The following is a 113,762-nucleotide window of genomic DNA, read 5'->3' on the forward strand; positions in this document are numbered from 1 at the left end:
AACAGAAAGATCAACTGGTAGTAATCCGTACTGAACATATTATACATTATTTTCAGTATAGTTGAGCTTATTATTGACTAGAGTCATGCTCTCTCGGTCTTGTTCGGCCAGCTCCTGGATGGCCTGTTGGTACACCTGGGCAGGTGTGGATCCCTGGTTGACTTGCTTCAGCCAGCGTTGGGCCTCATTGCCCTGGTGGAGCAGAGTTTGCAAGGGAGCTAGAAAACAGCCCAAGCCTTGAGGTTGGCCAATACGCCAAGCTTCGGTCAGCAGCTCTTCGATCCACTCTTGGGCCGCCCGTTCCCGGCCTGTCCGCCAATCGACCAAATGAGATTGCAGCGATTCTCGAGCAGCAGCCTGCTCGTTGGCTTCGCAAAGGCTCTCCAGCTCTGTTGGGGTAAAGGGCCCCCGCAAGGGATCCAGCGCTTCCGGCTGGGCCAGCAACTGCCAGAGACGGGCTTCCACCAAGGCGGTAATCGCCAGAACCATCACCGGATCCCCCACCAGATCGCAAATGCGCAGCTCCACGCGGTTGAGGTGGTAGGGCCGCTCCGGGCCGTTGGGTCGCACCGAGGCCCACAGGTGGCGCACATTCTGCATGGTGCCCAAGGCTAGCTGCTCCTGGATCCAGGCAATGTAGTGGGCGTGATCCCGGAAGAAGGGCACCTGAGCCGGCGTTTTGGGGAACACCTGCCAACGGCTGGAGTGGGATCCCGTCACCCGTCCGTCCAGAAAAGGAGAGGAAGCGCTCAGAGCTAGGTAGAGAGATGCTTCCGCTCGCAGCAGGCGACAGGCCCGGAAGATGGCCTCGGTACCTGGCAGGCCAACATTGATGTGAATGCTAGCAGTTACCACCCGCGTGCCATAGGTGCGCTCGATGTAGTCGTGGTAGGGGTTGCCGGGATCCGACCGCTCGAAGTGATCGCTGCCGCCCAAAGCCAGCGTACTCCCCGGCAGAAGGGTGTAAGGGCCAAGACGGCGCAAAAATTGCCGCAACTGTAGGCGAGGCCGCAACAAGGCACAGAGCAGGTCTTCGTAGCGGCGAAGGGGAGGGGTGATATACTCCACGTTGCGCCGATCCGGCTCCCGCACAAACCCTGGCAAAGCCTGGCAAATGCGATCCGACAAGCCCACCACTTCCCCGGCGGCGGTGCCGGTGTACATTTCCACCTCAAAGCCCTTGGTTAACAGCACAGGCCAGCCTCCAGCCGCAGCCTCACCAGTCTAACCTCTGTGCCCATTTTCCCAGGGCTTTGTAGGGAATTGTCCGGTGGCAGGGGACTTTCCCGACCTGCTTTAGAATGTCTCCACGGGGTAGTTGCGAGAGGGAATAGAGTGCGCGATCCCATCTACATCCTGGGAGCGGGGCCGGCAGGCATGGCGGCTGCCTATCGCTTGAACCAACTGGGTTTTTCCGTAGTGGTGGTAGAACGAGAGGAGAAGGTCGGGGGTTTGGCCAAAAGTATTCAGTATCAGGGGTTTATCTTGGACTATGGCCCGCACCGTTTTTTCACTAAAATCCTGCCGGTGCGAGAGTTGTGGAATCAGGTTTTGGAATCCGAGCAAGTAACCGTCCGACGGCTCACCCGCATCTATTACCGCAAGCAGTATTTTCAGTACCCCATTCAGGCCTGGGAAGTCCTGCGCAAAGTGGGTTGGTGGGAAAGCCTGCACATTGTCCTTTCCTATCTCTGGGCACAATTAATTCCGCGACCAGCTCCCCAGAACTTTGCCGACTGGGTCAAAGGCAAGTTCGGCACCCGACTCTTTCAAATGTTCTTTGAAGGATATACGGAAAAGCTTTGGGGGATCCCTTGTACCGAGATCAGTGCTGATTGGGCCGCCCAGCGCATCAAAGGTCTCAGCCTTGGGCAAGCCATCCAAAAGGCCTTGGGGTGGAATCGAGGTTCGGTGAAATCCCTGATCGATCAGTTTCAGTTTCCTCGCCTGGGATCCGGGCAGCTCTATGAAAAAATGCAGGAGTATTTGCTTGCCGAAGGACAGAAAGTCTTGCTCAATACAGAGGTAGTCGCCCTTAGGCACGAGGGATCCCAAGTTGTCGAGCTGCAACTGCGCAATCTTCAGGATGGAAGTGAAACTTGGGTCTCCCCCTCCCACGTCATTTCCTCGATCCCTCTGACGGTGTTGGTGCAGAGCCTGCGGAAATTGCCTCCCCCCCAAGTGCTGCAGGCAGCCCGCAATCTCAGATTTCGCAATACTGTCTTGGTTTACTTGATTGTGCAGGGATCCCAGCTCTTCCCCGATAACTGGCTGTATATCAACGATCCAACGGTGGGGGTGGGACGGGTGACCAACTTCGCCAATTGGTCTCCGGCCATGTTGCCCAACCAAGAGCAAACCCCCTTGTGCTGTGAGTATTGGTGCAACTTTGGGGATCCCTTGTGGCAAGCTCCTGAGGAGGAATTGCTGGCTTTGGCCGAGAAGGAGCTGCGTCAAATTGGCCTGCTTCACGATCAAAAGATCTACAGTGGCTTTGTGGTGCGCCTGCCCCGCACTTATCCCATCTATACCGGTAGCTATAAAGAAGATTTAGCCATTTTGCAGGAGTATCTCAGCCAGTTTGAAAATCTACAAGTGGTGGGCCGCTACGGCTCATTTAAATACAACAACCAAGATCACAGTTTACTGATGGGCTTGCTGGCGGCTGAGAACATTCTCCGACCCGGTAGTCACAATCTCTGGCAGGTGAACTCCGACGACGATTACCAAGAAGAAATCAAAGTGACATCTTCACCCTTAACAGTTCAGCGATGAGCTTGCCTCTCAGTCATCTGTTGCAGCGAGGTCGGCAGCATCTTGGCCCTTTTTTAGGGCGAGTCTTGTTGCCCAGCTTGGCCTTGACAGTGCTGCAGATCTTCATGATCTCCCTCTGGAGTGAGGAGAGCAATTATGTTTCCATCTTCAAGGGCCTAATTCAGTGGGATAGCCATTGGTATCTCGGCATCGTGCGGCAGGGGTATCAGTTTGTGGGCTTTGACAAGATTGCCTATGAGCAGAGCAACGTGGCTTTTTTCCCCGGCTACCCCCTGGCGGTGGCTGGAATCAGTCGCCTTTTGAGCGTTGACCCTGAACTAGGGCTTTACCTCACCGCCCAGCTCTTTTGCTGGCTGATGTGGGTTTACCTTTTCCTGTTCTACTGCAAGTGGCAAATTCCCCCGCTCTGGCAGGCTTTGGCAAGTTTGCTCATCCTGGTTTATCCCACCAGCTTTTATCTGTGTGTGGGCTACAGCGAGTCTTTGTTTACAGCTAGCTTGTTGGGTTTTCTCTACTGGTCAATTCATTGGGATCGTCCCCTGCTGATGCTCCTGGCCGGGATCCACGGCTTGGCAATGAGCGCCACCCGCATTGTGGGTTTGCCGGTAGCCTTGATTCCACTTCTCAATCTCTGGTCAGGATCCCGACGTTGGCTTTGGACAGTGGCGACAGTGAGCCTGGCTTTGCTGGGGGGGCTGGGCTTTTTTCTCTACTGTCAGCTTCGCTTTGGACGCTGGGATCTCTACATGGAAATGCAGTCCTACTTTGGCCCCAGCTCTGTCAATTACCTGGCCATTGTTCAAGCGCACACCTATACTCCTCTCTTTTCTATTGGTCATTGGCGATCCCTGTTTTCCTTTTCTGAAGCTTTGGAAGCTGGGATATGGGCAATTTCCCTCAGTCAAGTGTTTGTTCCTCTCACCTTGGGATCCCTACTGGTGACCGGTTTGATAGATGGGATCAGCTCCACAGCCGGCAAAAGTCGGCGCTGGCAGGAGCGGCTGGGGTTTCATTTGGCTGCTTGGGTGATGTTTTACATTGCCTTAGCAGGAATGAGTGTGGTGGGCCAGCGAAGTATGGTTCGCTATTGCCTGCCGGTTTACATCGTGCAGGTGCTGGCCTGGCTGCATTGGGCCAAACACACCGATTTCAGCTTCATCCCCCAACGGGCTTGGCGATATCTTGGCAGTGCCCTGAAGCTGGGGTATTGTCTTTTGGCTTTCATCTTTTTTGCCCTCAACCAAATCCTCACCTGGCGCTACGTCCAACATCTTTGGGTGGCTTGACGGAGCCGTCTTGACGAGAGAAAGAGCAATGTGCCGATGAGTCTTCGCCTCAGCCATCTGTTGCAGCAGATCCGCAAACTTTTAGGTTGCTTCTCTGTTCGGATTGCTTTGCTAGGCTTAGCGCTTACTATCCTGCAAGTGCTAACGATATACCTCTGGACAAAACGCGGTGACTATGCTTCTGCCTTCACAGCCCTGAGTCAGCGGGATAGCTATTGGTATCTCAGCATTGTGAGGCGGGGGTACCAGTTTGTGGGTTTCGACAAGATTGCCTACGAGCAGAGCAACGTAGCTTTTTTCCCCGGCTATCCCCTGGCAGTGGCCGCAATCAGTCACCTTGTGGGAGTTGACCCTGAACTGGGGCTTTACCTAACTGCTCAGCTCTTTTGCTGGCTGATGTGGGTTTACCTTTTCCTGCTTTACCGCAGGTGGCAAATTCCCCCCCTCTGGCAAATTTTGGCCAGTTTGCTCATCTTCTTTTATCCCACCAGCTTTTACCTGGTCGTGGGCTACAGCGAATCTTTGTTTATGGCCAGCCTACTGGGTTTTCTCTACTGGTCAATTCACGGGGGCCGTCCCCTGCTGATGCTCCTGGCTGGGATCCACGGCTTGGTGATGAGTGCTACTCGGATTGTCGGCTTGCCGGTGGCGCTGCTCCCTTTTTTGAATCTCCTGAAAGCGGGGGAGAGAACCCAAGCCCGCCGCTGGTTTTGGACGAGTATGGCAGCGAGCTTGGCTCTGTTGGGTGGCCTGGGCTTTTTTCTCTACTGTCAGCTCCGCTTCGGACGCTGGGATCTCTACCTGGAAATGCAGCGTTACTTTACCGGCGTGAAAGCCAATTATCAAGCTATTTTCCAAGCTCGCACATATGTCCTTTCCGCCGAACGCTGGCAAAGCTTACTCTCTCTTTCTGCACCGATGAAAGACCCTGGGCTGTGGGCTGACGCTCTTAGCCAACTGTTTGTGTCTGCCACCCTGGGATCCCTGCTTGTTACAGGTTTAATGGATGCGGCAGGAGTTATGGCAGGTAGAAGCCAGTGTTGGCGGGAGCGGCTGGGATTTCACCTGGCTGCTTGGGCCATGTTTTACATTGCCCTGACGGGTACGAGCCCCTTGGGCGAGCGAAGCATGAGCCGCTATTGCCTGCCGGTTCACATCGTGCAGGTGCTGGCGTTGGTGCATTGGGCCAAACACACCGATTTCAGCTTCATCCCCCAGCGGATGCGGCCCTATCTTGGTGTCGCCTTGAAGCTGGGATATGGGCTGCTGGCTTTCATTTTTTTTGCCCTCAACCAAATCCTCACCTGGCGCTACGTCCACCATCTCTGGGTGGCTTGACTCCGCTTTCCTGAAGATAGGATGTGAGGGATCCCAACTTCTCACCGGCTGAGAGCTGTGGCGTTCTCTTCTCCCCGCAAGTCTCCCCGTCAAAAATCAGCCCCGCGTGTCGCTCAGACCCTTGAGCCCGCCAAAATTTACCCCTGCCCGTGCTGCCACCAAGGTCAGTTGCGCCTGATCACCCTAACCGAAGCCTTTGGGTGTAGCCGTTGCCAGCATATTTTTGCCATTACCCCCGACCGCCTGTACATCGAGCAACTGGCCGTTTCTTATCCCTACCGCAAAATGTGGTTCTGGAACGGCTACCAATGGGTGTTGCGGCGGGAAAACACCCTACAGGGATCCGCGCTCTTGGGCCTCACCCTCAGCTTGGGCATTGTCTTGGCGGTTGGGTTCATCGGCGCAGTGCTCTTCCCAAACCAAACCCAGTTGCTCAGTTGGTTCATGATTCTCGGCTTGTTGTTGACGCTGTTGATGGTAACGGCGATCCTGATGCTGCGGCGGCCCTGAGGTGAGTGAGATTTTCTCCAGCGACTGGTCTCCAGAATTGGCAGCCCCAGCACTTGTGGATCCAACCATTTCTTGTTAGCAGTGGTCTGGAGAACGCAGCGGGTCTGTCTCTAATGGGCTAGGCGGGAGAAGTTCAAGTGACAGATTTCGGTTCAGACTTTGACTTAGGTACCACTCTGCGACAGGTACGCCGCTTACTACCGCAGATGCAGCGGTTGAGCAGCCAAACCAAGCGCCAGGCCCTGCTGGCTCTCTCGCGGTGTTTGTTGGAGCGCTCCGATCTGCTCCTGGAAGCCAATACCCTCGACCTGGAAAGTTGCCGCGAGCAAACCGTACCGGAGTGGATCCTCAACGGCCTGAAGCTCACCCCCGAGCGTCTACAGCGATCCGCCCAGTTGCTGACTCTCCTGGCCCAGCAGCCGGATCCCATTGGCAAGCTGGAGAAAGGGCACCGCCAGGAGAATGGCCTGTTTATTGGCCGCTACCGCGTCCCGTTGGGGTTGATCGCTCTGGTCTATGAAATCTACCCCGAGTTTGCCTTAAATGGCATTGGCATGTGCCTAAAAACAGGAAATGGCATGATTTTGGCCAGCAGCGGTCCCATCCAGAAAACTCACCAGGCCATGGTCAACCTCTTGGCAGAGACGGCTTATGAGCACGGGATCCCGGAAGGGGCCATTCAAACCTTGCCCGCCCAAGACAAAACGGCGGATCCCCAAGCAGATTCCCCACTGTTGCCGTTGCTACAGCAAACCCGCTACCTAGACCTGGTGATTCCCTGCGGTCGCCCCGGCTGGGTGGAGTTCCTGTTGCAGGCCAGCAAAGTGCCGACTCTGGCTACCCATTTGGGCTACGGCCACATCTATCTGGATCGCACCGCCCCTTGGCCTTTGGTCAAGTCGGTTTTGTTGGATCCCCTCGCCCAGTATGGCTCAGAAGGGATCCCCATCTATCAGCCTCTCACCCTCTGGCTGCTGATCCACACCGATTGGGCCACCAACCATCTGACCGCCTTGATTGAGGACTTGCTGGGTCACGGGATCGATATCCAGGCAGCCGCCCCCATTCTGGAACAGTTCCCGCAGCTCCAGCCGCTTGGGCAAGGCTTTGACTCGACGGAACGACCTCATCTGCGCCTGCAGCCCATTGCCGACCTGACGGAGGCGATCGCCTGGATTAACAAAAATGGTTGCCGTCAATCGGAGACGATCCTCACCGATAGCCAATCGGCGGCCCAGCGCTTTCTCCAGGAAGTAGATGCCGCCCTGATCCACATCAACACTTCCCCCCTCTCGGCAGGCCGGGGAGCTGGGATCCCCACGTTGGGAGCGTTTCGCGACCTGTCTTTGGGCATTTCTACCCAGCGGCTGCACGTGCGCGGGCCCATCGACGTGGAAGCCCTGACAACGGTGAAGGTGGTGGCTCAGGGTGACCTGTAGAGCTGGAAGGTTGGTCGGCCCGCCCAAGGACCCAAGAGCTGCGATGAGGCTGGAGAAGAATAAGAATAGTAAAGAATAGATCGACATCAGCTCACCATCCAACCGAGCCCAAAGGGAGGACTTTTTTGGGGATCGACCTTCGCAGTTACGTGTTTTTGGATCGGCTGCAACCCCAGTATGCTGCTTATCTGGGCACAGTAGCCTACGGCTTTTTGCCCCTGCCTGGGGACACTTCTTTGTGGGTTGAGATTTCCCCCGGCATCGAGATCAACCGCGTTATGGATATTGCCCTGAAGGCCACCTCGGTGAGGCCGGGGCTGCAGGTGGTGGAACGCCTCTACGGCCTTCTGGAAGTACACTCCAGCAACCAAGGGGATACCCGCACCGCCGGACGGGCGATTCTGGCTGCCTTGGGGGTGAGTGAACAGGAGCGCCTCAAGCCCCGCATCATCTCCAGCCAGATCATCCGCAACATTGATCCCCACCAAACCCAGTTGATTAACCGTTCCCGCCGTGGCCAAATGCTCCTGGCCGGCCAAACCCTCTATATCCTGGAGGTGCAACCGGCAGGCTATGCCCCCCTGGCTGCCAACGAGGCAGAAAAATCTGCCCAGATCAACATCCTGGAGGTGATGCCTTTCGGTAGCTTTGGCCGCGTGTACTTGGGAGGGGAAGAGCGAGATATTCTGGCCGCCTGCCGTGCTGCTGAAGCCGTCTTGGCGGGGGTTTCCGGTCGGGAGCCCCTCTTGTTGCCTGAGGAGGTGTAGCCAATGGCAGACTCCGATCCCAAGCCAAGATCGCCCCTGTCGCAGCGGCGGGATCCCTCTTCAGCGGAGCAAGTGAGGCTCTTGACGGAGCTGGCCGCTCCCTATCGCAGCTTGCGGCGCTTCATCTACCTGGCAGCGGGCTTCTCGGCCACCATTGGGGCGTTTGTGTTTTTCTTTCAGGCCCTGGCGGGGCGAGACTTAAGCACCACCTTGCCCAGCTTGGCCTTGCAGTTGGGGATCCTGGCCGGCGCCATCGGCCTAAACAGGCTGGAAAACCGCTCTCACCAGAAGGTGATCAGACAGGTCAAACAACGCTTGGGCATGCAGCAAGACTCCCAGGAGCCCCAACGGTCGGCGGACAGTTAGCCCGCCCATTCCCCGCAGCCCCTTTCTCAATCCAGATCAAAGTCATCATCATCCGCGTCAGCACTGCGCAGATAGCGGCGCTGAGTTTGGCGAGCGGGATCCCCTTGTGACCACTTTTGGACAATTTGGACACCCAGAAAGGTCAGAAAGGCCCCCAAAGCCACAAACGTGAGAAGTGGGATCGCCAGGATCACCACTGCGCCCAGGACATAGATAGCCACCTTGGGCAGAGACGGATCCACCCCCCAGCGGCGGCTGCGCACCCAATCGGTGAGCTGCTGATCCCATTGGCGCAGGCGAGGCCTGTTCTCCTCGAAGATCTCCAGCAAAATCGGCCCCAGACGACGCAGATTGCCCTGAGTTTGCCTTCGCCAATCCTGCACCGAACGCCCCATGTTCAGGATCCCTTGTCCTGTGATCTTCAGGCCGATCCTAGCCCAACCCTAGCAACCTTCCCATCAGCTCAGAGGACGACCCCACCGGATGTAAATTTGTTTGAACATTTGGATCGGAGATTTTGGAGGCTTCCCAGGACTACAGTACACTGAGGGCACTGGCGCAGCGATGTTGCTGCCATGCCGATTCGGTAAACCTTTTTTTAACTTTTCAACCTGCTCGACTGGAGAACGCTAATGGCTCACTCGGTCAAGATCTACGACACCTGCATCGGCTGCACTCAGTGTGTGCGGGCTTGTCCCACCGACGTGTTGGAGATGGTGCCCTGGAAGGGAAAAAACAAAGCTGGGATGATCGCGGCTGCCCCCCGCACCGAAGACTGTGTTGGCTGCAAACGCTGTGAAACCGCTTGCCCTACCGACTTCCTGAGCATCCGGGTCTACCTTGGCCCCGAAACCACCCGCAGCATGGGCTTGGCCTACTGAGTTGCTGGGGGCTGGTTGCATCCTGATTTGCAATTGCCTATAAATTACTGGCAAAAGCTTCACCGAGAGTTTGGCGTGCAAGCCCCGGCATTGATGCCTGGGAAAGAGTCGTCATCAAGCTTAACCAAAAAACTGGGTTTAAAGCCCCGTCCTTCCAGGGCAGCTTTGCACTATGCTGCCTGTAGCGGCGGGGTAGTCAACCGCTCTTGCCTAACGCCTGCTGTCCGCAAGTCCCCCCTTCGGGGGGATTCATAGAAAGCAAATTCGAAAGCATTTGAAAAGCCAAGTAGCTTTTGGAACGTTCCGCTCGTAGGGCTTCCTGCACCAACTGTTCTCTGGTGGTGTGGTTGAGTAGCTCTTTCAGACTATCGGGGGTCATCAGAGATTGGATCCCAGTTAACCGCCGGCCATTAAGCGGTTTCTGACCCTTTCTACCTCCCAACCGACCTGGAAACCTAGAAGTGGAGATCCCAAACGGGGAAAAACCCCACCAGCAGCTCCACGATCACCAAAGCCGGTAGCAAGTTGGCCACCCGCAGGCGGGCCAGGCCGAGCAGGTTGAGGCCAATGCCCAAGATCAGGATCCCACCGGTGGCCTCCAAGGCGGCGATCAGGTCTGGGCGCAACAGAGGCTGCAACTGCCGCGCCAACAAAGCCACTCCCCCCTGAACCAGGAGCACCGGCACCGCAGAAAATAGGGTGCCCCAGCCAAGGCTGGCGGTGAAGGCGAGGGTGGCGATCCCGTCCAAAGCGGCTTTCACCAACAACAGCGAGGGATCCCCCAATCCATCCTGGATGGATCCCAGCAGGGTCATGGGGCCGACCACAAACAGGATGCTGGTGGTGACGAAGGCACGGGTAATCGGGTTGGGGCCCAGCCAACGGCTTACCTGCTTTTCCAGGGCCTGGCCAATCCGCTCAAAAGCAGCCTCGATGTCAATCCACTCCCCCAGCACAGCTCCTGACATCAGAGCAACCAAAACCGTTACCGCTTGGGCGGCACTGCCGAGGGTGAGGGCCATTTGGATCCCTAAGACCAGCACCAGGGATCCCATGGCTTGCAAAAGGGTTTGGCTCATTCGCTGGGGCAGGCGGCTACCTACTCCCCAACCAAGGCCGCTCCCCGCCAAGATGGCGAGGGTATTGACGAGAGTGCCGGTGCCGGGAGGAGCCATAGACTTTTTAGCGCCCAGACTTTCCACTCTCAGTTTCCGATAAAGACCTGTCCCAAGCCTGCGCGGAAGCACCTATGCAGATTCAGCTATTCCCGCTGCCAATCCTGGCTATACTGAGGACACGCCTACCTGATCAGATGGGGGCTTTCACTCCACGAAGACATCCGATGAGCTTTTGGAAGGGCCTGTTCGGGGCAGCAGGGGCCGCTTCGACGAAAGAGTTGGCGCAAAAAACGACGGCCAAAGCTGGTCATGTTGCCGCGCAGCGCAGTCGCGACCGTCAGGAAGTGGTGGCGGTACAGGGCGAGTCCATCCTGTTCAGCTTGGATCCCAACTTGGATCTGTACGAGCTGGAGGAGCTCTGCGATGCGGTGGGATGGTCGCGTCGTCCCATTCCCAAGGTGAGAAAAGCCCTGCAGCACAGCTTTTTGGTGGTGTCGATGTGGCAGCAGCGGGGCAGCTATCGTCGCCTCATCGGCTTTGCCCGGGCAACGTCCGACCACGCCTTCAATGCCACCATTTGGGACGTGGTGGTTCATCCCGATTTCCAGGGCAAGGGTCTGGGCAAGCGGCTGATGGAAAAGGTGATCCAAGAGCTGCGCGCCCAAGACATCAGCAACATCACCCTTTTTGCCGATCAAGGGGTGGTCAGCTTTTACGAGCGGCTGGGCTTCACCCCCGACCCCGAGGGGATCAAAGGCATGTTCTGGTATCCCCGCTAGCGTATGGCTCCTCTGGTGATTTTGCCCGGTTATCTGGCGGGCGCGTCGGAGTATGAGCCCTTGCGTCAAGAGCTGGAAGCCCGCGGCTATGCGGCACGGGTGGTGCCGTTACGGGTGCGCAGTTGGTTTCCCACGCTGGGGGGAAGGCCCGTCACTCCCATCCTGTGGGCGCTGCGAGAGGCCATCCAAAAGACCTGCGCTGAGTTTGGGGTTGACCGGGTTAACCTGGTGGCCCACTCCGCCGGCGGCTGGATTGCCCGCATCTACCTGGGATCCGTGCCTTACGGGGGACAGGTGTGGCAGGGGCGGGAGCACGTCGCTACGCTGATCAGCCTGGGATCCCCTCACATCAGCCGGGAGCGCTGGACGAAGCGCAATTTGGACTTTGTCAACACCCACTATCCGGGGGCCTTTTGGCCCGAGGTGAACTATGTGTGCGTGGCGGGCAGAGCCATTCAGGGGCGGCGCTTGGGCCTGGGATCCCTGTGGCGACAGGAGGATTATCTGGCTTGGCTGGCCTACAACAGCTATTGGCTCACGGCTGGACAGGGGGAATTGTGGGGCGATGGCATTATCCCCATCGAGGCTGCCCACTTGCAGGGGGCTGTCAATCTCACCCTGCCCGACTGTTACCATTCCGGTCGGGGTGGACGGCGCTGGTATGGATCCCCCGAGGTGGTGGAAACCTGGGCTCGGTATTTGGCTTAGGGCCTGCCTTTAGCTGCTGGGCTCGCTCGGGTCGGCAAGGGAAGTCTCGGGCAAAGAGGCGGCGGATTGGCGGCGTTCCTGCTGGCGTCGGGCGGCTTTCACCATCTCCTCGACCACAGCCCGCGCCTGCTTCATGCGATCCAAACTACTCCGATAGAGCTCCAGATCCTTTTTCACCCGCTCTGCCGAAAAGGGCAGCTTGCCCACCACATCCTCCAAAAAGCGGCGGGTGCGCTCTTCCGCTTCTTTGTAAAGGGACTTGGCCACGGCTTCATAGGCTGTATAAAGGCCAACAGCCAAGACCCGGCTGTAGGCATAGGGCGGCTGAGTCATGCGCTCCAAAATGGCTTTCAACCCGCCCACATCTTCCGCCTCTGGCTTGAGGCAAAGGAGATCCAGTCTCTGACGGGGATCCCCGCTGCTCATCAACTCCAGCAGATCGCGGGCATTCTTGCGCAACACCTCCGGCTTGAGGTGCAAAGCCTTACAGAGGGCGTTGAAAATGGCTTCTCGCTGTTCGGGGGGTTGGTAGGCTTCCATCAGCCCGTCGTAGAGGGTGACCATCCCCAAGGCAAAAAACGGATCGTAGATGAAGGTGCTGTTGACGGTGGTCAGGTGCAGCTCGACCAACAACTCCTCCACCACCCGGCGATAGACGGCGTTGATCGGGCGAGGGTAGGCGCTGAAAAAGGCCGCTTTGGTGGCGGAGAGGGTGCGAACAGGATTCACAGGCAGACAAAAAAAGGTGAGCTTGAGGACGGCTTTCTCTGTTCTATTCTCGCCTGTGGTGACCCTGAGGGCAAGCGACGACCAATACAGCCGCATCTTGGCTCCGCTATGGTGAATAGATGGGTGGGAAGATGGGTTGAGGGAGGCGATGGCAACAACAGACGTGACGGTGGTGGTGAAGATCGGCACCTCTAGCCTGACAGATACTCAGACCGGCTCGTTGCGTCTTTCCGTATTGGGGCCGCTGGTGGAGGTGCTGACTCACCTGCGCCGGCAGGGATACGCGGTGATCTTGGTCTCCTCCGGGGCGGTGGGGGTGGGCTGTGCTCGCCTTGGCTGGCGGCAACGACCGACGGCCATTGCCGAAAAGCAGGCGGTGGCTGCGGTGGGACAGGGGCGGCTGATCCGCCTTTACGATGACCTCTTCTCGGCTCTGAACCAGCCGATTGCCCAAGTGCTGCTCACCCGTGGCGATCTGGTGGAGCGCAACCGCTACGTGAACGCCAATCGCACGTTTGCCCAATTGCTGCAGATGGGGGTTATTCCCATCGTCAACGAAAACGACACGGTGGCGGTGGAAGAGTTGAAGTTTGGTGACAACGACTCGCTTTCGGCGTTGGTGGCCAGCATGGTGCAGGCCAAGTGGCTCATCCTGCTCACCGATGTGGACAAGCTCTATTCGGCTGACCCCAACCGAGATCCTTCCGCTGAGCCCATCGAGCGGGTGTTGCCCGGGATCCCCCTACAGGTGAAGGCCGAAGCCCAGGGGAAAAGCGGCTGGGGCACCGGCGGCATGGCCACCAAACTGACCGCTGCTCAAATTGCTACAGCTGCAGGGGTAACGGTGGTGATCACCAATGGCAAACGGCCTGAGCAGATCCCGGCAATTCTGGCCGGCGAGGCCATCGGCACCCGCTTTGATCCGGCTCCTCAGCCCGCCAGCGCCCGCAAGCGATGGATTGCCTACGGCCTCATCCCCGAGGGATCTTTGACTTTGGATGAGGGGGCGGTACGAGCGGTGTGCGAGCAAGGGCGCTCGCTGTTGCCGGCAGGGATCACAGCCATTTCTGGGGAGTTTGAGGCGGGGGCTGCCGTGCGCCTGTGCGATCCCAGCGGCCAGGAGGTGGCGCGGGGCCTGGTGAACTACAGCGCCGAGGAGCTGCGGCAGATTAAGGGCAAAAAAACCGCCGAGATTCCCCGCATCCTGGGCTACGAAGGGGTTGATACTGCCGTCCACCGGGATAACTTGGCCTTGCTCAATTGAGGCCATGGGTGAGGCCATGGGGGCGAGTCCAGGCGCGGTGCTCTGCACCACTAGCACGAATGGCTACAACGGCGGGATCCCAACGCCTATTCTTCCAACTGCCAGGGATCCTGAGCCAGCACCTCATCGAAAACCCGCGGGGGGCGCACGGCCATCAGCACCTGGCCCAACAGGGGAGAGGAGGGCGAGTCTTCTATCCACTCCACCGCCAGGGATCCGGCCCGATCCACCAGGAAAAATCCCGCCATCTGAGCTCCCTCCCAAACCCGAGCGGCGCGATCGACCACCAGCAAAACCGGATCCTGTTCTTCACCGGCAGGCACCGGCAAACCCAACAGGGATCCCAAAAGCCGGTTTTCCACCTGAAGGATCACCGGATCCCCGGCCTTTTGAATCACCGGCCAAGCAGGCAAGGCCATCCAAGTCTGCTCCGCCGGGCTGTTGACCCAGCCAAAGGGCCCTTGCGGCTCGCTGGGGGGGATCCCTTCCCAGGCGGCAGTTGCAAGAGGCAGGGATCCGGCCACCGGCAGCAGTCGCGGCAGATCTTCTTCCAAGCGAAACACGGACAGCTTGGGCAAAACGCTGCGTTGGGGGCGGGAGCTGGTGGCAATCGTGGACAAGAGCTGCTCCACCTGTCGGCGGGCTGTATCACTGTGGACATACTGAAACGCTCGACCGATAGCGCGAGTTCGCTCCTGCAGATCGCGGGTTTGCTGGGCCGTCCGCCAGGCTTGATAGGCTACCGCATCGCCGGGGTGATCCGTAAACCCTTCCGGGAGCTGCTGGAGCTGGGCATAATTTTTCACCGCGCGGGCGATCTCGTGAGCATCAGCGGCATTCAAATGGCGACTGAAGATAAATTCCGCCACCCGAACCCGATCCTGTGGGGAGAGAATGCGCAACTCGTAGAGGATATCGCTGCCTTTATGGGCAAAATGCCCCAGAACTTCTGGGCTGGCTCCTGCTTTGGCCATCCCTTCGTAAACCTGGGCCGCAACAAGGATCTGGTTTTGGTGAATGGGCTCAAACCCGGTTGCCTCGAAGATGGCCTGGGGAGTCATTTTCTGTCGTTGCAAAGCTTGACAGGCCTTGGCCCAATCCAGCCACCGGCCCTCTTTGCGGCGCAGCCGCTCTACCAACAAGCTGGGATCCTCCTCCACAGCAGCAGGTTCCGGCAGATACTGACTCATGCTTGTTCTCCAACAGGCTGGACAGATCACCACTCCCCTGGTCCACAGCCCAGCAGAGCTGGCCGGGCATCTGGCCAAACTTGATCTTCAAACTTGATCTTAGGGCTGATAGCGGTTCTGGCCGAGTCCGGTCGCGACAGCGGGACGGAGTCCTTGGCGAAACTCTAGATCGCTGGGTCGCACAGCATCACCTGGGAAGGCTGTCCACTCACCGGCAAGCAGTTCAGATCCAATTGCCAAAGCTGAGACAGGTGAGATTTCTCTGCTTTGGGCACTTGCAGCCAAACCTTGCCTCTTTGGCCCACTTGCAACACCTGTGAGCCGTCAGGCACGGCCATCTGGGCCAGGGGATCCCCTTTTTCACCATACAGCCAGAGGGAAGTGGATTGTTCCCCATCTCGACACAACAGCAGCACTCCCCAAGGAGCCTTGGCCATCTGGACAGGCCAACCTTTCAAAAACCAGCGGCGCACCCGCAGCGGATTCACCTGCACCGAGTGGAGATAGGGGCAGCAACCTTGCTGGCCTTCCCTTCCCTCATCTGTTGCCGCAAAGAGCAACCGTTCTCCCAAGCTGATCACCCCCCCTTGGGGATCCAAGGGCAGGCGATAGCGAATGGGCTGGGATCCCGTCTGCAGAGACCAACCGGTCGCGACAGCGGGATGGCGTCCCTTGGGATAGGGCAAGAGGCTCATCTCCACCCACTGCTGCCCCACACCTGTCAACAAAACCAGATGCTCCGAGAGGGCCAGCAAGCGGGACAGGGATCCCTGCCAAGGCCAACGAAAATAGCACCGGGAATCGGGGAAAGGCTGTGTTCCTGTCGACGTGGCCGGCTGCCATTGTACGGCCCCCAACTCTTGGGCGGTGGCCCAGACCAGCTCCTGTCGCTCTGCCAGCCAGGTGGCCTGCCAATCCTCCTCAAAGCTGAGCAAGGTGCGGATGTGGCTGGGGCTGAGGTGCAAAAGGCTGCTTCGGGAGAAGGCCAGGGCTTCCGGGAAGGTGTTCAAGGGCAGCACCGCCCGAATTGGCTCGTCCAGGGAAAAATGGGCCAAAGCAGGGGATCCCAGGGCAAGGTTCTGGAGCTCCAGCCATTCCAGCCTCTGGGGGGTCACCCGCAACAGCAGCGGGGATCTGGAGCCGCTGGGATCCTCGCAGATGCAGAACTTTTGCTCGGCCAGGAACTCCATCCCGCCAGTGTCAACAGAGCCCAGATCCGGCAGATCCCAAACCTGTACCCCAGGGGGCGGCCATCTGGGCAGGCGAGGGCCAACCCAACAACTGGCCGGCTCTTGCCACTCTTGGGCAACCACCGCCAAAGCCGACCGCATTTGGGCAGCAGTGCGGAACCGCCGCAAGGGCAACTTGCGTAGGGCTATCTCCAGCACCTCCCGCAGCGGGGCAGGGATCCCTTCGGGACAGACAAACGGCTGGTTGAGGTGGGCGTGCATCAACTGGCTGGGGGATCCGGAAAAAGGCCGCCGGCCCGTCAGCAGCTCCAGCAGGATGATCCCCACCGCGTAGAGATCCGAGGCAGGGCTAAACTGACCGTAGAAGCGCTCGGGAGCCATGTAGGCAGGGGATCCGGTGGCGGTGATCTCGCCGGCAGCAGGCTGCAGGCGACGGGCGATGCCAAAATCCGTCAGCTTCAGTTGCCAGCCCTGGGGCGTGGGCTTGAGCAGGATGTTCTCGGGCTTGACATCGCAGTGGATCACCCCCTGCCGGTGGGCATGATCTAACCCGGCCAAAATCTGATCCACAAAGCCCAAAACCTGTTTGACCGGCAGCCACAGCCCTTGCTCCACCTGGTCGATCAGCTCCCGCAGCGTGCCTCCCTCGCAGTACTCCAACACCAGGTAGCGACCTTCGCGGGCATGTTCGAGGGCGTAGCAGCGGGTAATGTTGGGGTGGTTGAGGGTGAGCAGATGGCGCAGCTCCCGCAGCAGATTTTGGGTGGGAAAGCGCTCCGCCGGCAGCTCCTTCAGGGCCACCAGGTCTCCTCCTTGACGGGGACGGGCACAGAATACACGCCCGTACTGCCCTTGGCCGGCCAAACCCAACATTTGGTAGCTGTCGTGAATCGACTTGAGGGTACGGCTGCGTCGGGACACGGCCCTAGCCCACGAGGAATCAATACCGGCACTTTACATCTTTTTTTGCTCTTTTCGTTCCCGTCTTGGCTCAGGTTCCAGAACAACGAGCCCAGCAGCAGGTCTGCCGAACTCCCACCGGAAAGCCTAAGAGCCGGTCAACTGCTTGAGCAGCTCCGCTGCGTGGGTTTCCACCTTGACCTTGGTGATAACGGCCTCGATCTTCCCCTCCGGATCAATAACAAAAGTGGTGCGGTGAATGCCGTTGTACTCTTTGCCCATGAACTTTTTCGGCCCATAGACCCCGTAAGCCCTGGCCACCTTGGCCCCCTCATCCACCAACAGGGGGAAGGGCAGTTGCAGCTTCTGGGCAAATTTTTGGTGGGAACGGGCATCGTCGGCGCTCACCCCCAAGATGGCGATGCCGTGGGCTTGATAGTCAGCGTAGGCATCCCGAAAGCCGCAGGCTTCTTGGGTGCAGCCGGGGGTGTTGTCCCGCGGGTAAAAATAGAGCACCACCCGCTGGCCCCGCAACTGGCTCAAGCTGATGAGATTGCCCTCGGCATCGGGCAGGGTGAACTCCGGAGCCGGATCCCCAACCGCAAGGGGCATAGGTGGGATCCCTCCTCAGACCGATTTTTTGGGAGAGAGAATCATCGTGATGTTTCGCCCTTCCTTTTGGGGAGGCTGCTGCATTTCCGCCACGCCCTCCAGGTCTTTGAACAAGCGCTGCAGCAATTCTTCCCCCAGCTCGGCGTGCTGGGCCTCGCGACCGCGGAACATCACGGTGGCTTTCACCTTGTCTCCATCCCCCAAGAACTGCTGGGCGCTGCGCAGGCGGACATGGTAATCGTGCTCGCCGATGTTGTAGCGAAACTTCACTTCCTTGATCTCGGCGGTGTGTTGCTTCTTACGGGCCTCCCGTTCTTTTTTCTCCTTCTCAAACTTGAACTTGCCGTAGTCCATGATGCGGCAGACGGGCGGATCGGCCTTTTCGCTCACCAAGACCAAATCCAGATCTTTTTCTTCTGCCAGGCGCAGGGCCTCGCGCGGGCTCATGATCCCCAACTGGGTGCCGTCGGTATCGATGAGGCGGATTTTGGGGAAGCGGATGCGCTCGTTGATGGCCGGCAGCTCTGCACGCTGCTTGCGGGGGAAGCGGTCAAGTGGACGCTCTACGGTCAAGTTTTCCTCTCTCAACGAAATGAACAGCACAAAACCCATGCTAAGTAGAAGCAAGCCCCCTAGGAGCAGTGCCGACCCGTGGATTTGAACTTATCCAATCAAAGTCGGCTATCGGCCCGCAGGCTAAGGCATGCTGCACCTATACTAACCGGCATTTTCTACCTCCTTCTAGAGCTATCAAGAGTTGTCAAGGCCCGCTCACTTGGGGATCCTGCCAGATTGGGGCAACAACCGCGGTAGGATACCAAAGTGGCGATCCTGATGGGATCAAAGGTTGTTTGTCGGCCAGCAGGGAGGGCAGAAGCGGTGCAGCTCGGTTTAACGGAACGGGAACTGACAGAGTTGGCCCAAAAGTCGGTTCAGCTCATCCTCAGCCCGCGGGAAGGAGATAGCGAGGCGCTGATCCAGTACAAGTCTTCGGCGGAATTTCGAGCAGGGGTGCACCTGGCCTGTGCGGCCATGGTGTTGGTCTTGGCCGAGAACAACGAGCGCCTCGGCCAACAGTTGCTGGCCACTTTACAGAACTTACAGAAAGGATCCCCGGCCCTCGAGACACCCTCGGAGGGGACTACCGGAAGCTAGCCCAAGGATCCGCGAACGGGAGAGGAGAACGCCTTGGCCGAGGTACGCAGCGAGCGGGACTCGATGGGGGAGCGGCAACTGCCGCAGTCGGTTTATTACGGCATTCAAACCGTCCGCGCCCTAGAGAACTTTCCCATCAGCGGCCTCAAGCCCCTGCCGGAGTATGTAGAAGCCTGCGTGCTGATCAAAAAAGCGGCGGCAGAGGTCAATGGGGAGTTGGGGTGCATTCCGGCAGAGGTGGCCAAGGCGATTGTCCAAGCGGCGGATGAGATCCTCCAGGGATCCCTGCGGGATCAGTTTGTGGTGGATGTGTACCAGGCGGGGGCGGGCACCTCCCACCACATGAACGTCAACGAAGTGCTGGCCAACCGCGCTCTGGAGATCCTGGGGGAGCCCAAGGGCCGCTACGAGCGGGTCAGCCCCAACGACCATGTCAACTACGGCCAGTCCACCAACGATGTCATCCCCACCGCCATTCGTCTGGCTGCCCTGCTGCGGGTGCGACGGGATCTGCTGGGCACTCTAGACAATTTGGTGGCAGCCCTCGAGCAGAAGGCAAAAGACTTTCACGGGATCCTCAAGGCCGGTCGCACCCATTTGCAGGATGCGGTGCCAGTGCGGCTGGGGGATAGCTTCGGCGCCTACGCGGCCATCTTTGCCCAACACCGTCGGTGGATTGAGGAGGCCAGCCAGGCCCTGTGCAGCTTGGGGCTGGGGGGAAGCGCCGTCGGCACCGGCCTCAACACCCATCCCCAGTATCGGCAGCGGGTGGTGCAACGGCTGGCGGAATATACTCAGCTACCCCTGACCCCTGCCCCCCACCTGATGGCGGCGATGCAGAGCATGGCCCCCTTTGTGCATCTGTCGGGATCCCTGCGCAACTTGGCCCAAGATGGCATCAAGTTGGCCAACGACCTGCGGCTGATGGATTCCGGCCCCAAGACCGGCCTCAAGGAGATCCAACTCCCCCCGGTTCAGCCCGGCTCTTCCATCATGCCCGGAAAGTATAACCCGGTAATGGCCGAGATGCTGAACATGGTCTGCTTTCAGGTGATCGGGCTGGATACCGCCATCACCCTCTGTGCTCAGGCGGGGCAATTTGAGCTGAACGTGATGATGCCCCTCATTGCTTATGACCTCCTGCACAGCCTACAGATCCTAAACAACAGCCTGCGGGTCTTCACCGAGCGCTGCATTCAAGGCATCACCCCCCAACCGCAGCGATGCCGCGGCTACGCGGAAGGGACGCTGGCTTTGGTGACTGCTCTCAACCCCTACATCGGCTACTTACAAGCGGCAGAGGTGGCCAAGGCTTCTCTGGAAACCGGCCAGCCCATTCGACAGATTGTTTTGGAGCGCAACCTCATGACCCCAGAGCAGGTGGCGGAAGTGCTGGATCTGGAGGCGATGAGCCAAATGCAGTCCTAACCCATTCGCTACAGTGGAGGCATACTGCTCCTGCCCGGCCATGACCATTACCCCCTATCGCTGGCCCACCCAGCACGACTTGCCCGATACAGACGACACCCCCTTGGACAACGAGGATCAAGGCCGCCAATACCCCCTCCTCCGGGAGCCGCTGCTGCTGCACTGGTCGGATCGGCAAGACTTTTTTGTGGCTTGCAATATGGGCCTTTACTACGCCCTACCCCGGCAGGTCATTGTTCCAGATTTGTTTCTGGTGCTGGGGGTTCCCCGTTGGCGGGATGGCACTGCCCGCAAAAGTTATGTGGTTTGGGATGAAGGGAATATCTTGCCTATTCTCATCTTGGAGATCATCTGCAACGACCAGGGGGAAGAAAAACCCGGACAAGCCAAATTCCAGCTCTACGAAAGGCGGCTGCGGATCCCCTACTACGTCACCTTCGAGCTAGAGACCGATGAGCTGAATGTTTATCAACTCCAGGGCGGACACTATGAGCTGCTCCCCGGCTCAGGCGCTGGAGAACATCCCCCCATTCTGTTGCCCGATTTGGACTTGAGTATCGGTCGGTGGTGGGGATCCTACGAGGGGCGAGAACGCTTTTGGGTGCGCTGGTATGATAGGGCAGGGCAATTGTTGCCTACGGGAGCTGAACTAGAACGGCAGCGGGCTGAATTGGAACGGCAACGGGCAGACCTAGAACGCTCCCGAGCCGAACGACTGGCCCAGCGGCTACGGGAACTGGGAGAAGACCCTGAATTTTGATCAGCTTTTCCAGGGATCCCCAAAAAAGAAATCTCCACCTACCCCCTACACTGGAATCCTGGCATTCCAGGGGGACATGATGACCAGACAGCGACTCAGTTTGTGGACGAAGCTGGCCTATGGGGTGGGGGATCTGGGCACAGGCATGACGGCCAACATCCTCATCTTTTTCCTGCTGCCCTTTCTCACCAATACCGTTGGCATGTCGGCAGGCCTAGCCGGCAGCATCTACGCCATCACTCGCTTTTGGGATGCCATCAACGATCCCATCATCGGCATTCTCAGCGACCGCACCCGCACCCGTTGGGGCCGTCGCCGCCCCTGGCTGCTGTTTGCAGCCCTCCCCTTTGGCCTCACGTTCCTGGCCCAGTGGTGGATCCCTTTTCCCGGTCGGATTGGCCCCCTGTTTGCCTACTACCTGGCGGTGTCGCTCTTGTTCAATACCTTCTACTCTGCGGCCAATATTCCCTACGCCTCCCTGACAGCGGAGCTGACCCAGGATTACGACGAGCGCACCCAGCTCAACCAATTCCGCTTTGCCTTCTCTGTAGGGGGCAGCATGGTTGCGGTGGTTACCTTTCCGCTCTTGGTCAACTTGCTGCCGGATCGGGCTGCCGGCCACCTGCTGGCGGGAGCCTGTTTTGGAGTGATCTCGGCTGTGCCCTTGCTGATCTGCTTTTGGGGGGTGCGAGAACGGTATCCATCCCAACGGGATCCCATGCCCCTGGTTCAACAACTGCGGGTGGCCTTCAGCAACCGCCCCTACCTGTTTGTCAGCGGCATCTACCTGTGTTCTTGGCTAGCGTTTCAGTTCACAGCCACAATCATCCCTTATTTCATCGTCTTCTGGATGGGCCTGCCGGAGGTGTGGATTTCCTTGGTGGTACTGGCGGTACAGGGGATCGCAGTGCTGACGCTGTTCGGTTGGACCCAACTGAGCACCCATCTGGACAAGCGCACCATGTACCTTATCGGGGCGGGGTTTTGGCTGATCTCGCAGGCGGGCCTGTTTTTCCTCCAGCCCGGCCAGCAAGGGATCATGATTGGGCTGGCTCTGTTGGCCGGCATTGGGGTTTCTGCTACGGCCTATCTCGGCCCTTGGTCCATGTTGCCGGATGTGATCGATCTGGATGAACTACAAACCGGGGAGCGGCGGGAGGGGATCTTCTACGCTTTTATGGTCTTCTTACAAAAGGTGGGCCTGGCGCTGGGACTGTTTTTCGTGGGGCAAGCTCTGGATTGGGCCGGCTTTGTGCCTTCGGTGGCCGGAGAGGCCCTGCCCATCCAGCCGGAATCGGCTTTGTTGGCCATTCGCGTTGCCATTGGCCCCTTACCGGGAGTGGCTTTGATCGGCGGGATCTTGCTGGTGTGGTTCTACCCAATCACCCGGCAGCGTCATCAGCAGATCCTGATGGAATTGGAAGAAAGACGGCAACAATACCACCCCAGCGCCGAAAGATCTCCTTAGACCGCAAAATAGGCTACGGTTTCTAGCGGCAGAGCAACTGGCGCAATTGCGGGGGTTTTGATCTTCGGCCCAGGCTACTCCTCTCTCAGGGGCCTGCAGGATTACCTCATCAATGGCCTGAAAAAATGGCCTGAAAATCGATCACTCCTTCATCTCGCGCTGGGGGCCGAATGAAGAAAATGCCGAGACCATTGCCTGATCATCACCTTGGCCCGCAGCCTGGGAATGGATGTCACTGCCGAGGGGATCGAAACCCTACAGCAACTGCACTTAATGAGGTTGTTGAACTGCGAGTATGGCCAGGGCTATTTCTTCGCCAAACCTCTCTAGGATGCAGAGCAAATGCTGCGGTTGCAACTGGACAAGAGGTGAAGGGATCCCTGCCCTCAATCCAGGATGATGCGCAGGCCGCTACCCGAGGGAGTCACCGGTTCAGAGCTGGGCAAAATCCGCAGCCCACTGCCGGAGGGCCGGATCACTGTGTTGTCAGCATTTACGAAGAAGGTGTTGGATTGGCCGTCCCGCTCATACACCACCACGTCGTTGCGGTTGAACTGGGAGCGACAGATGATGGGGGAGTTGTCGGCAGCAGTAGCCGCACTGCAGCGGTAGCCAGGGGCGGAGACGATCCTGCCTTCTTCATCGATGGAAAAAGGAACTGCAGAGGGCAAGATTGGAGAAAAGACCGGCTGGTCGGGATTGAGGATCACCGAGCCACCTGTGCTGGGTTCTACCACGATCCCCCGCCCGTCGATGACGATCCGCTGTGCTTGGGCGGGAGAGATGGCCAGCGGCCCCAAGAGCAAAGCCAGGCTTAGGCCGAGTTGGAGGGGAAACAACAGCTTCATTGGATATCTCCTTTGGCCCAGGGCCATAACAGCTTCCAGGGATCCGCCAACGATCCTTGCAGGGGATGGATCCCTGGCTCAACTTAACTTGATCTTGACTTGATCTTGGCCCAGATGTCGGGCCGAACCCAGGGCGGAAGCCGTCACCTCTGTTGCCAAGATGGGCACTTTGCCGTCGGCTCGACTACCACAGCCCCGAGCGGCCCAACGCCAGCCCGACCACCAACATGCCCAACACCAAAAAGGGCTGCGCGCTGGCTTGGTATTTCACATCGTTGTTCAAAGGATCCCGCAGGAGGTACATATCTTGGAAGGTTATTTGGGGAATGATCAGCAGCACCAAAAGGGCCGCGTAAAGTTTTAGGCCCGCCCCCAGCAAAAACGAGGCCATGCCGAACTGGAACAGGTCGATCATCAGCACCGAGATCCAAGCGGCCCCCATCGCCCCGAACATCACCGGCAAAGAGGCCAAGCCAAACTGCCTGTCCCCTTCGATGCTTTTGAAATCGTTGACCACAGCAATCCCCAGCCCGGCCAAGCTGTAGATCAGCGTCAGGATGCAGACCGTCCAGTTTAGCTCGCCGAACAAGGCGTGGCCTGTCCACCAGGGCAGGGCGATGTAGCTGGCACCAAGGGCATAGTTGCCCAGCCAGCCGTTGCGCTTGAGCTTCAGGGGGGGCGCCGAGTAAATGTAGGCAATCAGGGCTCCCGCCAAGGCAATGCAGGTGATCACCGGGAAGTCATGGCCCGTGTACCAGTCCAGAGCGTAGGCCAAGCCCAACCCCAAGATCAGCAGCACCCAGATCTGGATAACCACCCGCTGCAGAGAAATAGCGCCGGAGGGAATGGGGCGGTAGGGCTCGTTGATGGCGTCGATCTCGCGGTCGTAGTATTCGTTCACCGTTTGGGTATAGCCCGTCATCAGGGGGCCCGCCAGGATCATGCCCACCAAAATGAGAGCCACATTCTCCCAAGTCCAGGTGAAGTGACCGGAAGATGCCGCCCCCGGAATCAGACCCCACACCAAAGGGATCCAGGTGACAGGCTTCATCAGTTGCAAGTGCAACTGCCAAATGGAGCGAGACTCCACCTCTGCTCCTTTCATGCCCAGCAGTTGACGGACACGCTGCGCATTCGACCCGCCGGTGCCAGGGGATCCCTTGCCGGGATCCGAGTCTGGGGTGGTTTCTTCCGCAGTAGCTCCTACCTCCTCTAAACTGGGCTCTGCAGCAAAGGCCATCTCAGCCGCCATTTCCGGCGAGGAGGGATCTTGAGGGATCTTTTCGCTCATGGTGGGATGCGCAATCAAACTGCAATAACGGGGATAACCACCCCCATTCTGAGACATCCTAGCCGGATTGCTCAAACAAGAGGAAAGAGTCAGAAAGTTTAAAGTCAGGGTCGTTATCCAGTCGCTCCGAAACGGTCTGTTGCAATTCCACACTCTCCCCTCCCAGAAGGACAAAGGCGGATGGCGCGGAGCGCTTGGGAAGTCTTGGCCGGTCAGCTCGCAGTTCCGGGCCGTCTACACAATCTGTGCCGTCACGAATAGGCGCTGATGCTCGGCTGGGATCCGCTCTTTCTCTTGGGCCGGGATCACCAGGGGAGGTTGCTGAGTGTAATTGATGGGATCCCGAAACCAAGCGCGGCTGTAGGTGTTGTAGAGAAGAGGACGGGGAGCGGGCGAGCGATTGGCCCGACCCAGGTGAATCAGGCGGTAGTCAAACAGGAGGCAGGATCCCTTGGCCAGGGGCGGATCGACAAAGGGCATCTGCTGGGCCAGCTCGGTATAGTGGGCATCGAAGACCGCATGGCTGCCGGGCCAGAGACGGGTCATGCCGTTCTCTTCGTTGACCTCCACCAGAGGAATAAGCAAATTCAGGGCATAGCAAGGAATGATTGCATCCAAGGTCTCGTCGCCAAACAGATGAGACAGATCCCGGTGAACTTGTTGATCGGCGGATCCCGGCAGAGAGACCACCGCCCCCAGCCCGCTCAAGATCAACTCCGGCCCCAAAATCCGCTTCAGGATGGGCAAGATCAGAGGATGGGCATAGATGAGGGGATCGTTGAAGGGGCCCTCCAGGCGAACCGTTACCATCACCCGTCTATTGCCCACTAACAGGGCATCGGCGTGGTTTTCGTGGGTGCAGTAGTGGCTGTAGGTGGCCAGAAAGCTGCTGTGCAACTTGTCGATGAGCTCGGGGGGAAAGATCTCCGGCAACACCAGATAGCCCTCTGTGGAAAACAGTTCAAAAGCCTGCTCTACGGTCTCTGGATCCGGCTGCTGGAGCTCCTGTAAGGACTCCGTCCCGCTGACGCGAACCGCAGGGCTGAAGCGCAACTGGGCCAACATGGGCTAGGTCTCCTGCAAACTGGCCACAGCCATTAACATGCCCCGCGCTTTGTTCAGACATTCTTGGTATTCCCGCTCCGGATCCGAGTCGGCCACAATACCTGCCCCGGCCTGCAAGCTCACCTGGCCCTGATGAACCAGCAGGGTGCGGATGGTGATGGCGGTGTTCAGTTGGCCGGAAAAGTCGTAGTAGCCATAGGCGCCGGCATAGGGCCCGCGGCGGCATCCTTCCAGCTCATGAATAATCTGCATGGCGCGGATTTTGGGGGCACCCGTAACGGTTCCGGCGGGGAAGGTGGCCCGCAGCAGATCCCAGGCGCTGTACTGGGGATCCAGCCGCCCCACCACGTTGCTGACAATGTGCATCACATGGCTGTAGCGCTCGATCTGCATCAGGTCATCCACCTGCACAGATCCCAGTTGGCAGACCCGTCCCAGGTCGTTGCGGGCCAGATCCACCAACATCACATGTTCGGCCCGTTCTTTCGGATCTGCCAACAGCTCTTGCTCTAACTGCCGGTCTTCCTGAGGGGTGGTGCCACGGGGGCGGGTGCCGGCAATGGGGCGCACGGTGGCGATGCGGTCTTCTCCCACCCGGCTGAGTTTGACCATCACCTCTGGGCTGGAGCCGATGAGGCAGAGATTCCCAAACTGCAAAAACGCCATATAAGGGGAAGGGTTAATCAGCCGCAACGAGCGGTAGAGGCAAAAGGGATCCCCCGCAAAGGAGATGGTAAACCGCTGCGAGAGCACTACCTGGAAGATATCTCCGGCGCGGATGTAGTCCTTAGCCCGTTCCACCGCTTGGCAGTAGGCCGGGCGGCTCAGGGTGCTGGGAGGGATTTGTTCGCGCCAGCGGGACGGAGTCCTTTCTGGCAGGTGAGGCTTCCAGTTGAGGTGCAGATGGGCCAGAGAAAGAGGAGCGCTGAGCTGCTGCATCAGCTTTTCCACCCGCCGGCAGGCTTGGGCATAGGCTTCCTCAGGAGCGTGGTGACGGGTATCGGCGAAGGCCACCACCCAGATCTTGCGCTTCACCTGGTCGAAGAGCAAAATGCTGTCCACCTGCATAAAAACGGCGTCAGGGGGATCCCCCGGCTGCAGGGGGTGGATGGGCACCTTGGGTTCGACCCAGCGAATCAGCTCGTAGCCCCAGTAGCCAAACAGGCCGCCGATGCTGCTGGGCAATTCCGGCAAATGCACCGGCTCATAGGGCTGCAAGCAGCGGGCCAAGATGGCAAAGGGATCCCCTTGGTGGTGCTCCTGTCGGCCATCGCGGTAGCGCTGTAGGGCTTGATCTCCCCGTATTTCCAATACCCACAGGGGGTCGCAGCCCAAGAAGCTGTAGCGGGCCACCTGTTCCCCCCCCTCCACCGACTCCAGGAGAAAGTTGTAGGGCTGGCCAGCACAAACCCGATACCAGGCAGAAACCGGCGTTTCCAAATCCGCCACCCATTCCTGGTACACCGGGATGAAGTTGCCCTGTTGGGTAAGGGCAAGAAACTCCTTCAAGGGAGGGTAAATCATGGCCTGCAACTTTTGTGCTTTTCCTGACTCTACCCCAGACACGGGATCCCAAGGGCGTGTGAATCCCTCTGGATTGCCCGGTTGCAACAGCGCCGAAAACCATTAAGCTGAGAGCGGCTCTACTCTCGGGATCCCTTGCCATGCAAAACCCATCTCAGGTGATTCGCGAGCGCCTGCGCTATCAAGGCCATAAATACACCTTCGTCAGCCAGCGTTTGCGTTTTCCCAACGGCAAAGAGGGGGAGCGGGAGTACCTCATCCATCCCGGGGGGGTGGTGGCCGTGCCTGTAACTGCAGCAGGCAAGTTCGTCTGCATTCGTCAATATCGCTTTGCGGTTGCCTCCTACCTTTATGAATTTCCGGCAGGCACAGTCGAGCCAGGGGAGCATCCCGATGACACCATTCGCCGCGAGCTGGAAGAAGAAACGGGCCTGCGTGCCCATCGCTGGGATCCCCTTGGCCAATTTTATTTGTGCCCCGGCTATTCCAGCGAGATTATGTATGCCTATTTGGCGCGGGAGCTGGAAGTGCTGGATTCCCCTCCCGATAAGGATGAGGATGAAGATATTACCGTAGTGGAGTTTTCTGCTTCTGAGCTTACAGAAATGGCCCGTTTGGGAATGGATTTGGACAGCAAGTCCATTGCCTGCTTTTGGCGGGCCCAATTGTTTTTGGCTGCTGAAAAATAAAGCTCTCCGTCGGGGGGGCTGCCCCTTGCTCCTGGGGGATCCCTTTCCAATTGGCGGGGCGTCTCTCCAAGCCGACTTTGTTGGCTACAGAGGAAGCTCCAGGCTTTTCACCCTAACTTGGTAGCCCATTGCCAGGCGAGATCAAGGTGAGATCGAGGTTGCGTTCGACATAAAAGGGATCCCTGTATCCCGGCTGTTTGGTTGACTGGGAGAACCTTGGAGTCCTTTAGAATTTTAGGGGCGAGGAGTGAGGAAATATGCGGAAACTGCTGTATTCCTGTGGTCGAATAGCCTGGGGAGCGGCCTTGGCTGCCACTCTACCGGTTGCTGCTGTTCCTGCCTATCCCCAGCCCGTGCTTCCGCTGCTGCCGGTTCCTTCTGAGGGTGGCACTGCTCGAGGTGGGGTCGTGGCTTTATTCAATCAATCCATCTGGTGGGATTTTATTCGCGGCAATCGCGGTGAAAACCTGCGCCTGTTCCCGGCCAGCCTAACCTCTCCATCTCGCCAGGATGTGGTGGCCGTGTTTCAGATTCAGCGGCAGCCCACCGTGGAGCCGGTGGTGCGCGTTCTCAGCTTCGAGCACCAGGGGGGGTATAGCTTTCGTCTACTCCACACAGCTGAGCCGATCCCAGGGCGGTTGGTGGAGGCTCACCTGCGCACGGACATTACCTCCAGCCCACAGCCCAAGTTGGTGCTCCTCACCGAGCGAGGGGGCATCAGCCTGCTGCGCTCTGTCTTGGTCTTGGAACACCGGCCTGAGGGACTTGTGCCGCTGCTGAGCGTGACGGATCTGAGCAATGCCAGCCTGCGGGTCAGCCCGCAAGGGATCCTGGTCATCTCAAGCCCGCCCGGTGCCAGCCGTGATTTGAGGGCTACCCTCTACCAATGGGAGGGGGATGGCTTTGTCCGTCGAGATCTATAAGTCCATCATCTGTTGTGACTGTTGTGAATCTGCCTGTCAATATCCATCTTTGTCAGCGAGGTCTCGCGTGGAGCGGATGTCCGTCTCGGCTATCGCTGCCCTTGCCAGCAAGCTGATACATTCACGCTGAACTCTCCTGAACATAGTTCAGGAAAGAAGCGATCGCATCCTGCCTATCTCTGTTCGCGTCAGCGGGACGGAGTCCAAACAGGAAGGCGGTATCCCGCAAAGCCCTGAGGAATACCCCCCGAGCGCTTTCCCCCTTCACTTCCCGGCAACCGTTGCGGTGGACTCAAGGATCAGGGGGAAACTTGGTCTACTATATCCCTCTCAATGACTTTTGCCAAACCGCCTAAAGCTCAGTAAATTCAGCAAAGTTCAGGGTTTTGGGGGTTAGAGGCATGCTCCCAAACTGGGGGCTTGTCCCACCTGCCAAAGGAACAGGCTTTCGGCCCCAAGGGGATGAATGCTCCAGGGATCCAGGCCAGACCCAAACCACCCGTAGGGATCGACGGCAGCTGGTTGGCCGGAGTTGGTGTTGTCGAAGCGACGTACCTCGAAATGAAGATGGGGCCCGCTGGCACAGCCGCTGTCTCCCGATAGGCCGATGATTTCTCCTGGGGCCACCACTTGCCCCTCCTGCACCCCAACTTGGCTGAGGTGGGCGTAGAGGGTTTCCCAGCGGGGAAGGGTTCTTCTGTCTGCTCTCTCCCCATCGGAGAATTCTGGCTCGTGCAGAAGGCGCACCCGCAACCCCCTGACCAGCCGGCCCAAGCTGGGGCAAAAAAACTCCGGCTCCTCGCGGGCCAAGGTGACCCGACCGGCGGCAGCGGCCAGGATCGGGGTGCCCACCGGCATCTCCCAGTCATAACCGGCATGGCCATCGCTTTTGCCACACGGGTGCAGCGGGCCAGGGATCCAAACTTGGCCTTGCCCACTCACAAACCGTCTGTTGCCATCCCTCTCCCCCAAAGGCAAGTCATGGTCGAAGAGGTTGGTGACAGGAAATTCCCCAACAAAGGGCTTGTGCAAAAACGGCCACTGGGGCGGCGGCGGATCCCCATAAGCAGAACGATATTTTTCCAGCTCCAGCCGATAGTCTTCCAGATCCTGACGCTGGGCGGGATCTTCCGTGTGCTGCTGCAACAGATCCACCAGCTGCAGGGCCTGAAGCCAGTCCTGGCGCTCCACAGCACGAGCCAACTGGGCGTACACCCCCACCCGGGATCCCTGCGGCGAAGACGGGGAGGAGACCTGAGGAAAAACGGGCGAGATGTTTACGAATTGATACAATAGACAGCAAAATATCAGCAGTGTCACCGTTAGCGGTGGTGACATCCCTGCCCAGAGGGCCATCCCAAGTAGGCCGGCCTGCAAACAAGCGGGTTCATTCTTGGCTTCGGGCTCTCTCTTCAGGCCATCCGCTTTTCCCCTCAGCCGCCGTATGGGTTGCAAGGAGACAGAGCGGCTTCGCTTAACCACTCTTCGGGAGTTTCTCATGCGTTGGTTCTCGTCCTCTGGTGTTCTCGTCAGCCTGCCTTTCCAGTCTTCTGTTGGGCGAAGTGTTCTGCCCCTGTCTGGCTCGATTTGGCAGCGGCTGGAGGCCTTAGCTCTGGGTTTGCACATTCTGTCTTTGCTTTTTGGGTTGGCAGGGTTGCTCTGGGTTGTACCCCATCCTGAGTGGGTGGCCAGTTTGCCCCCCATTGGCATTCAAGCTTTCTCCTTGAGCATGGGCAATGGCGGCGTGGCCTACATGGTGTTCGGTGCGCTGGCGGCAGCTCTGATGGGATCCCGGCTGTTGGGGGTGCGGCGCCTATTGATGTTTTTGATCCCGGCGGTGGGCATTTCCTTGGGCAGTGAGCTGTTGGGTACCAGCACTGGGATCCCCTTTGGCAACTATGGCTACCTGAGTGGGCTGGGCTACAAGATTGCCGGTTTGGTGCCTTTTACCATCCCTCTGTCTTGGTTTTATGTGGGGTTGTCGTCCTATTTGTTGGCGCGTGTGGCTCTGCAAACCCAGCGCCACTGGTTGATCCACTTCGAGGCCATCATGTTGGGGGCCCTGCTGCTCACCGCCTGGGACTTCGTGCTGGATCCGGCCATGACCCGCGGCTTGATCCCGTTTTGGACGTGGTTTCAGCCGGGGCCCTTCTTCGGCATGCCGTTGCAAAACTTCGGGGGTTGGATGCTGACCGGGGCTGCCTTTATGACGGTGGCCAATCTGCTGTGGGGCGAGGATCAACCCATCCTTGACCGCCGCCAGTTGGTGGGGCCGCTGGTGCTCTATGTAGCTAATTTTGCTTTTGCCCTGTTGATGAGCCTGGGCTCCGGCATTGTTGCGCCGGCGGGGCTGGGCCTGTTGTTGGGGTTGGGGCCCGCTTTGGGGTTGTGGTGGAGTGCAGAGACTCCATCCCCCTATCGCGACCAGCCTGTGCCGCCTTCCCATCCTGAACAGGACTCCATCCCGCCATTGCAAGCGGTCGAGGGAGAGGCAGGTCGGGACTGGGATACTTTGGAGGATCCCGGTTGGGTTGGCGCGAAATAAACTGGCCCTAACCTTTCCTCGGCGAGATCCCCCAGTTGTCCAGGCCATGAACTTTTGCAGCGACAATGTCACAGGCGCCTGTCCTGAGGTGATGGAAGCCCTGTTGGCCCTCAAGGGATCCGCCATGCCCTATGGAGGGGACGAATGCACAGCGCAGGTGCAGAGGCTCTTCGCCGAGATCTTTGAGCATGAAGTGGCGGTGTTTCCGGTGGCAACGGGATCTGCTGCCAACGCCTTGGCCCTTTCGGTGCTCACCCCGCCCTACGGGGCCATTTATTGCCATCCCGAAGCTCATATCAATCTGGACGAATGTGGAGCGCCGGAGCTGTTTACAGGTGGGGCCAAGTTGGTGGGGATCCCAGGGGAACAAGGCCGTATCGACTGGGGCAACTTAAAAACGGCCCTGGAGCGGGCAGGGTTTGGGGTGGTTCATCACGTACAACCTGCCTGCCTCAGCCTGACCCAAGCCACCGAGGCTGGCACCCTCTACTCCTTGGAGCAGCTCAGATCCTTGGCGGATTTGGCCCATCACTTTGGCCTCAAGGTGCATATGGATGGGGCTCGCTTTGCCAATGCCCTGGTTGGTTTGGGTTGCACCCCTGCCGAGATGACCTGGAAAGCGGGGGTGGATGTGCTGTCCTTTGGGGCCACCAAAAATGGAGCCTGGGCTGCGGAAGCGGTGGTGTTTTTTCATCCAAATCAGGTGGGCGATTTTGAGTTTCGTCGCAAGCGCAGTGGCCATCTGGTTTCGAAGATGCGCTTTTTGTCTGCCCAATTGCAGGCTTATCTCCAGGATGGGGTGTGGCTGCGCAATGCCCGCCATGCCAACGCGATGGCCCAACGGTTGGCGCAGGGACTGGGATCCCTGCCGGGAGCCAGGTTGGTATATCCCACCGAGGCCAATGAGGTTTTTATCGAGCTGCCGGAGCCGGTTCTCCAGGCCCTAGAGGGAGCGGGGTTTCGGTTTTACCGCTGGCTGGGGGAAGGTCACCACTTAATCCGCCTGGTGACGGCTTTTAACACTTTGCCCGCAGATGTCGAGCGCTTCTGCCAGGTGGCTCAGCAAGCCAGCCGTTTGCAATAGGCGGACGGAGTCCTTGCAGCTGACCGGGGATCCCCCTGGCCAAAGGCCTGAGCATCCCAAGGGATCCCTGAAGGCTGTTCATCGGCTCGTCAATCCTTAAAGTGGGTGCTGTCGCGACCGGGCTTTTTCTCCAGGCAGGGCGAGGCGGAAGTCGATCCCGTTTTCTTCGAGTTGTCCTGTAGCAGACCAATCAGCAGACAGGCCACCCCAAGGTTGATGGCCACATCGGCCACGTTGAACACCGGAAAGCGGATCCAGACCCAATTGAAAAAATCCACCACATAGCCGTTGACGAAGCGGTCGATGCCGTTCCCCACCGCTCCTGCCCACACCAAGCCATAGCCGGCCTGTTCCCAACGGCTCAGGATCCCGCCGCGGATGGCCAGCAGCCCCAATGCCAGCGCTACCCCCAACGAGATCCACTTCAAGAGCTCTGCCGAATCTTCAAACAGGCTCCAAGCAGCGCCGGTATTCTCCACGTAGGTGAGGTGAAACACCCCTGGCCACAGCTCAATCTCTGGCCCCGGCAGCAGCCGTTCCACTGCCCAGTGCTTGGTCGCCTGATCCAAGATTACCCCCAGGATCCCGGCCAGCCAAAAGCCTTTGTTTTTCATGTCGTCTTGGCCTCAATCACGTCCACCGGCAAGAGCGCCCCGATGAGCACTTTTCCCATCCTGACATGCTGCTCTTCTGCCGGCTCATTGCCCAGAAGCTCAAGGGCGGAGCTCTGGACTCGAAGTTGGGCCTGTAACGGGATCCAACACCGGTGAGTGGCCTCAGAAGCGATTGGCCGCCTCTGGCTTGAGAGGAGCAGCAAGAAAACCGTCCAGCTTAGGCAACTGGACGGGGATCCCCTGGGGGTGGACAGGATTGGCTACCGACCCTGCTGCTCCAGGGAGCGGCGCAATTCACTGGCCATCTGCATAAACTCTTGCGGATTGCCCGCCTTGCCGTAGGAAGAGCGATCCTGAACCTTTTTGCCGCTGCCTTGGCGGGTGCGGGTGCTGAGCAAAGAGCTGGCCATTTCCATGAACTTGGCAGGATTTCCCTCGCTGCTGCCCCGCACTAGAGGGGCGCGTCCGGCACGAGTGACAGCCATAGATACCTCAATTTTCACAAATGAAATGCTTGTTACATTTTCTCACAAGGGATCCGCGATCAACCAGGGCCAGCGTTTCTTTGCTGTTACAGCGACTCCGGCCAATGCTTGGGGATCCTTCTAAGCCGCAAACCTTGCCTGAGGTTGGAAAGAGCCATCAGCGAGTCGTGGTTTTCTCTTGGGTCAAGTGATGGATCAGCCAAATGGGGAGCACCGTCAGGCCAATCACCCCCAGAGCCACCACGCTGATCACCGGGCGCTGCCGAGGCTTGGTGAGCTGGCTAAACACCCAAATCGGCAAGGTTTGCTGCTGGCCGGCGGTGAAGGTGGTGACGATAATCTCATCGAAAGACAGGGCAAACGCCAGCAGGGATCCCGCCAATAGGGCCGAGGCCAGTTCGGGCAGAAGGATGTACCGAAAGGTTTGCAGAGGATTGGCCCCCAAGTCGGCAGAAGCCTCCAGTTGAGAGCGTCCCATGCGGCGAAACCGGGCCAGCACGTTGTTGTACACCACCACCAGACAAAAGGTGGCATGGCCGATAACAATTGTCCAAAAGCTGAAGGGGATACCCAGCAAATGGATCGCTGAGCGCAAGGCGATCCCGGAGACAATGCCCGGCAAGGCGATGGGCAGCAACACCAAAAACGAGATCGTCTCGCGGCCAAAAAATCGGCTGCGATAGACTGCTGCTGCCGCCAGGGATCCCAGCACCACTGCCACTCCGGTAGCCAGCAAAGCCACCCGCAAAGACAAAAACAAGGCCCGCCAAATATCGGCCCGCCCCCAAGCCACGGCAAACCAGCGCCAGGTCAGCCCCGGCAAAGGGAAGCGCAAGGTCGCCTCATCGGGGCTGAAGGCATAAAGGACGATCACCAGCAGAGGAAGATGGAGAAAGAGCAGCACCCCCAGCGAGAACAGGATCCAAAGCCATTGGCCGATGGGAAAAGGGCGAATCGGCATGGATGAGGGAGAATACAGAGCTGGATGGGGAACAGTCTACAGGTAGAGAAATGGTCTGTGAAATCTACAGGTAGAGAAATGGTCTGTGAAATAGCCTTGTAGGGAAGCAGCCTTTGGCAAGGACTTTAGATTGCTTGGCCGACTTTGGAGCTCCAGTCGAGCAGAGCATCCCAAACCCAGATTAAACTCGCAGCATGATCGCGTTTTTAAGCGGCCACCTTGTTGCCATCGAATGGGGAGAGCGCAGCAGCCTCACCGTTGAGGTGCAGGGGATCGGCTATCGCGTCAAGGCCCCAGGACGTTTTCTCAAGCAACTGCCTGCAGTGGGGGAGCCCGTCCGGGTGTTCACCCATTTGGTGGTGCGAGAGACTGAGCTGGTGTTGTACGGGTTTGGCTCGCCAGCCGAGCGGGACTTGTTTGTGGAACTCATCAAAGTCTCGGGGGTGGGGCCGGCTTTGGGCTTGGCCCTGCTGAATACCTTCAGCCTGCCGGAGCTGGTGCAGGCGGTGGTGACCGAAAACGTGCGCCTGCTCTCCCTCACGCCGGGGGTAGGCCATAAAACGGCCCAACGGCTGGCCCTGGAGCTGAAAACCAAGCTGGCCCACTGGCGACAGGGGATGGGGGTTGCGGATCAACCCTTGGCCGGGGGGCCGCCCATGCCTATCCGGGAAGAGGTGGAAATGGCCTTACTGGCCCTGGGCTACAGCACTCAGGAAATTCAGGCTGCCTTGCAAGCTCTGCCCACTCACCCCCGCCCAACGGAAGACTGGCTGCGGGATGCCATCACCTACCTGAGCCAGCAGCCATGAAGCACCGCCGCATTGCCATTCTGGGCGGAACCTTCAACCCTGTGCACCATGGCCACTTGATCATGGCAGAACAAGCTCTTTGGCAGTTTGACCTGGATCAGGTGCTGTGGATGCCCGCCGGGGATCCCCCCCACAAGCCTCTGGCCCCTGGCGCCAGCAAAGCCGACCGCTTGGCGATGGTCAAGCTGGCCATTGCCGACCACGAGCGCTTCGCCTGCTCAGAGCTGGAGATCCGCCGTTCGGGGCGCTCCTACACCATCGAGACACTGCGCACCCTCATCCAGGAGCAACCCAATACCCAGTGGTACTGGATCATCGGCGTGGATGCTCTGCGGGATCTGCCCCAGTGGTATCAAGCGGAAGAACTGGCCCGCCTCTGCCATTGGATCGTTGCCCCACGGGTGGATGCCGGCGATGCTGCCCAGGTGTTGCAGGCGGTAGCCGAAAAGTTGCCTATCCAAGCCCAAATCCTGGAAGCTCCCACCCTGACGCTCTCTTCCACTTACCTAAGGCAGCAAATCCAAAAGGGAAGGTCTATCCGCTACCTGGTGCCCCCTGCCGTGGAGCACTACATCCGGCAGCACCGCCTCTATCTGCAGCCCTAGTTTCCAATTTCTTCCAATTTCTAGGGATCCCCCCGAAGGGGGAACAAGATTTAAGAGTGACTGGCTCTACCTGTTTAGAGGTGTTTCCAATTTCTAGGGATCCCCCCGAAGGGGGAACACCTGTATCGGTCGATAAAGAACGCGCTGCGGGATCATGTTTCCAATTTCTAGGGATCCCCCCGAAGGGGGAACTTGTCCACACGGTGACAACTAATGCTCAGGGAGGCCAGTTTCCAATTTCTAGGGATCCCCCCGAAGGGGGAACGCACTGCAAGAAGAAGAAAAAACTATTCCTATTACTGTTTCCAATTTCTAGGGATCCCCCCGAAGGGGGAACATGGAAGTCCGCCTGCTAACCTAACTGTGGAGCAAACGCTGTTTCCAATTTCTAGGGATCCCCCCGAAGGGGGAACTACGTCTGACCAATCTGTAGATTGGAATTACGTAATGTTTCCAATTTCTAGGGATCCCCCCGAAGGGGGAACAAATAAACGCTCTAAGCAAGACAATGATGGATTAGCAGTTTCCAATTTCTAGGGATCCCCCCGAAGGGGGAACAGTAGCAAGTTCAACGGCCTGGTCCCGGTAGCGTCCAGTTTCCAATTTCTAGGGATCCCCCCGAAGGGGGAACCATAAAACCATTCAGCTATAGGATTATTAGTTATCTCAAGTTTCCAATTTCTAGGGATCCCCCCGAAGGGGGAACTTTCACCTGGGTGTTGTTTCTATCCCTACAAGGGAGGAGTGTCGTTTCCAATTTCTAGGGATCCCCCCGAAGGGGGAACCTGATCGTATTCTCTGCCCTGATCTAGATACCAGCGGTTTCCAATTTCTAGGGATCCCCCCGAAGGGGGAACGGTACACACAGGGTGTGGACGTATCCCTCGTATAAACTCTCGGATTGTTTCCAATTTCTAGGGATCCCCCCGAAGGGGGAACGGTTAGATCAGTTCACCCATCACCGCCCAATGAGGGAGATGTTTCCAATTTCTAGGGATCCCCCCGAAGGGGGAACCCAAAAAGTTCATAAGGCAGTGCGCCGTCAGTCCAAAGAAGTTTCCAATTTCTAGGGATCCCCCCGAAGGGGGAACTGTGCAACACGGCAAGCACAGGACGCTTGTTCCTGTACCGTGTTTCCAATTTCTAGGGATCCCCCCGAAGGGGGAACCCGCTCATCCAGGTTACCGCGGCGGCCGCCCTTTTCCTACGTTTCCAATTTCTAGGGATCCCCCCGAAGGGGGAACCACCACCAGTCGGTGGCCACAGGTGAGCCCAAGCAAGTTCCGTTTCCAATTTCTAGGGATCCCCCCGAAGGGGGAACCACCACCAGTCGGTGGCCACAGGTGAGCCCAAGCAAGTTCCGTTTCCAATTTCTAGGGATCCCCCCGAAGGGGGAACCTGACCTGTGGGGAGCATACTACAAACGTGATCACGTTTCCAATTTCTAGGGATCCCCCCGAAGGGGGAACTCCAGGCGCAGCTAGACTGTGCGTTTACAGACCTTGCAGGGGCGCAGGATTGGCTTGTTTCCAATTTCTAGGGATCCCCCCGAAGGGGGAACCCCAGCAGCTTCTAAGGTAGAAGAGTTGTCCATTGGAGATGTTTCCAATTTCTAGGGATCCCCCCGAAGGGGGAACCCCGGCTGACTCGTCGGTGCCCGTACCTCTAATATATGTTTCCAATTTCTAGGGATCCCCCCGAAGGGGGAACTAAAACAGAGAGCGAGTGTTTCTCAGGCTGGACAACTGCAAGTTTCCAATTTCTAGGGATCCCCCCGAAGGGGGAACATTTAACTCCTGAATCTGATCAGGAGTTAACTTTGTGCAGTTTCCAATTTCTAGGGATCCCCCCGAAGGGGGAACTGCCTTAGTGGCAGCCTTTGGTGCGGGGTTTAACTACTGTTTCCAATTTCTAGGGATCCCCCCGAAGGGGGAACACGGTAACAAACATCTCTACCTATACGGGAGTAAAAATCTCTGTTTCCAATTTCTAGGGATCCCCCCGAAGGGGGAACTTCACAGGCTACCGCCCACGATGGGGCGGGCCAGTTGTCCTGTTTCCAATTTCTAGGGATCCCCCCGAAGGGGGAACAACTTAGTTCCAACCTTCTCTAATGCGCCTATTCCAGCTTTACCAATTTCTAGGGATCCCCCCGAAGGGGGAACAACACTAGGTGGTAATCCTGCAGGCTACGGCCCACGGAGGACCAATTTCTAGGGATCCCCCCGAAGGGGGAACAACACCAATCAAGTGTGTCAGCATCTGCTGTGAAGTAGCTACCAATTTCTAGGGATCCCCCCGAAGGGGGAACAACCACCCTTAAACAGGGAGGAAAAACACCCAGGTATAGTCACGACCAATTTCTAGGGATCCCCCCGAAGGGGGAACAACCCCAGAATTATTCAGTTGTAATACTCCCTATTCCTACGCGACCAATTTCTAGGGATCCCCCCGAAGGGGGAACAACTCCACCCCTATTAAACCCAAGCAGGGCAAGGAATGCAAGACCCATTTGCGAGGGATCCGGAAAAAAGTCGGCAAAAAGAGCTGCGGCGAGGGGGTTTTGGGGCTGGAAAGCCTTGTGGCGCAAGGCATCGAGGGATCCGACGAAAGAATCGGCCTTTGCGGCTTTTGGCGGATCGCTCGCGGAGGCGTTGATACCGTTTGGGTGTTGTCTTGGAAACAAGGGTGAGTACCCGAGCCTCAACCGGAGTTTGCGGGGCTTGGCGATTGCCCAAGGCGTGCCCCCTAGCCGCGGGTGTAGCCGGCTGGGGGATGAAAGCAGATACGATGTTTTCAACTTTTCACAGTCGGAGAAATCTCATGAAAAAGTGGATTGCCTCGGCTACAACCCTACTCTGCTGTGTGCTTGTCCTGGTTTTGTTTTGGCCCCATGTTACCTCTGCCCAGAGGCAGACCCTCAATCTCTACATCTGGTCAGAATACATCGATCCCGACATCCTCACCGCCTTTGAAAAAGCCACCAATAGCCGCGTGCTGGTCAGCGTGTACGAATCCAACGAAGACATGGTGGCCAAACTGCGGGGGGGAGGCACCAGCCAGTACGACATTGTTGTTCCCACCGACTACATTGTGCCCAACATGTTGGAGCTGGGACTGCTGCAGCCTCTCAACAAAGAATTGATCCCCAACCTAAGCAACCTGGGCGAAAAATTTGTCGGCCTGCCCTTTGATCCAGAAAACACCTACACCGCCGCCTATCAGTGGGGCACCACCGGCATTGGCTACCGCAAAGACCGCCTGCCCGAAAACTTTGAACGCTCTTGGGGATTGATTTTCGACCCGCAGCAGCAGTATGGCCCCTTTGTGATGATCGACGAGATGCGCTCCATGATCGGCGCTGCTGCCGTTTACCTGGGCTTCGATATGAACACCACCGTTCGCTCCGAACTGCAGCAGATCCAGCAGCTTTTGATCGACACCAAGCGCCGCAGTGCCGGCCTAATTGGGGGCGTGGGGGGCAAAAACCAACTGGTTTCTGGAACGGCCAATGTAGCCATCGTCTACAGCGGCGATGCCCTGCAAGCTGCCGAAGAAAACCCCAACATCGGCTATTTTGTCCCCCGCGAGGGTGCCCACATTTGGCTGGATGTAATGGCCATTCCCGCCCAGGCCCCCAACCCCGAGCTGGCCAATCGCTTCATCAATTTCATCCTGGATGCTGAAGTCGGCGCTCAACTGAGCAACCACAACCGCTTCGCCACCCCCAACGCTGCGGCGCTGCCGATGATCAACCCAGAAGATCGGCAAAACCCGGCCATCTACCCTGACGAAGAGGCCCTGGCCAAACTCACCTACCTCAAAGTGCTGTCAGGGGAAGAGCTGCGCCTCATCGACGCCCTCTGGACAACCGTGAAAAGCAGCTAGGGATCCCTTGTTAGCTCTCGACATAAAACTTGACACTTTTTAATATCTGAGCCACATTAAAGATGTCACCTGTTGATGGAGCTAGAACCATGGAAAACCAAGAAGCTAAGTTTGGCTTTACCACCTTCGCCGAAAAATGGAATGGCCGTTTGGCAATGTTGGGCTTTGTGATCGGCGTTGCGACCGAGTTGCTGACCGGCCAAGGGATCCTCTCTCAAATCGGCCTGATGTAATCCCGGTGGGCCTAGGACACTGCTGTAGATCCTTGCTTGCCTGGCTGTAGTTTCCACCCTCTGCAAAGCAGCCAGGCTTTCGCATTGCCCTCGATTCTGGATTTAGGTCTGAATGAATCCAAATGGAAGTGGAAGCGAAATGCAGGCTGTTAAGTCCAGCTTCCACTGCCTTGCTTCTGCCGCTGACTCTCCTCTTCCACTGGGAGAGGGGCGGGGAGTGAAAGCTAGCAGCGCAGAAGGCTTGGGATCCCTAGGAATCTACTCTTCCAAATCCTGCAAGTACTGGCGGATATCGGCCAAGATGCGTTCTAGGTCTTCTGGGGCCTGGAGAGCGCGTGCCCATTCTAGGTCATGATCACCTTGGGATCCCTGCTGGGCCAGCGCCACTCCTAAGTGCTCCAGCTCGCGAACCACTTGGCAAAAAGCGTTGGCTCCCACGTTGGAGCTGGCTCCTTTGAGGCGGTGGGCGACCCGCCGCATTCTTTCTGCGTCGTAACCGGCAATGGCTTGGCGCAGTTGCGGAAGCTGGGTTTCGCAATCTTGGATGAACACCTGCAATAGCTCTCGCTGAAACCCGCGATCCCCGCCGGAAACCTGATCCAGGTAGGCAGAGTCGATGGGGTAGGGCTGGGTGGGAGAAGAGGGATCCCGGCTCTCAGCGGGGGAAGCTGGAGAGGCTTCTTCAGAAGCGGCTTGGTTGGAGGATCCTGCTGCAGACTGGGCAATCACCTGGCTCCAGTGGTTGAGCACCCTTTCCAAATCTTCCTTCAGCACCGGTTTACTGAGATAGTCGTCCATGCCAGCTTGCAGGCAGCGCTCCCGATCCTCGTGCATAGCGTTGGCCGTTAGGGCAATCACCACGGTGTGGTGGCCAGATCCCCGCTCCCGCTGGCGCAGACGGCGCGTGGCCTCGTAGCCGTCCATTACTGGCATTTGGCAATCCATGAGAATAAGGTCGTAGCTGACCTGGTGCAGGAGATCCAATACCTCCTGACCATTGGCCACCACATCGGCCATGTAGCCCAAGCTCTGGAGCTGACGCAAAGCCACCTTTTGGTTGACGGGGTTATCCTCTGCCAGCAAAATGCGCAGGGACTGCTGGGGTCGGTCGGCCATAGGCGTCGTCTGAGAGAGAGGGGGGCCAATGCCCAAAAGAGAGGTGGAGAGGCCAGAAGATTTCCCCAGGGCCATGGCCAACGCCTCCTGAAGGCGGCTTTGTTTTACCGGCTTAACCAAGTAGGCAGCAAAGCCAATTTCAGCAGCGCGGCGGGAGTGCTCCCCCAGTCCCAGGGAGGTCATCATCACCAGTTGCGTCTCGGCCAGTTGCGGATCTGCCTTGATCCAGCGGCCCAAGGTCTCCCCATCCACCTCCGGCATTTGCATATCCAAAACGACCAGGGGGAAGGGTCTGCCCTCGCGAACGGCTTGGCGTAGCTTGTCCATGGCCTGATAGGCATCCTCGGCCTCTTCCACCACCATTCCCCAAGCCGCGGCCTGACAGCGCAGGATCTTGCGATTGGTGGCATTGTCGTCCACCACCAACAGCCGCTTGCCCTGCAAATCCACCGGGACACGAGCAGAAGGCTGGGAAAGCTGCTGGGCATAGGGCTGCCGCTCCAGGGTCAGCTCAACGCTGAAGGTGCTGCCCTGCCCCTCTTGGCTGTGCACCGAGATGGTTCCCTCCATCAGTTCTGTCAGTTGTTTGCAGATGGCCAAGCCCAGTCCCGTGCCCCCGTATTTGCGGGTGGTAGAGGCATCCACCTGGCTAAACGGTTGAAACAGCTTGCTCTGCGCCGCCGCCGGGATCCCGATCCCGGTATCTCTCACCGAGAGCCTGAGGTGGACATGGGTAGCGGTTTCTTGCAGCACCTCTGCTTGGATCACCACCTCTCCTCGGTGGGTGAACTTAATGGCGTTGCTCACCAAGTTGTTGAGGATTTGCCGTAGTCGCGAAGCATCTCCCCGCAGGTAGCGCGGCACTTCCGGTGGCATGAGCACCGCCAGCTCCAATCCCTTGGCGTGGGCAGTGGGGGCAAACAGATCCGCCACCTCTTCCAGACACGAGCGGAGATCGAAATCCAGGATCTCCAGCTCCATTTCCCCGGCCTCCAATTTGGAGAAGTCCAGGATGTCGTTGATGAGGGTGAGCAGCGCATCGCCGCTGACGCGGATGGTCTCTACAAAGTCCCGCTGTTCTGCATTGAGGGGGGTCTCCAGCAGCAGGCCCGTCATCCCCAACACCGCGTTCATGGGGGTGCGGATCTCGTGGCTCATGGTGGCCAAGAAGATGCTCTTGGCCTGTGCAGCCTGCTCTGCTGCTTTGCGAGCCTGCTCCAGCTCGAGGCCGCGCTTTCTCTCCCGTTCCAAAAGGGCTGCTTGGGTGAGGGCAATGCCAATTTGGTTGGCCAACTGCGACAGCAGCTCCATCTCAAACGGCTGCCACTGACGCGGGCCAGAGCACTGGTGGGCCAGCAACAACCCCCACAACTGCTGCTCCAAAAACAGCGGCACCACCAAGTTGGCCCTGACCTGCATTTTTTGCAGCAGCTCTAGGTAACAAGGCTCCAGTCCTTCACTTTCCACATCGCTAACAACGCGAACGCGGCCCTGGCTGTAGAGCTGGGCGTACTTTTCCTGAAAACAGGGATCCTCGATCACCTCTCCCAGCAAGGAGGGGATCCCTGGCTGAGTTTTCTCGTTGGAGATGATCCCAGAACCATCCGGCTGGAAGCGATAGACCAAGACTCGGTCGGCTTTGAGCAGGGCTTGGATTTCTGTTACCGCCGTCTCTAGGATCTCGGCGATATCCAAAGATTCGCGGATCTTCAAGCTGAGATTCGCCAGCAACTGAGCCCGGCGGTTTTGCCGCTCCAATTCTTCTGCCGCTTTCTTCTGCTCGGTAATGTTGCGGAAGATGCCCCGCGTAGCTACCATCACTCCATCTTCAAAGCGGCAGTTGACATTGCCCTCCACCCAAACGGTTTCACCGCTGGCCGTGAGGAAAGCTGTCTCTACCCTCTCCAGTTTCTCCCCCGATAGAAGCTTCTGGAAAAGAGCCTGGCAGTGCTCCCGGCAGTCGGGATGGAGAATGTCGAAGAGGGTCATCTGACAAACTTGAGCTTCGTCATAGCCCAAGGTCTCTTTCCAAGCGCGGTTGACATATAAAAAGTGCCCTTCGGCATCCACGCTTTGGATGAGGTCAGTGGCATTTTCAAAGAGATCCCGGTAGCGCTCTTCGCTTTCTTTCAAAGCCAGCTCCGCCAGCTTGCGGTCGGTGATGTCGATGCCGGTGCCCATGACAAACTCCACCTCGCCGGCAGCGTTGATTAGGGCGGTGTTAGACCAAGAAATAAGCCGCAGTGCCCCTTGCTTGGTGCGCCAAAAATTCTCATGGCGATTCAAAAAGAGGGAATGATTGCCCTTGAGCTGTTCAAAAGCTTGCTTCACACCAGGCACATCTTCCGGTGGGATCAAACCTAAGTCCCATAGCAGCCGGCCCTTGACCTCTGCCAGCGAGTAGCCAGAAAGCTGCTCGGCAGCGCGGTTGAAGCGCAAAATGTGTCCCTCAGGATCCAGAACCACCACCAGCGCCCCTGCTGTATCAATAACCGCGTTGGTAAAATCTCGCTCTTGCTTGAGGGATCGTTCTGCCTCTTCTCGCTCGGCAGTCTCCCGGCGGATGAGGAAGTAAACCGAGGCCAAAACCAGGTAAGTAAAAATGAGCCCGCCAAAAGCAATGAGATTGGTTCTAACCCAGGCAAACTGAAATTCCTGGCTACGTTGCTGCAGAAGGCGATTTTCCTCCTGCTGGAGCACCCGAATCAACTCGACAATTTGCTCCACCAACCTTGGCCCTTCGCTGCTTTCCAGGGCTTCCTGGGTGGCGAGTAGCCCCTCTTGCTCCCTCAGCCGGATCAAGTCTTGGATGACTCGTAGCCGTTGCTCCAGCAGCAGCTCTAGGCGCTTCAGACGCTCCTGTTGCAGGGGGTTGTCGACAGTCAGTTCCTGCAGCAGGCGCAGACGGGTAGAGATTGCTTCAAGGCTGTCTTGGTACTCACCGAGGTAGCGAGGATTATCGGTCAGAAGATAGCCACGTTTACCGGCTTCGGCGGCGCGGGTTTCCACCAGCAATCCTTCCAAGTTTTGGATCACTTTTAGAGTGTGGGCCACTCGTTCTGTAAGCTGCGGCAGTTGAGAGGCATTCCGCTGAGCTGAGTAGGTGATCCCGCCCAAAAGCAAGGCAGCCAGGCCAAAACCGGCGGTAACTTTGAGGAGAAAGCGGTTTTTGCGGGCAGGTTTAGTATCCCCCGACTTAGGCAGCAGAGGCGTCTGAGCCAGTTCCCTCAAAGTACGGCGCAGCTCCAGTTGGGCCACCACCTGATGGGCCAGGGCTTGTAATTGCTCCAGTTGTTCTGGGGTCAGGTGCCGAGGCTGATAATCGATAACGCAAAGCGTGCCTAAGGCTTGCCCTTCTGGAGTTACCAGAGGGATGCCAGCATAGAAGCGGATGTGGGGCTCTTGCGTAACAAGCGGGTTGTCGGCAAAGCGCGGATCCTGAGTGGCATCGGGCACCACCAGCGGCTCTTTAGGCGACAAGATGGCGTGGGTGCAGAAGGCCACATCCCGTGGGGTCTCCTGCACATCGACGCCGAATTTGGCTTTAAACCACTGGCGGTGTTCGTCGATAAGGGTGACCAGGGCAATGGGCGTGCCGCAGATGTAGGCGGCAAGGCGGACGATCTCGTCAAAGGCAGTTTCAGGTGCCGTATCGAGAATCTGATACTGCCGCAGGGCAGCCAGCCGTTGCTCCTCATTGGGAGGGAGGGGGGCCTTAGGCATAGGTCAAACTAAGCGGAGAGGAAGGGATCCCGATCCACCGATCTCGGAGGTCGATAGTCTCAAGGTAAAAGAGGTAACCCCAGCATAACTTCCAAGCCTCTCCACCGGAAGCTACAGGGATCCGATCCCCAAGCTTGCTTCCTGTTGGATTAGTTCGCTACATTTTCACCACGCCTGCGTCAGCTACTCTAGCTCCTGCAAATTAAGCAAGCTTCGAGTTGAAATTTCTCAACGGAAGACTTACTATAGAGCGACGAGCTTTGTAAAGGGGGAATACTCTCAGTCATGCAAAAACTCCAAGACAGTTTGGTAAAAGCTCTGAGCATCGATGGAGCACTGGGGGTAGCGCTGGGGGATTGGAAAACTGGGATGTGCTTGGGATATAAGGGCACCAACAGCCCCGCTTTTCCTGAAGCTAAATTGGAGCTGGCAATCGCCGGAAACACAGAAGTAATTCGCGCCAAAATGCGAGTTGCTGAGTCTCTTAAGCTTACTGACAAAATCGAGGAGGTTCTTATCCTGCTGGAGACTCAGTACCACCTAATGCATCTAGTCCAGCACATCTCTGGTTTGTTTTTCTATCTGGTTCTGGATCGAGAGAAAAGCAACTTGGCCCTTGCCCGCATCAAGCTTGGCCAAATCGAAAAGGAGCTGACCCTCTAGAAGTGGAGGTGAAGCCGGACAACCTGGCAGTATCCCCTGAAACCCATTTTGGGGGAGTGCGGAACCGGGGACTTGAACCCCGATGGCATTGCTGCCACTAGAACCTGAATCTAGCGCGTCTACCATTCCGCCAGTTCCGCGGCGATCTACAAGTCTGCCCAAAGCAGGGGATCCCTGTCAAGGCTCCTGAGAGGTCTGGAGTGTTGGGAAGAGGGGATCCTCGTTGACGGCTCTATCTGTGCTAAGCTCTGCTGCGCACAAGATTAAAGCCGATAACGCTGACCTTGGCCGACTTTACCTTTACTTGTGAGGGCACCTGCCCCCACACCCAAGCGCGGGCGGGATACTTCGTCACCCCCCACGGTGGGATCCCAACCCCTTGCTTTATGCCGGTGGGAACTTTGGCCAACGTGAAAACCCTCACCCCGGCCCAGCTCAAGGAGACAGGTGCCCACATCATCCTCAGCAACACCTATCATCTCCACCTGCAACCTGGCGAAAGCATCATTCAAGCGGCAGGGGGGCTACACCGCTTTATGGGCTGGTCGGGCCCCATCCTCACCGATTCAGGCGGCTTTCAGGTCTTTAGCCTTAGCGCCATTCGCCAAATTAACGAGGAGGGAGTGACGTTCCGCTCTCCTCTCGATGGCCGCATCATTCACTTCACCCCAGAGCTATCCATCCAGATTCAAAATGCCTTGGGTGCCGATGTGATCATGGCCTTCGACGAGTGCCCGCCCTACCCTGCCAGCCCTGAGGAAGTGGAAGCAGCGGTGCGGCGAACCACCCAGTGGCTGAAACGGTGCGTGAAAGCCCATCGCCGCTCAGATCAGGCTTTGTTTGGCATTGTGCAGGGGGGAGTTTACCCTGAGCTGCGCCGGCGGGCGGTGGAAGAGGTCTGTCGGTTGGATCTGCCGGGCTATGCCATTGGCGGGGTGAGTGTGGGGGAGCCGGTCGAGTTTATGCACGCCGTTGTGCGGCAAACAGCCCCTCTACTGCCGGCAGATCGCCCCCGTTATCTCATGGGGGTGGGCACCTATGCAGAGATGCGGGCCGCCGTGGCCGCCGGAGTGGATTTGTTTGACTGCGTGATCCCCACCCGTTATGCCCGCCATGGCACGGTGATCAGCCGGGGCAAACGCTGGAACATCAAAAATGCCGAGCACCGCCGCAGCCTGGATCCCATCGATCCCGATTGCCCCTGCTACACCTGCCGCCACTTTAGCCGAGCCTACTTGTGCCACCTCATCCGCGCCCAGGAGATCCTGGGCTATACCCTGCTTTCTATCCACAACATCACGGAGCTGATGCGCTACACCCAAAAGATGCGCCAGGCCATTTTGGAAGGCCAATTTCATGAGCACTGGGATCCCTGGAGCTAAGCCGGCCGGGAGATTTGTCTGGAAGCATCTGATCCATTTTGGTAGAATAAGTACATGGGATAGTACGTGCATTTAAGCTATCCCATGTAGCCGCAGGAAGGAGTCAGATCATGGCTATCCGAACCCTCAGCAGCGTGATTGAACAGCACATCGCCGGCCTTCCGGGCTTGATTGCTGTTTTGATAGGGCGGGCCACTGATGGTACCACAGTAGCCAAAGTAACCTACGTCAGTGATAGCCAAGAGGAGCAAGCCCTAGAACGTTTGGGCACCTACGCCGGCGACCTAGTCCAGGCCAACAGTCGTCTATGCCAGCTTGTCAGCTCTGACCAAGAGGCGGACTACCTTTTGGCCGGCACTTCGGCGTTGCGGGTTGTCATCAAAGCGTTTCCCAAAAGCCCCTACTTTGTGTTACTCCTGACCCGTTCCATCACCGACCTCAGAGCCATTTCAGAGCGCATCAAAGCCATTCTGATTGACGGAAAGCCGCTACTGCCCCCTGTGCAGGACAGCACCATGTCTTTGGCTCAGGCTCTGATGGACTATGCCAAGCGCTACGCTCCGGATCCCAACTTTGTGGCTCTGCGCCTGTCTTTGAAAACGGGCCTAGACCGCAACCGTCTCGAAAAGGGCACCCTGACCCGACAGGAGCTGCGCATTCTTTACAAAGCGGTAGCAGATCTTTTGGGCCGAGAGCGTCTGCCTATTGCCATGCCGGCCTGAGTAGTCGAGAATAGCTGGCGAGGTTTGTCTGAGGGCAGTTGCTGCGCTTGTGGGATCCCCTATTGTTTATCTGAGTTCACTTGCCTATGCTTGAGCATCTACATCTCGACCGCGACCGTAAGCTGATCTCTCTGTTTGGAGAGCCGGTTATCTTCCACTGCCATCACTACAACCTATTCCTGCAGCAGACTATTGAAGATCCCGACTGGATCGATGGAGTGGGAATTCTGCGCACCGCAGCCCAGGAGATCTTTTACAGTCTTCTGTACGGAGCTTTCAAGGCTCTTGGCATTCAGGAGACCCAAGAGCGCCTGGCAGTGGCAGCTCAGATCTTCAGTTTTTTAGGATTTGGGCGGCTGGCGTTTGAGGTGACACCTTCAGGCGGGGAAGTGCAGCTTACCCATTCTCACTATGCAGAAGGTTGGCTGAGCAAGTACGGGGATCAGGTCAACCGCACACGTCCCATTGACCACTTGGCGGTGGGCTATGTGGCGGCAGCTCTGGATGCCACGTTTGGCGAGCTGGGAAGCTACGGGGCAGAAGAAACGGAGTGTATGGCCGTTACGCGCAAGGATCACTGCGTGATCCAGGCCACTCGGCTGCCGCGGCCCCAGTTGTTGACTCCCAGTCCAGGGATGGGCAAGTTGATCGAGCAGCCGCTCCAGTTCCCCCGGCCCACAACAGCAGTGGACTACGATGCGGTCAACGAAGCTCTGTGGGGCTTGCCTTTGGCCGGAGATGAGCGGGGGCAAATTCGCGCGTTTAACGTGTTGCTAACGCGCATGCCTGCCAACTACTACAACCGCATTCAGTATCGCTTTTTACAGGAGCTGAAGGCGGTGCAGGCTGAGCTGATGGGGGTGGGGGAAGCTCTTATCCGCGAGTCGGGGCATGTCTGTGTGTTCTACACCTTCGGCAACATCATGGAATCGGTGGAGTGGGAAACCCTGGTGGGGCCGATGCTGGAGAAGGACACGGACTGGATCCACGGCGGCTATGCGGTGGCCAGCAGCCTGGGGTGGGGTCGCTGGCAGGCTTTGGAGGTGGTGAGCGGCGAGTCTTGCCGGGTGGCCATTGACGGCAACTACGAAGCCAACTACTTTTTGGCTTCCTACCCACGGGCAGAGGATCCCGCCTGCTATTTTGCTCAAGGGGCGGTGCCGGCGATGATGAATCTGGTCTACAACGGCAACATCCAGCAGAAGCCGGTTTTGGATCAAGTCTTCTACAACCGCCTCTTCCAGCGGGGTGGGCTCTTCCACGGCCAGGAGACCAAGGCCAGAGAGAAGGGGGATCCCTGGTGCGAGTTCTACGCCGCTCGCGTCAGCGGGACGGAGTCCTTGCGGATGTAGGGATCCATGCAGGTGCGTGTCCTCAGGCGGCGGGAGTGTGGGGCTGGGTGGGCCACCGACCTGCTGCTGCCACGTTGCCTTGTCTGGTCAGAGGTAGAGGCTCTGGCCCAGGAATGGGGAGCCGCTTGTCGCTGTTTTCAAGGGCAACTGGTGTGGCTGGATCTGCCCTCAGGCCGGATTACGGCTTCGTTGCGGGTGCCCCGCCTGACGTTGCGACTCCACGATGCCAACGCTGAGGCGCAGATCTTAAATCGTTTGCAGCAGTTGGCCAAGTCTTCTGGTTCCCAGACAGAGGGAAGTTAAGGGCAAAACGAGAAGTTTAGCTTGGTACCGACATTTTGCGGCAGACTATCGACCAATGCAGGATCGACTTTCCAGGAGTGCCATGCGCCCACCAAGTTCGAGCCTGCTGAGGAACTGGGAGCCGCGTTCATACTCGCTCATAGTCATAATGTATGCAGCATGCATGCAGCTCGGTACCTACCTTGCCATAGCAAAGAGAGCGCTCCATTCTTGGTTGGGCACACCCGGCTTGGCGATGATCTCAAGGATGCGATTTTGGGCGGCGGGCTGGAATAAACTTTCGACGGCCACTTGGGCTACTTTCGTGCGGGGGATGCTGCCGTCAAAGAGGGTATCCGCCTTGGATAGGACAATGCCATCGTCGTTGTCTTGGTTTTTTAGGCCCCCCGGTCGAACGATGGTGTAGGTGAGGCCGCTTTTTTGCAGATATTCTTCCGCCCGTTTTTTCCACACCAGGATCAGCCAAAACAAGTTGAGGGGATGGAACAGCTGGGAAACACACAGGGAAGAGATTAAAACAAAGTGTTGGATCCCTTTGGCTTTGGCCACATCGACCAGGTTCTTGGTGCCTTCATAATCCACTCGGTAGGGCTGAAAGGGATCCCAACTGGGCCTGGCCCCGGTGGCACAGAGCACCACCGTGCATCCTTCCATGCCCGTCTCCAGCGTGGCCGGATCCAGCACATCCCCCACCACCACTTCCGCTTCGGGGGGCAGAACCCGTGCGGCCAGCTCGCGGCTGCGCACCAGCGCCCGTACCGGGATGTCGCGGCCCACCAACTCTTTGACAATGCGGCGTCCGGTTTCTCCTGTAGCCCCTGCAACAAAAGCCTGCATAAGTTTCTCCTGCAAAGCTGCCTATACCCGGCGTAGCTGTTCGAGGATTTGCGATGGCCCCATCTGCCATTATCTTCCCAAAATCGGCCTCAGGTTCCCTCTTTTCCATGACAGGATGGTAGGGATCCTGCGCCCCAGTTCACCCAGTTCATCAGATGGTTGCCCAAGCTGCTCCTACCGCCTACGAGGCTCAAACCCAAGCTCTCGCCCAATCTTTGTTGGCCTCTCTTTGGGGAGAGAAGCGATCCCTGCTGGCCCAGTGGCGGGATCAACTGCGCTGGGAGGACAAGCTGCTGGCCTGGGCGATGGAGAACCCCCACCTGCGCACCCAGTTGTTCCGCTTGATCGATGTCTTGCCCAGCTTGAAAAGCAAGGCTGAGGTGGCCCGCCATTTGCAGGAGTATCTCTTGGATCCGGCAGTAGAGTTGCCGGGGATGCTGAAGAGCCTGCTCAACTTCGCAGACCCCGACTCCCTGCCAGGACAGTTGGCTGCCACCACTCTCACCGCTGCTGTGGAAGCTCTGGCCCGCCGCTATATTGCCGGAGAAACTCTACAGCAAGTCAGCAAAACTCTGGAAGCTTTGCACCGGCAGGGTATGGCTTTCACCCTGGATTTGCTGGGGGAAGCCGTCATCACCGAAGCGGAAGCCCAATCCTACCTGGATCGCTATCTGCAGGTGATGGAGCATTTGGCAAAGATGGTCAAAACCTGGCCACAACCGCAGCCTGTGCCGCAAGTGTCGGTGAAGCTGACAGCCTTCTATTCCCAGTTCGATCCCATCGATCCCCTGGGGGCCAAAGCCAAAGTGGGGGAACGGATTCGCATCCTGTTGCGCCGGGCAGAAGCTCTGGGAGTCGGGATCCATTTCGACATGGAGCAGTACCGCTACAAATCCCTCACCCTGGCCATTTTGCAGGAGCTGCTGCTGGAGCCGGAGTTCAAAAGCCGCACCGACGTTGGCCTGACGCTGCAAGCCTACCTGCGGGATAGCTACACCGATCTGCAAAACCTGATCGCCTGGGCCAAAGAGCGGGGATCCCCGGTGACGGTGCGCTTGGTCAAGGGGGCCTACTGGGATCAAGAGACCATCCTGGCGGCGCAAAAGCACTGGCCACAGCCGGTTTACAACAGCAAGTCTGCTACCGACGCCAACTTCGAGCGCATGACCCAGCTTTTGTTGGAGCACCACACCCATCTCCGCGCTGCCATTGCCAGCCACAATGTGCGCTCTCAGGCCAAAGCCATCGCCATTGCCCAAGCCCTGGAGGTGCCCCAGTCTGCTTTTGAACTGCAGGTGCTCTATGGCATGGCCGATCCCCTGGCCAAGGCCTTGGTGCAGAAGGGACAGCGGGTGCGGGTGTACTGCCCCTACGGGGAGCTGCTGCCGGGTATGGCCTACCTGATCCGACGTTTGCTGGAAAACACCGCCAACACCTCTTTTCTGCGGCAAAGCGTTCAGGGCTACAACCCCGAGCAGCTGTTGGCCCCGCCGGTCTTGGACGAGGGATCCGTTTTCCAGGCTCCTTCTCTCTCGTTTGCCGCCGCTCCCGATACGGATTTCAGCCAGCCCCAACAGCGGGATCCCTTTTTTCAGGCATTGGACGAGATCCGGCCTCAACTGGGTCAGAGGGTTCAGCCCTGGATTGCCGGAGAATATCGCCCCACCCGACAAGCGATGCTCTCCCTCAACCCTGCGGATCCTGAACAGGTGGTGGCGGAAATTGGGTTGACCGATCTGGAACAGGTGGAGCAAGCCTTGGCAGCGGCCCAGGCCAGCTTTCCCAGCTGGAGGCGCACCCCCGTTGCCGTGAGGGCGGGGATCCTGCGGCGGGTGGCGGAGCAAATCGAAGCCCAGCGGGCGGAGCTGGCTGCCTGGATGGTGCTGGAGGTGGGCAAGCCCATTGCCCAGGCCGATGGGGAAGTTTCCGAGGCCATCGATTTTTGCCGCTACTACGCCCAACAGATGGAGGCTCTGGAGCGGGGACGGGAGTGCAACCTGCCCGGCGAAACCAACCATTACCACTACCAGCCCCGCGGTGTGGCGGTGGTGATCGCCCCCTGGAACTTCCCCCTCTCCATCCCCTGTGGCATGACAGCGGCGGCTTTGGTGGCCGGAAACTGCGTGCTCCTCAAACCGGCGGAGCAATCTTCGCTGATCGCCGCCAAACTGGCGGAGTTTATCCTCAAGGCCCTTGCCGAAGCTGGGATCCCGGAGGGTGTCTTTCAATTCCTGCCGGGGGTGGGCGAAGCCATTGGCCCCCTGTTGGTTCAAGACCGGCGGGTGCACCTGATTGCCTTCACCGGATCCCAGGCGGTGGGCTGCCAAATCCTCGCCCAAGCCGCGCAACTGCAGCCGGGCCAGCACCACATCAAACGGGTCATTGCCGAGATGGGGGGCAAAAACGCCATCATTGTGGACGAAAGCGCCGACCTGGATCAGGCGGTCAAAGGGGTGGTCAACTCCGCCTTTGGCTACAGTGGCCAGAAATGCTCCGCCTGCTCGCGGGCGATCGTTTTGCAGTCCATTCACGACCTGTTCTTGGGGCGGCTCATCGAGGCGGTGCGCTCTTTAAATGTGGGGGATCCAGCCCACCCCAGCACCCAAGTTGGCCCGGTCATCGATGCAGAGGCCCAAGCTCGCCTGCAACAGGCCATTCAATCGGCTAAGGCTGATGCCCGCCTCGACCTCAGCCTGCCCGTGCCGGAAAAAGGCTACTTCGTCGGCCCCACTGTGTTCAGCCAGGTGGATCCCCAGTCAGAGCTGGCGCAGCGGGAGCTGTTTGGCCCGGTTTTGGCGGTGATTTCAGCGCCGGACTTTTCTTCTGCTCTGCAGATGGCCAATGCCACCCCCTACGCCCTCACCGGCGGTCTCTACAGCCGCACCCCTTCCCACATTCAACAGGCTCGCCAGGACTTTGCCGTCGGCAACCTCTACATCAACCGCGAGATCACCGGGGCGTTGGTGGAGCGGCAGCCCTTCGGCGGCTTCAAGCTCTCCGGCGTGGGATCCAAAGCCGGCGGCCCCGACTACCTGCTGCAATTTTTAGAGCCGCGCACCGTAACCGAAAACACGCAACGGCAGGGCTTTGCTGATACATTTACGCTGAACACTGCTGAACATCACTGTTCAACTATGCAGCGATAGCATTCTGTTTGTTTCCAAACAGAATGGCGGTATCCCGCAAAGCTTTGAGTAGAATACCCAAAGCGCAGTTTCCGTGTCGTCTTACTACCAATTTTCTGCTTTGCTTTGGCTACCATGTTGGCAGACTCGAAAGTAAACAGAAAGATCAACTGGTAGTAATCCGTACCGAACATATTATACATTATTTTCAGTATAGTTGAGCTTATTATTGACTAGAGTCATGCTCCCATCGAGGGATCCTGAGGATAGGGCTTGGGAAAGCTCATTGGACAGGCTTGGCCACATCCCCAACCTTGAAGCCTGCCCCGCTGAGAATGCGTCCCACACTGGAGCTGTCATCCACCTCCGTCAGTTGGACCTGTCCGGCTGGCTCGGTCAATTTGCGCAAAACGGCCCCCGTGGCCGGATCCTTCACCTCGCGGACGACGCGCTCCACAGAAAGAATCAATCCCACCCGATAGCCATCGCGGCTGCCCTTGTTCAGGATCACCTGGTTGCCGTAGACATCCGCCACCAAGGCGTCAACCGTTGGCAGAGAGCGAGGCTGAGCTGCCAAGCGCCCGGCAAAACCGGCCAACTGCTGGGCAATTTGCTCCACCGCTTGTTGGCTTGCCAATACCAACAGCTTCTCTTCGTTGCTGGTGGCGGATCCCCCGCCAAAGCCGGCAACCGTGACCGTGCTATCCGACTGGCTGGCGTTGCCTTTGCCCTCGACCACGGCCAAGATCTCGGCAGTACTGGTGCTCACCAAGCGGGCATTCAGCTGCACGTTGGCATCGGCATCCACTGACTCAGCGCCCACCGCCAGCGGGAAGCTGCCGAAGGGAGTTAAGACCGGTGCCCCACCCCCAGAACGGCGCACAGACACATCAAACTGGGTCACACTGCCGAGGATCACCGCATCGACCCCTAGGATCCGGCCTACCTGAGCAGCGGTGTTGGCATCCAGTCGACCGGATAGACCCAGGTTCTGCTCGGCCAAGATCGCGTCCAGCCGCGAGCGCTCGATGACGGAAAAGGTGCCATCTCTCACCAGCCGATCCACCAACAGGTCGCTCACCCCCCGAGAAGCCTCGCGGAAGCTGTAGGGATTGCTGAGGCTGCTGAAATCAAAGTCCAAGACTGCAATCCGAGGACGGGATGTGGGTTGCGGCGCTTGTCCCACCTGTCTGGGGGCAGAGAGGGTGCAGCGAATGTCTTGGGGAAATTGCTGGCAGAGGGCTGGATTGGCGGATTGGGCCACCACCGGGATCCCTGTCCAGCCTAGGCTTACCAAAGGGATCCCGAACAGCAAGATGGAAGAGAGGTTGCGCATGGTTGAGCGATCTCCTAAATCTGAGGGGGGCCACATTTCACTCACAGCCTGCATCCAAAAGAGCTTCAGGGCGGTGACCGATATCACCTGGCGGCTAAGGGTTAAGGATCCCGGCATCGCCTGTTCCCAGCAGATGTCCCATACTCTAGCGGCTACAGGGCTGTTGGGAAAATGGATTGAGAAGATTTGCACAGAAGAGTTGACAGATCTCAACTCTGTTGAGCCGAGATGCTCGCCCTCTTTCAGTCAAGCGCTGATAGGCCACTTGCCTGGATAAAGCTGGGATCGGCGGTGCAAGCTAGGACTCCGCCGCTGACGCGATCAGTGCTAGCCTAGTAAGGCTGTATTCTTGTACAAGCTATGCCTGTTCCCAAGAAGAAAACCTCTAAAGCCCGCAGTCGCAGGCGCTACGCCGTCTGGCTTGGCAAAGCAAAGCTACAGGCCCAGCGAGCCATGACCATTGGGCGGTCGATTTTGAGCGGTCGCAACACCGGCTTCTACTACCCCAAAGCCAAGTCCGAAGAAGAGGAAGAAGAATAAAGCTCTATTGAGGCTTGCTGCGGGGATCCCGGCGGCTGCACGAGTAATACACTGGATTAAGGTCTAGCTCCCTGGAGAAGCGCTCTGCTGACCCTACCGTCTCGCTTATCCATTAGCCTGCATGCGCTCGTTGACCTCCCTCACCTACTACCAACGGTTGGGCCTGTCTCCAGGGGCGTCTCCTGAGGCCATCCGGCGGGCTTATCGGCAGTTGAGCAAACGCTACCATCCCGATACTTCTCCCCTGGCCCCGGAAGTGGCCATTCGCTGCTTTCAAGAGTTGCAGGAGGCCTACCTTGTCCTCAGCAACCCGACGAAACGGGCCATCTACGATGCCAGCTTACGGGCGGTGACTGCCAACACGGGATCTCTGAGCATGACGGGATCCCTAGACGCTGACTCTCTGGAGCTGCGCATGGAAACCCGCCCACTTTCACCTGGTGAGCTTTGTGCCCTGTTGCTGATGGGATCCACCCTGGTTGTGTGTTTGGTGTTGGCAGGTGTCCTCGCTTGGCTGCGAGAGAGTGGGGCAAGCTGATTCTGCGAGCATTTCCTGCCCTCTTCGGTAGGACATTGGGATCGAGTTTTCGGATTCTGGATCAGGAGTGCTTGAATGAACATAGCCCGTTGACTCTAGGGTTTGATTGCTTTTCTTGAATCTCGCCATGCCTTTGCCTCCTGCAACCACGCCCCTGTACAATCACCCGCTCCACACCATCGAACGCTGGCTGGAGGATCAGGGCTGCACCCGCGATCCGCAGGATGTGGAGCAGTGGTTTTGCGAACGGCCTGGCTGGAAAGCCATTTTGCGCCTGGAAGAAACCAGCATTTGGGTGCGATACACCTACCCAGACGGCAACACGAAAACTTTATCTTTTCCCTATTCCCTCAGCCGGCAAGACGTAGAACAGGCCATTTTTGAGAGTTAGCCGAGCCATGCGCGTTCTCCAGTTGCCTGCCCTGCGCGATAACTACATCTACCTGCTCCACAATCCCGACACTGCAACAGCAGCCGTGGTGGATCCGGCAGTGGCTGAGCCCGTGTTGGAAAAGCTGGCCGAGCTGGGGGCGGAGTTGGTGGCCATTTTCAACACCCACCACCACCACGACCACGTGGGGGGCAACCGACAGCTTTTGGAGCGCTATCCCCGTGCCAGAGTCTATGGCGGCCAGGTGGATCGGGGGCGGATCCCTGGCCAGACGGTGGAGCTCAAGGCAGGGGAAACAGTGGAGTTTGCGGGTCGGCTAGCAAAGGTGCTGTTTGTGCCCGGCCATACCCGCGGCCATATTGCCTACTACTTTTCCGAGAGTGGGGATCTCTTCTGTGGCGATACCCTGTTTGCCGGGGGATGCGGGCGGCTGTTTGAAGGCACGCCGGAGCAGATGGTGGGATCCCTGGATCAACTGCGGCAGTTGCCGGAAGCCACACGGGTGTGGTGTGCCCACGAATACACCTTGAACAATCTCAGGTTTGCCCTGACAGTGGATGGAGACAACCCCGACCTGCAGGCCCGTTACCAAAAGGTGGCTGCCCTGCGCCAGACGGGATCCCCGACTGTCCCCAGCACCATTGGCGAGGAACGCCGCACCAATCCCTTCTTGCGTTGGGATCAGCCGGCTTTGCAGGCAGCCACCGGAGCTCAGGATCCGGTGCGGGTTTTTGCCCGGCTGCGAGGTATGAAAGATCAGTTCTAGCGCTGTTTGTAAAGTTTGCTTTCTCCTGGGAGAGCGAGGGCATACTGTCGGTGGGACTGCCTAGCTATTCCCCAAAATCCTATGTCTTGTCCTGAGTGTCCGGCTCTGCCTACCTTTTGGCAGGAGGCAGGGCGTCTGTTTCTCTGGCTGCCCACCCCTCACACCCAGCGCAAGGTGGTGCGGCTTCTGGAGGCTAAGGAGGGGATCCCAGCCCCCCTTTCGGTTCAACTTTTGGAAAACCTTGGCCTGGCGGTTTCCATTGCCCAGGGGGCCCTCAAGAAAACCCTAGAAGGAATGGCCGAGGTTCTTTCGCAGCAGGAGATGCGGGCCAGCCGCGCTCTGTTTTTGGCCGGAGATAGGGATCCCTGTTGGCAGGATTGCGCCCGGGTGGAGTTGTTGCAGGAGTTGTTCCACCGCACTCAGGCCGAGCTGTTGCTGGAAGTGTTGGCAGAAAGCCGGCTCACCACCTACTTTCAGCCCATTGTCCAGGCGCGGGATCCCGCTTTTGTGGTGGGCCATGAGGCGCTGGTGCGAGGACTGGACAAGGAAGGGCGGTTGATCAACGCGGGTTTGCTCTTTGCTATGGCTCGGGAAGCCCATTTGCTCTACCAGCTGGACTTGGCCGCCCGCCGCACGGCCATTGCCGCGGCCATGCAGCACCACTTGCAGGGGGATCTCTTTATCAACTTCAGCCCCACTGCCATCTACGACCCGGCTTTTTGCCTGCGCCATACTGTCTGGGCTATTAGCCGCGCCGGGATCCCGCCCCAGCGGGTGGTGTTTGAGGTCAATGAGTCTGACCGCAGCCCCGATTTGAACCATTTGCAGCGGATTTTGCACTTCTATCAGCAGGCAGGCTTTCGGGTGGCTTTGGATGATTTGGGGGCTGGCTATGGATCCCTGAACCTGCTGCACCAGCTGCGGCCAGACATGATCAAGTTGGATGGAGAGCTCATTCGCGGGGTGGACCGGGATCCCTACAAGGCGGTGATTGCCCAAAAGCTGCTGGAGCTGGCCCAAGACCTGGGGATCACCACGCTAGCGGAAGGGATCGAGACTGCGGGGGAGCTACAGTGGGTTTGCGAACACGGCGTGGATCTGGTGCAGGGCTTTTTCATTGCCCAGCCCCAGCCTGTCCCGCTACAGCCAGCAGGATAGCCGCTCCCACAGCTTGAGCAGCCACTGAGAAGGCTACCAGACCTGGAAGGGAGAAATCATAAAGCACCCCCATCAGGGCGCTGCCCAAAAACCAGGCCAGGCCGTAGACGCTGGTAAACAGGCCGAAGGCAAAGCCCCTCGTCTGGGGGGTCACCATGCTGGCTACTGCCGCCTTCATGACCGATTCCTGAGCGCCCAAGCCAATGCCCCAGAGCACCATGCCCAGCACCGTCAGAGCATAGGTGCCGGAAAAGGCTAGAGGCGCAAATCCAGCCGATACCGCCACCGCTCCCAGCAAGCTCCACAGCCCCACGCGGTCAAACAGCCAGCCACAGCCCAGGGCTGCTAGGGCATCCACCCCCATGGCCAGGGCATAGAGCAAAGGGATCCCTGCCCCATCGCTCCCTGACTGTTGTTGCAGATGCAGGGCAATGAGGGGAAAATCCGCAAACCCCATAGCCACACAGGCTGCTGCCAAAAGATACAGCCAGAAAACTTTGGGCAAGCCTTTTGCTGGAGTCATCTCCGGCTCCGGCTCAAAGTCGCGCGGACTGGGATACAGCCATTGCGCTAGCCCCAAAGCCGCCAGCCCCACCGCTGCCGGGATCCCCAAGGCCAAAAACGCGCCCCGGAAGCCATATCCCGCTCCTAGCATGGCTGCCACCAGCAGCGGCCCTGCCACTGCCCCAATTTGATCTAGGGTCTCATGCAGGCCAAACCCCAAGCCCCGTCCCACCTGCAGGGCTGCATGAGAAAGCAACACGTCCCGCGGCGGGGTGCGGATCCCTTTGCCGGTCCGCTCGGCCAAGAGCAGCACGGCGGCCCAAGGCCAACTGCCCACCCAGGCCAAAGCCGGGATCACCGCCGTGTTGATGACATAGCCCAAGGTGGTGAGCTGCCAGTGCCCCCGACTGCGGTGCAAGGGATCCCTGCCCAGCTGGTCGCTCCAATAGCCCACCCCCAGCCGCAAGCCATAGGCCAATAGCTCCCCCCCGCCGGCCACCAGGCCCACCACCGTGCCGCTGGCCCCTAGGGATCCCAAAAAAGCTCCAGAAATGCTGCGGGCTCCTTCGTAGGTGGCATCGGCACACAAGCTGACGATCCCCAGAAGGAGGATAAAGCGCCAGGCAGAAGGGATCATGTCCAGCTCCATAGATTCAGTACAAGCATCAACAGCAGCAGCTCGTTACGTCCATGGCTAGAATCCATAGATAGAAGAGTAAGGGCAAAGAGAGCTTCAGAAGAGTCTTCATCTAGCCGGGAGCAACTGCCGGCCCAGGAGAACCTAGAGCTGAGCAGGTCTTGTTCTCCTTTGTTTGCCTCGAACAGAATCGAGCTTCCCCTGTCCTTCTGGTAAGAGGAGAGAAGCAATGGCCGCTAAAAGAGTGCTTTTTAAGCTAGCCTGTTTTCTCTTGGGTATCTGTCCGATTTCAATAGCTATTGCTCAGCAGGCATTCTTAAACGCTGAGTATCTCATATTTGCTTTACCCGAAAATATTGAGCGAGTTCGTTTTCAAAATGGCCAGTATCAGAGAGGCTCTAGCCCTCTCGAAGAAGGGTTCCTAAGAGTAAGCCTCGAAAAGCTAGCGCCTGCCGATCTTAACAACGATGGGCTTCAGGATGTAGTGGCGATTGCATTAAGTAATACAGGAGGGAATGCTTTCTGGACAACCTTATCTGGGCTGTTGGGCGGCAGCAAAAAACCTACGCCCCTGGAGCCTGTGTACCTCGGCGATGGGGTTGTAGTTAACAATGTTTCAGTTGCCCGTGACTCTGGAGGAAAGGCTGAGGTCTGCTTAGATATGCTTGCCCATGGCCCCGAGGATCCCAGTTGTTGCCCTACCAAGAAAGAAAAAAGGTGCTTCACCCTGGCCGAAAACCGGTGGATACCTCGGAGAGCTAAATAACCTCTACTTTGGTCGGCTAATGACCTGCCCAGGACTTCCTTGAGGAGATTCGACCAGAATTACAGGAATAGAGCTGGTCTCCAGAACGGCTTGGGAGGTAGATCCCACCAAAACCTGCTCCCAGCCGCGGTGGCCCCGCTTGCCCATGACGATGTCGGTAACCTGCCGCTCCTGGGCTATGTTTACAATGGTCTCCGCCAAGGGCCCGGAAGCCAGGCAGAACTGGTGGCGAATATCCGCCAAAAGGCGCTGGGCAAGCTGGCGCAACTGTTCCACCCCTTTCCCCTGCAGCTCATCGGTAACATGCAGCACAATCACTTCCCCATCCACCCGCCGCGCCAAATCGGCCACCTTGCGCAGCACGGCTTCGGCCAAAGGGGAGGTGTCCACCGCTGCCAAAAAGCTCACCTTGCCCTGGCTGCCCACCTTGGTGGGATCCACCTCTCCTTTTTCCAAAAGCCGGGGAGCACACACCTGGGTCAGCCAAGCACCCAGGGGGGCCGTGACCAAAATCGACAGAGCCGCCAAAGCCAAAATGATCTCCCCACCGGGGATCCCTTGGGCCAAAGGGATCCCACCAATAGCCGCCTGCACCGTCGCCTTGGCCATGTTGCCCGGTAGCAAAAACAGCCGCTCCCGCCCGTTCCAATTGCTTCCCAGAGTGGAAAGCCACCAACCCAGGCCCCGCCCCAGCAGCAGACTCAAGGTCAAGAGCAGCAAGCCCGGCCAAAACACGGATCCCAGCACCCCCAGATCCAGCGACGCTCCCAGTAGCACAAACAACACGATCTCCGCCACCGTCCAGAGGGCATCGAACCCACCCCGCAGCCGCCGCGCCAAAGGGGCATCCAGCTCAATCAGAAAAAACCCCATGGCCATCACCGCCAGATAGCCGGAAAAATAGGGCCACACCTGCGGTGCCAGCACCAAGCCCAGGGCCATACAGGCAGCCAGCAGCGCTTCCTGGACGCTGTTGCGGGTCCAGTTTTGTTGGGTTAGCAGCGACACCAGAACCCGCGCCCCCAGGTAGCCTATGGCTATGCCCAGCAGGATCTCCATCCCCACTTGGAACGGCAGCCACTGCAGCGGCGATAGCTCCAGCCCCAGCAGGCGAACGCTCTCTGCAGAGCCCTGGCCCAAAAAGCTGAGCAACAGGCTAAACCCTAAGAGCAGCAGCACATCGGAAAGGGCGCTGCCGGTCAAAATAGCATCCGGGATCCCTTTGGTTACTCCCCAGCCCAAACTCTTGAGGCGCAACATCCCCGGCACGATCACAGCCGGCGACTCTGCCCCGATCACACAGCCCAGCAGCAAACCGGTAGGCCAGTCTAACCCCAGGATCCCAGTGCTCAACAGGGCCACTGCCACCGCCTCACAGGCGGCCGGCAAAAAACCCAGCCGCAGGGCTACAGACCCTTGCTGGACCAGCTTCTCCCGATCCAGCCCCAGGCCCGCCTTCATCAAAATGATCATCACCGCCACCAGCCGCAGATCCCCTGCCGCTGCCAGCACCTCCGGGGATAGGACATCTCCCAGCAGGATCCCTACGAGGATCATCCCCAACAGAGGGGGCATCCCCAGCCGACCCACGATTTGGCCGACAAAAAAGCCCATCACCAAGATCCACAGCCAACTGCCCAGCATCACCAGATCCTCATCTCCTTGTCGTCAGGGTGTTGAAGGGCAGCCCAGGGAGAAAAAGCCATCCGCGTCAGGAGTGGGAGCACCATCGCGTCCGCAGGGTGGGGCCTCAAACAAAGCCAAAGACCCCTACCCCCTGGACTTGCCCAGAAGTGTAGGAGTCATCAGCCTCAGCTTTTGAGGTTAGAACCCTCTTCCTCTATAGAAAAATTCCAAGTGAGGCGGTCGCGGCGAACTCCATCGCCGGTTGCCGGAGCACTACTCGAAAGCTGACCGGCAACTTACTTGGCACCTAAGATATCACGCTTTGTCTTCCACTGCAATTAAGCGATAGGGGTGATCGGGACACCCAATAGAGCGATAGAAATCGCTGCACACATTGTGGGTGAGGCGGTCACTCATACCCCGGGTTACCTGCTGCACCACTTGATGGGCCACCCGATAAACCAACTTGCGGGGCAGAACCTGCAAAAACCTGGGCAAAGCCAGCCAGATCTCCAGATGAAGAGCCCAGTGAACACGGGTGGTGGGCAGGTCTTTCAGGGATCCCTGTAGCTCCTCCAGCCGGAAATCGGCTTGGCAGCTGACCCGGTAAGGCATTCCCTCATCGCCGGGCAACTCAATCGAGGTCAGGCGAAACCGGTAATCTTTATCCGGCCAGATCTTGACCCCAAAACTGGGCTCCAGCTCAAACCCCAGCCCGCCCATGCGAAAAAACTGCAGCCGGTAGGTCTCGGCGGACAAAGCTTCCACCTGCAACGGCCTAAAGCACCGCTGGATCCACTGGGCGTGGCCTCTTAGGTAACGGGCCAAGGTCTCCCGATCCGTCTCCAGATCCACTTGTCCACACCGCGTGGCTCGCAAATCCAGGTGGGCTTTGTCCAGAGAGGGATCCAGAAGATCAGGGGCGCCGCCTTCGGAGGACACGGCCCTTTCACTTGGCGGAACGGCGGGCTTGGAGCTGGCGATAGACATCCTTAATATCCACCTGATAATGAGCAAGAGCCACGAGGCAGTGGTACCAGAGATCGGCCACCTCGCGGGCCAGGGCAGCGCGGTCTTGATCCTTGGCCGCCATCACCACCTCAGCCGTTTCCTCGCCGAGTTTCTTGAGAATGGCGTTCTCTCCCTTGGCCAGCAAGCTGCTGGTGTAGGAGTCGGGACGGGGATCTGCCTGGCGGGCCTTCACCACAGCAAACACCTGAGACAGAGTATCTGCTGCCGGGATGGGATCCCTTTGATCCCCTGGCAGTGGGCGGAAGAAGCAACTGCGCGCCCCCGTGTGGCAAGCCGCATCTCCCACCTGCTCCACCAAGATCACCAGGGCGTCGCCGTCGCAGTCGTAGCGGATTTGCTTGACCCACTGCACATGACCGGAAGTTTCCCCCTTAGGCCACAGGGCCTGGCGAGACCGGCTCCAGAACCAGGTGCGGCCCGTTTCCAAAGTTTTCTGCAGCGACTCCCGGTTCATCCAGGCCACCATCAGCACCGTCCCATCCAGGTAGTCCTGCACGATGGCCGGGATCAGGCCCTGTTCATTGTAGGTGAGGCTGCCCAGCCAGGTGATCTCCTCGGGCAGAAGCGATCGAGGGGGATCCGAGGAAGGGTTGAAGGCCAGAGCAGCAACCATAGAGCAGCGACCTGAAAAACCTCATTGAGAGCAGGATAACAGAACCAGCCCTCGCCAAGATATCCTTGACAACCTGACAACCTCAGCCAAGGGGTACCAGTTCCCGTGCCGCCAGGGACAGGACCACCTCTTCTCCCTCACCGGCCAGAGTCACCAGCCAGCGGTCGCGGTTTTCACGGGTGAGGACGATCCCCAGCCTCCCCTTAACAGAAGGAGGATACAACAGCCGTACCCACATGCCCGGCTCGAGCTGGGCAGCCGACCGCAGGGGATCAGCCGGGTTGCCGAGAATCCGCTTCTCCATTACCCAGGTCGCCCCAGGGTTCTCGGCCCCCCTTCAGCAGCAGATGTCATGACCTCCCTCAGCACACCTCTCCTAAGCACCACCGGCAGGGTAAACAGCAAACTTAGCCCCCAGGGCTGGAGGCAAGCCGGACTTCTTCGGCCAGGATAGACCCTCTGTTGCGGAATGGCTGTATCGCAGATTACCGACTTAACCCGGAGGTCAGGCTGGGAGCACCGATGTGGGGTTGGACAGAAGCGCTGGGCAGCAGCTTACGCTCCGGCTTGCGCTCTAGGAGCAAGGCTGACCGTTCCAAGCGCGTATCCACCAGTACCGAGGGAGAGGCCAAGTTAACGCGCTCCAGCAGACGCCGCAGCAGTTGAGCATCGAGGATGTCCACCCCTTGGCGGGCTGTCGCCGTTCCGGCCACCAGGGGGGTAGGGGTGGCTGGAAGGGGGGATCCCATCTCACTGCGCTCAGGTGCAGCCAGCACCAATTCCGCCATTGCCTGGGCCAGCTCTTGACCATACACCCCATCAGGGCCCGAAGGGAGTAGATCCAGCCGTCCCTGCTGAGTGGCCAGGTGGCTCAACCCCAGTTGCACCGCCACCACCGCCGCCCCCCGATCCCCCCGCCTCAACGTGCGTTGGCCGGCCAGAATGCTCTTGAGTTGGGCTTTGGCCGCCTCTTGCTCGCTGCCGGGCAAAAGTTGCACCAGCCCCTCCAGCCGATCTCCCTCAGAGCCAGCCTTGGCCTCGGGAAGGGGATCCCTGGCCCAGAGGCGGTTCATGTCGTAGAGCAAGATGGCATGGGGCACAGGACGGCTAGGCTGGTTGGGACCGGCATGGCCGGTGGCGAGGATCTCCCCTTGGTAGACCAGGGAGGTGCTAAAGCCAGAGTCCAGCAGCACGGCTTCCCGGATCCCGGTTTTGGGCAGCAGACTGGCCAGGATGGCGGCGTTGACGTGGGTTTTGGTAACTCCGATCACCACCCGCTCCTGGTCATCCACACCAAAGAAAGCTCTGGGGCGAAACTCAGCAGCGCTGGCAAGGCGGAACGAGTTGATCTCCGCCGGAGAGAGGGCATGACCATCCTTGACCAGCCACAGACCGGCCACAAACAGATCTGTGACATCCGGCATCAACTGGCGGATGTTCTCCAAGTGAGTCATGGTGTCGGGATCAAAGGGCACAAAGCGGATGCGATCCCTGCCCAGCAGCACCAAGGGGCGACCGCGCACCACCTTGTCATCTTCGGGGCGACCGGGGATGAAGGTCTTGTGGTTGGCAGCCATCACCGGCCCCACCATGACGTTGCTGGCGGAGTTGATCCAGGGGATGGAGAAGAAGCTGCCGTTAATGCCAGCATCGGCCTGGTAGCGCTGGACCAACGTCCTGACTTCGTAGCGCCGTTCTGCGTGCACTGTGGCTGCCCGTCCGCCGCGGATGGTGAGCACCCGCACCCCGTCAATGATCTCGTCGGTCAGAGCCAGAGGCTGCGTCACATCCAGCCAGTAGTCGAGGCTGCGGCTGAGGCTAAAGGTGCGGGCGCCAAGAATGGCCTCGGTGAGGCGAAACTGGTTAAAGCGCCGCACCTCCAGCAGGTTGGGCGATTGTCCTGTAAAACCGGGATCCATCGTAAAAGACATCCGGTAACCGGCATCGGCCAGGTATTGCTTCACCTGCTCGTCCCGGTTGCCTTCGGGATAGGCAAAGTAGTGGATGGGGTGGCCCAGCTCCTGCTCCAGCTTGGTCTTGCAGTCGAACACTTCCCGCCGCAGACGGGCATCGTCTAGCACCCGCAGGTCAGGGGGATGGGTGACGGTGTGGGCGGCAAAGTCGATCAGCCCGCTGGCATCCATCTCCCGCATCTGATCCCAGGTGAAGTGATCCTTGCTGGTGGGCACGCCGACAAACCCGGTTTGCACAAAATAGGCGGCGGGGTAGTTGTACTCCTTGAGAAGGGGGTAGGCGTTTTCGTACAGGCCCAGGTAAGCGTCGTCAAAAGTGAGCAAAATGGCTTTTTCGGGCAAGGGATCCCCGTCCCGCAGGTGTTTGTACAGTTGGTCGATGTGGATGGGGGTCAACCCCGCCTGCTTAATGGCCTCAAAGTGTTGCCGCAGCTCCGCCGCCGTAGTGTCGAACCAGACCTGCTTGCGGCCAGCCACCACATCGTGATACATGATGGCGGGCACATAAGAAAGGCTGGCCAAGGGATCCAAAGCAAAGGGATCCCGCTCCAGTTGGGTCTCTAAGGAGATGGGCAAGCGCTGTTGAGCCGCTTTAGCGTGGGCGCGGGGAGCGGGTATCTCGGCTACAGGCGGCGATAGCCCTGGCAAGCGGCTGACCCAATCGGGATGAGCAGTTGCCCAGGCCACCAGGGCCCCAGCCCCAAATCCCAGCAGGATCACCAGCAAGCTTAAGAAGGGGAGTAACCTCGGTCGAGACTTGGCCAGCGGACGTCGAGAGGAAGAGGAAAAGCTTTGTCGTGGAGTGGGCGAGGGGTACGGCTGGGATCCCTTTGTTGACCCAGAGCCTGAGTAGCCTTGGGGTATCGACCCTCCCAAGCGCGTTGGATGTCGTCGAGATGTCATGACCTCACTCCCCACTCCCAATTGCAAAAGCTCAGCCCTCGCCGGAACGCCTTTTCCTACCCAAAGCCCACCCCCAGGACAGCAGGAAAAGGCAGCCTTCCAGGCAACGGCAAAACCAACGCCAGCCTACCACCCCATCCTCAGGTTGGGGATAGGGGAGAAATCGCCGCATGCTTTCTACAGGGATCCCTCGTTGAAATTGTTTGAACCAAAACGGCCCGGACGGGTGGCCTGAAAGAACCCAGAACCTCCCAGGAAGCCGCCCGCTACTCAAGGGTGCTTAGCAGATTGGACTCGGCAATGCTGACGATCTTGCCTCCCATTTGGGTAATCCGCTTCACTTCTTGGGAAAGGCGGCTGAAGGGCACTTTGTACTCGACAACGCTTCTGCGCACACCTCCTCCCACGAGGCCGGATACCTTGATGGCGAAGATTTTATCGCTATTGGGCAGCCCTCCTTCTGAGCTGCTGGCCTGAGCAACCTCTGGTTCTGGAGCCGATGCCACCTGAGGCGCCGTGGCGACGCTCTCCCGCTCCAGGAGTAGCCTCCAACTGCGGGGATAGGCGGGGGCCAGACGATAGACCACTTTGTAGGACCCGGTCGCGTGGTCATCCTCGGACTCCACCTTCACCACAGTTCCCGCTGGAATGTCCAGCTTGGCCCCCTTAGACATGACTTTAATTCCCGGCCAATTGGTGGGCACATCCGTCAGCAGCTCGACCTCAAAGGCTTGATCCCCCAACAACAACTTGGCCATCTCAACAACTCCGTTTTGCTCAGCACTCAGTGGCGAGAGAGCCGCCCACAACCACAGCTTCATCGTCAAACATTCTACCGTTGCCAGGTGCCCACCAGAAACCTCCTGCGGGCAGGGGCTAAACTGCTGCCTCAAAAGGATTTGAGCTGCGCTCGATCTGAGTGGACAATTTGGGGATCACCTGCAGCTTGAACTGCTGTTCGAAGACTTTTTTCTTCTCGTTCAAGCTCCACAGCTCCAAGGCGCAGTCATCATTGGGATGCCTGGGATCCAAAATCAACTCCATGCGGCGGGGGCCTTCTCCCAGGAGCTGAAAACGGCAGTGCAGGGCTTGAATGGCCTGCAGGCGGCGGCGATCCAAAGCACAGGCTATGCGCAGCAGGGGGCTCAGTTCCAGCACCACTTGGCGATCCCGCTCGTCGCTGAGGCGCTGGAAGTTCTCGTGCTTCTTCTTGGGGGGCGACTTGCGGTGGTAGCGGGCCAAGTTGGCGATCACCTCCACCTCTTCTTCGTTGAAGCCCAAGAGTTCTCCATGGCGGATCAGGTAGTAGGAGTGCTTGTGGTGGGCGGCATGGCTGATGAAGTGGCCGCAGTTGTGCAGCATGGCCGCCGCCCAGAGAAGAGCCCGCTCCCGGGATCCCCAGCCATGCAGGATGCCGCGGGTTTGATCGAAAAGGCTGAGGGCAAATTCGGCCACCCGTTCGGCATAGGGCAGCTCCACCTGATATTTTTCCGCCAGCTTGAGCACACTGCGCCGCCGCACCGAGCTGTGGTAGCGCAGCCGATCCTCAATCAGCCCTTGGCCGATCATCCAGTCCACGATCAGCCCTTCCCGCAGAGCCCGTTCGCAAAACTGGATCCGCTCCACCCCCAGCAGGGTCATCACTTCTTCCAAGATGACCGCCCCGGCTAGGATGATCTCCCCCCGCCTTTCCCCCAGGCCGGGCAGCTTTTGCCGTTCGGCCACCGTGAGGGAGCGCAGCTCTTTGATGTAGCCGCGCAGGGCTTCCAGGCTGAACTCATACCCCTGCAGGCGATGGGGGAGAGCGCCCAACCGACGGCGGGCATCCAACTGGGCCAGGCACTCGACGGTGCCAGAGGTGCCCACCAAAGGCAGGGATCCCTGTTGTTGTGAAGAGGCAAGGATCCGCTTCATCTGCTCGATGGGGGATTCCAGCATGCCGCGGATGTGCTGGCGCAGGGCTTGCAGTTCGGCAGAAGTGGGCGGGTCGTGGTGCAAAAAAGCCTGGGTCAGACGCACTGCCCCTACCTTGACGCTGCGCAGAAACTCCGGCTCTTGGCCATTGCCCAAAATCAGCTCGGTGGAGCCGCCACCAATATCCACCACCGCGTGCAGCCGGTTGTGGAACTCCATCGCCGAGAGCACCCCCAGGTAGATGCGGCGGGCCTCTTCCTGCCCCGAGATTAACTCCACCCGCAGGCCCAGCTCCCGTTCAATCCGCTTCAAAAACTCCAGCCCATTGGGGGCCTCGCGCACAGCACTGGTAGCCACGGCAACAATATCCTGCACCTGAAAGCTCTCAGCAATGCGGCAAAACCGCTCCAGAGCCGTCCGGGCCCGCTCCATGGCTGCAGGCGTGAGGGCGCCCGTCTGGTTGCAGTATTCCCCCAGCCGCACGGTGGCTTTTTCGCGGGAGATGATGGTGAAGCTGGGGATACGGGGATTGATGCGCACCACCACCATGTGGAGAGAGTTGCTGCCCACATCGATGGCCGCCAGAACGGGGGCCGCCCAAGATTCAGAACGAGAAGCCGGGCTGGTTTCGGAAACTGGGGAAGCAGAGGTGACAGAGCGTTCCGTGAAGTTGGTGGGCGAAGAGATCATGGCTCGGGTAAGGGGGTCAACCCCTTTAGGATACTGTGTACTTTCCCCCCTTGTTCCGGGCCGAGTCGTGAGGTGAGGTTCGCGGTTGACTCGGCAAACAGGGGAATTGATTAGCTGGGGATCCCTGCCGTTCTCGCCCCAGCCTAAGATAGGGACACGGATATCCATTTCTTCACTGTTCTTTCTTTGTTGTCGAAGCAGGTTCCGATGTCTCAGCCAGCCGAATCACCTCAGAAGGCCAACAGCACCCTCAAACTGCTGCGCACTCACGAGTCTCCCAAACTGGAGCGCATCCGCCACACCACTTCCCATGTCCTGGCTATGGCGGTGCAAAAGCTGTTTCCCAAGGCCCAGGTGACCATCGGCCCCACAACCGACTACGGCTTCTACTACGATTTTGACCATCCCGAGCCCTTCACGCCGGAAGATCTGGATCGCATCAAAAAAGAGATGCAGGCAATCATCAAAAAAGGTTTGCCGGTGATCCGCGAGGAGGTGAGCCGTGAAGAGGCCAAGCGCCGCATCGAAGCCCTCGGAGAACCCTACAAGCTGGAGATCTTAGACAGCATTCCCGAAGGGGAGGTCATCAGCATTTACCACTTGGGGAATGAATGGTGGGATCTCTGTGCCGGTCCCCACGTGGAAAACACCCAAGAGCTCAACCCCAAAGCTTTCGATCTGCTCAGCGTGGCCGGCGCCTATTGGCGGGGGGACGAGACCAAGCCGCAGCTCCAACGCATCTACGGTACCGCCTGGGAAACTCCAGAGGAGCTGAAGGAATACAAGCGGCGGCTGGAGGAGGCCAAACGGCGGGATCACCGCAAGCTGGGCAAAGAACTGGGTCTCTTCCTGTTTTCCGATGAAGTGGGTCCGGGCTTGCCCCTTTGGACTCCGAAAGGAACTACCCTACGCTGGGTGCTGGAGGATTTTCTCAAGCAGGAGCAGCTCAAGCGGGGCTACCTGCCGGTGGTTACCCCTCATATTGCCCGTGTGGACTTGTTCAAGATCTCCGGCCACTGGCAAAAGTACCGGGAAGATATGTTCCCCATGATGGCGGAGAATGAGCAGGATCGCGCAGCCGAACAGGGCTTTGTCATGAAGCCGATGAATTGTCCTTTTCACATCCAAATCTACAAATCCGAGCTGCGATCCTACCGCGATTTGCCCCTACGATATGCCGAATTCGGCACCGTCTATCGCTATGAGCAATCGGGGGAATTGGGAGGTCTGACGCGAGTGCGTGGCTTCACGGTGGACGATGCCCACCTGTTTGTCCGGCCCGATCAATTGGAGGAGGAGTTTCTCAAGGTTGTCGATCTCATTTTGGTGGTTTTCGATAAGCTCAAGCTCAAGGATTTTCGCGCCCGCCTCAGCTTCCGCGATCCCAAGTCGGACAAATATCTGGGATCCCCTGAGGACTGGGACAGGGCCGAGAATGCCATCCGTCGCGCTGTGGAGAAGTTGTCGATGCCCCACTTTGAAGGGATCGGCGAAGCAGCCTTCTATGGGCCAAAGCTGGATTTTATTTTCCGCGACGCCCTGGATCGGGAGTGGCAACTGGGCACGGTTCAGGTGGACTACCAAAACCCACAGCGCTTTGATCTGCAATACGTAGCTGAGGACGGATCCCGGCAACGCCCGGTGATGATCCACCGCGCTCCCTTTGGCTCGCTGGAGCGGCTGATTGGGATCCTCATCGAAGAATACGCTGGGGATTTTCCCTTCTGGCTGGCCCCGGAACAGGTGCGCATTTTGCCCGTTTCCGATCAGTATCTGGGCTACGCCACCCAGGTGCGGGATCAGCTGCGAGAGCAGGGGATCCGCGTCCACATCGATGCCGACAGCGATCGTTTGCCCAAAAAAATCCGCAATGCCGAGAAGGCCCGGATCCCTTTTATGTTGATCGTGGGGGAACAGGAACAAGCGGCAGGAACGGTGAGCGTGCGCCAGCGCCATGGACAGGAGCTGGGATCCCTGACGGTGGCAGATTTCCTAGCCCAGCTACAGGCACTTGACTAGCCCGAGCATTCGGGATCCCCGGCTTGCGGCAATTGGGTTTTCAGAACTTGGAGCTCAAGAAAGAGCTTGAGTTTCCCTTTCTCAAGGGAAGCCAAGGGGGCTAATTGAAAAATCAGGATTTGGCCGACAACCCACCATGTTCTCTAGGGATTTTCTGGAGAGGATCCTGCAACGCTTTAGGAGCTGACGGCTAAATCGATCTGTCGCCGAATGGATTGGCCGTTACTTTGGTGAATTGATTGATAGTTACTTTGAATTGCAGTGAAATAGCCTGTCGATCTAAGCTCCTCATCTCCCGCTCTGCGATTGTAGATAACAGCACTATGAATTGTAGCTTTTACTACAGTATTAGCTTCTCTATTGGAGATAGGCTTTTGTGCATTCAAAGTCTGACCGCAGAGTGATGACTCAAGGATAGGATCCCATGCCCAAAACGCTGTTTAAAGTTGACCTGACTAAGCCAATGGATCAACAGGATCTACCGGGTCACAACCGCTGGCATCCTGATATTCCCGCTGTGGTTTCTGTAAACCCTGGCGAGGTATTCCGAATTGAGTGTAAAGACTGGACGGATGGGCAAATCAAAAACAACGATGATCCTTCCGACATTGAGCAGGTTGACCTAAGCGTTGTCCATGTTTTGAGTGGGCCTATTTGGGTTAACGGCGCCCAGCCTGGAGATATCCTGGTTGTCGATCTGTTAGACATTGGGCCACTGCCGGGAGACGAGTGGGGGTTTACAGGTATTTTTGCCAAAGAAAATGGAGGGGGATTCCTCACCGATCATTTTCCCAACGCGGCCAAAGCCATCTGGGATTTTCAAGGCATTTACACCACTTCCAGACACATTCCCCATGTGCGCTTTGCCGGCATCATTCACCCCGGCCTCATTGGCTGTGCCCCATCTCACGAGTTGCTGGCGGCTTGGAATAAGCGGGAAGCTGAGCTGGTCGCTTCGGCTCCCGATTTGCGCACTTACGGCGCGGGGCTATCCGGCAATCAGCCTGTGCTGGCCGCCTTGCCCAATCCCAAGAACGCAATTTTGGGAACTTTGCCCAAGTCAGAGTATGAGCGGGTTGCTGCTGAAGCGGCTCGGACGGTGCCCCCGCGAGAGCACGGCGGTAATTGCGATATTAAAAACCTGTCTAAAGGAACACGGATCTACTTCCCGGTTTACGTGGAGGGTGCCAAGCTGTCGATGGGAGATATTCACTTCTCGCAAGGGGATGGGGAGATCTCTTTTTGTGGCGCTATTGAGATGTCGGGCTACATCGATCTCCACGTCGATCTAATCAAGGGTGGTGTTGAGAAGTACGGATTGGTTAACCCCATTTTTAAGCCCGGCCCTGTTGAGCCACGTTACTCGGAATACCTTGTGTTTGAGGGCATTTCTGTGGACGAGCTTACAGGTAAGCAGCATTATATGGATGTTCACATTGCCTATCGACGCGCCTGCTTAAATGCCATCGAATATCTGAAAAAATTCGGCTTTACGGGAGAACAAGCTTATCTGCTGCTCAGTTCTGCACCGGTGGAGGGCAGAGTGAGTGGGATCGTCGATATTCCCAATGCTTGCTGTACTGTGGCTGTTCCTACGCAAATCTTCGACATAGATATTCTCCCTAGGTGAATGTTATCCGATGCCTCGTTCAAGGGGGTGGAATAGGAAGATGCCGCTGTATGAGTTTAAGTGTCAAACCTGTGGGGAGTTTGAGGTATGGCGGCCCTTATCTCAATATCGAGATCCGGCCTATTGTCCTTCTTGCAATCAGGAAGGGAAACGTCTCATTTCAGTTCCCATGGTTCAGCTTTCCAGCTCTTTGCCTATTTCAAAGGGGGGAAGAGAACCCAAACTGATCAAGCGTGAACAGCACTCAAATTCTGATCCAAACTCGCCAAAATATCGCTCCCAATCCTGTGGGCGACCTTGGATGTTGCACCATTAGTTATCAGACATAGTTGTTTCAGGCTAGGGTAAGACGCCTGGGCTATTGAAAAAAGCCTTCTGGCCCCGTGCATTATTGCTCCGCAGCGCTATTGCTATGCCTACGGCACCCTGACGGGAACCGCAACGCTGACGCGACGATGCGACGACGTAACGACGTGACCAACGTTTTAGGTGTGGGTGCAGTGTCCCAGTTTGAATCGAAATGACCATAGTGCTTAGAAAAAGAGAGACTCTCACAATACCCCCAGAAATGCTTTCCTCTGGCATGGCAGTTCACAACCTATGCTGGAAAAGGCGTTCAAGAAGCACCTTATGAGTGGGCCTGATCCTTCCTTGGCAGAGGGATCCCATCGCAGCGATATCGCCCTTCGTTTACAGGGGATCACCAAGCGTTATCCTCTGGTGTTGGCCAACGACCACATCGATCTGGAGGTGCGTTGGGGAGAGATTCTGGCGCTGATGGGGGAGAACGGGGCGGGCAAGTCTACCCTGATGAAGATCGTCTATGGGTTGGTCAGCCCGGACGAGGGATCCATTCAAGTGGATGGGCAACTGGCCAAAATTCACAGTCCCGCCGATGCCATTCGGTTGGGAATTGGGATGGTGCATCAACACTTTATGTTGGTGGATCCCTTGACGGTTACGGAAAACGTGGTTCTTGGGGCCGAACCCGGCCATCTTTTTCAGGTCGATTTCCGTCGGGCCAGGGCTGAGGTGGCTCAGTTGATTGCCGAGATGGGCTTCCATCTGGATCCCGACGCCAGAGTGGAGGATCTGCCGGTAGGCCTACAGCAGCGGGTGGAGATCTTGAAAATGCTCTACCGCAAGGCCCGCATCTTGATTTTGGATGAGCCGACGGCAGTGTTGACTCCGCAGGAGGCAGGCGAGCTGTTTGCGTTTTTGCGCCGCTTTGCCCGGCGGGGGGGAGCTGTCATTTTCATCAGCCACAAGCTGAAGGAGGTAATGCAACTGGCCGACCGCGTCACCGTCATTCGGGATGGCAAGGTGGTGGCGACGTTGCCCACTGCCCAAACCGATGCCCAGGAACTGGCGCGGCTGATGGTGGGGCGGGAAGTCAGTCTGACCGTTGAAAAAAAGGCCGCTACCCCTGGGGAGGTGTTGCTGGATGTGCGAGATCTGTGGGTGGATATACCGGGGCGGAAGCCGGCGGTGGCGGGGGCGAGCTTCCAGGTACGTGCCGGCGAGATTGTGGGCCTTGCCGGTGTGGAGGGAAACGGCCAAACGGAATTGGTGGAGGCGATCACCGGCTTGAGAAGCTACCGCGGCCAAATTCGCTATGGAGCCGGATCCCTGTCTGCTTCGGCCCGACAGGTGCGTTGCTGGGGTCTGAGTCATATCCCCGAAGATCGCAATGTGAGAGGTTTGGTGCTGGATTTCCCCACCCGCGACAACCTGATCCTGGGGGATCACCATCAAAAGCCGTATACCGGCTGGTTGGGATTTTTTCGGGAAGAGGCCATTGACCAACATGCCCGCCAGGTGGTGGAGAGCTTCGACGTTCGCCCCCGCAGCATTTCCCTGACGGCCCGCCGCTATTCTGGGGGCAATGCCCAGAAGATCGTTGTGGGACGGGAGCTTTCCTGTGGATCCAAGGTGCTGGTGGCTGCCCAGCCGACGCGGGGGGTGGATGTGGGGGCCATCGAGGCCATTCATCGCCGCATCCTGCAGGCACGGGATCAGGGCATGGGGGTGCTGCTGGTATCGGCGGATTTGAATGAGGTGATCAGCTTGTCGGATCGCATTTTGGTGATCCATGAGGGCCGCCTGGTAGGAGAACTCAGGCCTGAAGAGGCCACCGAAGAGCGGATCGGGCTGCTGATGGGCGGGATCCAGCATTAGACGAGGCTGGGGGCAGCTTGAGAAGACCCTGCCGCCCGTTCTTGGGCTAGGGCTGCTCGCCGTTGCTCCAACTCTTGAGGAGAGATGCGCCCATAGGTCACGCTCATCTCGGCCAGCCGCTGGATCATGTCCTGCCGCAGCATGTCCTCGCGGTAGCGCCAGGCCCAGTTGTTCTCGGTGGTGCCGGGGAAGTTCATGCGCGCCTCTGCCCCCAGCCCCATCACATCCTGCAGGGGAATGATGGCCAGGTCGGCTACGGAAGAAAGGGCCAAGCGGATCAGATCCCAATGGATGCCCCCGGATCCCTGGCAGCCCAAATAGCGCAGCAGGTTTTGTTTTTCCCACTCCGAGCGCTCCGGGTCATGAAACCAGCCCACCACCGTATTGTTGTCGTGGGTGCCGGTGTAAACGACAAAGTTACGCTCGTAGGCATGGGGCAAATAGGGGTTATCCGGCCCGGAACCAAAAGCAAACAGCAGCACCTTCATGCCGAGCAGGCCGAATTGATCCCGCAGTTGCAACACCTCGGGCGTGATGTCTCCCAGATCTTCGGCAATCACCGGGATTTCCCCCAGCTTGTCGGCCAGGGCCTGAAAGAAATCTGCTCCCGGCCCTTTTTGCCACTCCCCTTCCACAGCCGTTTCCGCATCGCCCGGAATGGCCCAGTAGCTCTCGAAGCCGCGAAAGTGGTCGATGCGCACACAATCCACTTGCTTGAGAATGGCCTGCATGCGTTTGATCCACCAGTCGTAGCCACGGGCCTTGAGCACTTCCCAGTTGTAGAGGGGGTTGCCCCAGCGCTGCCCGGTGGGGCTGAAATAGTCGGGCGGCACACCGGCTACCTGCAAGGGCTGTCCCCGTTCATCCAGGTGAAACAGCTCCCGGTTGGCCCACACGTCGGCACTGTTGGGGGCAACGTAGATGGGCACATCCCCAATGAGCCGCACTTGATGCCGATGAGCATACTCCCTTAGGGATCCCCACTGCTGGGCAAACAGATACTGCCAAAACATCTGCTCGGTAATGGCATCGGCATAGCGATCGCGAGCCTCTTGCAAAGCCGGCGGATCCCGTCGCACCAAGGCCGGATCCCATTGGTTCCACTCTTGCTCGCCGTACACATCCTTGAGGGTCATGAACAGGGCATAGTCGGGCAACCAATCGGCTTCGGCAGCACAATAGGCTTGGAAGGCTTCCCAGTCGGCGGCGGACGCTTTTTCTTTGAAGGTTGCCCAGGCGCGGTGCAGCAGGCCCAGCTTGAAGGGGATCACGGTTTCGTAGTCCACCCGCTCGGCAGACCCGGCTTGGATCGTTGGCCATTGGGGCAGATCCTGCCAACTGTTGGGATCCAGCCAACCGGCCCCCACCAATAGCTCCGGGCTGATGAGAAGCGGGTTGCCGGCAATGGAGGAAAAGCTCATGTAGGGGGAGTTGCCCCAGCCGGTCGGCCCAAGAGGAAGAACCTGCCAGAGGCGTTGGCCGCTCTCCACCAGAAAGTCCACAAAGCGATAAGCCGATGGCCCCAGATCGCCGATACCAAATGGCCCCGGTAGCGAGGTGGGGTGCAGGAGGATCCCACTGAGTCTGCCCATGCGCATGGCCAAGCCCTTTTGCCCTAGGTGGTTTCACCGCCTATGCTGTCACTTCTGGAGCCACGGTGGACAGCTCCAGACAAGACAAAATTAGAACAAAGTTAAAAAATGAGCAGGATCCAAGGCCAAGACGCGCTTTTCCCTCTGGCCAGGGGATCCCGTCAGGGCGTCTCAGGAGCAGGGCAGGCTTGGGCATACCAGTCGTAGAGGCCATCACCGGTGGTGAGCCAAGTCTGAGGGCGAGATTGGATGTGCTGCAAGGCTTTTTTCAGGGATCCCATCCGCAGAGGCTGCCCGACAATAAAGGGGTGCAGGCCGATGGCCATGATGCGAGGGGAGCGCTCCCCATCCTGCCAGAGTTGATCAAACTGGTCGATGAGGGCTTGGGCAAAGGCTTCTGCCGGCAGGCGGGCGCTGAGACAGAGGCTGATGTCGTTGGCCTCTAGAGTGTAAGGGATCCCCAAAAGGGGGCCGGCGGCAGTTGGGAACCAGTAGGGTTGGTCGTCGTTTACCCAGTCGGTGGTGTAGCGGATCCCGGCAGCCTTGAGCAGGTCAAAGGTGTTCTCGCTAACGGAAAACCCCGGCGTCAGCCAGCCCCAAGGGCGGGATCCCGACACCTTCTCCAAAAGGGACAAACTGCGCTCAATGAGCTCCTGTTCGACGTCACGGGCCAGGCCGCTGTGGCCGGTGGAGTTGTTCCAGCCGTGGGCCAGCACCGACCAGCCGTATTGGCGGATTCCTTCGATGATGGGGGGGTAAAGATCCACCATTTCCGCATTCAAGGCCGCCGTCACCGGGATCCCCAGCTCCGCGAACAGTTCAAACAAGCGCCAAATGCCCACCCGATTGCCATAGTCCCGCCAGCCATAGTTGGCGATCTCAGGGGAGCTGGTGAGATGGGGTTGAATGGCCGTGCCCAGCTTGCCAAAGGTGAAGTGCTCGATGTTCATCACCACGTACACAGCCACCCGCGCCCGATGCGGTAGGCTCGGCAGATTTCGGCTGGGCAGAGCTGAGTAGGCAGGGGGCAGCATGTCCGCTCTTCAAAGCTTTGATGCTCACCAAGGGGGCAGGCTAGTCCTTTGATTTTCCTGAGGTCAAGGCCCGATGGCAAGCCTGCACTTCTGGAAGGGTGAATAGGCGACGAAAGGCGATCCCTGCTTCTCGGCAGCGGTCTTCTGCCCCTTCCAGCCGATCCACCAAAGCAAGGATCCCTTCCGCCCGGTAGCCGGCTGCCCGCACCCGTTCGACAGCCTTCAAAGCAGAACTGCCGGTGGTCACCACATCTTCCAGGATCCACACCCGACTGCCTGCCGGCAACTCCGGCCCCTCGATCCAGGCTTGCGTGCCGTGCCCCTTGGGCTCTTTGCGCACGATCAAGGCGGGTAGGTTGGCGGGTTCAGCATGCAGAGAGGCCAAACTCACCGCCGTCACCAAGGGATCCGCTCCCAGCGTCATCCCGGCCACTGCTTCGGTTTCGGGAGGCAACAGCCGGTGTAGCAGGGATCCCACCCAATAAGCTCCTTGGGGGTGAAGGGTAACCGGTTTGCAGTTGATGTAGTAGGGGCTCTTCTGTCCAGAAGTGAGGGTAAAGGAGCCTTCTCGGTAAGCCAGTTGGGCGAGGAGATACAACAGTTTCTCCCGCGCTTCCTCTGGGGAAAGGGTCAGGGGAGAGCAGTCAAGAAGCAACACAGCAGGGATCCCCTTGGTTCAATGGCTGGCCAGAAAGAGCACTCAGGACATTTTATTATCCGGCGAATCTCCACAGAATCCAGTCTCCCCTTTTCCGGCTTCACGGGAGGGATCCCTGTCACGCAAAAGATACGCCTGTCTTGGCTAGGGCCAATGTTGCTGAAGTTCTAGACCGGCGGATACCTGAAAATCTGTTCAAACAACCACCTGGGGCATCATTTGCTCAACCAACAGAAGCAACGTGTTGGCAACAGAAGCCGGCTCCTGGGCATTCAAAGTAGTGTGCGGAACTGAACCGTCCTGATTCCCCAAAATTAACAAAATGTCTTCTGGATCCCAGGCATTGGGTTGATCGACGTGGGTGATCCCAATCACGCAGGGGGCACTTGTCCTGGCTTTCATAAAAGATTGAATAGCTTGGGCGTTGCGAAATTGGCCCGGCAAGTGCGCAGGCACCAGAAGAACATAGCCGTGGGCGCGCTTAATTAAAATATCCCACATAAAGTTAAAGCGAGACTGGCCTGGAGTTCCGTAGAGATGCAGCCACATCTCTTCTTCCTCCTCTCCAATTCTCAAGCGGCCGAAGTCCATGCTTACCGTCGTGGTTTTCTTCAGCTCTGCCACCTCGTCCGTTGCTTTGCAATCGGTGTCTACTACCTCAATCTCGCTAATCGTGCGAATAAAGGTAGACTTTCCAGCTCCCACCGGCCCTGTTACAACAATTCGCAAGATATTTCCCATAAACTGGCCTCAGACTAAGCTCTAGCGACAAAGCTGAATAAAACTCGGGGGAGTGCACCGATGTGCCGCACGGGAGGTAAAGCTATCTCCAGGTTGCTTCTAAGATAATCTAAAAAAGATACCAACGCCAGCTCTGCTCCAGAGGGATCCCAGAAACTCAAGCACCTCAGCCCAAGAAGGTAGAGAAATTAAGCAAGTAGAGTAAGCAAGAGCCCACTCTAACTCAAACAACTCAAATTAAACTGTTGGCACCATTGGCAATTAACCGTTTGAATAAAGCCTCGCTCATGCCTGTTTCCTGTTGCACTGCATTGTAGGCCACCTCAAGGTAGGCTTGCTCAATAAAGGAGAGGTCAATCATACAGACCTTGCTCAAGCTGGTGCGCAACTGCTCAGGCTTGCCTTCTTTCACCAACCGCCGACTGACCTCCTGCACAACTGTGGCCATAGCAGGCACAACATGTTGAGGGCCGATCCCAACGCGCACATGAACTATGCCAATCTTCCAGCGCCGCTCAGCGTATTGTGGCCCCCAGTTATCCATGCCCGTAAACATTTCCTTGAACCAGTCGGCAAAGGTTTGGCCCAGCCGCTGCCGGTTGTGCTTGGCTATCACTGCCGCCATTTCGGCATCGCGATCCAGATAGCCGTAAAAGGCGTCTGACATTTCCGCCGCGATACTGCCGCCCCAGTCAGCACTTTGCTGCAAAACTTTCTTGTCATCATCTGTGAATTGCGTGCGTGAGATCAGGACTTGGAGCAGCTCAGAAGGTTTAATGGCCATACTTCCCTCAACGTCAGGACAGAATCAAAAACTTAGCCTCCACATTTGATTTTCTTACTTCATTGCCTCTGCAATGCTTGCCGCGACTCGCTTAATTTCCAAAAAGAGCAAGCCTTGCTTGACTTCATGGCTGGCAATTGTCAGCAAGACGGCATCGGGGCCACAACTGGTTAAAACCCCGTATCCTTTTTCCCCCTGTACAAAAACTCTCTCTATGGCTCCGCGCCCTAGCTCTCTCCCAATCCGTTCGCCCAAAGAAAGCATGGCAGCCGACATAGCAGAGGTTCTCTCTTCATCCATACCCACAGGCAGTGTGGAAGCCAAAGGTAACCCGTCAGGGGTGACCACTGCTGCTCCCTGGACTTCTGGCGTATTGGCAACATAGCTCTGGAGGATCGCTTGCAAAGAGGACAGATTAGCCATCCTATATCTCCCTGCTGATTCCCTATTTCTAATGTTTCTACCCGAAAACCGAAAACATGACTGCAAATATCCCTATGCTTTTATTTTTCGCGAATGCCCTTGAGGAGGGTGGCCAATCGACTGACCAGAGAAGGCTTGACGGGGCCGCCCTCATCCTGAAAACCGGGCACCCTTGCCCCCAGCCTCTCCCTCACCGGCTCGGGATTCACCTCCTCAGCAATCGACTTGGACAGCTCGCAGTGACCAGACCGAGCCAGAACCGTTGGCCCCTCACAAGGGCTGATCAACCCCAGCTTCGCCAGACGGGCACAGGCATAGCGCACCTCCAGCAGGTCTGCCCCCAGTGCTTGAGCCAAAGCTGTCAGCTTGCGGGAAGGCGACACCTGCTCCAGGATCCCCCACTCCAGCGCAGAAAGTTTGAACAGAGGCAGTTCGGTGCTGGTACGCCAAAAGCAACTATCGGGTTCGGGCAGGTCTTTTTCGGGGCGTTGCTCCAGCTTGAGCTGCTGCAGGGCTTCCAGGACAGCAGCGGTGGCGCCTTTGCTGAGGCCAGTCATTTCTCGGTAGGGCATGGGCACGTTGGGCAGGAAGCTGAACTGGCCGGATTCGAGGGCGAAGAGGCTGTAGAGGCCGGTTTGCAGTTGATGGCGGAACAGCTTGGCCAGGGCTGCTGGGGTAATCAACCCTTGCCGCTGCAAGCAACGCCCCAGAGGCTCTTCCGAGCCGCAAAAGGAAGCCAGCTTCTCGACCACCCGCTCGCTCACCAAGCCGGAATGGGCCAGCAAGCTCTCCAGGCGGTGTTCTTCCTGAGGTGGTAGGGCAGCAATGACCCGACCTTGGTAAAACCAGATCCTGTAGATACCTCTGGGCGCCCAAATACAGAGCTGTCCTGTTTTGCTGCCCCTCTCGATCAGTTGCAACAAATCAGGCAAGGAAAATTCTTGGAGGTCTCCAACTATAGCCATAAGAATTTTTTGAACCTCCACTTCGATGGAATGGGCGAAAAATCAATGCTTCAGTGACTTTTTAGACATCCCTATTCTTGTACATGGACTCTCGGTCAACAACCGTGTATCTACGACCGTGTTTTTTGTAGCTCGATACTCTGCGCGCCAGCAGTTACACTTACTATCCGGGAAAATCTATCAAGGAATACAATTAGGCAGCACTCGGAAGCCCTTCACAGAAGAGTTCTAGTTTCCTTTGTTTCTGCTTTGTGTTGGATCATGTCGCTTCGTAAGATAGAACTCCTATTTTTGCTTTCTCTGTGAGCGGAAGTTAGAGAAAAGTTATAGACCCTTCCAAGTTCTTTACAAAGCCAGAAGATTGTTTTTTTCCGTTAGGTTTACCTCACTTTTCGCGCATGCCCTTGAGGAGGGTGGCCAATCGACTGACCAGAGAAGGCTTGACGGGGCCGCCCTCATCCTGGAGACCAGGCACCCTTGCCCCCAGCCTCTCCCTCACCGGCTCGGGATTCACCTCCTCAGCCACTGACTTGGACAGCTCCAAGCGACTGGCCGCTGGCCCCTCACAAGGACTGATCAACCCCAGCTTCGCCAGACGGGCGCAGGCATAGCGCACCTCCAACAAGTCGGCCCCCAATGCCCGTGCCAGGTCGGCCAGCTTGCGGGAAGGGGAGACCTGCTCCAAGATCGACCACTCCAGCGCAGAAAGTTTGAACAGAGGCAGTTCGGTGCTGGTACGCCAAAAGCAACTATCGGGTTCGGGCAGGTCTTTTTCGGGGCGTTGCTCCAGCTTGAGCTGCTGCAGGGCTTCCAGGACGGCAGCGGTGGCGCCCTTGCTCAGGCCGGTCATTTCTCGGTAGGGCATGGGCACGTTGGGCAAAAAGCTGAACTGGCCGGATTCGAGGGCGAAGAGGCTGTAGAGGCCGGTTTGCAGTTGATGGCGAAAGAGCTTGGCCAAATCTACGGGCGAGATCAACCCTTGCCGCTGCAGGCAACGCCCCAGAGGCTCCTCCAAGCCCCTAGCGACCAACTGGCTGACCACCTGCTCGTCCACCAAGCCAAAGCGCGTCAGCAGGCTTTCCAAACGATGCTTTTCTTCAGGGGTGAGGGCGGCGACCACCCGACCTTGGTAAAACCAAATCCGCTGAATGCCATTGGGTGCCCAGATGGATAATTGCCCTGCTTTCTTACCCTTTTCCATTAAATGCAACAGGTCGCATAAGGAAAATTCCTGAAGATCTCCAAGCATCGCCATACTTTTGCTCCCTTCACCGCTGCAAGATGCGCTTTCTCAGTATTTTCACGGTTTTTGCTTTGCTAAGCAAGAAACCAGAAGATGCGCTTACAGCTTGGTTTCGGCCTAATCTTACAACCAAATCCTCAAAAGTTAAAGCGGATTAATCTTTTTAATCAAATGTAATCGAAGTTGCCGAATTTTTGGCTTGGACGCAGCGGAAATTGTGTCAGAAGCTCGGTAAAACCTCGGAAGACTTAACGATCGATACTTAGTCATTCGTAATTTTTAACACTTTTTTAGCTGCGGCTACTCGAAGATCTACGGGGTACAAAAGTTCGCCTCAAGAGGAGTGAATTGAGGATTACACTGAGGGAACTCAAGGCCATGAGACCCCCAGCGATTGCCGGGCTAAGCCCAATGCCAAAGGGGGGTAGGAGCACGCCTGCTGCCACCGGGATCCCTACCAGGTTGTAGCCGACAGCCCAGAGGAGATTTTGCTGGATCTTGCGGAAGGTGGCGCGGCTGAGGCGGATAGCTTCCACCACATCCCAGAGGCGGCTGCGCATGAGGATGATATCGGCGGTTTCTAAGGCCGCATCAGTGGCTGAGTGCAGGGCGATGCCCACATCGGCTTGGGCCAAAGCCGGAGCGTCGTTGATGCCATCGCCCACCATGGCCACCCTCTGACCCTGGGCCTGCAGATCTCGGATGACTTGAGCTTTGTCTGCCGGGTGAACCTCGGCAATAACGCGGATCCCGGGCACTTGCAGAGCTTCGGCTACCTGCTTGGCCACCTCAGCCCGATCGCCAGTAAGCAGCATCACCTGCAAGCCCATCTTTTGCAGTTGTCGCAGTGTTGCCTGCGCATCAGGCCGCAAGGGATCCTGTGCTGCCAGCAGCCCCACCAGGGATCCCTCTACAGCCACGCCCACCACTGTTTTGCCGGCTGCCAATAGCGCCTCGGCCTGGGCCTGGGTCTCCTGGGACAGCGGGATCCCCAAAGCAGCCAGCCCATCCAGGGATCCCAACACCACTTCCTGCCCTTCCACTTGGGCGGCGACTCCTATCCCCGGTTGGGTTTGAAACTCGCCGGCGGAGAGCAACGGCAAACCCTGGGTGCGGGCGGCTTGCAAAATGGCTTGCGCCAGAGGGTGGCGAGTGCCGCTTTCCACTGTGGCCGCCAGTTGGAGTAGGCGATTGGGATCCAGGGAGGGGTCAAGGCTGAGACAGTCCGTCAGGTGGGGATCCCCTTGGGTGAGGGTGCCGGTTTTGTCGAAGACCACCGTTTGCAAGCGATGGGCTTTCTCCAGAACATCTCCCCCTCGGATGAGCAAACCCCGCTCGGCTCCCAAGCCAGTACCCACCAGGATGGCCATCGGCGTAGCCAACCCCAAAGCACAGGGGCAGGCCACCACCAAAACGGCAATGGCCATCTTGAGGCTGCTGAGCAGAGGTGTGGGGTGAGGGGGATGGTCACCCAGATGCAGATGGGCGTGCAGGCTGAACCCCTCCAGGACAAAGTGCTCCGCACCGTCGCTCCCCCAGAGTGGGATCCCAATCCAGTACCAGAACCCAAAGGTGAGAATGGCCAGCGTGACCACCCCATAGGTGAAGTAGCCCGCCACCTGGTCGGCTATCCGTTGGATGGGGGCCTTGCGAGCTTGGGCCTCTTCCACCAGGCGAATGACCTGGGCCAAGGTGGTGTCTTTCCCGGTGCGCGTCGCCCGGCACAGCAGCAACCCCGATTGGTTCAGCGTTCCCGCCACCACGGGATCCCCCGCTTGTTTCAGCACCGGCAAGGGTTCCCCTGTCAGCATCCCCTCGTTGACCGTGGCCTGGCCGGCAATGACTTCTCCATCCACCGGGATCTGTTCGCCGGCCCGCACTTGGAGCCAATCCCCCACTCGCACCTGTTCGACAGGGCACCATTCTCCGGTTTGGGATCCCAGATCCAGGTTCCCCTCTGGGCTGGAAGCCAGAGATCCCGCCTTCTCTGCAGGCTGAACCCGCCGAGCCAAACTGGGACACAAGCTCACCAGCGATTGCAGGCTGCTGGCCGCCCGCAGGCGGCTGTGCTGTTCCAAGGCCCGTCCCAACAGGATGAAGCTGAGCATCATGACGGGCTCGTCGAAAAAGCACTCCCAGCCCACCTGAGGGGCCAGCAACCCCACCAGACTGGCTAGGTAAGCGGATCCGGATCCCAAGGTAACCAAGGTGTTCATGTTGGGGGCCAGCCGCCGCGCCCCTCTCCAACCATCCAGGACAATGCCGCGAGCTGGGCCGACAAAAGTCAAGGTCGCCAAGCCCCAGTGCAGCCAGACATCATTAAGGAGGGGCAAGCCCAGACGGGCGAAGAGATTCAAGTGTCCGGCGGCAGAAATCAGCAGCAAAAAAGCGGCGGTGAGCGCTTGGCGAATGTGGTGTCGGGTCTGCTGTCGCTGCCGAGAGAGGGGATCCGCAGGCACATCCAAGGCTTCTTCCCACCCACCGGGAGGGGAAGAGGGATCTTGAGAGTGCTCCGCACCGCTGACGCGAACGGAACTCCCGCCGGAGAGGGCCTCACCCTCTGAACTGTAGCGGCTGGGAAACCCTGCCTCTGTCAAAATCTGGGCCAGGTGCTGCGGGTCGGGCCGGATCCCAGGGGCAAACTCCACAAGGGCCGACTCGGTAACCAGATTAACGCTGGCCTTGACCACCCCCGGCTGTCTCAGTAGAGCCTGCTCGACAGTGCGGACGCAGCCGGCACAACTCATGCCCCCCACCTGGAGAATCAGGGATCCCGCCTGAGAAGGCGCTGTGGGCCCATTCTGGTCAGCCGGATCCCTTGGCCTGTCTGCTTTATGGGTCAAAGTGCTCCGCACTGCTGACGCGAATGCATCTGGGATGGCCATCTTTGTTCTCCCGTGGTTAACAGCCCCCTCGCCCTACTGGCCAGTTATGTAGCGGTAGGACAGGGCTCTACATCCCATTTTTTGCTAAACTCAATCGTAGGACTGGGATCCCGGCGACAAAGTGCTCCCCACCGCTAACGCAAACGGCAAGGGAACAGAAAGCAACAACTAGGCAGCGCGGGCAGGCGGGGACATAAAGCTGGGGGGAATGGACTCGGGAACATACCTTTGCAAAATATCCTCGATGGTCTGCATCGCTTCCGCATCCAACGACCAGCCCCAAAGGCCGGATATTGCCTCCAGATGATGGGGTTTGCGTGCCCCCCACAGCGCCACACTCACCCCCGGTTGATCCAGCAGCCAGCGCACCGCCAACTGGGCCAAGGTCTTGCCATAGCGATCCTGAGCAAACCGGCTCAATGCCTCTGTCGCTTTTAGGTACTGGGAGTAGCGCGGTTCAACAAACCTGGGGTCGATCCCGGCGCGCATGTCCCCTGGGGGGAAGGTGGTTTGCGGCGTCATCCGTCCGCTCAGCAGACCTCGGCAGAGGGGACTGTACACCAAAGTGTGAATGCCGTGCTGATACATTTACGCTGAACACTGCTGAACATCACTGTTCAACTATGCAGCGATAGCATTCTGTTTGTTTCCAACCAGAATGGCGGTATCCCGCAAAGCTTTGAGTAGAATACCCAAAGCGCAGTTTCCGTGTCGTCTTACTACCAATTTTCTGCTTTGCTTTGGCTACCATGTTGGCAGACTCGAAAGTAAACAGAAAGATCAACTGGTAGTAATCCGTACTGAACATATTATACATTATTTTCAGTATAGTTGAGCTTATTATTGACTAGAGTCATGCTCTCGACAGTAGGGCAAGACCTCTGCTTCAATCTGCCGCTCGAACAGGTTGTAGGGGGGCTGGGCGGTGTGCAGAGGAGCCACCCGGCGAAACCGATCCATCTGTTCGGGGGAAAAGTTGCTGACCCCAATGGCGCGGATCTTGCCCTGCTGCAGCAACTGCCCCAGAAACGCCGCCGTTTCTTCGATCGGTTCCAAGGGATCCGGCCAATGAATTTGGTAGAGATCGATCACATCTGTTTGCAAGCGGCGCAGAGAATCCTCCAGTTCTTGGGCCAAGCGAGGCAGGCTGGAGTTGCGCACCACTTTGTTGTTTGTCCACTCCAGTCCCGCTTTGGTGGCGAGAACCACCCGATCGCGGCAACCTGAGTCTTTGATCGCTTGCCCCAGCACTTCCTCCGAAACACCCAGTCCGTAGATGGGAGCGGTGTCGAAGGTGGTTATGCCCAAATCAATGGCTTTGCGAATCGTGGTGTAAGATTCCTGGCGGTCGGAAGGGCCCCACCAGCCGCCGCCCATCGCCCAAGTGCCCAGGCCCACCCGGCTCAACCTTAGCCCTGCATCTGCGAGGGTGACGAACTCCATGGCTGCTCCTGCTGAACCCCGATCCTCCCACTGTGGCCAGGGATCCTCTCCAAAAATCTAGCAGACATTGCTGACAGCAGCCGAGGTTGCGTGAACGACCCAAGCCTGTGACCGGGGTTGGAAGGAGAGGAGAGGCTTTTGACTCTGCTGTTGTAAGGAACTGAATCGATAGGATCCCATTCAAGAGCTGCAGCGTCTCTCAACCCAGAACTTTTGCGAGGAATGGCTCCATGAAGCCCACTTTTCTTGTCTCTACTGTCAGCTCCGTCGGTATGGCTCTCCTGTGGGGATCCCTTCTGGCTGGAAGGGCTGCCCAAGCGCAGGTGATCACCCCTCTTTTCCCCTCTGGAACTCCCATCCCCGTCGAACCCTTGCCCCCCAGCCCGGACATTCCCACCCTGCCCATTGTGCCGGATCCCCGGCCTGTGCCGGCAACCCCTGCTCCCCAGCGACCGCTGCCCAGGGGGAGTTTTGAGGAGATCAGCCGCTACTTCCGCGATCTCAACCGCGCCAAAAACCTGGCCCGTCAAGCTGCCGAGATTGCCAATGGGGGCCTACAACGCTATCGCGCCGAAGCTTCCATGCACGGGGCAGCCATCGACTCGCCGTTTGAAGAGTTTGAAGATGCTTGGATCTTCACCTTCCGGGGGGGAGAGCCCGGCTTTGTCCAGCCCAGCATTGAAACCCAGGTGCGGGTGGACAGGCGCACCTTTCAAACCACCATCCTCTACAACGGCCCCATCCGCTCTCTGCGCTAAGGGATCCCTGGCATAATCAAAAGGCAAAAGGGAAGGGATCCAAGCTATGACCAAGTTTGTCTTCGTCACGGGCGGAGTGGTCTCCAGCATCGGCAAAGGCATTGTGGCGGCTAGCTTGGGTCGCCTGCTCAAATCCCGCAACTACACGGTGTCGATTTTGAAGCTGGATCCCTACATCAATGTGGATCCCGGCACCATGAGCCCCTACCAGCATGGAGAAGTGTTCGTCACCGACGACGGCGCCGAGACCGACCTGGACTTGGGCCACTACGAGCGCTTCACCGACACCAACATGTCCAAGCTCAACAACGTCACCACCGGCTCCATCTACCAGGCCGTGATCCACAAAGAGCGGCGCGGCGATTACCAGGGCAGCACGGTGCAGGTGATCCCCCACGTCACCCAAGAGATTAAAGAGCGCATCCGGCGGGTGGCCCGCGAGACCAACCCCGATGTGGTGCTGGTGGAGGTGGGGGGCACGGTGGGGGATATCGAGTCTCTGCCCTTTTTGGAGGCCATTCGCCAATTTCGCAAGGACGTGGGCCGGGCCAATGTCGCCTATGTGCATGTCACCCTGGTGCCCCTGATCAAAGCGGCAGGGGAGATGAAAACCAAGCCCACCCAGCACTCGGTGAAGGAGCTGCGCTCTATTGGTATCCAGCCGGACGTGTTGGTGTGCCGCTGCGAACAGCCATTGCCCCGCGGGATCAAGGAGAAGATCTCCGAGTTTTGCGATGTGCCGGTGGAATGTGTGATTCAGGCTCAGGATGCCCCCAGCATCTACGACGTGCCTCTGGTGCTGGAGCAGGAGGGGTTGGCGCAGCGGGTTTTGGAGATCCTCAACCTGGATCCCCAGCAGCCCGACCTACGGGAGTGGGAGCTCCTGGTGCAGCGGCTGCACCACCCCCAAGAGCAGGTGGAGATTGCCATTGTCGGCAAATACGTGCGCCTTACGGATGCCTATCTTTCGGTGGCCGAGGCCCTGCGCCATGCCGGGTTGGCCCTCAATGCCGGCGTCACGCTGCGCTGGATCTCTTCTGAGGAGATCGAAGAGCGGGGACCAGAGGCATTGCTTTCCGGCGTGGATGGAGTGGTGGTGCCAGGGGGGTTTGGCAATCGCGGCATCGAGGGCAAAGTGGCCAGTATTTGCTACGTGAGGGAGCGGGGCATTCCCTTTCTGGGCCTGTGTCTGGGCATGCAATGCGCGGTGATCGACTGGGGATGTCACATTGCCCAACTGGAGCGGGCCAATAGCTATGAGTTTGACCCCGATACCCCCCACCCTGTCATCAGCCTGCTGCCGGAGCAGAAAGATGTAGAGGATCTGGGGGGAACCCTGCGGCTGGGCCTCTATCCCTGTCGCATCATGCCCAATACCCTGGCGGCCAAGCTGTATGGCGAGACCATCATCTACGAGCGCCACCGCCATCGCTACGAGTTTAATAACGCCTACCGCAGCCTTTTTCTAGACTCCGGCTATGTTATCAGCGGCGTCTCGCCGGATAACCGCTTGGTGGAGATTATCGAGCTGCCCAGCCACCCCTTCTTCATCGCCACCCAATTCCATCCGGAGTTTCGCTCCCGCCCCAACCGCCCCCACCCCCTCTTTTTGGGGTTGATCGAAGCTGCCCTGCGCAGCCGCCCTCAGCCTCACCCCCTGCAGTTGCAGAAGATGGGCTAGTTGACAGATCCCTTGTCCAAAAGTGGGGGCACGCCTCTGGTCCTGGTTCTGCAGAGCTTTGCTGAACATAAACTGCTGCGGAATCCCGGGTTTCGCCTGTGGAGCAGCCGTGGCCTACTGCCTAAAACGAGGTCATCCAATCTGCCAAAATTTCCTGTCGGCGTGGATGGCGCAGTTTGCGCATGGCTCGTGCTTGAATTTGTCGGACGCGCTCTCGAGACAGGCCGAAGAGCTGACCAATTTCGGAGAGAGTGTGCAGGTGGCCATCTTTCAGCCCATAGCGGAGCTTGAGGATTTCTTGCTCTCGGGGGCTAAGCTGCTCCAGCATTTCTTCCAGTTGGGCAGACAGCAGGTGCAAGTCCATTTGCGATTCGGGAGTGGGGCCGTTGGCGGCCTCGATAAGCTGCATCAGCTCCGTATCTTCCTCTTTGCCAACCGGAGTATGTAGCGAAAGGGTTTGGCGACCGGCTTCCAAGAGGGTTAAGAGAGCGTCCAGCTTGTCGGGGGAAATCTCCAGAGCTTCGGCAATTTCCGCTTGGGTGGGGCGACGGTTTAGGGTCTCGGTCAGCTCCCGCCGGATCCGCTTCACCTGGTTGAGCTTTTCTACCATATGCACCGGGATCCGCACCAGACGCCCCTGATTGGCAACGGCGCGGGTGATTCCTTGGCGAATCCACCAGTAGGCATAGGTGGAAAACTTGTAGCCGCGTTCGTACTCAAATTTTTCTGCGGCCCGGATCAGGCCGATGGTGCCTTCTTGAATCAAATCCAGAAACGGCACACCGCGATTCAAATACTTTTTGGCAATCGAGACCACCAAGCGCAGGTTGGCCCTAACCAATTCCCGTTTCGCCCGTTCCCCGGCGGCTCCCCCCTCTGCAATCAGCCGTCCCAATTTCACTTCCTGCTCGGCATTGAGGAGTGGGTAGCGAGCCATTTCCCGCAAAAATATGCCCACCGAGTCCTCCGACAGCGAGGCTTGAGTTGCCCGGTTGCCGGGTTTGCTGAGCCGTACCTCAACCCGCTTCAGTGGAGGAGGAGAGTTCTGAACAGCTACATTCGTCCCATTTGGTTGAGATTTCATACAAACTCAAGCTCAAGTTCACAAGCGGGTGTTAAGAACTTTACTCAGTACAGGATGGAGGCAGCTAACCTTTCAGCAAACCCAACTTCCTTCAGGGATCCCTGCAGACACAGGGCAGAGATCTCGCCGGATTTCAAGAGGCTACTCGATTTCTCTAGGTTCAGACTTCAGCTTTTGCTAAGGTGGGGCGCAGACTAAACACTTCCGTGATGGTAACGGTCAGCATCCGGTAGGATTGTTAAACTGACTACAGAGTTGACCTTGTTTTGCAGTGCACCATGCCACGCCAACGGAAGAAATCGGATTTGCCCAGCAAAATTTGTCTTACCTGTCAGCGACCCTTCACCTGGCGCAAAAAGTGGGCCGACTGTTGGTCGGAGGTGAAATACTGTTCTGAGCGGTGTCGCAATCATCGCCCCAAGGGATCCCTGCCTGCTTCCCGGCAAGACGGTTGGGACGGATAATGTTGTCTCAGGATCAGGACATAAGGGTTTGGATCTGTCGGGGTTGGCGATGCGGTTTCTCAAGTGGCTGTTGCACAATCCCCACGAGACAGAAGAGGAGGATCCCTTTTTGCGGGCCATCACCCGCCTGGAAAGCCTGATCTCGAAGCTACTGTCAATTTTGATGATCGGGCTAATCACAGTAGCAGTGGTGGACTTGGCCCGGTTCTTGGTGGCAGATTTGTTGACTGAGCCAACTGGGTTTTTCTCCACCACTTTAATCGAGATCTTCGGCCTCTTTTTAAATATTCTGATTGCGCTGGAAATTCTGGAGAACATTACCGCCTACTTGCAAAAGCAGGTGGTGCAGGTGGAGCTGGTGATCGTCACCTCTTTGATTGCGGTGGCCCGCAAGATCATCATTTTTGATTTCGAGAAGCTGGGGGGGTTGGAGCTCATTGGCTTGGGGGCAGCGACGTTGGCCCTCTCGGTGAGTTATTGGCTGGTGCGGCGAGCCAAGCCTCCATCCAAGTCCGGGGAAAATTAGGCTAGGACAGAATCCTGGTAGGATAGGGGTGGAGCTTTCCTGCAAGAATTGTGCGTGCGCGATCTGAGTTGGCCAGCCTGGTGAAGTTAGCTGTGCTGATGGTGGTGCTTTGGGTGGGGCTGAGTGCTCTCCCTGTCTTGGCCCGCCCGCATTCTTCTCGCGATTTGCTCCTGGCACAACACTTGGGCAAACCCGTGAAAACCTACAACAGTCCCCCCCCGATGGTGATCGACCCGGCCAAGTCCTACACGGCCACGATGGAGACCACCGCCGGCACAATGGTTCTGGAGCTGTTCCCGCAAGAAGCTCCCCTCGCCGTCAACAATTTCGTCTTTTTGGCCAACGATCACTTTTACGATGGCGTCATCTTTCACCGCGTGATCCGCGGCTTCATGATCCAGGGCGGGGATCCCACGGGTACAGGGCGGGGTGGGCCGGGCTACCGCTTTCCCGATGAGCCGGTGCAACGTCCCTACAGCCGTGGCACTTTGGCGATGGCCAACGCCGGCCCCAACACCAATGGCAGCCAGTTCTTCATCATGCATGCCGACTACCTGCTGCCGCCCAACTACACGATCTTTGGGCAATTGATCGAGGGAGAGGATGTGTTGGATAAAATTGCAACGGCTCCCACCGGCCCCCAGGATCGCCCGCTGAATCCAGTGGAGATCCAGTCCGTTCGTATCTCGGAATCCAATTAGGTTGGGCCACTCCGGTGGAACAGTTTGGTTGAATTAACTTGGCCTCTGGCCCCATTTTTGCAACTTGCCCTCAGGGGGACTCAGGTATGGAGTTCGCTAGGCCCCGGCGAATGTCCCCCCGCATTCTGGTTCTGGATTTTGATGGTGTGCTCTGCGATGGGCGGGCGGAGTATTTTGCTTCCTCCTGCCGCGTTTGTGCTCAGGTGTGGGGCTTGGCTCCTGCTCAGCTAGAGCCGCTGCGTCCTGCTTTTGACCGTCTGCGCCCGCTGATCGAGACCGGCTGGGAGATGCCTCTGTTGTTGTGGGGGCTACAGGAAGGGATCCGGGAGGAGGACTTGCGCCAAGACTGGCCGGGCTGGCGTCAGCAGTTGTTGCAGCAGTCAGGGATCCCTGCCCTCTCTCTAATCCAAGCGTTGGATCGGGTGCGGGATCGCTGGATTGCAGAGGATCTGCAGGGGTGGCTGGGGCTACACCGCTTTTATCCGGGGGTGGCGGCTTGGCTACGCCAGGTTCAGGCTGCCGGGGAGCCGCGCTTGGCCATCCTCAGCACCAAAGAGGGACGGTTCATCCAGCAGCTCTTGGGCCGAGCAGGGATCCAACTGCCACGCCACCGCATTCTGGGCAAGGAGGTGCGCGCCCCCAAGGCCACCACTTTACAGCGGCTACTGGCTGCCGCCCAACTGCCGGCTGAGGAGCTGTGGTTTGTGGAGGATCGCCTGCAAACGCTGCGCCAGGTGCAGACGGTGCCGGAGCTGGAGCAAGTTCTCCTGTTTTTGGCCGACTGGGGCTACAACCTGCCGGAGGAAAGGGAAGAGGCCGCTCGGGATCCCCGTCTCCATTTGCTCAGCCTGGAACAGCTTTGCCAGCCCTTTGACCGTTGGATTGCCCCTTCTCCCCCGCCGCGCTTTTCTATCAGTCCCGCCAGCTGGGAAGACTTGAGCCAGGCTCGGCCCACCCCTGGCCGGAAACGCCCGGAAGCCGGTTTGGCCTCTCTGGTGCTGACCTTGGTGGAGCTGTTGCGGCAGTTGATGGAGGCGCAGGTGGTGCGGCAAATGGAGGCCGAGCGCCTTTCTGCAGAGCAGATTGAGCGGGCCGGCAGCAGCCTACAAGCCTTGCGGGAGCAAATTCGACAAATCTGCAGCCTGTTGGAGATCGACCCAGCGGATTTGAACCTGGAGCTCGGAGATCTGGGCACCCTCCTGCCCCGCCAGGGGGACTACTACCCCGGACAACCCCACCGCGAGGGATCCCTGCTGGAACTGTTGGATCGGCTGATCCACACCGGCATCGTCGTCGATGGCGAGATCGACTTGGGGCTGGCGGACTTGGATCTGATCCACGCCCGCCTGAAGCTGGTGCTCACCTCCAGCGCCAAGCTCTACTGAGCCCGTGGATTGAGAGTGCTGATGGAGACGATTGGGAGAAGAGATGCCGGAAGCGGAAAGAGAGACCGGAAATCGCGGTATGCTGGCTGTGGATCCCCTTCATCTGTCTTCATGTCTTCCCCTATGGATGTCTTTGCCCCAACCGGAAACCTGTATGCCGGTGCCATTTGGCCAGAAGTGGTGGTTACCCTCACCCTCTTGCTCGTCTTGGTGGTGGATTTGGTCGGTGGTTCGGCGGCGCGCAAAAGTCTTCCGGCCCTCTCCATCTTTGGCTTGATCGGGGCCTTGGTGACCTTGGTGTTGCAATGGCAGCAGCCCCAGTTGGAGAGCTTCTTGGGCAGCTTTGCGGCGGACCCCATTAGCATTCTCTTCCGTGGCCTGGTGGTGGGGACGGCGGTGCTGACCGTGATGATGGCAGAGCGCTACATCGCCCAGTCGGGAGCGCCCACAGGCGAGTTTTATGTGTTGCTGCTCACGGCCACCTTGGGGGGCATGTTCCTCTCCGGGGCGACGGACTTGATCCTAGTGTTTGTATCTCTGGAAACCCTGGGCATTGCCAGCTACCTGATGGCCGGCTATACCAAGCGGGATCCCCGTTCTTCGGAGGCAGCCCTGAAATATCTCTTGATCGGGGCCAGCAGCACAGCCATTTTTCTCTACGGCATGTCGCTGCTCTACGGCCTTTCGGGCGGGCAAACGAAGCTGGAAGCCATCGCCTCATCCATGGGGGATGCCGGTTTGGCAGGGATCATCGCTTTGGTGCTCTGCATTGGTGGTATCGGGTTTAAGTTGGCGGCAGTGCCCTTTCACCAGTGGACTCCTGATGTCTACGAGGGATCCCCAACGCCGGTGGTGGCCTTTTTGTCAGTGGGATCCAAAGCAGCAGGCTTTGCCTTGGCGGTGCGCTTTCTGGCCACCGTGTTTCCGGCCATGACGGAAGAGTGGCGGGCGGTGCTCTCGGTGCTGGCCATTTTGACCATGGTGCTGGGGAACGTGGTGGCGATTACCCAAACCCGCCTCAAGCGGCTACTGGCCTATTCCTCGATTGGGCAAGCGGGCTTCGTCATGATTGGTCTGGTGGTGGGCACAGAAGCAGGCTACGCCAGCTTGATCTTCTATCTGCTGGTCTACCTGGTCATGAACCTGGGGGCCTTCTTGTGCATTACCCTGTTCAGCCTGAAAACCGGTACCGACGAAATTAACGAGTACAGCGGCCTCTACCAAAAGGATCCCTTCCTCACCCTGTGCTTGAGCATTTGTTTGCTCTCCTTGGGTGGGTTGCCGCCTCTGGCGGGCTTCTTCGGCAAGCTGTATCTGTTCTGGGCCGGTTGGCAGGCGGGGGCCTATACCCTGGTGTTGGTGGGGTTGGTCACCAGTGTTATCTCCATTTACTACTACGTGCGGGTGGTGAAAACGATTGTGGTGAAAGAGCCGCAAGAGATGTCGGTTTCGGTGCAAAATTACCCCGAGACCAACTGGCAGGCAGAAGGTATGCCTGCTCTGCGGGTCGGTATGGTGTTGACTCTGGTGGCCACCATCTTTGCCGGGATTCTCTCCAACCCCTTGTTTACCTTGTCCATCCAGGCGGTGGAGCAAAGCCCGTTCTTAGGGTTCCCGACAGCACAAGCGCCCATTCCAGAGTCGGCGAGTCTTCAGGTGGCAGTCGATGGATCTTTGGGTTCATTGACTCAGCCCAGCCAAGGGTAGTCTGTAGTTTTTCAGGGATCCACCAAGCTGACCACAATGCGTCGGTTTTGCTTGCCTTTGCTTTTGATCTTGCTCACCACCAACTTGCCAATTTCTCCTGTCGCCCGTACATGAGTGCCGCCGCAGGGTTGCAAGTCCACATTCTCAATTTCCAGCAAGCGCACTTGCCCCTGTCCGGTGGGGGGCTTGACCGACATGGTGCGCACCAGGCTGGGATTGGCTTTTAGTTCTTCATCGCTAACCCAGCGGGGGTTCACGGCGTGGTTACCTTGTACCAAAGCATTGAGACGCACCCGTCAGGGTTTCTTTGTCGGGTTTTTCTCCAGGGATGTTAAAGTCCAATCGGCTTTTGCTTTCACCCACCTGACCCCCCGTAACGCCACCTTCTACCACTGCACAGAGCAGGTGTAGAGCCGTATGCATGCGCATGTGCCGATAGCGACGTTCCCAGTCGATGCTGGCGCTGACTGACTCCCCCAGACTGAGGGGTGGGGATCCCTCTGCCGGGATGTGGAGGATGCCCGTTTCCCCCTTTTGGGTATCGACAATCGGGATGACACGACCGTCCGATGTAATCAGGGATCCCGTATCGCCGGGTTGTCCACCGCCGGTGGGATAGAATACCGTCCGATCCAACTGGATCCCGTTATCCACAAGGGCAATTACCCGAGCCTGGCAGGTGGTGAGATAGGCCTCCGCCCGAAACAGTTCTTCCGTCATGAGTCATACAGTTGTGCTGTTGCAAACTGCCCTTCACCGTAGCCTATCCGGATCCCTGGGCTAAGTCAGGGCTTGCCGGGCCTTGGCGGAGATCCACTCGCTGATGAACACAGAAACGAAGATCACAAGCAGGATCATGCTCACCTGATTCCAGCGCAGGGTGTTGATGGAAGCATCTAGCTGTAGGCCAATTCCACCGGCACCGACCAATCCAACCACCGTAGACTCTCGCAAATTGATATCCCAACGGTAAACTGTTACCCCGAGGATGTTGGTGATCACCTGCGGCCAAATGGCATAGCTCAGTACCTGGGCACCGCTAGCCCCCGTGGAACGGATCGCTTCTACTGGTTCTTCGTTAATCTCTTCGATGCCTTCATAGATCAGCTTGCCCATAAATCCGACAGAGCGTAGGGCAATGGCTAAGGTTCCGGACAAGACCCCTGGCCCAAGAACAATCACCAGGATCAAAGCCCAAATCAGGGAGTTAACCGAACGGGTGCCGACGATGATGAACAGGGCGATGTAGCGCACCAGCAAATTGGGAGTGGTGTTGCGGGCTGCCAAAAAGGCCACCGGCACCGAAATCACAAAGGAAAGGGCCGTACCCAATGTGGCAATGGTGAGGGTATCCCAAAGGGGGCGCCAAAGCTGTGACATGTAGTCCCAACGGGGCGGTACCCCCCGCGAGAGCATTTCTCTTCCCTGGCGCGGTGCATCCAGCACAAAGCCCCAGGTGGTACGGTCTGCAATGAACTTAGCGCAGGCAAACATCAGTAACAGCAGAGCCAACCAGAAGGCATACTCAAGCAAAGTTTGCTTTTGATTGCGCCACTGCCAGGTCTTGATCCCACTGCTTTCCAGAACAGGCATTATTGCACCCTCTTGCGAATCCAACCAGAACTCAATTCCACCACCATCACCAGAGCGATAATCACAAGGATGATGGCAGAGGCCGTGTCATAGTCGTAGCGACGTAAGGAGGTGTTCAGGGTAGAGCCAATCCCACCGGCACCGACAATCCCCAGAATGGCCGCCTCCCGAATGTTGATGTCGAAACGATACAGAGTCAAGCCGATCATGCGGGGCAACACCTGCGGCACCACCGCGTAGCTGACCATTTGGAGCCAAGAAGCCCCCGTGGAGCGAATCGCCTCCACCTGTACTGCATCAATTTCTTCGATGTCTTCTGCCAAAAGCTTGCTGAAAAAACCCAAACTCCCAAAGGTGAGGGTGAGCACTCCAGCAAAAGGCCCAAAGCCAAACATGACCACAAACAAAATGGCGATGATCACCTCTTGGAAGGTGCGCGACAGGGCAATCAGGCCACGACAAACCAGGTAGACCGGCATTGGCACCAAGTTGCGTGCGGCCCCAAACCCCACCGGAACCGCGACAATAAATCCTGCCACGGTGGAAATGGCGGCCATGGTCACACTTTCCAGCATCCCGGTGAAAATCAAGTTGCCGCGGGTGGTGAAATCGGGATGCAAAAAGGCCAACAAGAGACGGCCACTACGCTGCATACCGCGGGCTACCCGGGCTGGATCGAAATTGAGAGTAGAAAGCGCAAAGATCAGGTAAATGACCGCCCCAAGAATCAGTCCCCAGCGAACCCAAGGATTTTTAATCAAAGGTGGTGGCGACCATTGGCGCCCGCTCAGTGTCGTTGCCTGTGCCATGGGTGTGCTCCGCACTACTGACTTCTATTGACTTCTACTGACTTCTGCAAGGGATCCCTTAGTGGGTGGCTACTCCAGCCGAGACGGCTTCGTTTTCTTCGGAGTCTTGGGCTGGGCCAGAAGCATTCCACCAGAAGCATTCCAATCTTCTTCGCCGTAGATTTCGTTTAAGACGCTGGGGGTGAGGCGATTGGGGGGGCCATCATACACCACTTCCCCAAACCGCAAACCGACGATCCGCTGGGCAAACATTTGCGCTAGAGGCACATCGTGAATGCTGATGATCACCGATAGGCCCCGCTCTGAAGCCAGCTCGTTGATCAGGCGCATAATTTGGCGGGAGGTTTTCGGGTCCAAACTGGCGGTCGGTTCATCCACCAATAGCAGCTCTGGGTTTTGCAGGAGAGCCCGGGCGATTCCCACCCGTTGCCGTTGCCCCCCAGACAAAGCATCTGCCCGCTTATCGGGAAAGTCCGACAATCCCACTCGATCCAGTAAGCGGAAGGCTTCGTCGATGGTGGCTTGGGGAAACTTGCGGAACCAGCTTTGCCAAAAATTGACGTAGCCCAACTGACCCGAAAGAACATTTTCCATCACGGTCAGGCGCTCCACGAGGGCATATTCCTGAAAGATCATGCCGATTTTGCGTCGTGCTTGCCGCAACTCCCGGGTGTTCAAGCGAGTGATGTCGATTCCATTGAGCCAAATGCTGCCACTGGTCGGCTCCACCAAGCGGTTGATGCAACGGAGCAGCGTACTCTTCCCAGCACCCGAAGGACCAATCAAGGCCATCACCTGCCCATCGGGAACTTCTAAGGTCACCCCTTTCAGGGCCATATCGCCTGTGGGGTAACGTTTGCTGAGGGAGTCGATACGTAGCATCTTGATAACCTACTTGAAGTGGACATTTGCAATTGCGGGCCTTCTAGAACCAGATGTTTGCAATCTTGAGAGAATTTTGAAATCAGAAGGGATCCCCTATGGCTTGCCCTGAACAAGGGATCCCGATTCTGTTCAGCCCACCTATTGGGGAGGGGCATTTTCTTGAATCAGCCGGATCACTTCCCAATCTTCCTTGTAGGTGATGGGAGCAAAGGAAGCTCGGTCAAAGGCTTCTGCCAACTTAGTGCCTGCAAAGTCAAAGGTATAGAAGGCCTCGCGGATTTTCTCCTGCAGCTGTGGATCCAAATTGTGAGCATAGCCAAATGGGCCGCTGGGGAAAGTAGCCGATTTGTAGAGGGTACGAAACTGATCGCACTGCACTTGTCCGGCGATGCACATGCGGTTGAGCACATCGTTGGCAATGGGGGCCGCATCGTAGTCTCCGTTGAACACACCCAAAATGGAGTTTTCGTGCCCCCCAGAGAAATTGGCTTCGTAGTCCACACCGTCCTTAAAGCCAGTTTCCGCCTCGATCAAAATACGGGCGCTGATGTAGCCGGAATTGGAGGAGGGCTGGGTGAAAGCAATGCGGCGGCCTTTGATGTCTTCTAGTTTTTCCAAGTCACTATCGATGCGAGTGATCACTTCCATTTCGTAGCCAAAGCTACCATCTTCCTTGGCAAAAACGGCGAAAGGCACATAGCCTGCTTGGTTCACAGCGCGGGGGGTACAGCCGGTGCAGGTGCCCATGATGTGTAAACGTCCGGCCCGCAGTGCCTCGGTTTGGGCGGCCTCGGAATCAACTGGCACAAATTGCACATCTTTACCGGTCACTTGCTTGAGGTAGTCGGTAAATTCCTGCCAGGTTTCTGAATAAACGGCGGGATCCTCGGAAGAAGTGTAGGAGATGAGCAAAGTGTCAGGATTGACAATTTGAGCGGGATCCGTCGGAGTATCCGCCACCAGATCCCCATCGGCATCACAATAGCGCTCATCCATGCCTGCCGGACGAGGGCAAGATTGAGCTTGAGCAGATTGATAACCCACTAGCACAGCAACCAAACCAGCCAGGGCAAGGCTTTTGGATAACAGACGAGCCACAGAGGAAAACGCCAACATTGCAAAAACCTCCGAATGCAAGATGAAGCAAACCGTTATCAGCTAAAAAACACAAAAGTGGGCGAGAAGATCCAGCTAATCAAGAGACTTGATGTGAATTCATAAGCTACAGAACCCAAAGAAGATCTGCAAAACTCACGTCGCCTAACGAAACTCAATAATATAGTAGCGCTGTTTGACCCCTGTAGAGCTAAGACAGGTTTAATAGGAAGTTAAGAGTGGGTTATCACATACTCGTCGAGATGGGGTATGGACGGAACCAGCCAGTGCGATTTCTCTAGATTCAGCTCTAGATTCAGAACTATGTAAATCAGGGATCCTCTCTGGGCAGGGGATCCCTGAGGACTGCCTAAAGCGTATATTCCACGCCCTCTTCTTCCTGAATGCGACGGATGATCTCCCAGTTTTCTTGATAAGTAATCGGTGCAAAAGCTACCCGGTCAGAAGCTTGTCGCATGGCTGTGCCCTCAAACTCAAAAGTAAAGAAGGCTTCTCGGATCCTTTCTGCCAGCTCAGGGTGGAGATTGTGGGCATGGCCGAAAGAGCCGCTGGGGAAGGTCTCCGATTTGTAGAGGCTGCGGAACTGGCTACAATCCACTTGCTCGTTGAGGCACATGCGATTAAGCACATCGTTGGCAATGGGGGCGGCATCGTAGTCTTCGTTGAACACACCCAAAATGGAGTTTTGGTGGCTGCCAGAAAACTCGGCGATGTAGTCTCCTGCCTCATCATCCAAGCCTGTCTCTTGTTTGATCAAAATGCGAGCACTGATATAACCGGAGTTGGAGGAAGGATGGGTAAAAGCTACACGACGACCGGCAATATCATCGAGGGCTTGAATATCGCTATTCACATGAGTGATCACTTCCATCTCGTAGCCGATGGATCCATCTTCTTGTTGGAAAATGGCAAAGGGCACAAAGCCGGCAACATTCACGGCTACAGGAGTACAGCCTGTGCAGGTACCCATAATGTGTAGACGTCCAGCGCGCATTGCCTCGTACTGAGCAGCCTGAGAATCGGCAGGGACAAATTGCACCCGTCTACCGGTGACTTCCTCTAAGTGAGCGGTGAATTCAGCCCAGGTATTGGCATAGACAGCTGGCTCTTCTGAGGAGGTATAAGACACCAACAGCACTTCCGGATCTACCCACTCCGAGGGATCCTCCGGCAAATCGGCAACCAGATCCCCCACCCGATCACAGTAGCGGGCATCCATTTGAGGAGGGCGGGGACAGTCTAGACGAGCCTGAGAAAGGCTGCTGCCCAACCCCAAGGTGACAGCTCCCGCCAATCCAGCTCCCATCACCAGCTTTCCCAACGGGATCCGAGTTCCAAAAGAAGATAGTGTCATCATGAATAAAAGCTCCCAACTATGGCAATCAACAAGAGCATCTGACGAACCCAGAAGAGGTAAAAATTCCTCCTCTAGGCCCTAGAAGTCTTGCCTGAAAAGCAAAAACCATCTCAAATTCATTGAGATGGTTCATTCATTTGTATTTATGTCATATTACAGTTAATAAATTTTTAAGAAGAGTCTAGGATCTCGTTAAGGTTGCTCCATTAGCGCCCGCCAATCACAGCGATGTAGTTGGTCACCCATTCGTAGTAGGGCACGCAATCCATACGTCCATCGCCACAATCGGCCACAGGAGTTTTCCAGAAGAAGATGCGCTCAAAATTGTCGATGCCATTGGTCTTGCATCCCTCTGGCCCCAGCAGCTCGCTGGCCTGACAAGCGGCGGGCACCACCGGCACCGAGCCAAACCAAGCCGCCAGATCCCCCTGCACCTTCGGGTTCAGAGAATGTTCCATCCACAGGTAGGCACAGTTGGGGTGTTTGGCGGTAGCGCTGAGCATGGTGGTATCTGCCCAGCCGGTGGCTCCCTCTTCCGGTATCACACTGGCGACAGGTTGACCTTCGGATCGCAACAGATTGACCTGGAAGGGCCAAGAGCTGGAGGCCACTACCCCTTCGTTGACAAAGTCATCCACCTGCACCGCCGCATCGTGCCAGTAGCGTCCAACCAGTTGCCGCTGCTGTCGCAATAGAGCTAGAGCAGCATTGAACTGTTCGCGGGTCAGCTCGTAGGGATCCGTGATGCCCAATTCTGGGCGGTGGGCCTTCAGGTAGAGGGCGGCATCGGCAATGTAGATGGAGCCATCGTAGGCTTGGATGCGGCCCTTGTTGGATTTGCCGTCTGGCAGGATTTTTTCTTCAAACACCACATCCCAACTGGTGGGGGGTTCCGGGAAAACCTTTGTGTTGTACATCAACACGTTGGATCCCCATTGATAGGGCACGCCGTAATGCTTGCCATCCACGGTATGCCAGGGAGCATCCCGCAGGCGCGGGTCGATGGTCTCCCAACTGGGGATCAGGCGGGGGTTAATCTGCTGTACCCGTTCCCCTTTGATCAGGCGTAGGGTGGCATCGCCGGAGGCCGTCACCAGATCAAAGCCGCCCTCATTCATCAGGGCTACCATCTCATCGGAGGTTGCCGCCACCTTAACGCTGACTTGGCAGCCGGTTTCTTTCTCAAACTCGGTCACCCAGTCATAGGCGGGATCCGTTTCTCCCCGTTCGATATAGCCTGCCCAGGCCACAATCGAGACCGCCCCCTCTGGGCGGCCCAAGCGATACAGGGGCCCGCGAGCAGCATGGGCGGAATGGGAGGTCAGCAGCAGCGTGAGCAAGGCCAAGCCCAATGAGAGCAGAAGAGTTAGCCAGAGGCGAAACAGAATAGACCCCAGCTTCTTGGCCTGTAGGGGAATGAAGGGGTTCAGGTTGGCCATCACAGGCTTCTCCCAGGCAACAACTGCGCTGGCATCAAGGGTAGATCATTCCTCGAAGAGATCCCGCTACATTGAAAACAATCTCGACAACTCTCTATTCGACTCCACAGTTCTGGATCCCCCTCAATGGTTTCACTGTTGCCCAAGGATGGGATTCCGTCTCGCTCAAGCGACCAGCAGGGCGGGGTCAAAGCAATGGCACCGCAGGGAATCAAATGCCCTCTAGGCTGACGTTGAGAAAGCGGGCGATCTCGGCTGCTTGGTTTTCGATCTCCATCAGGGGGGGAGGCTGGCCCACTCCGGTGAGGGGGATGTCACCGCGTCCTTTCACCCGCAAGTAAATGGCTCGGCGGGGGTTAAGCCCCTCTCTCAGCTCCACCCGCAGGCTCTGCACCTCGGCAAAGTCATACTCCAGGCGGACTTCACGGTTTTTGCCCGGAAAGCCTCGCCGTACCAGAGTTATCTTCTGCGTGCGCCGGTCGAACTCGTTGTAGCCGCCCCCCAGGTTCCAATACAAACTCAACCATTGGTACAGTCCCGCCAGGGATCCCAGCACCCCGTAAAAGAGCATGGCAATGCCTTGGGGAATAAACACCAGGCTGGCGGGATCGGAAAAGGGGAGCAAATTGCGGTGGAGATAGCTGGAAAGGCCAGCCAAGGTAAAGCCCAGCCCTCCCCCCGTCAGCGCCACCGCCCAAAAGTACACGCTGGGCCGCCGCGACCCAATCACGGTGTAGCGCAGCAAATCGGCAGAACGGATTTCAGGAACAATGGCGGACACAGTTGGGATCCCTGCGGGTTTTCCAAGGTTGGCTTCTCTCATTTTATTAGGTGGCAAGGGCTCTCCCCGGCAGAGGGGCGCTCAGGGGACTGTCAAGAGCTAGAGCCGCCTGGGGAATGGGGGCGGAAGTCCTCTGCGCTGTACAGCCCCTCTCCCGAAGGGAGTTAGGGATAGTTTTTATTGTTATGGCTCCTTTTGCTCCTTGTAAGAGCCGTAGCAGGGATCCCTGCTGGGGTTCTGAGGCGTTCTATCTGCTGACAGAGCCCAACAGCATACGCCAATGGGATCCCTCTCACCTCAGGGTTGGGTTTGGCGTGGGGTAACGATCCTGCCCTCCCCTGGGGCAACTTCCGAGGAACGGGGGCGGGCCGGCGCAGAGGGCTCATCAACGGCATTCGAGGGAGAGGCAGGGTTGGGATCCGGCTCAGGAGAGGCCGTTTGTTGCGGTTCTGCGGCAGGGGGAGAAGGCTGAGGCTCAGGGGTTGGGTCTGGCAGGGCTGGCGGCTGGGGTAGGGCGTCTTGGGCTGTTCGTTCCCCAAAAGCCGATAAGGCAATGGCAGCTTCCCCGCGGCTGACCGGCTCGAAGGGGTTGAAGGTGCGGATGGGGCCAAAGGTGCGCAGCACGGTGGAGGCATTCTCCAGACTGCGATCCGCTACCAGAGCAGGAACAACCTCAGGAGGAATTTGCGCCGCATCGGTGAACCCCCAGCGCTCCTCCAGCTCTGCTCGGGATCCCTTGATCTGGCCGGGAGGTAAGTCCAGAGGCACCTTCATGCGGATCAACTCTGCCCGCGACAGCAGGCTGTTGGGGCGAAACTCTCGATTGGCATCTCCGGCAATTATGCCGGCAGCTCCCAGGGCTTGAATGTAGCGAAAATGGGGATCCTCCTCCGGCACATCCAAAAAGAGGGGGCGTTCCGAGGGGGATCCCAGGCGGATTTGCCGGCTGGGCTCATCGGCGTGGATGGCGTTGTTGGCCAACACCAGCCAACGGGCAAATTCTCCGCGACGAACGCTGCGCTGCGGCTGAAATTCGCTGCTGGAGATATCGGCAAAAACTCCCAACCGATCTAGGTATCCCACCGAACGGGCCACCAGAGATCCCGGCTCCAAGTCTGTAAAGCGGCTGCTGTCCTGGCTGGGCAGAGGTGAAGAGGGGGCGGGAGCAGTGGGGATCGAGATAGAGGGTGGGATGGATCCCGGCGAAGGTTGAGGCGAGGGAGGTGCCAGCGGCTCAGATTGGGCTGTGGGCGGGCCCACTGGGCGTACAGCGCGCTCCAGCCGTTCTCCCCACTCGGTTCCCTGGCAAGCCGACAACAGCCAGAGCAACGAAACAAAGCTGCCGAGCTTGAGCCAGGGGCCAGGCCGCATAGGTTTAGACTGATGATGCACCGCTCTACCTTTCTCTATTGAGCCCATTTGCGGCTGAACTCCTCCAACACGTCCAGCAGGTTAAGCAGGCTTTGCATCGGCAGGAGATCGGCCAGGGGCAATTCTTTGCGCCCACCCCCCACTTTCACCGGGATCCCTTGCAAGATCTCTGTGACGGCGTCCTCATCCACCTTGCCTGCCATCACCTGGGGTGCCAGTCGCTCCGCCAAAAGGGTATGCAGGTGGGCATCGCGCAGGTAAAGATGCCAGCGGGCCACATCGATGTAAACTTCTTTACCAATGGCAGCAGCTAATTGCTCAATGTCTGGGTTGCTGGGCACTTTGGCCATCGCTCAGCTCCGTTGGGGGTTGCGTCTGCCCTTGCTCAATCATAGCCTGAACCCAAGGGATCCTCAGGGAGAGCTGGCAGCCGAGCGGTCGGGTAGAGGTAGGGCGAAGTTCTCTTGCAACTGCCGCAGCATCAACAGGTGCTCTAGGGCCAAGCGATCCCGTTCTGTCCGCAGCCGGCTCAGTTGGGCCTGAATTTGACGAATATCGGCCTCATCAGAGTCCCAGCTTTGCAAGAGGCGGTAGAGGCGCTCTTGTTGGTCGGCAATTTGCCGGTTTAGGCGGGCTAGGCGGCGGCTGAACTCCACATCCATTTCCTCTGCCAGCTCGGAATCCGGCAGCAGGGCCAGGCGATCCCAATGGATGCCCAGGTCGGCCAAGCTTGGCGGGGACGGATCCAACTCCTTGAGGAGGGGGAAATCCGGAAAAAGCAATGGATCTGTTTGATCGGGGGCGGGGGGTTGAGGGCGAGCCACCGGAGGGGTGAGACGGGATCCGGGTGAAGGCAGGTTTGTGGGCTGGGGGGCAGGATCCTGTCCACTGGGAGAGGAGTGCAACTGCTTCGGACTCCGTCCCGCCGGCGCGGACGGCGTTGCCAGATGGCTACCGCTGGGATCTGCCTGGGCCGACAGGGATCCCAGACTGCATAGCCAAAGGCAGACTCCTAGCCCACAAGCCCAGCGAACTGCTTTTTCCACCCTGCGCTCCTCAGTCTTTCTCAAGCCTGCTCAGGTCATTCCCAGCCCACCAAGGACTCCGTCCCGTTGATGCGAACGGCTCCGGTCCCGTTGGCGGAGCGAGATCCACGGTCGGGCATTGCCTCAAACAAAATCGAGTAGGCATCTTGCTTTTGCCCCGCCTCGAAAAGATAGCGTTGGGCAACACGAGCAGAGGCAGGCACGATGGCCACGCGCACCGGCGGATCTTCCAGCGATACCAAAGGCTGGGGATGAGACCAACGCCATCCCGCCCAGCCCGCCCCTGCCAAGGCCACTACAGCCGCTGCCGCCCGTCCCCAAGGGGTGCCCTTACGTTGCCGCCAGCCCAGGTCGAGCATTGGCCGCCGATCCAGCTCAGCGAACACACGGCTGATCAACAGCTCCGTCTGGGTGGAGTTCAAGGTTGGGGCCTTGAGATTGGCCAAACCGGCCTGCAGAGCTGCCAGTTGGCTGTACAGTTGCCGCGCCTGAGGATCGCTGGCCAGCCAATCTTCCACCTGCCGCGCTTCCTGGGACGACAATTCCCCATCCAAGTAGGCGCTCAACTGTTCAAAGCGCTCATCCACCACCGGCAGCTCTTGCTGGGGATCCCTGGGGTCGGGGTTGGGGTTGCCGCGAACCATGGTCATTCACCATTAAGGTAGGGTTTTAGGGTGGATTGTAGGCGGGCGCGGGCGCGGGCAATGCGAGACTTAACAGTGCCCAAGGACACCCCTGTGATCTCGGCAATTTCCTCATAAGCCATCCCCTGAATTTCCCGCAGCAGGATTGTCTGGCGAAAGGCCTGCGGCAGGTCGCGGACGGCTTGGTGCAATCGCTCATAGAACTCGCAAGTGGCGAGGTGCTCATGGGGGCTGGGGCTCTCGCTGGGCAGCTCCCACTCCATCTCGCTATCCCGCATCTGAATCGGCGCATCCAGAGAAAGGGGCTGCTGCTGTCGTTTGCGCTTGCGCAGCTCGTCGTAAAACAGGTTGGTGGCGATCCGCCCCAGCCAGCTGCGAAATTTTGCCGGCTCCTGTAGGCGTTTCAGGTGGCGGTAGGCCCGGATCCAAACTTCCTGGGCCAAGTCATGCCGGTCCTGCCAGTCCGGGGCAAGATGATAGAGCACCTTGTCCACATGGGCCTGATGGCGACGCATCAACTCGGCAAAAGCCTCCCGATGGGGCTGGGATCCCTGCTGACAGATCAGCACCAGATCCACATCAGCGAGCTTTTCGGGCCGCACAGGCACGTTCTTCACCAAGACCGACCAGCGCTGGCCACTGATGTCGCTGAGGGCAGCATCCATAGGCATCCATAAGTTCTAACAACAACAGCGGAGGGATCCCCTCCCAGACAGAACCTCTGTTGCCCAGACGAAATGGCAGAGTTTGGGTTCCCCCCACCCTCAACCGCAGGGTAGCTCTAGAGGCTCTGAGGGCCATACCGGCAAGACTCCACAGCAAGACCACCTCCTCACTAGATCTTGGCGCACATGGCGGGGTGGTGGATTGCAGGATAGCTCTTGAGTTGGTAACTGGGCTACAGTGGGCTTGCGGTATGGTGAAACGTCCGACCCGGCATGGCTTCCGATGCTCCTGTTGCCCTTCTCTCCGAGCTCAAGGCGGTGCCAATGTTGGCCGAACTTTCGGCGACGTCCTTGCAATGGCTGGGATCCCAGGTCAAGCTGCGGGATATCCCGGCGGGACAAGCCCTCTTCATGCAAGATGCCTGGGGCAGCGTAGTTTATCTGATCCTCGCCGGCTGGGCTAAGGTGCGGCGGGCTTTGCGGGCGCAAGACAGCACCAAAACCCTTGCCTTGCTGGGGCCGGGCGCTTGGGTGGGGGAAATGGCGGTACTGGACGAAGCTCCCCGCTCGCGAGATGTGCTGGCCCTAACCCCGCTGCGGGTGGCCGGGATCCCGGCGGCAACCTTCAAAGCACTGATGCTGCAGGAGCCGCAACTGTGCTACCAACTGGCCTGCAGCCTCTCCCGTCGCCTGCGCCTGGCCAACTTGCAGGCGGATCTCGACCAGCAGAGCCCCCCGGTGCGGGTGGTGCATACACTGGTGCAACTGGCGGAAGCTTTTGGCGAGAAGACCGCCCAGGGGATGCGCATTGTCTACCCTCCCCCCCAGGATTTGGCCGATCTCAGCCAGGTTAGCCGAGAGACAGCCACGGCGGTGCTAAGCCGTCTGCAGCAGCAGGGAGTTATTCAGCCTTTGCCGGAGCAACAGTCTTTGCTGCTGATCCAGTACGCCAAACTGGTAGAGGCCACCCGTCTGCTTTAGATATTGAAGATATTGACCCATGTCTCCCCAACCGATTTCTCCCCATCCAGGACAAGAATCTGTCTGGGACTATCCGCGCCCACCTCGTCTGGAGCCCACCACAGAACTGGTGGAAGTTCTCTTCAATGGCGAGCTCATTGCCCAAAGCCGCCGTTGCTACCGCGTCCTGGAAACCAGCCACCCGCCCACCTACTACATTCCCCCCACCGACGTTCGACTGCAGTATCTCCGCCCCAGCTCTCGCACCTCTTTCTGTGAGTTCAAAGGGGCTGCCTGCTACTGGACAGTTCAGGTCGGATCCCAAACAGCCGTAGATGCCGCCTGGAGCTATCCCGATCCCAGCCCGGCGTTTTTGCCCATCCGCGACTACCTTGCCTTTTATCCAGGCCGTGTGCAGGAGTGCCGGGTAGGTGGAGAACGAGTCCGGCCTCAACCCGGAGATTTCTACGGCGGTTGGATCACCTCAAAGGTCGTAGGCCCTTTCAAAGGAGAGCCGGGTAGCTGGAACTGGTAGGGGCGGAGCAGCGATTCCCGAGGGGGGATCCCTTTTACCCACGAAAAGGACTACAGTTAAGTCGATGCGGGTAAGTTGTCCAAGGACTCCGTCCCGCTGGCACGAACAGGAGAGCGCGGACAAAAACCATGACGGTGCGGGTGCCCCTCGACTATTATCGGGTTTTGATGCTGTCGGCACGGGCAGATGAGCATCAGATTGAGCAGGCATACCGGGAGCGAATCGATCTCAAGCCGGGCGAGCGCTCCTGGCTGCTGGAGTTCTCGCCACAGGCTGTGGAAGCTCGCGCTCAAATGATCCAAGAGGCAGCTTCTGTGCTGCTTAACCCTGAGGCACGGCGAAACTACGACGAACATCTCATGCCGGCGGATCCCACCTTAACGGTGGAGGAAACACGCTTGCCGGGAGTGCTGTGCTTGTATTGCGAAGCCGGAGAATACCAAGCTGCCTTGGACTTGGCTCAACATATGCTGGAGCAGGGCCACCCTGCTCGTTCCGATGCCATTTTGGCGCGGGCCATCGCTCGTCTGGAACTGGGTCGAGAAGCCTGGCAACAGGGATCCTATGAAGAGGCGGCGCGTTCCCTACAGGCGGGCTTGGCGGAGCTGGAGGAGTATCAGGCCTTTCCGCAGATGCAAGCGGAGATCCGTATCGATTTGGGCAAGCTGCGTCCCTATCGCATTTTGCAACTCCTCAGCCAAAGTGCTCCCGCCCAAGCTGGAAGACACACCGCTGATGGGAACGGGGAGCGACAGCAGGGACTGGCTCTCCTCAAAGCCATGCTGGACGAACGGGGCGGCATCGAGGGGATGGGGCAAGATGGCTCTGGCCTCAGCACCGAAGATTTCCTGCGCTTTATCCAACGGGTACGTCGCCACCTCACCCTCAAAGAACAGCAGGAGTTGTTCGAGCGGGAGGCTGAGCGTCCCTCGATGGTGGCCGCCTACTTGGCCGTGCAGGTGTTGCTGGCGGCAGGTTATCTGGAAAACCGCCCGGCTCTGGTGCGGCGTGCTCGCGGCTACCTGGCTCGTCTGGCGCAGCGGCAGGATGTGCATCTGGAGCAGGCCATCTGTAGTCTGTTGCTGGGGCAGACCGAAGACGCGCTCGCCCATCTGCGCTCCACCCAAGAAGTAGAGGCCTTGCAGTTTATCGAAGAACACTCCGCCGGTTCTCCCGACCATCTGCCGGGTCTGTGCCGCTTCACAGAAAAATGGTTTCAGGAGGAGGTGTTCCCGGAGTTCCGCGGTCTGGAAGCCGCCCAAGTGACGTTGCAAGCCTACTTCGACAACCCCCAAGTACAAGCTTACCTGGACGAAATGCCCAGCCGCGAAGACCCGCCGGCAGGGATGCTCTCTCCCCAAGTCCCCCACCCCCCACCTCATTTGCCTGCCGTGGTGGGTGGCGTGCGCCCCCCTAATCCAACCCAAGAATTGCAGCGCCCCCCCACCCCTTGGCAACGGGGAGGAGTGATGCCCCCGCCAGAACCCCCGCGCCTCTCGGATTTGCCCTCCTACCGGAGCACCCCCAAGGCGGGCGTCTCTGCTCTTGCGGATGAGAGTTCTAGTGCTCCGCACCGCTGTCGCGAACGCGCCCAAGACCGTTCCCCTCAGGGGGACGGAGTCCAGGGCCTAAGGTCCGCTGGCGCGATCGGTTTGCAGGATGTGGAGCGTTACCGCCGCAGCCGCTTGGGGGGCCGTAAGCGTCCTACCTTTCCCGCTGGCGTTCGTTTGGGCTCCGCACCGCTGGCGCGAATGGCCGGGGTGGTCGGTGTGGGCATCCTCTCCCTATTGGTCATCTGGCAAATGTTGCGGGGCCTCTTCACGCCGCCGCCGGCACCACCGCTGGAGCAACCCCAGGTGCAAATTGAGCAGCCGCCGGTTGACATATCGCTACGCGACGCCTCCGCGAACGACAATCCCGGCCAGACGGAACTCACTCCCACGCCTGAGCTAACCGGCCCTCTGGCGGAGTGGCAAGGAGTACAACAGGTGCGGGTGGTCTCCAACGATGGCCTCAACATTCGCCAGCAACCCAGCCTGACGGGAGCCATTGTCGGGACAGCCCCACGCCAAGCCCTGCTGCGGGTGGTGGAGGTGCAGGCTGGGGAGGGACAGGTGCCCGTCTGGCTGCGCATTGAGCGAGATGGCGCGCCCGGGGGATGGGTCGCCGCCCAGTCGGGCTCCACCCGTCTGGTGGAACGGCTCTAGCTCTCCCTTGCTGCCAGCTGTTATTGCTCCGCAACGCTGCTGCGACCGCGCTACGGGGACGGAGTTCTCGGTCCCGCCCTTTTAAGGGGTATAGTCTGCTTCCTTCTCAACTGTTGTGGATATTCTGCGCAATGCCCCGCTGGGGATTTATCTGGAAGAGCCTCGCACCTGGCTACATTGCCTGGATCCGCGGGTTAAGCTGGCCTGGCTGCTCAGCTTTCTCCTCAGCCCCATTTTGGCCGGCAATGGTTGGCGCTTGGCCGTGGTGGTGGCTCTTCTGCTGCTAACTGTGGCGGCCCGTCTGCCGCGCCGGGTTTGGTCGGGCCAACTCTCCCTGGTGCTGGCCCTGAGCCTGCTCACCTTTGGGATCACCAGCTTGGCGCCGGATGGATTGGGGGTTTTTCCCCAACCGCAACGGCAGGATATGCAGGTGGTAGGCTATGGGCTGATTCCCGTTAGCGGTGCAGGGCACTTCGACTTGGCCGTAGAACAGGGATCCCCAGACCGTGCCTGGCGGGAGCAAACCCGTGCTTGGCAAACCCCTTACCGCTACCGCCTGGTTCAGTTTTCCCTGTTGGGGCGAACCTTTCAGGTCTCCCGCCGTTCTCTATCGGTGGCGCTGCGGCTGGGCACCCTCATTTTTACGTTGCTCTACGCTACCCATTTGTTTTTGTTGACCACGGCCCCCGAAGAAATTGCCGAGGGGATCGGCCAATGGTTGCAGCCTCTCAAGCGTTGGAGATGGCCGATTGCCGAAGTAATTCTCACCCTCACCTTGGCGCTGCGCTTTCTGCCTTTGGTGATGGAAGAGGTGCAAAACTTGGCGCGGGCGGTGCGAACTCGGGATGTGCGCTGGGGATCCCTGAGTTTCCGGGGCGGGATGCAAACCCTGCTGGCCTTGGTGGAGCGCTTTTTTGAAAACTTGCTCCTGCGTGCCGAACAGACGGCTATGGCAATGCAGGCCCGTGGGCTGACCGGCCCAGACCATCCCCTGCGCTGGCACCGCCTACAACTGCGGCGGCTGGATCGCGGCCTACTGGCTCTACTGCCCCTGTTTTGGCTGCTCAGAACCTTGTCCCCCTAAGGTGACCGGCAACACAGCTTTTTCCTACCCAGGGGGATGGGGCTCGTCGCTGCCCATCGGCATGAGCAGCCGAGAGACACAACGCCCATCGGAAGAGAGGTAAAAGGAGAGCTGGCCCCCCATCCGCTGCACCACCCGTTGACACAGGCTGAGTTCCAGACCAGGACTTACCGATAGAGGCGACTTGAGCAGAGGATCCGCGTAGATCACCTGCTCTGGCCCCAACTGAAGGGCAGCCATCAGGTGAGGGTCGAAGCTGCCCTGATCCACCACCAGCAGCTCTGCATAGCCAAAGGGCTCCGCACCGCTGTCGCGAACGCTGGCTTGGCTCCACAGATCCAGCCGCCCCCCTTCCGGGCTGCGCAAAATAGCGGCTGTCAACACCTCCCAGAGCACCATCTCCAGTCGTTCGGGATCCCCCTGGATGGTAAGGCTCATGTCCCCATGGGCCCGCGGCCATAACTTGCGTTTTTGGGTCAGGGCCTCCACTCGGCGTAGGCTTTTGCGCACCAAGGTTGCCAAGGGCACCGACCGCGACTGCGGCTGCACCTGCCAAGTTTCCGACTGCAACAACGGCCCTGTGGAGACGGTCAGATCCCGCAGCCCTCTGCCGATCTCCACCACCTTTTGCCAGCGGGTGGCTTCGTCTCCGGGAATCTCCGGCACCTGACCCAGGCGGCGCAGGCTGTCCAGAAGGGCATTCTGCATGTCCATCAGGCGGCGGTGTTTGTACCAGTTCAACTCCCTGAGCACCTCCTGCTGCTCTTGCAAAGTTTGCATCCAGAGCAAGCGCCGCACCGTCCAGCCGCAGGTCTGGGCGATCAACATCACAGCCGCCCGCTCGTCGGGATCCCAAACCTTGCCCGCTTCTGCCCCCAAGATCAAAACTCCCAAAGCTCCCGCCTGAGATTCCGTTGGGACAGTGTTGACCAGCAGCCAGGATCCCAGGCCGGTAGCAAAGTGCTCCGCACCGCTGACGCGACTGAGCCAAGTGCGGCTGGCAGGGGGGATCTGGGTGAGCGGGAGAGGTTCTGCTGACTGCAGCGCGTAGGCCAGTAGGGGATCTTGCAGATCGATCTCGGTGGGGCCGGTCTCCGTCCCGGCAGCAAAAGATGGCTGGAGCTGAGCCCGGCTCTCCCCCGGCTGCCAACTAACCATGAGCGCCAGAGGGATCCCCAGCAATTGGGCCGTCTGTCGAGTGGTAGTGGTGTACAGATCTGACAAGGTGGCCGAGTTTTGCAAGGTTAAACAAGTGGTGATCAGGCCCTTGAGCAACTGCTCTTGTCGTTGCCGGCGTTGTTCTGACCGAATTTGCCGCAGGATCACCCCCACCTGTTGGGCAATCCCCCGCAGCAGTTGCCGCTCTTCCCGGCTCCAGGCCCGTAGCTGGGGATGCAACACCAAGAGCAGCCCTTCCACGGGTGTGTTGGCCCCGGTATGGGTCAGCATCAGGGAACGAACTCCTGCCAGTTCCTGCCGCCAAGAGAGCAGGCGCAGATCTTGGTCGTAGTTTTCTGCCACCACCACCTCGCTGCGCATGAGATCCTGCCAGTCCTGGTCGCTCAGAGGGCTGAGCTGCTGTGGCAAAGTCTGCTTGCCTTCCCTGCGGTACTCGTAGAAGAGGCGGGGGATGGGGCTGTCGGGATCCACCGTCAACACGGCCACTGCACCGACTTTCAGGCGCTGGGCCAGGCCGACAATGGCTTGCTGGAGAGCCTGTTGCAGCTCTGCCGGGTTGTAAACCGAGCGGCCCACCTGCTGCACAAACTCTTGGTCATCGGCCAACTGGCGAATGCGGCGATCCAGATTTTCCAGAGGGCTGGCCAGGGCCAACCCATTGGCGGCAGCGGCCACCAACTGTCGCTCAGCGGCTTGCCAGGTACGGGGCACATCGGATTGCACCCAGATAAACCCCAGCAGATCCTTCTCCAGCAAAATCGGGGCTGCCAAAACAGCCTGGGCTCGCAACTGCTGCATCAGCTTGGGGGGAACCTCAGAGCGAGTCGTCCCTGTGCCGCCCACCACCTGGCCATCGGCGAGGGTGTAGTACATGTCCCCCAATTCCCGCAGCGAAAGGCTGACCTCTCCTGTCGGCCCTGCTCCGACTTTCTCCGCCCCGCTGTCGCGAACAGCTTTGGGGACGCTCCCGTGGGGAACGAACTGACCCTGGCTGCGCTCGTGCCAATACACCTGAATGTGGACAGCGCCCAGAAAAGACTGTAACTCCTGCCTCACCAGGCTGACCCGTTCCTGCAGGGATCCCACCTGGCGCATCGCCGTTCCCAACCTCAGGAGCGGATCCTCAAGGCGCTTTTCGGTCTGCTGTTGCCAAGCGTTTTCCAACTCCTGCAGAGAGGCTGCCAACTGCCCCAGCAAAATCCCCAGGAGAGCCTTTTCGTCCTCACGGGTGGTAACCCCCCACATTTGGGATCCCAGCATCAGAATCCCCAAGCAGCGCCGCCGTCCTACTGCCGTTCGCGACAGCGGGCCGTAGGCCGAGAAGGGATAAATGAAACAGCCCTGGATCCCGCC

104 protein-coding genes, 1 tRNA gene, 2 pseudogenes, 1 CRISPR repeat array and 1 riboswitch (1 of these 109 running past the window's edge) are annotated in these 113,762 nt (G+C 58.3%); of the genes and pseudogenes, 51 read left to right on the top strand and 56 right to left on the bottom strand.

Going from position 1 to position 113,762, the window contains the following annotated elements; all coding sequences use genetic code 11:
* Positions 1–39: 39 nt before the first annotated feature.
* Positions 40–1,194: a glutamate--cysteine ligase gene (gene gshA / locus ACVWVQ_RS00005; protein WP_414374961.1), complete on the bottom strand. Its 1,155-nt coding sequence runs from the start codon at positions 1,192–1,194 to the stop codon at positions 40–42.
* Positions 1,195–1,335: 141 nt separating this feature from the next.
* On the opposite strand from gshA, the gene ACVWVQ_RS00010 reads away from it, so the two are divergent.
* The 7 genes from ACVWVQ_RS00010 to ACVWVQ_RS00040 all read left to right on the top strand — a co-directional run bounded on the left by ACVWVQ_RS00010 (position 1,336) and on the right by ACVWVQ_RS00040 (position 8,481).
* Positions 1,336–2,775: an NAD(P)/FAD-dependent oxidoreductase gene (locus tag ACVWVQ_RS00010; RefSeq protein WP_457506249.1), complete on the top strand. Its 1,440-nt coding sequence runs from the start codon at positions 1,336–1,338 to the stop codon at positions 2,773–2,775.
* Positions 2,772–4,061, top strand: coding sequence for a hypothetical protein (locus ACVWVQ_RS00015; RefSeq protein ID WP_457396121.1), 1,290 nt, complete (start codon positions 2,772–2,774; stop codon positions 4,059–4,061). Before ACVWVQ_RS00010 ends, ACVWVQ_RS00015 begins: the two co-directional genes overlap by 4 nt.
* 252 nt (positions 4,062–4,313) lie before the next feature.
* A complete protein-coding gene (locus ACVWVQ_RS00020) occupies positions 4,314–5,399 on the top strand; it encodes a hypothetical protein (protein WP_457506251.1) in 1,086 nt (361 codons plus the stop codon).
* Between the two features lie 168 nt (positions 5,400–5,567).
* Positions 5,568–5,909, top strand: a complete 342-nt coding sequence (locus ACVWVQ_RS00025; RefSeq protein ID WP_457506253.1) for a hypothetical protein — start codon at positions 5,568–5,570, stop codon at positions 5,907–5,909.
* Between the two features lie 137 nt (positions 5,910–6,046).
* The gene (locus ACVWVQ_RS00030; RefSeq protein WP_457506255.1) at positions 6,047–7,348 is read left to right on the top strand and encodes a gamma-glutamyl phosphate reductase; all 1,302 of its coding nucleotides are present in this window, start codon (positions 6,047–6,049) and stop codon (positions 7,346–7,348) included.
* 125 nt (positions 7,349–7,473) lie between these two features.
* Positions 7,474–8,115 (top strand): hypothetical protein, encoded by a 642-nt coding sequence (locus ACVWVQ_RS00035; protein ID WP_011432202.1) that lies wholly within the window; start codon positions 7,474–7,476, stop codon positions 8,113–8,115.
* A 3-nt stretch (positions 8,116–8,118) separates the two neighbouring features.
* Positions 8,119–8,481: a DUF3493 domain-containing protein gene (locus ACVWVQ_RS00040; protein ID WP_414374954.1), complete on the top strand. Its 363-nt coding sequence runs from the start codon at positions 8,119–8,121 to the stop codon at positions 8,479–8,481.
* Between the two features lie 26 nt (positions 8,482–8,507).
* Here ACVWVQ_RS00040 and ACVWVQ_RS00045 read toward each other — a convergent pair whose 3' ends face one another.
* A complete protein-coding gene (locus tag ACVWVQ_RS00045; RefSeq protein ID WP_414357203.1) occupies positions 8,508–8,876 on the bottom strand; it encodes a hypothetical protein in 369 nt (122 codons plus the stop codon).
* A gap of 237 nt (positions 8,877–9,113) precedes the next feature.
* Here ACVWVQ_RS00045 and psaC point away from each other — a divergent pair, with 237 nt between their 5' ends.
* Positions 9,114–9,362, top strand: a complete 249-nt coding sequence (gene psaC, locus ACVWVQ_RS00050) for a photosystem I iron-sulfur center protein PsaC (protein WP_414350136.1) — start codon at positions 9,114–9,116, stop codon at positions 9,360–9,362.
* 455 nt (positions 9,363–9,817) lie between these two features.
* Here psaC and ACVWVQ_RS00055 read toward each other — a convergent pair whose 3' ends face one another.
* Positions 9,818–10,537, bottom strand: coding sequence for a DUF554 domain-containing protein (locus ACVWVQ_RS00055; RefSeq protein WP_414374952.1), 720 nt, complete (start codon positions 10,535–10,537; stop codon positions 9,818–9,820).
* 167 nt (positions 10,538–10,704) lie between these two features.
* Here ACVWVQ_RS00055 and ACVWVQ_RS00060 point away from each other — a divergent pair, with 167 nt between their 5' ends.
* Both ACVWVQ_RS00060 and ACVWVQ_RS00065 read left to right on the top strand, forming a co-directional pair.
* Positions 10,705–11,259, top strand: a complete 555-nt coding sequence (locus ACVWVQ_RS00060; RefSeq protein ID WP_414357199.1) for a GNAT family N-acetyltransferase — start codon at positions 10,705–10,707, stop codon at positions 11,257–11,259.
* Positions 11,260–11,262: 3 nt separating this feature from the next.
* The gene (locus ACVWVQ_RS00065) at positions 11,263–11,967 is read left to right on the top strand and encodes an esterase/lipase family protein (protein ID WP_414357197.1); all 705 of its coding nucleotides are present in this window, start codon (positions 11,263–11,265) and stop codon (positions 11,965–11,967) included.
* A gap of 9 nt (positions 11,968–11,976) precedes the next feature.
* Here ACVWVQ_RS00065 and psb29 read toward each other — a convergent pair whose 3' ends face one another.
* Positions 11,977–12,792, bottom strand: coding sequence for a photosystem II biogenesis protein Psp29 (gene psb29, locus ACVWVQ_RS00070; protein WP_414357195.1), 816 nt, complete (start codon positions 12,790–12,792; stop codon positions 11,977–11,979).
* Positions 12,793–12,844: 52 nt separating this feature from the next.
* Between psb29 and proB the strand changes: the two genes are divergently transcribed.
* The gene (gene proB, locus ACVWVQ_RS00075; RefSeq protein ID WP_414409345.1) at positions 12,845–13,960 is read left to right on the top strand and encodes a glutamate 5-kinase; all 1,116 of its coding nucleotides are present in this window, start codon (positions 12,845–12,847) and stop codon (positions 13,958–13,960) included.
* An 86-nt stretch (positions 13,961–14,046) separates the two neighbouring features.
* Here the strand turns inward: proB and raf1 are convergent, their stop codons facing one another.
* From raf1 to infC, 4 genes are all read right to left on the bottom strand, one after another.
* Positions 14,047–15,150 (bottom strand): RuBisCO accumulation factor 1, encoded by a 1,104-nt coding sequence (gene raf1, locus ACVWVQ_RS00080; protein ID WP_414343401.1) that lies wholly within the window; start codon positions 15,148–15,150, stop codon positions 14,047–14,049.
* 164 nt (positions 15,151–15,314) lie between these two features.
* The gene (locus ACVWVQ_RS00085; RefSeq protein ID WP_457506258.1) at positions 15,315–17,261 is read right to left on the bottom strand and encodes a serine/threonine-protein kinase; all 1,947 of its coding nucleotides are present in this window, start codon (positions 17,259–17,261) and stop codon (positions 15,315–15,317) included.
* Positions 17,262–17,387: 126 nt separating this feature from the next.
* A complete protein-coding gene (gene bcp, locus ACVWVQ_RS00090) occupies positions 17,388–17,852 on the bottom strand; it encodes a thioredoxin-dependent thiol peroxidase (protein ID WP_457467351.1) in 465 nt (154 codons plus the stop codon).
* A gap of 15 nt (positions 17,853–17,867) precedes the next feature.
* Complete coding sequence (infC, locus tag ACVWVQ_RS00095; RefSeq protein WP_457410967.1) at positions 17,868–18,374, bottom strand: translation initiation factor IF-3; 507 nt, start codon at positions 18,372–18,374, stop codon at positions 17,868–17,870.
* A gap of 312 nt (positions 18,375–18,686) precedes the next feature.
* Here infC and ACVWVQ_RS00100 point away from each other — a divergent pair, with 312 nt between their 5' ends.
* The 5 genes from ACVWVQ_RS00100 to ACVWVQ_RS00120 all read left to right on the top strand — a co-directional run bounded on the left by ACVWVQ_RS00100 (position 18,687) and on the right by ACVWVQ_RS00120 (position 22,993).
* Entirely contained in the window at positions 18,687–19,007 is a 321-nt protein-coding gene (locus ACVWVQ_RS00100) for a hypothetical protein (protein ID WP_414357184.1), read from the top strand.
* 33 nt (positions 19,008–19,040) lie between these two features.
* Positions 19,041–20,435 carry an aspartate ammonia-lyase gene (locus ACVWVQ_RS00105; RefSeq protein WP_457467350.1) on the top strand — a complete coding sequence of 465 codons (1,395 nt, stop codon included), beginning with the start codon at positions 19,041–19,043 and terminating at the stop codon, positions 20,433–20,435.
* Between the two features lie 40 nt (positions 20,436–20,475).
* A complete protein-coding gene (locus ACVWVQ_RS00110) occupies positions 20,476–21,195 on the top strand; it encodes a Uma2 family endonuclease (RefSeq protein WP_457467349.1) in 720 nt (239 codons plus the stop codon).
* A gap of 79 nt (positions 21,196–21,274) precedes the next feature.
* Positions 21,275–22,663, top strand: coding sequence for an MFS transporter (locus ACVWVQ_RS00115; protein ID WP_457467357.1), 1,389 nt, complete (start codon positions 21,275–21,277; stop codon positions 22,661–22,663).
* Between the two features lie 225 nt (positions 22,664–22,888).
* Positions 22,889–22,993, top strand: coding sequence for an EAL domain-containing protein (locus ACVWVQ_RS00120; protein WP_457467356.1), 105 nt, complete (start codon positions 22,889–22,891; stop codon positions 22,991–22,993).
* Between the two features lie 56 nt (positions 22,994–23,049).
* Here the strand turns inward: ACVWVQ_RS00120 and ACVWVQ_RS00125 are convergent, their stop codons facing one another.
* The 4 genes from ACVWVQ_RS00125 to trpE all read right to left on the bottom strand — a co-directional run bounded on the left by ACVWVQ_RS00125 (position 23,050) and on the right by trpE (position 27,391).
* Positions 23,050–23,511, bottom strand: a complete 462-nt coding sequence (locus tag ACVWVQ_RS00125; protein WP_457467348.1) for a hypothetical protein — start codon at positions 23,509–23,511, stop codon at positions 23,050–23,052.
* A 184-nt stretch (positions 23,512–23,695) separates the two neighbouring features.
* Positions 23,696–24,802: a chlorophyll synthase ChlG gene (chlG, locus tag ACVWVQ_RS00130; RefSeq protein WP_414332050.1), complete on the bottom strand. Its 1,107-nt coding sequence runs from the start codon at positions 24,800–24,802 to the stop codon at positions 23,696–23,698.
* A 234-nt stretch (positions 24,803–25,036) separates the two neighbouring features.
* Entirely contained in the window at positions 25,037–25,867 is an 831-nt protein-coding gene (locus ACVWVQ_RS00135; protein ID WP_457467132.1) for a phytanoyl-CoA dioxygenase family protein, read from the bottom strand.
* A 3-nt stretch (positions 25,868–25,870) separates the two neighbouring features.
* Complete coding sequence (gene trpE, locus ACVWVQ_RS00140) at positions 25,871–27,391, bottom strand: anthranilate synthase component I (protein WP_457506260.1); 1,521 nt, start codon at positions 27,389–27,391, stop codon at positions 25,871–25,873.
* 140 nt (positions 27,392–27,531) lie between these two features.
* Here trpE and ACVWVQ_RS00145 point away from each other — a divergent pair, with 140 nt between their 5' ends.
* Both ACVWVQ_RS00145 and ACVWVQ_RS00150 read left to right on the top strand, forming a co-directional pair.
* Complete coding sequence (locus ACVWVQ_RS00145) at positions 27,532–28,080, top strand: NUDIX hydrolase (RefSeq protein ID WP_011432186.1); 549 nt, start codon at positions 27,532–27,534, stop codon at positions 28,078–28,080.
* A gap of 257 nt (positions 28,081–28,337) precedes the next feature.
* Positions 28,338–29,003, top strand: a complete 666-nt coding sequence (locus ACVWVQ_RS00150; protein WP_457506262.1) for a hypothetical protein — start codon at positions 28,338–28,340, stop codon at positions 29,001–29,003.
* A gap of 393 nt (positions 29,004–29,396) precedes the next feature.
* On the opposite strand, the gene ACVWVQ_RS00155 is transcribed toward ACVWVQ_RS00150, so the two are convergent.
* A complete protein-coding gene (locus ACVWVQ_RS00155; protein WP_457506264.1) occupies positions 29,397–30,296 on the bottom strand; it encodes a M23 family metallopeptidase in 900 nt (299 codons plus the stop codon).
* A 205-nt stretch (positions 30,297–30,501) separates the two neighbouring features.
* Here ACVWVQ_RS00155 and ACVWVQ_RS00160 point away from each other — a divergent pair, with 205 nt between their 5' ends.
* Positions 30,502–31,548 (top strand): carotenoid biosynthesis protein, encoded by a 1,047-nt coding sequence (locus tag ACVWVQ_RS00160; RefSeq protein WP_457506266.1) that lies wholly within the window; start codon positions 30,502–30,504, stop codon positions 31,546–31,548.
* A gap of 46 nt (positions 31,549–31,594) precedes the next feature.
* Entirely contained in the window at positions 31,595–32,632 is a 1,038-nt protein-coding gene (locus tag ACVWVQ_RS00165) for a threonine aldolase family protein (RefSeq protein ID WP_457506467.1), read from the top strand.
* Positions 32,633–32,721: 89 nt separating this feature from the next.
* On the opposite strand, the gene lspA is transcribed toward ACVWVQ_RS00165, so the two are convergent.
* The 3 genes from lspA to ACVWVQ_RS00180 form a co-directional block, all read right to left on the bottom strand.
* Complete coding sequence (gene lspA / locus ACVWVQ_RS00170; RefSeq protein ID WP_457444965.1) at positions 32,722–33,246, bottom strand: signal peptidase II; 525 nt, start codon at positions 33,244–33,246, stop codon at positions 32,722–32,724.
* A gap of 260 nt (positions 33,247–33,506) precedes the next feature.
* Positions 33,507–33,731 carry a hypothetical protein gene (locus tag ACVWVQ_RS00175; protein ID WP_414357256.1) on the bottom strand — a complete coding sequence of 75 codons (225 nt, stop codon included), beginning with the start codon at positions 33,729–33,731 and terminating at the stop codon, positions 33,507–33,509.
* A 157-nt stretch (positions 33,732–33,888) separates the two neighbouring features.
* Positions 33,889–34,692 carry an ABC transporter permease gene (locus ACVWVQ_RS00180; RefSeq protein ID WP_414357258.1) on the bottom strand — a complete coding sequence of 268 codons (804 nt, stop codon included), beginning with the start codon at positions 34,690–34,692 and terminating at the stop codon, positions 33,889–33,891.
* 194 nt (positions 34,693–34,886) lie between these two features.
* Between ACVWVQ_RS00180 and ruvA the strand changes: the two genes are divergently transcribed.
* The 4 genes from ruvA (at position 34,887) to ACVWVQ_RS00200 (ending at position 40,227) form a co-directional block, all read left to right on the top strand.
* Positions 34,887–35,501, top strand: a complete 615-nt coding sequence (gene ruvA / locus ACVWVQ_RS00185) for a Holliday junction branch migration protein RuvA (protein WP_414381256.1) — start codon at positions 34,887–34,889, stop codon at positions 35,499–35,501.
* Positions 35,498–36,106, top strand: a complete 609-nt coding sequence (nadD, locus tag ACVWVQ_RS00190) for a nicotinate-nucleotide adenylyltransferase (RefSeq protein WP_414412804.1) — start codon at positions 35,498–35,500, stop codon at positions 36,104–36,106. Before ruvA ends, nadD begins: the two co-directional genes overlap by 4 nt.
* A 9-nt stretch (positions 36,107–36,115) precedes the next feature.
* Positions 36,116–38,570: a CRISPR direct-repeat array (repeat unit 36 nt; unit sequence GTTTCCAATTTCTAGGGATCCCCCCGAAGGGGGAAC).
* A gap of 359 nt (positions 38,571–38,929) precedes the next feature.
* Positions 38,930–39,994, top strand: a complete 1,065-nt coding sequence (locus tag ACVWVQ_RS00195; protein WP_148202683.1) for a polyamine ABC transporter substrate-binding protein — start codon at positions 38,930–38,932, stop codon at positions 39,992–39,994.
* 89 nt (positions 39,995–40,083) lie between these two features.
* On the top strand, positions 40,084–40,227 hold the full coding sequence (locus tag ACVWVQ_RS00200; protein WP_041436191.1) for a chlorophyll a/b-binding protein: 144 nt from the start codon (positions 40,084–40,086) through the stop codon (positions 40,225–40,227).
* Between the two features lie 258 nt (positions 40,228–40,485).
* Here ACVWVQ_RS00200 and ACVWVQ_RS00205 read toward each other — a convergent pair whose 3' ends face one another.
* The gene (locus ACVWVQ_RS00205; protein WP_457506269.1) at positions 40,486–45,066 is read right to left on the bottom strand and encodes a GAF domain-containing protein; all 4,581 of its coding nucleotides are present in this window, start codon (positions 45,064–45,066) and stop codon (positions 40,486–40,488) included.
* Between the two features lie 285 nt (positions 45,067–45,351).
* Here ACVWVQ_RS00205 and ACVWVQ_RS00210 point away from each other — a divergent pair, with 285 nt between their 5' ends.
* Positions 45,352–45,729: a hypothetical protein gene (locus ACVWVQ_RS00210; RefSeq protein ID WP_457506271.1), complete on the top strand. Its 378-nt coding sequence runs from the start codon at positions 45,352–45,354 to the stop codon at positions 45,727–45,729.
* 57 nt (positions 45,730–45,786) lie between these two features.
* Here ACVWVQ_RS00210 and ACVWVQ_RS00215 read toward each other — a convergent pair.
* Positions 45,787–45,869: transfer RNA gene (locus ACVWVQ_RS00215), tRNA-Leu, on the bottom strand.
* A gap of 144 nt (positions 45,870–46,013) precedes the next feature.
* On the opposite strand from ACVWVQ_RS00215, the gene tgt reads away from it, so the two are divergent.
* The 4 genes from tgt (at position 46,014) to ACVWVQ_RS00235 (ending at position 49,488) form a co-directional block, all read left to right on the top strand.
* A complete protein-coding gene (gene tgt, locus ACVWVQ_RS00220; RefSeq protein ID WP_457506273.1) occupies positions 46,014–47,111 on the top strand; it encodes a tRNA guanosine(34) transglycosylase Tgt in 1,098 nt (365 codons plus the stop codon).
* A gap of 110 nt (positions 47,112–47,221) precedes the next feature.
* Positions 47,222–47,833 carry a hypothetical protein gene (locus tag ACVWVQ_RS00225; protein WP_457388880.1) on the top strand — a complete coding sequence of 204 codons (612 nt, stop codon included), beginning with the start codon at positions 47,222–47,224 and terminating at the stop codon, positions 47,831–47,833.
* Between the two features lie 86 nt (positions 47,834–47,919).
* A complete protein-coding gene (locus tag ACVWVQ_RS00230; RefSeq protein WP_457506275.1) occupies positions 47,920–49,185 on the top strand; it encodes a hypothetical protein in 1,266 nt (421 codons plus the stop codon).
* A gap of 6 nt (positions 49,186–49,191) precedes the next feature.
* On the top strand, positions 49,192–49,488 hold the full coding sequence (locus tag ACVWVQ_RS00235; RefSeq protein WP_414413829.1) for a hypothetical protein: 297 nt from the start codon (positions 49,192–49,194) through the stop codon (positions 49,486–49,488).
* Positions 49,489–49,665: 177 nt separating this feature from the next.
* Here ACVWVQ_RS00235 and ACVWVQ_RS00240 read toward each other — a convergent pair whose 3' ends face one another.
* The gene (locus ACVWVQ_RS00240) at positions 49,666–50,325 is read right to left on the bottom strand and encodes an SDR family oxidoreductase (protein WP_457384863.1); all 660 of its coding nucleotides are present in this window, start codon (positions 50,323–50,325) and stop codon (positions 49,666–49,668) included.
* Between the two features lie 155 nt (positions 50,326–50,480).
* Between ACVWVQ_RS00240 and pruA the strand changes: the two genes are divergently transcribed.
* Entirely contained in the window at positions 50,481–53,471 is a 2,991-nt protein-coding gene (gene pruA / locus ACVWVQ_RS00245; RefSeq protein ID WP_457506277.1) for an L-glutamate gamma-semialdehyde dehydrogenase, read from the top strand.
* 262 nt (positions 53,472–53,733) lie between these two features.
* Here the strand turns inward: pruA and ACVWVQ_RS00250 are convergent, their stop codons facing one another.
* The gene (locus ACVWVQ_RS00250) at positions 53,734–54,786 is read right to left on the bottom strand and encodes a CsgG/HfaB family protein (RefSeq protein WP_457506279.1); all 1,053 of its coding nucleotides are present in this window, start codon (positions 54,784–54,786) and stop codon (positions 53,734–53,736) included.
* Between the two features lie 360 nt (positions 54,787–55,146).
* On the opposite strand from ACVWVQ_RS00250, the gene ACVWVQ_RS00255 reads away from it, so the two are divergent.
* The 5 genes from ACVWVQ_RS00255 (at position 55,147) to ACVWVQ_RS00275 (ending at position 58,179) form a co-directional block, all read left to right on the top strand.
* Positions 55,147–55,326, top strand: a complete 180-nt coding sequence (locus ACVWVQ_RS00255) for a 50S ribosomal protein L32 (protein ID WP_414357881.1) — start codon at positions 55,147–55,149, stop codon at positions 55,324–55,326.
* Between the two features lie 121 nt (positions 55,327–55,447).
* A complete protein-coding gene (locus ACVWVQ_RS00260) occupies positions 55,448–55,864 on the top strand; it encodes a J domain-containing protein (RefSeq protein WP_414357882.1) in 417 nt (138 codons plus the stop codon).
* Positions 55,865–55,991: 127 nt separating this feature from the next.
* Positions 55,992–56,255 (top strand): DUF3143 domain-containing protein, encoded by a 264-nt coding sequence (locus tag ACVWVQ_RS00265; protein ID WP_011431822.1) that lies wholly within the window; start codon positions 55,992–55,994, stop codon positions 56,253–56,255.
* A gap of 7 nt (positions 56,256–56,262) precedes the next feature.
* Positions 56,263–57,021 (top strand): hydroxyacylglutathione hydrolase, encoded by a 759-nt coding sequence (gene gloB, locus ACVWVQ_RS00270; protein ID WP_457506281.1) that lies wholly within the window; start codon positions 56,263–56,265, stop codon positions 57,019–57,021.
* Between the two features lie 81 nt (positions 57,022–57,102).
* Complete coding sequence (locus ACVWVQ_RS00275; RefSeq protein ID WP_414398746.1) at positions 57,103–58,179, top strand: EAL domain-containing protein; 1,077 nt, start codon at positions 57,103–57,105, stop codon at positions 58,177–58,179.
* On the opposite strand, the gene ACVWVQ_RS00280 is transcribed toward ACVWVQ_RS00275, so the two are convergent.
* Complete coding sequence (locus ACVWVQ_RS00280) at positions 58,136–59,320, bottom strand: MFS transporter (protein WP_457506283.1); 1,185 nt, start codon at positions 59,318–59,320, stop codon at positions 58,136–58,138. The two genes, ACVWVQ_RS00275 and ACVWVQ_RS00280, sit on opposite strands and share 44 nt — an antisense overlap.
* A gap of 229 nt (positions 59,321–59,549) precedes the next feature.
* Here ACVWVQ_RS00280 and ACVWVQ_RS00285 point away from each other — a divergent pair, with 229 nt between their 5' ends.
* Entirely contained in the window at positions 59,550–60,086 is a 537-nt protein-coding gene (locus ACVWVQ_RS00285) for a hypothetical protein (protein ID WP_414382525.1), read from the top strand.
* Between the two features lie 3 nt (positions 60,087–60,089).
* Here ACVWVQ_RS00285 and ACVWVQ_RS00290 read toward each other — a convergent pair whose 3' ends face one another.
* The 7 genes from ACVWVQ_RS00290 to ACVWVQ_RS00320 all read right to left on the bottom strand — a co-directional run bounded on the left by ACVWVQ_RS00290 (position 60,090) and on the right by ACVWVQ_RS00320 (position 68,837).
* On the bottom strand, positions 60,090–61,730 hold the full coding sequence (locus tag ACVWVQ_RS00290; protein WP_457506285.1) for a cation:proton antiporter: 1,641 nt from the start codon (positions 61,728–61,730) through the stop codon (positions 60,090–60,092).
* A 145-nt stretch (positions 61,731–61,875) separates the two neighbouring features.
* A riboswitch (Fluoride riboswitch) is annotated at positions 61,876–61,981 on the bottom strand.
* A 46-nt stretch (positions 61,982–62,027) separates the two neighbouring features.
* Entirely contained in the window at positions 62,028–62,702 is a 675-nt protein-coding gene (locus ACVWVQ_RS00295; protein ID WP_457506287.1) for a DUF1997 domain-containing protein, read from the bottom strand.
* Entirely contained in the window at positions 62,662–63,357 is a 696-nt protein-coding gene (gene hisIE, locus ACVWVQ_RS00300) for a bifunctional phosphoribosyl-AMP cyclohydrolase/phosphoribosyl-ATP diphosphatase HisIE (RefSeq protein WP_457506289.1), read from the bottom strand. The genes ACVWVQ_RS00295 and hisIE overlap by 41 nt, the downstream gene beginning before the upstream one ends.
* 82 nt (positions 63,358–63,439) lie before the next feature.
* Complete coding sequence (locus tag ACVWVQ_RS00305) at positions 63,440–63,661, bottom strand: hypothetical protein (RefSeq protein WP_414522631.1); 222 nt, start codon at positions 63,659–63,661, stop codon at positions 63,440–63,442.
* A 181-nt stretch (positions 63,662–63,842) separates the two neighbouring features.
* Positions 63,843–66,017 (bottom strand): polysaccharide deacetylase family protein, encoded by a 2,175-nt coding sequence (locus ACVWVQ_RS00310; RefSeq protein WP_457506290.1) that lies wholly within the window; start codon positions 66,015–66,017, stop codon positions 63,843–63,845.
* Positions 66,018–66,499: 482 nt separating this feature from the next.
* A complete protein-coding gene (locus ACVWVQ_RS00315) occupies positions 66,500–66,991 on the bottom strand; it encodes a phycobilisome linker polypeptide (RefSeq protein ID WP_457506292.1) in 492 nt (163 codons plus the stop codon).
* 118 nt (positions 66,992–67,109) lie between these two features.
* Positions 67,110–68,837, bottom strand: a complete 1,728-nt coding sequence (locus ACVWVQ_RS00320; protein ID WP_457506294.1) for a Ppx/GppA phosphatase family protein — start codon at positions 68,835–68,837, stop codon at positions 67,110–67,112.
* A gap of 207 nt (positions 68,838–69,044) precedes the next feature.
* Between ACVWVQ_RS00320 and thrS the strand changes: the two genes are divergently transcribed.
* The 4 genes from thrS (at position 69,045) to ACVWVQ_RS00340 (ending at position 74,664) form a co-directional block, all read left to right on the top strand.
* Positions 69,045–70,856 (top strand): threonine--tRNA ligase, encoded by a 1,812-nt coding sequence (gene thrS / locus ACVWVQ_RS00325; protein ID WP_457506296.1) that lies wholly within the window; start codon positions 69,045–69,047, stop codon positions 70,854–70,856.
* 424 nt (positions 70,857–71,280) lie between these two features.
* Positions 71,281–72,486, top strand: a complete 1,206-nt coding sequence (gene fmdA / locus ACVWVQ_RS00330; RefSeq protein WP_414341590.1) for a formamidase — start codon at positions 71,281–71,283, stop codon at positions 72,484–72,486.
* A gap of 40 nt (positions 72,487–72,526) precedes the next feature.
* A complete protein-coding gene (locus tag ACVWVQ_RS00335) occupies positions 72,527–72,802 on the top strand; it encodes an FmdB family zinc ribbon protein (RefSeq protein ID WP_041438561.1) in 276 nt (91 codons plus the stop codon).
* 314 nt (positions 72,803–73,116) lie between these two features.
* Entirely contained in the window at positions 73,117–74,664 is a 1,548-nt protein-coding gene (locus ACVWVQ_RS00340; protein WP_457506297.1) for an ABC transporter ATP-binding protein, read from the top strand.
* On the opposite strand, the gene malQ is transcribed toward ACVWVQ_RS00340, so the two are convergent.
* The 12 genes and pseudogenes from malQ to ACVWVQ_RS00400 form a co-directional block, all read right to left on the bottom strand.
* Positions 74,661–76,262 (bottom strand): 4-alpha-glucanotransferase, encoded by a 1,602-nt coding sequence (gene malQ, locus ACVWVQ_RS00345; RefSeq protein ID WP_457506299.1) that lies wholly within the window; start codon positions 76,260–76,262, stop codon positions 74,661–74,663. The two genes, ACVWVQ_RS00340 and malQ, sit on opposite strands and share 4 nt — an antisense overlap.
* Positions 76,263–76,417: 155 nt before the next feature.
* Positions 76,418–77,290 carry a polysaccharide deacetylase family protein gene (locus tag ACVWVQ_RS00350; protein WP_457506301.1) on the bottom strand — a complete coding sequence of 291 codons (873 nt, stop codon included), beginning with the start codon at positions 77,288–77,290 and terminating at the stop codon, positions 76,418–76,420.
* A gap of 40 nt (positions 77,291–77,330) precedes the next feature.
* Positions 77,331–77,948, bottom strand: a complete 618-nt coding sequence (gene pyrE, locus ACVWVQ_RS00355) for an orotate phosphoribosyltransferase (protein ID WP_414331955.1) — start codon at positions 77,946–77,948, stop codon at positions 77,331–77,333.
* A gap of 195 nt (positions 77,949–78,143) precedes the next feature.
* A complete protein-coding gene (locus tag ACVWVQ_RS00360; RefSeq protein WP_457395853.1) occupies positions 78,144–78,689 on the bottom strand; it encodes a GTP-binding protein in 546 nt (181 codons plus the stop codon).
* 232 nt (positions 78,690–78,921) lie between these two features.
* Positions 78,922–79,473 (bottom strand): protoglobin domain-containing protein, encoded by a 552-nt coding sequence (locus ACVWVQ_RS00365; protein WP_011433099.1) that lies wholly within the window; start codon positions 79,471–79,473, stop codon positions 78,922–78,924.
* A gap of 54 nt (positions 79,474–79,527) precedes the next feature.
* Positions 79,528–79,896, bottom strand: coding sequence for a roadblock/LC7 domain-containing protein (locus ACVWVQ_RS00370; RefSeq protein WP_011433098.1), 369 nt, complete (start codon positions 79,894–79,896; stop codon positions 79,528–79,530).
* An 80-nt stretch (positions 79,897–79,976) separates the two neighbouring features.
* Positions 79,977–80,861, bottom strand: coding sequence for a DUF4388 domain-containing protein (locus tag ACVWVQ_RS00375; protein ID WP_457506303.1), 885 nt, complete (start codon positions 80,859–80,861; stop codon positions 79,977–79,979).
* Between the two features lie 385 nt (positions 80,862–81,246).
* Positions 81,247–82,062 carry a DUF4388 domain-containing protein gene (locus ACVWVQ_RS00380; protein WP_457506305.1) on the bottom strand — a complete coding sequence of 272 codons (816 nt, stop codon included), beginning with the start codon at positions 82,060–82,062 and terminating at the stop codon, positions 81,247–81,249.
* A gap of 332 nt (positions 82,063–82,394) precedes the next feature.
* Positions 82,395–84,989 carry a heavy metal translocating P-type ATPase gene (locus tag ACVWVQ_RS00385; protein ID WP_457506307.1) on the bottom strand — a complete coding sequence of 865 codons (2,595 nt, stop codon included), beginning with the start codon at positions 84,987–84,989 and terminating at the stop codon, positions 82,395–82,397.
* A gap of 168 nt (positions 84,990–85,157) precedes the next feature.
* Positions 85,158–85,577 (bottom strand): aldo/keto reductase, encoded by a 420-nt coding sequence (locus tag ACVWVQ_RS00390; protein ID WP_457506308.1) that lies wholly within the window; start codon positions 85,575–85,577, stop codon positions 85,158–85,160.
* 33 nt (positions 85,578–85,610) lie between these two features.
* Positions 85,611–85,794 (bottom strand): annotated as a pseudogene (locus ACVWVQ_RS00395) (hypothetical protein); the annotation flags it as partial.
* A 50-nt stretch (positions 85,795–85,844) separates the two neighbouring features.
* A pseudogene (locus ACVWVQ_RS00400) lies at positions 85,845–86,432 on the bottom strand (aldo/keto reductase); the annotation flags it as partial.
* A 230-nt stretch (positions 86,433–86,662) separates the two neighbouring features.
* On the opposite strand from ACVWVQ_RS00400, the gene ACVWVQ_RS00405 reads away from it, so the two are divergent.
* Together ACVWVQ_RS00405 and ACVWVQ_RS00410 are read left to right on the top strand one after the other, a co-directional pair.
* Entirely contained in the window at positions 86,663–87,190 is a 528-nt protein-coding gene (locus ACVWVQ_RS00405) for a hypothetical protein (RefSeq protein ID WP_414329187.1), read from the top strand.
* 46 nt (positions 87,191–87,236) lie between these two features.
* Complete coding sequence (locus tag ACVWVQ_RS00410; protein ID WP_457506310.1) at positions 87,237–88,871, top strand: CTP synthase; 1,635 nt, start codon at positions 87,237–87,239, stop codon at positions 88,869–88,871.
* 121 nt (positions 88,872–88,992) lie between these two features.
* Here ACVWVQ_RS00410 and ACVWVQ_RS00415 read toward each other — a convergent pair whose 3' ends face one another.
* Positions 88,993–89,955: a sigma-70 family RNA polymerase sigma factor gene (locus ACVWVQ_RS00415; protein ID WP_457506312.1), complete on the bottom strand. Its 963-nt coding sequence runs from the start codon at positions 89,953–89,955 to the stop codon at positions 88,993–88,995.
* Positions 89,956–90,233: 278 nt separating this feature from the next.
* Here ACVWVQ_RS00415 and ACVWVQ_RS00420 point away from each other — a divergent pair, with 278 nt between their 5' ends.
* From ACVWVQ_RS00420 to ACVWVQ_RS00440, 5 genes are all read left to right on the top strand, one after another.
* On the top strand, positions 90,234–90,419 hold the full coding sequence (locus ACVWVQ_RS00420; protein WP_041437321.1) for a DUF2256 domain-containing protein: 186 nt from the start codon (positions 90,234–90,236) through the stop codon (positions 90,417–90,419).
* A gap of 49 nt (positions 90,420–90,468) precedes the next feature.
* Positions 90,469–90,945 (top strand): phosphate-starvation-inducible PsiE family protein, encoded by a 477-nt coding sequence (locus ACVWVQ_RS00425; protein ID WP_457384368.1) that lies wholly within the window; start codon positions 90,469–90,471, stop codon positions 90,943–90,945.
* A 221-nt stretch (positions 90,946–91,166) separates the two neighbouring features.
* Positions 91,167–91,646 (top strand): peptidylprolyl isomerase, encoded by a 480-nt coding sequence (locus ACVWVQ_RS00430; RefSeq protein WP_457506469.1) that lies wholly within the window; start codon positions 91,167–91,169, stop codon positions 91,644–91,646.
* 110 nt (positions 91,647–91,756) lie between these two features.
* The gene (gene gvpJ, locus ACVWVQ_RS00435) at positions 91,757–93,031 is read left to right on the top strand and encodes a gas vesicle protein GvpJ (protein ID WP_457466005.1); all 1,275 of its coding nucleotides are present in this window, start codon (positions 91,757–91,759) and stop codon (positions 93,029–93,031) included.
* A 123-nt stretch (positions 93,032–93,154) separates the two neighbouring features.
* Entirely contained in the window at positions 93,155–94,738 is a 1,584-nt protein-coding gene (locus ACVWVQ_RS00440; protein ID WP_457506471.1) for an NAD(P)H-quinone oxidoreductase subunit N, read from the top strand.
* A gap of 11 nt (positions 94,739–94,749) precedes the next feature.
* Here ACVWVQ_RS00440 and ACVWVQ_RS00445 read toward each other — a convergent pair whose 3' ends face one another.
* The 14 genes from ACVWVQ_RS00445 to ACVWVQ_RS00510 all read right to left on the bottom strand — a co-directional run bounded on the left by ACVWVQ_RS00445 (position 94,750) and on the right by ACVWVQ_RS00510 (position 106,444).
* The gene (locus ACVWVQ_RS00445; protein ID WP_457506314.1) at positions 94,750–94,995 is read right to left on the bottom strand and encodes a hypothetical protein; all 246 of its coding nucleotides are present in this window, start codon (positions 94,993–94,995) and stop codon (positions 94,750–94,752) included.
* A gap of 7 nt (positions 94,996–95,002) precedes the next feature.
* Complete coding sequence (locus ACVWVQ_RS00450) at positions 95,003–95,458, bottom strand: alanyl-tRNA editing protein (protein ID WP_457403173.1); 456 nt, start codon at positions 95,456–95,458, stop codon at positions 95,003–95,005.
* Positions 95,459–95,518: 60 nt separating this feature from the next.
* A complete protein-coding gene (gene phnE, locus ACVWVQ_RS00455; protein WP_457506316.1) occupies positions 95,519–96,331 on the bottom strand; it encodes a phosphonate ABC transporter, permease protein PhnE in 813 nt (270 codons plus the stop codon).
* Complete coding sequence (phnE, locus tag ACVWVQ_RS00460) at positions 96,331–97,140, bottom strand: phosphonate ABC transporter, permease protein PhnE (RefSeq protein WP_457387130.1); 810 nt, start codon at positions 97,138–97,140, stop codon at positions 96,331–96,333. Before phnE (ACVWVQ_RS00460) ends, phnE (ACVWVQ_RS00455) begins: the two co-directional genes overlap by 1 nt.
* Before the next feature lie 69 nt (positions 97,141–97,209).
* Entirely contained in the window at positions 97,210–98,022 is an 813-nt protein-coding gene (phnC, locus tag ACVWVQ_RS00465) for a phosphonate ABC transporter ATP-binding protein (RefSeq protein WP_457506318.1), read from the bottom strand.
* Positions 98,023–98,163: 141 nt separating this feature from the next.
* On the bottom strand, positions 98,164–99,141 hold the full coding sequence (phnD, locus tag ACVWVQ_RS00470; RefSeq protein WP_457506320.1) for a phosphate/phosphite/phosphonate ABC transporter substrate-binding protein: 978 nt from the start codon (positions 99,139–99,141) through the stop codon (positions 98,164–98,166).
* Between the two features lie 349 nt (positions 99,142–99,490).
* Positions 99,491–100,447: a phosphate/phosphite/phosphonate ABC transporter substrate-binding protein gene (phnD, locus tag ACVWVQ_RS00475; protein ID WP_457506473.1), complete on the bottom strand. Its 957-nt coding sequence runs from the start codon at positions 100,445–100,447 to the stop codon at positions 99,491–99,493.
* Positions 100,448–100,704: 257 nt separating this feature from the next.
* Positions 100,705–101,937, bottom strand: coding sequence for an ABC transporter substrate-binding protein (locus ACVWVQ_RS00480; RefSeq protein ID WP_414356713.1), 1,233 nt, complete (start codon positions 101,935–101,937; stop codon positions 100,705–100,707).
* 211 nt (positions 101,938–102,148) lie between these two features.
* Complete coding sequence (locus tag ACVWVQ_RS00485) at positions 102,149–102,718, bottom strand: photosystem I assembly protein Ycf4 (RefSeq protein WP_457403169.1); 570 nt, start codon at positions 102,716–102,718, stop codon at positions 102,149–102,151.
* A gap of 297 nt (positions 102,719–103,015) precedes the next feature.
* Positions 103,016–104,089 carry an S-layer homology domain-containing protein gene (locus ACVWVQ_RS00490; protein WP_457506322.1) on the bottom strand — a complete coding sequence of 358 codons (1,074 nt, stop codon included), beginning with the start codon at positions 104,087–104,089 and terminating at the stop codon, positions 103,016–103,018.
* A 35-nt stretch (positions 104,090–104,124) separates the two neighbouring features.
* Positions 104,125–104,439 carry a DUF3181 family protein gene (locus tag ACVWVQ_RS00495; protein WP_011433076.1) on the bottom strand — a complete coding sequence of 105 codons (315 nt, stop codon included), beginning with the start codon at positions 104,437–104,439 and terminating at the stop codon, positions 104,125–104,127.
* Between the two features lie 63 nt (positions 104,440–104,502).
* Positions 104,503–105,135: a hypothetical protein gene (locus ACVWVQ_RS00500; protein ID WP_457506323.1), complete on the bottom strand. Its 633-nt coding sequence runs from the start codon at positions 105,133–105,135 to the stop codon at positions 104,503–104,505.
* A 35-nt stretch (positions 105,136–105,170) separates the two neighbouring features.
* Positions 105,171–105,779, bottom strand: a complete 609-nt coding sequence (locus ACVWVQ_RS00505; RefSeq protein WP_457506324.1) for an anti-sigma factor family protein — start codon at positions 105,777–105,779, stop codon at positions 105,171–105,173.
* A gap of 2 nt (positions 105,780–105,781) precedes the next feature.
* Entirely contained in the window at positions 105,782–106,444 is a 663-nt protein-coding gene (locus ACVWVQ_RS00510; RefSeq protein WP_414343224.1) for a sigma-70 family RNA polymerase sigma factor, read from the bottom strand.
* Positions 106,445–106,717: 273 nt separating this feature from the next.
* Here ACVWVQ_RS00510 and ACVWVQ_RS00515 point away from each other — a divergent pair, with 273 nt between their 5' ends.
* The 4 genes from ACVWVQ_RS00515 (at position 106,718) to ACVWVQ_RS00530 (ending at position 111,230) form a co-directional block, all read left to right on the top strand.
* Positions 106,718–107,425, top strand: a complete 708-nt coding sequence (locus ACVWVQ_RS00515; protein WP_414424138.1) for a Crp/Fnr family transcriptional regulator — start codon at positions 106,718–106,720, stop codon at positions 107,423–107,425.
* 19 nt (positions 107,426–107,444) lie between these two features.
* Positions 107,445–107,939 (top strand): DUF427 domain-containing protein, encoded by a 495-nt coding sequence (locus tag ACVWVQ_RS00520; protein ID WP_011433071.1) that lies wholly within the window; start codon positions 107,445–107,447, stop codon positions 107,937–107,939.
* A gap of 128 nt (positions 107,940–108,067) precedes the next feature.
* Positions 108,068–110,146 (top strand): SH3 domain-containing protein, encoded by a 2,079-nt coding sequence (locus tag ACVWVQ_RS00525; protein ID WP_457506326.1) that lies wholly within the window; start codon positions 108,068–108,070, stop codon positions 110,144–110,146.
* A gap of 115 nt (positions 110,147–110,261) precedes the next feature.
* On the top strand, positions 110,262–111,230 hold the full coding sequence (locus ACVWVQ_RS00530; RefSeq protein ID WP_457482335.1) for an energy-coupling factor transporter transmembrane component T family protein: 969 nt from the start codon (positions 110,262–110,264) through the stop codon (positions 111,228–111,230).
* 24 nt (positions 111,231–111,254) lie between these two features.
* Here the strand turns inward: ACVWVQ_RS00530 and ACVWVQ_RS00535 are convergent, their stop codons facing one another.
* Positions 111,255–113,762, bottom strand: the 3' portion of a protein-coding gene (locus tag ACVWVQ_RS00535; RefSeq protein WP_457506328.1) for a GAF domain-containing protein. It continues 372 nt past the right edge of the window; the window shows 2,508 of its 2,880 coding nt (coding positions 373–2,880); its start codon lies off the right edge, out of view; its stop codon occupies positions 111,255–111,257.

It is taken from the genome of Thermostichus sp. MS-CIW-36, from assembly GCF_054059035.1.

Coding starts and splice junctions, on each gene's coding strand:
- ACVWVQ_RS00290 (WP_457506285.1), bottom strand. CDS start 61,730: ATGCTGGGCAGTTGGCTGTGGATCTTGGTGATGGGCTTTTTTGTCGGC.
- thrS (WP_457506296.1), top strand. CDS start 69,045: ATGTCTCAGCCAGCCGAATCACCTCAGAAGGCCAACAGCACCCTCAAA.
- ACVWVQ_RS00015 (WP_457396121.1), top strand. CDS start 2,772: ATGAGCTTGCCTCTCAGTCATCTGTTGCAGCGAGGTCGGCAGCATCTT.
- ACVWVQ_RS00210 (WP_457506271.1), top strand. CDS start 45,352: ATGCAAAAACTCCAAGACAGTTTGGTAAAAGCTCTGAGCATCGATGGA.
- ACVWVQ_RS00430 (WP_457506469.1), top strand. CDS start 91,167: ATGGTGATCGACCCGGCCAAGTCCTACACGGCCACGATGGAGACCACC.
- ACVWVQ_RS00350 (WP_457506301.1), bottom strand. CDS start 77,290: ATGCTGCCCCCTGCCTACTCAGCTCTGCCCAGCCGAAATCTGCCGAGC.
- ACVWVQ_RS00230 (WP_457506275.1), top strand. CDS start 47,920: ATGCTTGAGCATCTACATCTCGACCGCGACCGTAAGCTGATCTCTCTG.
- lspA (WP_457444965.1), bottom strand. CDS start 33,246: ATGAAAAACAAAGGCTTTTGGCTGGCCGGGATCCTGGGGGTAATCTTG.
- ACVWVQ_RS00065 (WP_414357197.1), top strand. CDS start 11,263: ATGGCTCCTCTGGTGATTTTGCCCGGTTATCTGGCGGGCGCGTCGGAG.
- ACVWVQ_RS00060 (WP_414357199.1), top strand. CDS start 10,705: ATGAGCTTTTGGAAGGGCCTGTTCGGGGCAGCAGGGGCCGCTTCGACG.
- ACVWVQ_RS00360 (WP_457395853.1), bottom strand. CDS start 78,689: ATGGGAAATATCTTGCGAATTGTTGTAACAGGGCCGGTGGGAGCTGGA.
- psb29 (WP_414357195.1), bottom strand. CDS start 12,792: ATGCGGCTGTATTGGTCGTCGCTTGCCCTCAGGGTCACCACAGGCGAG.
- phnD (WP_457506473.1), bottom strand. CDS start 100,447: ATGGGAGCTGGATTGGCGGGAGCTGTCACCTTGGGGTTGGGCAGCAGC.
- ACVWVQ_RS00510 (WP_414343224.1), bottom strand. CDS start 106,444: ATGGATGCTGCCCTCAGCGACATCAGTGGCCAGCGCTGGTCGGTCTTG.
- ACVWVQ_RS00405 (WP_414329187.1), top strand. CDS start 86,663: ATGAAGCCCACTTTTCTTGTCTCTACTGTCAGCTCCGTCGGTATGGCT.
- ACVWVQ_RS00225 (WP_457388880.1), top strand. CDS start 47,222: ATGGCTATCCGAACCCTCAGCAGCGTGATTGAACAGCACATCGCCGGC.
- raf1 (WP_414343401.1), bottom strand. CDS start 15,150: ATGAGTCAGTATCTGCCGGAACCTGCTGCTGTGGAGGAGGATCCCAGC.
- ACVWVQ_RS00320 (WP_457506294.1), bottom strand. CDS start 68,837: ATGATCTCTTCGCCCACCAACTTCACGGAACGCTCTGTCACCTCTGCT.
- ACVWVQ_RS00305 (WP_414522631.1), bottom strand. CDS start 63,661: ATGGAGAAGCGGATTCTCGGCAACCCGGCTGATCCCCTGCGGTCGGCT.
- ACVWVQ_RS00125 (WP_457467348.1), bottom strand. CDS start 23,511: ATGAAGCTGTTGTTTCCCCTCCAACTCGGCCTAAGCCTGGCTTTGCTC.
- ruvA (WP_414381256.1), top strand. CDS start 34,887: ATGATCGCGTTTTTAAGCGGCCACCTTGTTGCCATCGAATGGGGAGAG.
- ACVWVQ_RS00135 (WP_457467132.1), bottom strand. CDS start 25,867: ATGTTGGCCCAGTTGCGCTTCAGCCCTGCGGTTCGCGTCAGCGGGACG.
- nadD (WP_414412804.1), top strand. CDS start 35,498: ATGAAGCACCGCCGCATTGCCATTCTGGGCGGAACCTTCAACCCTGTG.
- fmdA (WP_414341590.1), top strand. CDS start 71,281: ATGCCCAAAACGCTGTTTAAAGTTGACCTGACTAAGCCAATGGATCAA.
- proB (WP_414409345.1), top strand. CDS start 12,845: ATGGCAACAACAGACGTGACGGTGGTGGTGAAGATCGGCACCTCTAGC.
- ACVWVQ_RS00275 (WP_414398746.1), top strand. CDS start 57,103: ATGTCTTGTCCTGAGTGTCCGGCTCTGCCTACCTTTTGGCAGGAGGCA.
- ACVWVQ_RS00315 (WP_457506292.1), bottom strand. CDS start 66,991: ATGGCCAAGTTGTTGTTGGGGGATCAAGCCTTTGAGGTCGAGCTGCTG.
- chlG (WP_414332050.1), bottom strand. CDS start 24,802: ATGAGCGAAAAGATCCCTCAAGATCCCTCCTCGCCGGAAATGGCGGCT.
- ACVWVQ_RS00045 (WP_414357203.1), bottom strand. CDS start 8,876: ATGGGGCGTTCGGTGCAGGATTGGCGAAGGCAAACTCAGGGCAATCTG.
- ACVWVQ_RS00380 (WP_457506305.1), bottom strand. CDS start 82,062: ATGGAAAAGGGTAAGAAAGCAGGGCAATTATCCATCTGGGCACCCAAT.
- ACVWVQ_RS00255 (WP_414357881.1), top strand. CDS start 55,147: ATGCCTGTTCCCAAGAAGAAAACCTCTAAAGCCCGCAGTCGCAGGCGC.
- ACVWVQ_RS00280 (WP_457506283.1), bottom strand. CDS start 59,320: ATGATCCCTTCTGCCTGGCGCTTTATCCTCCTTCTGGGGATCGTCAGC.
- ACVWVQ_RS00495 (WP_011433076.1), bottom strand. CDS start 104,439: ATGGCCAAAGTGCCCAGCAACCCAGACATTGAGCAATTAGCTGCTGCC.
- ACVWVQ_RS00055 (WP_414374952.1), bottom strand. CDS start 10,537: ATGGCTCCTCCCGGCACCGGCACTCTCGTCAATACCCTCGCCATCTTG.
- ACVWVQ_RS00200 (WP_041436191.1), top strand. CDS start 40,084: ATGGAAAACCAAGAAGCTAAGTTTGGCTTTACCACCTTCGCCGAAAAA.
- ACVWVQ_RS00295 (WP_457506287.1), bottom strand. CDS start 62,702: ATGTCTATCGCCAGCTCCAAGCCCGCCGTTCCGCCAAGTGAAAGGGCC.
- ACVWVQ_RS00040 (WP_414374954.1), top strand. CDS start 8,119: ATGGCAGACTCCGATCCCAAGCCAAGATCGCCCCTGTCGCAGCGGCGG.
- gvpJ (WP_457466005.1), top strand. CDS start 91,757: ATGTCCCCCCGCATTCTGGTTCTGGATTTTGATGGTGTGCTCTGCGAT.
- ACVWVQ_RS00240 (WP_457384863.1), bottom strand. CDS start 50,325: ATGCAGGCTTTTGTTGCAGGGGCTACAGGAGAAACCGGACGCCGCATT.
- ACVWVQ_RS00335 (WP_041438561.1), top strand. CDS start 72,527: ATGCCGCTGTATGAGTTTAAGTGTCAAACCTGTGGGGAGTTTGAGGTA.
- ACVWVQ_RS00260 (WP_414357882.1), top strand. CDS start 55,448: ATGCGCTCGTTGACCTCCCTCACCTACTACCAACGGTTGGGCCTGTCT.
- phnC (WP_457506318.1), bottom strand. CDS start 98,022: ATGCTACGTATCGACTCCCTCAGCAAACGTTACCCCACAGGCGATATG.
- ACVWVQ_RS00160 (WP_457506266.1), top strand. CDS start 30,502: ATGCGTTGGTTCTCGTCCTCTGGTGTTCTCGTCAGCCTGCCTTTCCAG.
- ACVWVQ_RS00205 (WP_457506269.1), bottom strand. CDS start 45,066: ATGCCTAAGGCCCCCCTCCCTCCCAATGAGGAGCAACGGCTGGCTGCC.
- ACVWVQ_RS00250 (WP_457506279.1), bottom strand. CDS start 54,786: ATGCGCAACCTCTCTTCCATCTTGCTGTTCGGGATCCCTTTGGTAAGC.
- ACVWVQ_RS00415 (WP_457506312.1), bottom strand. CDS start 89,955: ATGAAATCTCAACCAAATGGGACGAATGTAGCTGTTCAGAACTCTCCT.
- ACVWVQ_RS00450 (WP_457403173.1), bottom strand. CDS start 95,458: ATGACGGAAGAACTGTTTCGGGCGGAGGCCTATCTCACCACCTGCCAG.
- ACVWVQ_RS00520 (WP_011433071.1), top strand. CDS start 107,445: ATGTCTCCCCAACCGATTTCTCCCCATCCAGGACAAGAATCTGTCTGG.
- pruA (WP_457506277.1), top strand. CDS start 50,481: ATGGTTGCCCAAGCTGCTCCTACCGCCTACGAGGCTCAAACCCAAGCT.
- phnE (WP_457506316.1), bottom strand. CDS start 96,331: ATGCCTGTTCTGGAAAGCAGTGGGATCAAGACCTGGCAGTGGCGCAAT.
- malQ (WP_457506299.1), bottom strand. CDS start 76,262: ATGCGCATGGGCAGACTCAGTGGGATCCTCCTGCACCCCACCTCGCTA.
- psaC (WP_414350136.1), top strand. CDS start 9,114: ATGGCTCACTCGGTCAAGATCTACGACACCTGCATCGGCTGCACTCAG.
- ACVWVQ_RS00195 (WP_148202683.1), top strand. CDS start 38,930: ATGAAAAAGTGGATTGCCTCGGCTACAACCCTACTCTGCTGTGTGCTT.
- ACVWVQ_RS00505 (WP_457506324.1), bottom strand. CDS start 105,779: ATGGTTCGCGGCAACCCCAACCCCGACCCCAGGGATCCCCAGCAAGAG.
- ACVWVQ_RS00145 (WP_011432186.1), top strand. CDS start 27,532: ATGCAAAACCCATCTCAGGTGATTCGCGAGCGCCTGCGCTATCAAGGC.
- ACVWVQ_RS00115 (WP_457467357.1), top strand. CDS start 21,275: ATGACCAGACAGCGACTCAGTTTGTGGACGAAGCTGGCCTATGGGGTG.
- ACVWVQ_RS00110 (WP_457467349.1), top strand. CDS start 20,476: ATGACCATTACCCCCTATCGCTGGCCCACCCAGCACGACTTGCCCGAT.
- ACVWVQ_RS00480 (WP_414356713.1), bottom strand. CDS start 101,937: ATGGCCAACCTGAACCCCTTCATTCCCCTACAGGCCAAGAAGCTGGGG.
- ACVWVQ_RS00365 (WP_011433099.1), bottom strand. CDS start 79,473: ATGGCCATTAAACCTTCTGAGCTGCTCCAAGTCCTGATCTCACGCACG.
- ACVWVQ_RS00150 (WP_457506262.1), top strand. CDS start 28,338: ATGCGGAAACTGCTGTATTCCTGTGGTCGAATAGCCTGGGGAGCGGCC.
- ACVWVQ_RS00440 (WP_457506471.1), top strand. CDS start 93,155: ATGGATGTCTTTGCCCCAACCGGAAACCTGTATGCCGGTGCCATTTGG.
- ACVWVQ_RS00375 (WP_457506303.1), bottom strand. CDS start 80,861: ATGGCTATAGTTGGAGACCTCCAAGAATTTTCCTTGCCTGATTTGTTG.
- ACVWVQ_RS00425 (WP_457384368.1), top strand. CDS start 90,469: ATGCGGTTTCTCAAGTGGCTGTTGCACAATCCCCACGAGACAGAAGAG.
- ACVWVQ_RS00235 (WP_414413829.1), top strand. CDS start 49,192: ATGCAGGTGCGTGTCCTCAGGCGGCGGGAGTGTGGGGCTGGGTGGGCC.
- ACVWVQ_RS00420 (WP_041437321.1), top strand. CDS start 90,234: ATGCCACGCCAACGGAAGAAATCGGATTTGCCCAGCAAAATTTGTCTT.
- ACVWVQ_RS00285 (WP_414382525.1), top strand. CDS start 59,550: ATGGCCGCTAAAAGAGTGCTTTTTAAGCTAGCCTGTTTTCTCTTGGGT.
- phnE (WP_457387130.1), bottom strand. CDS start 97,140: ATGGCACAGGCAACGACACTGAGCGGGCGCCAATGGTCGCCACCACCT.
- ACVWVQ_RS00265 (WP_011431822.1), top strand. CDS start 55,992: ATGCCTTTGCCTCCTGCAACCACGCCCCTGTACAATCACCCGCTCCAC.
- ACVWVQ_RS00410 (WP_457506310.1), top strand. CDS start 87,237: ATGACCAAGTTTGTCTTCGTCACGGGCGGAGTGGTCTCCAGCATCGGC.
- ACVWVQ_RS00515 (WP_414424138.1), top strand. CDS start 106,718: ATGGCTTCCGATGCTCCTGTTGCCCTTCTCTCCGAGCTCAAGGCGGTG.
- ACVWVQ_RS00370 (WP_011433098.1), bottom strand. CDS start 79,896: ATGGCTAATCTGTCCTCTTTGCAAGCGATCCTCCAGAGCTATGTTGCC.
- ACVWVQ_RS00100 (WP_414357184.1), top strand. CDS start 18,687: ATGGGATCAAAGGTTGTTTGTCGGCCAGCAGGGAGGGCAGAAGCGGTG.
- ACVWVQ_RS00525 (WP_457506326.1), top strand. CDS start 108,068: ATGACGGTGCGGGTGCCCCTCGACTATTATCGGGTTTTGATGCTGTCG.
- ACVWVQ_RS00180 (WP_414357258.1), bottom strand. CDS start 34,692: ATGCCGATTCGCCCTTTTCCCATCGGCCAATGGCTTTGGATCCTGTTC.
- phnD (WP_457506320.1), bottom strand. CDS start 99,141: ATGTTGGCGTTTTCCTCTGTGGCTCGTCTGTTATCCAAAAGCCTTGCC.
- ACVWVQ_RS00340 (WP_457506297.1), top strand. CDS start 73,117: ATGAGTGGGCCTGATCCTTCCTTGGCAGAGGGATCCCATCGCAGCGAT.
- ACVWVQ_RS00120 (WP_457467356.1), top strand. CDS start 22,889: ATGGATGTCACTGCCGAGGGGATCGAAACCCTACAGCAACTGCACTTA.
- ACVWVQ_RS00175 (WP_414357256.1), bottom strand. CDS start 33,731: ATGGCTGTCACTCGTGCCGGACGCGCCCCTCTAGTGCGGGGCAGCAGC.
- ACVWVQ_RS00165 (WP_457506467.1), top strand. CDS start 31,595: ATGAACTTTTGCAGCGACAATGTCACAGGCGCCTGTCCTGAGGTGATG.
- ACVWVQ_RS00385 (WP_457506307.1), bottom strand. CDS start 84,989: ATGGCCATCCCAGATGCATTCGCGTCAGCAGTGCGGAGCACTTTGACC.
- gloB (WP_457506281.1), top strand. CDS start 56,263: ATGCGCGTTCTCCAGTTGCCTGCCCTGCGCGATAACTACATCTACCTG.
- trpE (WP_457506260.1), bottom strand. CDS start 27,391: ATGATTTACCCTCCCTTGAAGGAGTTTCTTGCCCTTACCCAACAGGGC.
- bcp (WP_457467351.1), bottom strand. CDS start 17,852: ATGCCCCTTGCGGTTGGGGATCCGGCTCCGGAGTTCACCCTGCCCGAT.
- ACVWVQ_RS00390 (WP_457506308.1), bottom strand. CDS start 85,577: ATGTATCAGCACGGCATTCACACTTTGGTGTACAGTCCCCTCTGCCGA.
- hisIE (WP_457506289.1), bottom strand. CDS start 63,357: ATGGTTGCTGCTCTGGCCTTCAACCCTTCCTCGGATCCCCCTCGATCG.
- ACVWVQ_RS00490 (WP_457506322.1), bottom strand. CDS start 104,089: ATGCGGCCTGGCCCCTGGCTCAAGCTCGGCAGCTTTGTTTCGTTGCTC.